Origin of the sequence: Afipia massiliensis, from assembly GCF_014203115.1 — a bacterium.
Classification (GTDB): Bacteria; Pseudomonadota; Alphaproteobacteria; order Rhizobiales; family Xanthobacteraceae; genus Afipia; species Afipia massiliensis.
The window spans coordinates 394,751-507,787 of sequence record NZ_JACHIJ010000004.1 but is presented as its reverse complement, the minus strand read 5'-3'; the positions used below and the strand labels follow the sequence as shown (position 1 = coordinate 507,787).

106 protein-coding genes and 1 pseudogene (2 of these 107 only partly in view) are annotated in these 113,037 nt (G+C 61.0%); 58 read left to right on the top strand and 49 right to left on the bottom strand.

The window, feature by feature from the left end:
* Together HNQ36_RS16215 and HNQ36_RS16210 are read right to left on the bottom strand one after the other, a co-directional pair.
* Positions 1-223: the 5' portion of a hypothetical protein gene (locus tag HNQ36_RS16215; RefSeq protein ID WP_210312052.1), read on the bottom strand. Its footprint begins 116 nt before the window's first position; only the first 223 of its 339 coding nucleotides appear in the window; its start codon is at positions 221-223; its stop codon lies off the left edge, out of view.
* The gene (locus tag HNQ36_RS16210; protein WP_184086831.1) at positions 220-405 is read right to left on the bottom strand and encodes a hypothetical protein; all 186 of its coding nucleotides are present in this window, start codon (positions 403-405) and stop codon (positions 220-222) included. The genes HNQ36_RS16215 and HNQ36_RS16210 overlap by 4 nt, the downstream gene beginning before the upstream one ends.
* A 378-nt stretch (positions 406-783) precedes the next feature.
* On the opposite strand from HNQ36_RS16210, the gene HNQ36_RS16205 reads away from it, so the two are divergent.
* Both HNQ36_RS16205 and HNQ36_RS16200 read left to right on the top strand, forming a co-directional pair.
* Positions 784-1,317, top strand: a complete 534-nt coding sequence (locus tag HNQ36_RS16205; RefSeq protein ID WP_184086829.1) for a hypothetical protein — start codon at positions 784-786, stop codon at positions 1,315-1,317.
* Between the two features lie 16 nt (positions 1,318-1,333).
* A complete protein-coding gene (locus HNQ36_RS16200) occupies positions 1,334-1,756 on the top strand; it encodes a hypothetical protein (RefSeq protein WP_184086827.1) in 423 nt (140 codons plus the stop codon).
* A gap of 54 nt (positions 1,757-1,810) precedes the next feature.
* On the opposite strand, the gene HNQ36_RS16195 is transcribed toward HNQ36_RS16200, so the two are convergent.
* From HNQ36_RS16195 to HNQ36_RS16170, 6 genes are all read right to left on the bottom strand, one after another.
* On the bottom strand, positions 1,811-3,199 hold the full coding sequence (locus tag HNQ36_RS16195; RefSeq protein WP_184086825.1) for a hypothetical protein: 1,389 nt from the start codon (positions 3,197-3,199) through the stop codon (positions 1,811-1,813).
* A 58-nt stretch (positions 3,200-3,257) separates the two neighbouring features.
* Positions 3,258-4,082, bottom strand: coding sequence for a hypothetical protein (locus HNQ36_RS16190; protein WP_184086823.1), 825 nt, complete (start codon positions 4,080-4,082; stop codon positions 3,258-3,260).
* A complete protein-coding gene (locus HNQ36_RS16185; RefSeq protein ID WP_184086821.1) occupies positions 4,079-4,435 on the bottom strand; it encodes a hypothetical protein in 357 nt (118 codons plus the stop codon). Before HNQ36_RS16185 ends, HNQ36_RS16190 begins: the two co-directional genes overlap by 4 nt.
* Before the next feature lies 1 nt (position 4,436).
* Complete coding sequence (locus HNQ36_RS16180; RefSeq protein ID WP_283814038.1) at positions 4,437-4,736, bottom strand: AlpA family phage regulatory protein; 300 nt, start codon at positions 4,734-4,736, stop codon at positions 4,437-4,439.
* A 92-nt stretch (positions 4,737-4,828) separates the two neighbouring features.
* The gene (locus HNQ36_RS16175; RefSeq protein WP_184086817.1) at positions 4,829-5,386 is read right to left on the bottom strand and encodes a hypothetical protein; all 558 of its coding nucleotides are present in this window, start codon (positions 5,384-5,386) and stop codon (positions 4,829-4,831) included.
* Positions 5,386-6,606, bottom strand: a complete 1,221-nt coding sequence (locus HNQ36_RS16170) for a phage integrase central domain-containing protein (RefSeq protein ID WP_184086815.1) — start codon at positions 6,604-6,606, stop codon at positions 5,386-5,388. Before HNQ36_RS16170 ends, HNQ36_RS16175 begins: the two co-directional genes overlap by 1 nt.
* Before the next feature lie 841 nt (positions 6,607-7,447).
* On the opposite strand from HNQ36_RS16170, the gene HNQ36_RS16165 reads away from it, so the two are divergent.
* The 14 genes and pseudogenes from HNQ36_RS16165 (at position 7,448) to HNQ36_RS16100 (ending at position 19,682) form a co-directional block, all read left to right on the top strand.
* A complete protein-coding gene (locus HNQ36_RS16165) occupies positions 7,448-10,297 on the top strand; it encodes an ATP-binding protein (protein WP_184086813.1) in 2,850 nt (949 codons plus the stop codon).
* A gap of 190 nt (positions 10,298-10,487) precedes the next feature.
* The gene (locus HNQ36_RS16160) at positions 10,488-11,801 is read left to right on the top strand and encodes an epoxide hydrolase family protein (RefSeq protein ID WP_184086811.1); all 1,314 of its coding nucleotides are present in this window, start codon (positions 10,488-10,490) and stop codon (positions 11,799-11,801) included.
* 37 nt (positions 11,802-11,838) lie between these two features.
* Positions 11,839-12,252, top strand: a complete 414-nt coding sequence (locus tag HNQ36_RS16155; RefSeq protein ID WP_184086809.1) for a cupin domain-containing protein — start codon at positions 11,839-11,841, stop codon at positions 12,250-12,252.
* A 62-nt stretch (positions 12,253-12,314) separates the two neighbouring features.
* Positions 12,315-12,971 (top strand): annotated as a pseudogene (locus HNQ36_RS16150) (VOC family protein).
* A gap of 33 nt (positions 12,972-13,004) precedes the next feature.
* Entirely contained in the window at positions 13,005-13,595 is a 591-nt protein-coding gene (locus tag HNQ36_RS16145; RefSeq protein WP_184086807.1) for an NADPH-dependent FMN reductase, read from the top strand.
* Between the two features lie 72 nt (positions 13,596-13,667).
* Entirely contained in the window at positions 13,668-13,889 is a 222-nt protein-coding gene (locus tag HNQ36_RS16140) for a DUF2798 domain-containing protein (protein WP_184086805.1), read from the top strand.
* A gap of 27 nt (positions 13,890-13,916) precedes the next feature.
* Entirely contained in the window at positions 13,917-14,873 is a 957-nt protein-coding gene (locus tag HNQ36_RS16135) for an alpha/beta fold hydrolase (protein WP_184086803.1), read from the top strand.
* 113 nt (positions 14,874-14,986) lie between these two features.
* On the top strand, positions 14,987-16,102 hold the full coding sequence (locus HNQ36_RS16130) for a redoxin domain-containing protein (protein WP_184086801.1): 1,116 nt from the start codon (positions 14,987-14,989) through the stop codon (positions 16,100-16,102).
* Between the two features lie 144 nt (positions 16,103-16,246).
* On the top strand, positions 16,247-17,053 hold the full coding sequence (locus HNQ36_RS16125; protein ID WP_184086799.1) for an SDR family NAD(P)-dependent oxidoreductase: 807 nt from the start codon (positions 16,247-16,249) through the stop codon (positions 17,051-17,053).
* Positions 17,054-17,088: 35 nt separating this feature from the next.
* Positions 17,089-17,523 carry an Ohr family peroxiredoxin gene (locus HNQ36_RS16120; protein ID WP_184086797.1) on the top strand — a complete coding sequence of 145 codons (435 nt, stop codon included), beginning with the start codon at positions 17,089-17,091 and terminating at the stop codon, positions 17,521-17,523.
* 155 nt (positions 17,524-17,678) lie between these two features.
* Entirely contained in the window at positions 17,679-18,230 is a 552-nt protein-coding gene (locus HNQ36_RS16115; protein WP_246395399.1) for a YkgB family protein, read from the top strand.
* A 61-nt stretch (positions 18,231-18,291) separates the two neighbouring features.
* The gene (locus HNQ36_RS16110; protein WP_184086793.1) at positions 18,292-18,735 is read left to right on the top strand and encodes a cupin domain-containing protein; all 444 of its coding nucleotides are present in this window, start codon (positions 18,292-18,294) and stop codon (positions 18,733-18,735) included.
* Entirely contained in the window at positions 18,732-19,196 is a 465-nt protein-coding gene (locus HNQ36_RS16105) for a carboxymuconolactone decarboxylase family protein (protein WP_184086791.1), read from the top strand. The genes HNQ36_RS16110 and HNQ36_RS16105 overlap by 4 nt, the downstream gene beginning before the upstream one ends.
* 33 nt (positions 19,197-19,229) lie before the next feature.
* Positions 19,230-19,682: a MaoC family dehydratase gene (locus HNQ36_RS16100; RefSeq protein WP_184086789.1), complete on the top strand. Its 453-nt coding sequence runs from the start codon at positions 19,230-19,232 to the stop codon at positions 19,680-19,682.
* Between the two features lie 405 nt (positions 19,683-20,087).
* On the opposite strand, the gene HNQ36_RS16095 is transcribed toward HNQ36_RS16100, so the two are convergent.
* The gene (locus HNQ36_RS16095; RefSeq protein WP_184086787.1) at positions 20,088-21,914 is read right to left on the bottom strand and encodes a methyltransferase domain-containing protein; all 1,827 of its coding nucleotides are present in this window, start codon (positions 21,912-21,914) and stop codon (positions 20,088-20,090) included.
* 36 nt (positions 21,915-21,950) lie between these two features.
* Entirely contained in the window at positions 21,951-24,485 is a 2,535-nt protein-coding gene (locus HNQ36_RS16090; protein ID WP_184086785.1) for a glycosyltransferase, read from the bottom strand.
* A gap of 720 nt (positions 24,486-25,205) precedes the next feature.
* Between HNQ36_RS16090 and HNQ36_RS16085 the strand changes: the two genes are divergently transcribed.
* A complete protein-coding gene (locus HNQ36_RS16085) occupies positions 25,206-25,940 on the top strand; it encodes an outer membrane protein (protein WP_184086783.1) in 735 nt (244 codons plus the stop codon).
* 110 nt (positions 25,941-26,050) lie between these two features.
* On the opposite strand, the gene HNQ36_RS16080 is transcribed toward HNQ36_RS16085, so the two are convergent.
* The gene (locus tag HNQ36_RS16080; protein WP_184086780.1) at positions 26,051-27,181 is read right to left on the bottom strand and encodes a zinc-binding dehydrogenase; all 1,131 of its coding nucleotides are present in this window, start codon (positions 27,179-27,181) and stop codon (positions 26,051-26,053) included.
* 168 nt (positions 27,182-27,349) lie between these two features.
* Entirely contained in the window at positions 27,350-28,249 is a 900-nt protein-coding gene (locus tag HNQ36_RS16075) for a LysR family transcriptional regulator (protein ID WP_184086778.1), read from the bottom strand.
* 96 nt (positions 28,250-28,345) lie between these two features.
* On the opposite strand from HNQ36_RS16075, the gene HNQ36_RS16070 reads away from it, so the two are divergent.
* The 4 genes from HNQ36_RS16070 (at position 28,346) to HNQ36_RS16055 (ending at position 33,105) form a co-directional block, all read left to right on the top strand.
* The gene (locus HNQ36_RS16070; protein WP_046827987.1) at positions 28,346-29,320 is read left to right on the top strand and encodes an NAD(P)H-dependent flavin oxidoreductase; all 975 of its coding nucleotides are present in this window, start codon (positions 28,346-28,348) and stop codon (positions 29,318-29,320) included.
* Between the two features lie 61 nt (positions 29,321-29,381).
* Positions 29,382-30,572, top strand: coding sequence for an ABC transporter substrate-binding protein (locus tag HNQ36_RS16065; protein ID WP_184086776.1), 1,191 nt, complete (start codon positions 29,382-29,384; stop codon positions 30,570-30,572).
* Between the two features lie 66 nt (positions 30,573-30,638).
* On the top strand, positions 30,639-32,159 hold the full coding sequence (locus tag HNQ36_RS16060; RefSeq protein ID WP_184086774.1) for an acyl-CoA synthetase: 1,521 nt from the start codon (positions 30,639-30,641) through the stop codon (positions 32,157-32,159).
* A 172-nt stretch (positions 32,160-32,331) separates the two neighbouring features.
* Positions 32,332-33,105 (top strand): sulfite exporter TauE/SafE family protein, encoded by a 774-nt coding sequence (locus HNQ36_RS16055; RefSeq protein WP_184087095.1) that lies wholly within the window; start codon positions 32,332-32,334, stop codon positions 33,103-33,105.
* A gap of 17 nt (positions 33,106-33,122) precedes the next feature.
* Here HNQ36_RS16055 and HNQ36_RS16050 read toward each other — a convergent pair whose 3' ends face one another.
* Positions 33,123-35,228 carry a molybdopterin-containing oxidoreductase family protein gene (locus tag HNQ36_RS16050; protein WP_184086772.1) on the bottom strand — a complete coding sequence of 702 codons (2,106 nt, stop codon included), beginning with the start codon at positions 35,226-35,228 and terminating at the stop codon, positions 33,123-33,125.
* Positions 35,229-35,432: 204 nt separating this feature from the next.
* Here HNQ36_RS16050 and HNQ36_RS16045 point away from each other — a divergent pair, with 204 nt between their 5' ends.
* On the top strand, positions 35,433-37,763 hold the full coding sequence (locus tag HNQ36_RS16045) for a xanthine dehydrogenase family protein molybdopterin-binding subunit (RefSeq protein ID WP_184086770.1): 2,331 nt from the start codon (positions 35,433-35,435) through the stop codon (positions 37,761-37,763).
* Between the two features lie 5 nt (positions 37,764-37,768).
* Here the strand turns inward: HNQ36_RS16045 and HNQ36_RS16040 are convergent, their stop codons facing one another.
* A complete protein-coding gene (locus tag HNQ36_RS16040) occupies positions 37,769-38,644 on the bottom strand; it encodes an NAD-dependent epimerase/dehydratase family protein (RefSeq protein ID WP_184086768.1) in 876 nt (291 codons plus the stop codon).
* A gap of 78 nt (positions 38,645-38,722) precedes the next feature.
* Between HNQ36_RS16040 and HNQ36_RS16035 the strand changes: the two genes are divergently transcribed.
* The 3 genes from HNQ36_RS16035 (at position 38,723) to HNQ36_RS16025 (ending at position 40,918) form a co-directional block, all read left to right on the top strand.
* A complete protein-coding gene (locus HNQ36_RS16035) occupies positions 38,723-38,992 on the top strand; it encodes a DUF7662 domain-containing protein (protein WP_184086766.1) in 270 nt (89 codons plus the stop codon).
* 161 nt (positions 38,993-39,153) lie between these two features.
* Positions 39,154-40,353, top strand: a complete 1,200-nt coding sequence (locus HNQ36_RS16030; RefSeq protein WP_184086764.1) for an ABC transporter substrate-binding protein — start codon at positions 39,154-39,156, stop codon at positions 40,351-40,353.
* 145 nt (positions 40,354-40,498) lie between these two features.
* Complete coding sequence (locus HNQ36_RS16025) at positions 40,499-40,918, top strand: DUF1496 domain-containing protein (RefSeq protein ID WP_184086762.1); 420 nt, start codon at positions 40,499-40,501, stop codon at positions 40,916-40,918.
* A 59-nt stretch (positions 40,919-40,977) separates the two neighbouring features.
* Here the strand turns inward: HNQ36_RS16025 and HNQ36_RS16020 are convergent, their stop codons facing one another.
* On the bottom strand, positions 40,978-42,414 hold the full coding sequence (locus tag HNQ36_RS16020) for a caspase family protein (protein WP_347339979.1): 1,437 nt from the start codon (positions 42,412-42,414) through the stop codon (positions 40,978-40,980).
* A 178-nt stretch (positions 42,415-42,592) separates the two neighbouring features.
* Between HNQ36_RS16020 and HNQ36_RS16015 the strand changes: the two genes are divergently transcribed.
* Positions 42,593-43,762: a mandelate racemase/muconate lactonizing enzyme family protein gene (locus tag HNQ36_RS16015; protein ID WP_184086758.1), complete on the top strand. Its 1,170-nt coding sequence runs from the start codon at positions 42,593-42,595 to the stop codon at positions 43,760-43,762.
* A gap of 221 nt (positions 43,763-43,983) precedes the next feature.
* Here HNQ36_RS16015 and HNQ36_RS16010 read toward each other — a convergent pair whose 3' ends face one another.
* Positions 43,984-45,207, bottom strand: coding sequence for a polyhydroxyalkanoate depolymerase (locus HNQ36_RS16010; RefSeq protein WP_184086756.1), 1,224 nt, complete (start codon positions 45,205-45,207; stop codon positions 43,984-43,986).
* Between the two features lie 184 nt (positions 45,208-45,391).
* Between HNQ36_RS16010 and HNQ36_RS16005 the strand changes: the two genes are divergently transcribed.
* The 4 genes from HNQ36_RS16005 to HNQ36_RS15990 all read left to right on the top strand — a co-directional run bounded on the left by HNQ36_RS16005 (position 45,392) and on the right by HNQ36_RS15990 (position 48,751).
* The gene (locus HNQ36_RS16005; RefSeq protein WP_184086754.1) at positions 45,392-46,045 is read left to right on the top strand and encodes a glutathione S-transferase family protein; all 654 of its coding nucleotides are present in this window, start codon (positions 45,392-45,394) and stop codon (positions 46,043-46,045) included.
* Between the two features lie 327 nt (positions 46,046-46,372).
* Positions 46,373-46,801 carry a cupin domain-containing protein gene (locus tag HNQ36_RS16000; protein ID WP_184086752.1) on the top strand — a complete coding sequence of 143 codons (429 nt, stop codon included), beginning with the start codon at positions 46,373-46,375 and terminating at the stop codon, positions 46,799-46,801.
* Between the two features lie 183 nt (positions 46,802-46,984).
* Positions 46,985-47,341, top strand: coding sequence for a nuclear transport factor 2 family protein (locus tag HNQ36_RS15995; protein WP_184086750.1), 357 nt, complete (start codon positions 46,985-46,987; stop codon positions 47,339-47,341).
* Positions 47,342-47,488: 147 nt separating this feature from the next.
* Complete coding sequence (locus tag HNQ36_RS15990; protein WP_184086748.1) at positions 47,489-48,751, top strand: MFS transporter; 1,263 nt, start codon at positions 47,489-47,491, stop codon at positions 48,749-48,751.
* Here HNQ36_RS15990 and HNQ36_RS15985 read toward each other — a convergent pair whose 3' ends face one another.
* Entirely contained in the window at positions 48,752-49,273 is a 522-nt protein-coding gene (locus tag HNQ36_RS15985) for a VOC family protein (protein WP_184086746.1), read from the bottom strand.
* Between the two features lie 56 nt (positions 49,274-49,329).
* A complete protein-coding gene (locus HNQ36_RS15980) occupies positions 49,330-49,878 on the bottom strand; it encodes a carboxymuconolactone decarboxylase family protein (protein WP_184086744.1) in 549 nt (182 codons plus the stop codon).
* A gap of 198 nt (positions 49,879-50,076) precedes the next feature.
* Here HNQ36_RS15980 and HNQ36_RS15975 point away from each other — a divergent pair, with 198 nt between their 5' ends.
* The gene (locus tag HNQ36_RS15975; RefSeq protein WP_184086742.1) at positions 50,077-51,261 is read left to right on the top strand and encodes an acyl-CoA dehydrogenase family protein; all 1,185 of its coding nucleotides are present in this window, start codon (positions 50,077-50,079) and stop codon (positions 51,259-51,261) included.
* A 52-nt stretch (positions 51,262-51,313) separates the two neighbouring features.
* Positions 51,314-52,453, top strand: coding sequence for an acyl-CoA dehydrogenase family protein (locus HNQ36_RS15970; RefSeq protein WP_184086741.1), 1,140 nt, complete (start codon positions 51,314-51,316; stop codon positions 52,451-52,453).
* A gap of 67 nt (positions 52,454-52,520) precedes the next feature.
* Here HNQ36_RS15970 and HNQ36_RS15965 read toward each other — a convergent pair whose 3' ends face one another.
* The 6 genes from HNQ36_RS15965 to HNQ36_RS15940 form a co-directional block, all read right to left on the bottom strand.
* A complete protein-coding gene (locus HNQ36_RS15965) occupies positions 52,521-53,570 on the bottom strand; it encodes an amino acid ABC transporter substrate-binding protein (protein ID WP_184086739.1) in 1,050 nt (349 codons plus the stop codon).
* Positions 53,571-53,628: 58 nt separating this feature from the next.
* Positions 53,629-54,222, bottom strand: coding sequence for a L,D-transpeptidase (locus HNQ36_RS15960; protein WP_046827967.1), 594 nt, complete (start codon positions 54,220-54,222; stop codon positions 53,629-53,631).
* A gap of 140 nt (positions 54,223-54,362) precedes the next feature.
* Positions 54,363-54,494, bottom strand: coding sequence for a DUF2474 domain-containing protein (locus HNQ36_RS15955; protein ID WP_184086737.1), 132 nt, complete (start codon positions 54,492-54,494; stop codon positions 54,363-54,365).
* Between the two features lie 7 nt (positions 54,495-54,501).
* Entirely contained in the window at positions 54,502-55,515 is a 1,014-nt protein-coding gene (gene cydB / locus HNQ36_RS15950) for a cytochrome d ubiquinol oxidase subunit II (protein WP_184086735.1), read from the bottom strand.
* Between the two features lie 5 nt (positions 55,516-55,520).
* Positions 55,521-56,927 carry a cytochrome ubiquinol oxidase subunit I gene (locus HNQ36_RS15945; RefSeq protein ID WP_184086733.1) on the bottom strand — a complete coding sequence of 469 codons (1,407 nt, stop codon included), beginning with the start codon at positions 56,925-56,927 and terminating at the stop codon, positions 55,521-55,523.
* A 162-nt stretch (positions 56,928-57,089) separates the two neighbouring features.
* Positions 57,090-59,873, bottom strand: a complete 2,784-nt coding sequence (locus tag HNQ36_RS15940) for a [protein-PII] uridylyltransferase (protein ID WP_184086730.1) — start codon at positions 59,871-59,873, stop codon at positions 57,090-57,092.
* 266 nt (positions 59,874-60,139) lie between these two features.
* Here HNQ36_RS15940 and HNQ36_RS15930 point away from each other — a divergent pair, with 266 nt between their 5' ends.
* From HNQ36_RS15930 to HNQ36_RS15915, 4 genes are all read left to right on the top strand, one after another.
* Positions 60,140-61,114: an aliphatic sulfonate ABC transporter substrate-binding protein gene (locus HNQ36_RS15930; RefSeq protein ID WP_184086726.1), complete on the top strand. Its 975-nt coding sequence runs from the start codon at positions 60,140-60,142 to the stop codon at positions 61,112-61,114.
* 175 nt (positions 61,115-61,289) lie between these two features.
* Entirely contained in the window at positions 61,290-62,138 is an 849-nt protein-coding gene (locus HNQ36_RS15925; RefSeq protein WP_184086724.1) for an ABC transporter permease, read from the top strand.
* The gene (locus tag HNQ36_RS15920) at positions 62,138-62,917 is read left to right on the top strand and encodes an ABC transporter ATP-binding protein (RefSeq protein ID WP_184086722.1); all 780 of its coding nucleotides are present in this window, start codon (positions 62,138-62,140) and stop codon (positions 62,915-62,917) included. Before HNQ36_RS15925 ends, HNQ36_RS15920 begins: the two co-directional genes overlap by 1 nt.
* 56 nt (positions 62,918-62,973) lie before the next feature.
* Positions 62,974-63,486, top strand: coding sequence for an OsmC family protein (locus HNQ36_RS15915; protein ID WP_184086720.1), 513 nt, complete (start codon positions 62,974-62,976; stop codon positions 63,484-63,486).
* 5 nt (positions 63,487-63,491) lie between these two features.
* Here the strand turns inward: HNQ36_RS15915 and mutS are convergent, their stop codons facing one another.
* Positions 63,492-66,224, bottom strand: coding sequence for a DNA mismatch repair protein MutS (mutS, locus tag HNQ36_RS15910; RefSeq protein WP_184086718.1), 2,733 nt, complete (start codon positions 66,222-66,224; stop codon positions 63,492-63,494).
* A 206-nt stretch (positions 66,225-66,430) separates the two neighbouring features.
* Between mutS and pcaF the strand changes: the two genes are divergently transcribed.
* Positions 66,431-67,639, top strand: a complete 1,209-nt coding sequence (gene pcaF / locus HNQ36_RS15905) for a 3-oxoadipyl-CoA thiolase (protein WP_184086716.1) — start codon at positions 66,431-66,433, stop codon at positions 67,637-67,639.
* A 178-nt stretch (positions 67,640-67,817) separates the two neighbouring features.
* Here pcaF and HNQ36_RS15900 read toward each other — a convergent pair whose 3' ends face one another.
* Complete coding sequence (locus HNQ36_RS15900) at positions 67,818-68,924, bottom strand: patatin-like phospholipase family protein (RefSeq protein WP_184086715.1); 1,107 nt, start codon at positions 68,922-68,924, stop codon at positions 67,818-67,820.
* 188 nt (positions 68,925-69,112) lie between these two features.
* Here HNQ36_RS15900 and HNQ36_RS15895 point away from each other — a divergent pair, with 188 nt between their 5' ends.
* The 3 genes from HNQ36_RS15895 to ispG are packed head-to-tail and all read left to right on the top strand — an operon-like array spanning position 69,113 to position 71,907.
* Positions 69,113-69,604 (top strand): Fur family transcriptional regulator, encoded by a 492-nt coding sequence (locus tag HNQ36_RS15895; protein ID WP_184086712.1) that lies wholly within the window; start codon positions 69,113-69,115, stop codon positions 69,602-69,604.
* 40 nt (positions 69,605-69,644) lie between these two features.
* On the top strand, positions 69,645-70,598 hold the full coding sequence (locus HNQ36_RS15890; RefSeq protein WP_184086710.1) for a DMT family transporter: 954 nt from the start codon (positions 69,645-69,647) through the stop codon (positions 70,596-70,598).
* A gap of 19 nt (positions 70,599-70,617) precedes the next feature.
* Positions 70,618-71,907: a flavodoxin-dependent (E)-4-hydroxy-3-methylbut-2-enyl-diphosphate synthase gene (gene ispG, locus HNQ36_RS15885; RefSeq protein ID WP_184086708.1), complete on the top strand. Its 1,290-nt coding sequence runs from the start codon at positions 70,618-70,620 to the stop codon at positions 71,905-71,907.
* Positions 71,908-71,945: 38 nt separating this feature from the next.
* Here the strand turns inward: ispG and HNQ36_RS15880 are convergent, their stop codons facing one another.
* Genes HNQ36_RS15880 through HNQ36_RS15870 form a run of 3 tightly spaced genes read right to left on the bottom strand, consistent with a single transcriptional unit; the run spans position 71,946 to position 75,182 of the window.
* Complete coding sequence (locus HNQ36_RS15880) at positions 71,946-73,553, bottom strand: Na+/H+ antiporter (RefSeq protein WP_184086706.1); 1,608 nt, start codon at positions 73,551-73,553, stop codon at positions 71,946-71,948.
* A 7-nt stretch (positions 73,554-73,560) separates the two neighbouring features.
* On the bottom strand, positions 73,561-74,247 hold the full coding sequence (locus HNQ36_RS15875) for a DUF1345 domain-containing protein (RefSeq protein ID WP_184086704.1): 687 nt from the start codon (positions 74,245-74,247) through the stop codon (positions 73,561-73,563).
* 8 nt (positions 74,248-74,255) lie between these two features.
* Complete coding sequence (locus HNQ36_RS15870; RefSeq protein WP_184086702.1) at positions 74,256-75,182, bottom strand: polyprenyl synthetase family protein; 927 nt, start codon at positions 75,180-75,182, stop codon at positions 74,256-74,258.
* A gap of 166 nt (positions 75,183-75,348) precedes the next feature.
* Here HNQ36_RS15870 and HNQ36_RS15865 point away from each other — a divergent pair, with 166 nt between their 5' ends.
* From HNQ36_RS15865 to HNQ36_RS15850, 4 genes are all read left to right on the top strand, one after another.
* Positions 75,349-75,636, top strand: coding sequence for a DUF1330 domain-containing protein (locus tag HNQ36_RS15865; RefSeq protein ID WP_184086700.1), 288 nt, complete (start codon positions 75,349-75,351; stop codon positions 75,634-75,636).
* A gap of 5 nt (positions 75,637-75,641) precedes the next feature.
* Positions 75,642-76,316 carry a monofunctional biosynthetic peptidoglycan transglycosylase gene (mtgA, locus tag HNQ36_RS15860; protein ID WP_184086698.1) on the top strand — a complete coding sequence of 225 codons (675 nt, stop codon included), beginning with the start codon at positions 75,642-75,644 and terminating at the stop codon, positions 76,314-76,316.
* 140 nt (positions 76,317-76,456) lie between these two features.
* Entirely contained in the window at positions 76,457-76,639 is a 183-nt protein-coding gene (rpmF, locus tag HNQ36_RS15855) for a 50S ribosomal protein L32 (protein ID WP_002713690.1), read from the top strand.
* Between the two features lie 143 nt (positions 76,640-76,782).
* Positions 76,783-77,484, top strand: coding sequence for a hypothetical protein (locus HNQ36_RS15850; RefSeq protein ID WP_184086696.1), 702 nt, complete (start codon positions 76,783-76,785; stop codon positions 77,482-77,484).
* Between the two features lie 4 nt (positions 77,485-77,488).
* Here the strand turns inward: HNQ36_RS15850 and HNQ36_RS26230 are convergent, their stop codons facing one another.
* Positions 77,489-77,659 carry a hypothetical protein gene (locus HNQ36_RS26230; RefSeq protein ID WP_246395398.1) on the bottom strand — a complete coding sequence of 57 codons (171 nt, stop codon included), beginning with the start codon at positions 77,657-77,659 and terminating at the stop codon, positions 77,489-77,491.
* Positions 77,660-78,088: 429 nt separating this feature from the next.
* Between HNQ36_RS26230 and HNQ36_RS15840 the strand changes: the two genes are divergently transcribed.
* On the top strand, positions 78,089-79,810 hold the full coding sequence (locus tag HNQ36_RS15840; protein WP_184086692.1) for a bifunctional diguanylate cyclase/phosphodiesterase: 1,722 nt from the start codon (positions 78,089-78,091) through the stop codon (positions 79,808-79,810).
* A 68-nt stretch (positions 79,811-79,878) separates the two neighbouring features.
* On the opposite strand, the gene phaR is transcribed toward HNQ36_RS15840, so the two are convergent.
* Complete coding sequence (gene phaR / locus HNQ36_RS15835; RefSeq protein ID WP_184086690.1) at positions 79,879-80,478, bottom strand: polyhydroxyalkanoate synthesis repressor PhaR; 600 nt, start codon at positions 80,476-80,478, stop codon at positions 79,879-79,881.
* A 278-nt stretch (positions 80,479-80,756) separates the two neighbouring features.
* Between phaR and HNQ36_RS15830 the strand changes: the two genes are divergently transcribed.
* The 3 genes from HNQ36_RS15830 to yddG all read left to right on the top strand — a co-directional run bounded on the left by HNQ36_RS15830 (position 80,757) and on the right by yddG (position 83,737).
* Positions 80,757-81,932: an acetyl-CoA C-acetyltransferase gene (locus HNQ36_RS15830; RefSeq protein WP_184086688.1), complete on the top strand. Its 1,176-nt coding sequence runs from the start codon at positions 80,757-80,759 to the stop codon at positions 81,930-81,932.
* Between the two features lie 138 nt (positions 81,933-82,070).
* The gene (gene phbB / locus HNQ36_RS15825) at positions 82,071-82,796 is read left to right on the top strand and encodes an acetoacetyl-CoA reductase (RefSeq protein ID WP_184086686.1); all 726 of its coding nucleotides are present in this window, start codon (positions 82,071-82,073) and stop codon (positions 82,794-82,796) included.
* A gap of 65 nt (positions 82,797-82,861) precedes the next feature.
* Complete coding sequence (gene yddG / locus HNQ36_RS15820; protein WP_184086684.1) at positions 82,862-83,737, top strand: aromatic amino acid exporter YddG; 876 nt, start codon at positions 82,862-82,864, stop codon at positions 83,735-83,737.
* Here yddG and HNQ36_RS15815 read toward each other — a convergent pair whose 3' ends face one another.
* Positions 83,738-84,184 carry a cupin domain-containing protein gene (locus HNQ36_RS15815; protein ID WP_184086682.1) on the bottom strand — a complete coding sequence of 149 codons (447 nt, stop codon included), beginning with the start codon at positions 84,182-84,184 and terminating at the stop codon, positions 83,738-83,740.
* A complete protein-coding gene (gene gloB / locus HNQ36_RS15810; RefSeq protein ID WP_184086680.1) occupies positions 84,181-84,948 on the bottom strand; it encodes a hydroxyacylglutathione hydrolase in 768 nt (255 codons plus the stop codon). The genes HNQ36_RS15815 and gloB overlap by 4 nt, the downstream gene beginning before the upstream one ends.
* Before the next feature lie 126 nt (positions 84,949-85,074).
* On the opposite strand from gloB, the gene HNQ36_RS15805 reads away from it, so the two are divergent.
* Entirely contained in the window at positions 85,075-85,830 is a 756-nt protein-coding gene (locus tag HNQ36_RS15805) for a methyltransferase domain-containing protein (RefSeq protein WP_184086678.1), read from the top strand.
* 104 nt (positions 85,831-85,934) lie between these two features.
* Here the strand turns inward: HNQ36_RS15805 and HNQ36_RS15800 are convergent, their stop codons facing one another.
* From HNQ36_RS15800 to HNQ36_RS15780, 5 genes are all read right to left on the bottom strand, one after another.
* The gene (locus tag HNQ36_RS15800; RefSeq protein WP_184086676.1) at positions 85,935-86,666 is read right to left on the bottom strand and encodes a DUF4167 domain-containing protein; all 732 of its coding nucleotides are present in this window, start codon (positions 86,664-86,666) and stop codon (positions 85,935-85,937) included.
* 448 nt (positions 86,667-87,114) lie between these two features.
* Positions 87,115-88,005 (bottom strand): peptide chain release factor N(5)-glutamine methyltransferase, encoded by an 891-nt coding sequence (gene prmC, locus HNQ36_RS15795; protein WP_184086674.1) that lies wholly within the window; start codon positions 88,003-88,005, stop codon positions 87,115-87,117.
* Positions 88,002-89,087 carry a peptide chain release factor 1 gene (prfA, locus tag HNQ36_RS15790; protein WP_046827940.1) on the bottom strand — a complete coding sequence of 362 codons (1,086 nt, stop codon included), beginning with the start codon at positions 89,085-89,087 and terminating at the stop codon, positions 88,002-88,004. Before prfA ends, prmC begins: the two co-directional genes overlap by 4 nt.
* Before the next feature lie 60 nt (positions 89,088-89,147).
* Positions 89,148-91,415: a phosphoenolpyruvate--protein phosphotransferase gene (ptsP, locus tag HNQ36_RS15785; protein WP_046827939.1), complete on the bottom strand. Its 2,268-nt coding sequence runs from the start codon at positions 91,413-91,415 to the stop codon at positions 89,148-89,150.
* Between the two features lie 282 nt (positions 91,416-91,697).
* Positions 91,698-92,951 carry an aspartate kinase gene (locus HNQ36_RS15780; RefSeq protein ID WP_184086672.1) on the bottom strand — a complete coding sequence of 418 codons (1,254 nt, stop codon included), beginning with the start codon at positions 92,949-92,951 and terminating at the stop codon, positions 91,698-91,700.
* A 128-nt stretch (positions 92,952-93,079) separates the two neighbouring features.
* Here HNQ36_RS15780 and HNQ36_RS15775 point away from each other — a divergent pair, with 128 nt between their 5' ends.
* The 3 genes from HNQ36_RS15775 (at position 93,080) to HNQ36_RS15765 (ending at position 95,337) form a co-directional block, all read left to right on the top strand.
* Positions 93,080-93,535, top strand: coding sequence for a PH domain-containing protein (locus tag HNQ36_RS15775; RefSeq protein WP_184086670.1), 456 nt, complete (start codon positions 93,080-93,082; stop codon positions 93,533-93,535).
* Positions 93,536-93,585: 50 nt separating this feature from the next.
* On the top strand, positions 93,586-94,335 hold the full coding sequence (ubiG, locus tag HNQ36_RS15770) for a bifunctional 2-polyprenyl-6-hydroxyphenol methylase/3-demethylubiquinol 3-O-methyltransferase UbiG (protein WP_184086668.1): 750 nt from the start codon (positions 93,586-93,588) through the stop codon (positions 94,333-94,335).
* A gap of 102 nt (positions 94,336-94,437) precedes the next feature.
* Positions 94,438-95,337, top strand: coding sequence for a DMT family transporter (locus HNQ36_RS15765; protein WP_184086667.1), 900 nt, complete (start codon positions 94,438-94,440; stop codon positions 95,335-95,337).
* Here the strand turns inward: HNQ36_RS15765 and HNQ36_RS15760 are convergent.
* Genes HNQ36_RS15760 through HNQ36_RS15745 form a run of 4 tightly spaced genes read right to left on the bottom strand, consistent with a single transcriptional unit; the run spans position 95,334 to position 97,834 of the window.
* Positions 95,334-95,801, bottom strand: a complete 468-nt coding sequence (locus HNQ36_RS15760) for a DUF1178 family protein (protein WP_184086665.1) — start codon at positions 95,799-95,801, stop codon at positions 95,334-95,336. The two genes, HNQ36_RS15765 and HNQ36_RS15760, sit on opposite strands and share 4 nt — an antisense overlap.
* Positions 95,798-96,688 carry a carbon-nitrogen hydrolase family protein gene (locus HNQ36_RS15755; protein ID WP_184086663.1) on the bottom strand — a complete coding sequence of 297 codons (891 nt, stop codon included), beginning with the start codon at positions 96,686-96,688 and terminating at the stop codon, positions 95,798-95,800. The genes HNQ36_RS15760 and HNQ36_RS15755 overlap by 4 nt, the downstream gene beginning before the upstream one ends.
* Before the next feature lie 11 nt (positions 96,689-96,699).
* Positions 96,700-96,960 (bottom strand): glutaredoxin 3, encoded by a 261-nt coding sequence (gene grxC / locus HNQ36_RS15750; RefSeq protein WP_184086661.1) that lies wholly within the window; start codon positions 96,958-96,960, stop codon positions 96,700-96,702.
* A gap of 52 nt (positions 96,961-97,012) precedes the next feature.
* Positions 97,013-97,834, bottom strand: a complete 822-nt coding sequence (locus HNQ36_RS15745) for a ComF family protein (RefSeq protein WP_184086659.1) — start codon at positions 97,832-97,834, stop codon at positions 97,013-97,015.
* Between the two features lie 306 nt (positions 97,835-98,140).
* Here HNQ36_RS15745 and HNQ36_RS15740 point away from each other — a divergent pair, with 306 nt between their 5' ends.
* Positions 98,141-99,001, top strand: a complete 861-nt coding sequence (locus HNQ36_RS15740; RefSeq protein WP_184086657.1) for a methyltransferase domain-containing protein — start codon at positions 98,141-98,143, stop codon at positions 98,999-99,001.
* Positions 99,002-99,361: 360 nt separating this feature from the next.
* Here the strand turns inward: HNQ36_RS15740 and HNQ36_RS15735 are convergent, their stop codons facing one another.
* Both HNQ36_RS15735 and argJ read right to left on the bottom strand, forming a co-directional pair.
* Positions 99,362-99,763, bottom strand: coding sequence for an NUDIX domain-containing protein (locus tag HNQ36_RS15735; RefSeq protein ID WP_184086655.1), 402 nt, complete (start codon positions 99,761-99,763; stop codon positions 99,362-99,364).
* Between the two features lie 195 nt (positions 99,764-99,958).
* On the bottom strand, positions 99,959-101,200 hold the full coding sequence (argJ, locus tag HNQ36_RS15730) for a bifunctional glutamate N-acetyltransferase/amino-acid acetyltransferase ArgJ (RefSeq protein WP_184086653.1): 1,242 nt from the start codon (positions 101,198-101,200) through the stop codon (positions 99,959-99,961).
* On the opposite strand from argJ, the gene HNQ36_RS15725 reads away from it, so the two are divergent.
* Positions 101,200-101,340 (top strand): hypothetical protein, encoded by a 141-nt coding sequence (locus HNQ36_RS15725; protein WP_184086650.1) that lies wholly within the window; start codon positions 101,200-101,202, stop codon positions 101,338-101,340. The two genes, argJ and HNQ36_RS15725, sit on opposite strands and share 1 nt — an antisense overlap.
* A gap of 3 nt (positions 101,341-101,343) precedes the next feature.
* Here the strand turns inward: HNQ36_RS15725 and HNQ36_RS15720 are convergent, their stop codons facing one another.
* The gene (locus HNQ36_RS15720; RefSeq protein ID WP_184086648.1) at positions 101,344-102,303 is read right to left on the bottom strand and encodes a peptidylprolyl isomerase; all 960 of its coding nucleotides are present in this window, start codon (positions 102,301-102,303) and stop codon (positions 101,344-101,346) included.
* A 389-nt stretch (positions 102,304-102,692) separates the two neighbouring features.
* On the opposite strand from HNQ36_RS15720, the gene secA reads away from it, so the two are divergent.
* The gene (gene secA / locus HNQ36_RS15715) at positions 102,693-105,527 is read left to right on the top strand and encodes a preprotein translocase subunit SecA (RefSeq protein WP_184086646.1); all 2,835 of its coding nucleotides are present in this window, start codon (positions 102,693-102,695) and stop codon (positions 105,525-105,527) included.
* A 278-nt stretch (positions 105,528-105,805) separates the two neighbouring features.
* Here the strand turns inward: secA and HNQ36_RS15710 are convergent, their stop codons facing one another.
* From HNQ36_RS15710 to HNQ36_RS15695, 4 genes are all read right to left on the bottom strand, one after another.
* Complete coding sequence (locus HNQ36_RS15710) at positions 105,806-107,281, bottom strand: L,D-transpeptidase family protein (RefSeq protein WP_184086639.1); 1,476 nt, start codon at positions 107,279-107,281, stop codon at positions 105,806-105,808.
* Positions 107,282-107,706: 425 nt separating this feature from the next.
* A complete protein-coding gene (locus tag HNQ36_RS15705; RefSeq protein WP_184086636.1) occupies positions 107,707-108,669 on the bottom strand; it encodes an acetyl-CoA carboxylase carboxyltransferase subunit alpha in 963 nt (320 codons plus the stop codon).
* A gap of 165 nt (positions 108,670-108,834) precedes the next feature.
* Entirely contained in the window at positions 108,835-109,794 is a 960-nt protein-coding gene (gene xerD, locus HNQ36_RS15700; RefSeq protein ID WP_184086634.1) for a site-specific tyrosine recombinase XerD, read from the bottom strand.
* 14 nt (positions 109,795-109,808) lie between these two features.
* On the bottom strand, positions 109,809-109,955 hold the full coding sequence (locus tag HNQ36_RS15695) for a histidine kinase (protein ID WP_184086632.1): 147 nt from the start codon (positions 109,953-109,955) through the stop codon (positions 109,809-109,811).
* 187 nt (positions 109,956-110,142) lie between these two features.
* On the opposite strand from HNQ36_RS15695, the gene HNQ36_RS15690 reads away from it, so the two are divergent.
* The 3 genes in view from HNQ36_RS15690 to HNQ36_RS15680 are tightly spaced (at most 46 nt apart) and all read left to right on the top strand, a layout consistent with a single transcriptional unit that may run on beyond the window.
* Positions 110,143-110,766: a shikimate kinase gene (locus HNQ36_RS15690; protein ID WP_184086630.1), complete on the top strand. Its 624-nt coding sequence runs from the start codon at positions 110,143-110,145 to the stop codon at positions 110,764-110,766.
* Positions 110,763-111,905 (top strand): 3-dehydroquinate synthase, encoded by a 1,143-nt coding sequence (aroB, locus tag HNQ36_RS15685; protein ID WP_184086627.1) that lies wholly within the window; start codon positions 110,763-110,765, stop codon positions 111,903-111,905. The genes HNQ36_RS15690 and aroB overlap by 4 nt, the downstream gene beginning before the upstream one ends.
* Before the next feature lie 46 nt (positions 111,906-111,951).
* Positions 111,952-113,037: the 5' portion of an HlyC/CorC family transporter gene (locus HNQ36_RS15680; RefSeq protein WP_184086626.1), read on the top strand. Its footprint extends 264 nt past the window's final position; the window shows 1,086 of its 1,350 coding nt (coding positions 1-1,086); the start codon lies at positions 111,952-111,954; the stop codon falls past the right edge of the window.

Genomic DNA, 113,037 nt, shown 5'->3' with positions numbered 1-113,037 from the left:
ATTTCGCTTCGACGGCGGTCTGCATTTCCGACAACACCCTCACAACCGCTGGCGGGTGCCCGTCCGTCTCATAGTGATGGGCGATGCCCATGACGAGACTGTCGGCGGCTTCCTTCATACCAATTAGGCGCGCTGTTTGAGCAGCATTCGCCATCGCCGACCGCAACCACCAAAGGCCTCCGGCACCGACCAATAGAATGAGAATGATAGTTGTACCGCTCATGCTGCTGAACGGGACGAACGCCAGCCGCCCGGAAGAAGGTCACGACTTCCGTAGCCAAGAAAGCCTGCGAGGGAAAAGCCGCGCTTCAGGATTTCCTTGCGGGTGCCTGTACCGACCCATTCGTTCTGGCCGGTGGTGAAGTTGAACGCTTCCGCTTCGTAGTAACCTACCGAGTCTGACATGCTGCAATCCTTCAAATATTAAATGACTAAAGTGGCCTGATTGCACAGATAGTTTGCGGCCGTTCGAGGGCAATCAGCGAAACCAGCTAAGCAGTCGCGATAGGAAGCTGGGATTGTACTTCTCTAGAATGAGACGATTGTATTCGTCCATAACGGCCTTATCGGAAACGTGGCCCATGCGCTCTCGGGCTTTTTGTAGAAGGCCATGGTCGGTCGGCGCTGTGGCCAGAATAGAGCTTTCGCGAAACCTCTTTTGCAAATCTCCGACTGGGTCGCTCATTGTTCATCACTCCCGATGATTAAAAAATACAGCGTACCTAATAGCTGAGATTATAGCATGCCTTCACAGGTGCGTCAGAAATTCGGTAGACTCGCATCATGGCATCGAGGCTCACTTTGCGCATTGAGCCTGTCCCTGAACCGCTTTGGGGGCATAATCTTCGCTCGAACGAGGTCGGTCTCGGTCCTTACCGTTGGCTGAAGCTCAGCCGGGCGGTGCGGGCTGAACTCGGGCGCTGTTCTATTTGCGGAAGCCGCAAGCGGCTGCACGGTCACGAAGTCTGGAAGTTCACTGAAAAAGCCCGCAGCGGCATAGCGACTTTGGTGAAGGTCAATGCCATCTGCACCATCTGCCATTCCATTCAGCATTGGGGTCGAACGCAAATCCTCATAATGCAAGGTCTGATGACTGTTGCAGACGGCCGACGGCTTATTCGACATTTTGCTAAGGTGAACCGCTGCAAAGTTGAGGCTTTTGACGGGCACTCGAAACGAGCGTTCGCGCAGTGGCGCATCAGGAATAAGAAAAAATGGAAGGTTGATTGGGGTATATTCGGATCTGCCGTTGAGGAAGCCGCGATCTCGCGCCAACGTTGGCACCAGTCGAGGGCCACCGCGCTAATTAAAACTTAAACTTGAGGATTACTCGATGCGAACCGCTATTGCGACGTTGTTTACAGTTATTGCGCTTACGACCTCCGGGGTAGCTCTGGAAGTCAATCTTGGCACTGAGGCTGAGGGTACATCCTACGTCATCGACACAACCACCATCGGCGTGCGTTCGTATCGAACTGGCGCTGTTGTCGGAGCGATTGCGCCAAGGGATAAGGACTATCGAGAAGTCTGGGCCACGAGGAAGAACAAAAAAGGTGAAATCGAGTCCCAACTTCTGTGGGTGTTTGATTGCCAAAGCCGTGCGGCTGAACTTGCTGAAGCAAATACTTTGGACTCGTCAAAAAATCGGGATGTGACTGCTCGTGCGCAGGCAGGAGGAATAGAAAGATACATGGTCCGCATTCCCCCCAAATCTTACTTCGACCATGCAGAGAGGGTTGTTTGTAAGAAGCGCTAAATTCTGGTCTCGTCAGAAAACAACTTTGTTTCTCAGACCGTAGATACAGGCGACTCAGGAAACCAGAGCATTTTCACCACTAGACGGCAGAAAATGAGCAATGGGGATGTTCTTGAGAAACGGCCCTGAGCCGTAGTTCTGGATCAGCGCCTGAACGCACAAGCTGCCGGATTTATCGTATGCATACGCGCGCCAGAGAACTTGCCCGGTACGGCGGTCGTCGGGTCCCGGTTCTTGCCGCCGCTTCCCGAAACGCTTGTTCAGGCTATGGCGACCTAGCCGGGCGATATCGACATCGCGTAACACGAGGTGCTTCTGCCAGAAGGCGCGGAAATCGAATGCGAGCAAATCCGCGATGCTGGCAATGCCAACGGCGCGCACGGCGCGGGCCGAGCAAATCCGGTACTCGATATGCAGACAGTCGACCTCGCCGGTGACCGGGCTGGGTTTCGAGATGTATGCGCTGAGATATTTGCCGTTCCAGCGGCGGCCGGTCGACATGCCGCCGTTGTCAAACTCAATGGACTCGTTCTTGCCATTCCAAAGCTGGACGAAGCATCGCTTGAACGCAGCGAACGCCTCGCGCAGGATCTGTTCGTTCGCCAGAATGATGTCGAGCGCGATTTCGAGATAGATGATGAGCGGCGGTTGACGGTCACGCTTCGGCAACGCGCCGTTGCCTCTCGGAATGCGGTCATCACGTGAGGCCAGGTATGCGAGCGCCACGCGGTTTGCGCCGACAAGCTGAACCTGTTCTCGAAAGGGAAAGATGTTCAACTGCCGGAATGCGCCGCTCGCATCTTTTATCCATTGCCCATGCCGATGCACGTCGAGACTCTGACAGTTATCAGCGAGATGTTGGCGCTCTTCGGTTGTCAGCGGCCGCTTGAACAGAATGCGGCCCGAATGCGCGTAGAGGTAAACGTCGAGCGGCGCGAGCGCAGCTAGGAAGGCGGCGGCGTCAGGGCGAGTCGAACGGCGAACCGGACGCGGGAGCCTTGGTGAACTAACTGGGGTGACCGCCGCGCGCATGACTTCGAAGGCCCTTCTGAGGCGGTTGTATTCCGGCCGAAGCCGGGTCGGTGGCGGGTGCCCGGCTTTCGAGGCCGGTCGGGAACCCGGTTTCGTGGCCCACACAGCGCCGACGGTGAGCTTTTCGGGTTCAGGGGCGGTCAGTGCCCGCCCTCTTGCCAGAAAACGGCTGTCGCGGCTGTGTCTCGGAATGCAACCTCCGCCGAAAGCCTCAACTGTTGGGTGCACGCTGGGGGCGGCACCCAACAGCCGCGCCGCCGTGCCGGAGAACAGCACGGCAAAGCCGAGCGCGAGAAAGGAAACCAAACCGCGCTCGCTGCCTGCCGCGCCCCGAAAGGTAGGCCGCAGGCGCAGGGTGTTGTTTCTATGAACGAGGACACCGCCCTGTGGTCCTCGCCAGCGGCAGCGCATCGAACTGCGGCTGGGACTATCCGCCGGGAACAGCGTGACTGAACCCCGGCGAATTTCTTTAGGCCGCCGTCGCCTGCTTCGACCTCAGCGTGCATGACAGAACGGCGAGCGGATTGGCGAAAGGCCGCCGCGTGATCTGAATTTGCTCATAGGCCGCGAATTCGATAGCGGCTTCTTCGAGCACTTCTAGCTTCAGCATCTCGGACCTGATTGCAGCCACGCGCGCTGCCTTGTCCGTAGCCGTGAGGGCCAGTTCAGGTTCAGGCGCGTCATCAATCAGAGCATAGAGTCTCTTGAGAAACTTTTCTGGTTCGAGAAAAGCAAGAGCCGCTGCAACGTTCGCCTTGACGGTGAAGCTTCCTGCGTCGGTGAAGTCGACCGAGAACTTCCCATACTTGCTGGATGCAACCTTCGGCGGTGAACGCAAAACAAGATCATCCACGTATCGCTTTGCGGCCTCGCGGCGGCAGGCGCGGGTCGGGACTGCGCGATTAGCTCGACGCAGTTCGTCATCTAACGAAGCAATTTCATTTCGGAGGCGAAGTATGGCGGCGGCCACCGGTTCGTCTTTGCGCGGAACGAATTCGGCGGGCTGCTCGATGTCAACCAGAACCGAGTCGGGCTTCAAGGTCGGTAACCAGCCAGTGGTGATTTGGGTGAGAAGCTGAACCATAGCGTTATGCTTAGTTTGATGGTCGGCCGCATTGCCCTGCAGCCGTGCAAGCTCATGCTCAAGGTCAGCGAGGTCAGGCGGATTGCTAGATATCGCTCGCTTCACGCTGGAGATGCGCTGCATCGTCGAGTTGACCAAAGCACCGGCATCCTCGGTTTCTATGCGGAGCAACGTCAGCTTCTTGGCTGCTTTCCGTGGAAGAGTGATCATACCGCACCTGCCTTCTGCCACGCATTCTCAAGCGCAACGCTGCGGCGGTCGTATGCATCGGCTGCAGCATCACTTGTGTTGCGCGGTTCGGATACGGCGGGCGCGGTTGGCGGGGTATGCTGCCAAGCTGAACTCAAGCGAGCCTTCTGGTCCATGTACATCTGAGCGCGGCGGTCACGCTCAGCATCGGTGAGGCTCACCGCGCCGGGCCGGTGACCTGCGCTATCGAAGATCGGCATTGCGTCCATGAACTGCATACTGAAGCGGATGCTTTCGCGATCCTTGACGGTATAAGACTCGTCGGCATCGAGATCGCGAACGTACTTACCGTCGCGGAAAAGTTGCTTTGTCATTTTAGGTCCTCGCTGAGCGCCGACCATCGGCGCGGGTTGACTTGATATGGCGCGGAACGCGTGCCGGGCGCGCGCCGTCGGCCGCAGCCTTCGGTCGGCGGCAACCGCGCGGATTTGAAGTTTCAGATTTCTTGCTGGCTTCGATGCGCGGGTGCAGCCATGCTTGCACCTCGGCTTCTACCCAAGCGACGCGGTTCGCGCTCAACGCGACGTTCGAAGGAAAAGCGCCGCGAGCCATCTCAGAATAGATGCTAGCAGGCGGGAGGCCGGTCATCTCAACGACCTGCTTCAGCCGAAGCATCTTATAAATGGGCTTGGGTTCTGAACTCATCTAACTAGCTCCCTTACGTGCTCAGGGAAGCTAGGTAGAACTAAACCGGCAACCTAGAGGGTCTATTTGCTAGGCTTCGCTTTGAGCCTCATCCGCACTTCCGGGCGGACATAAAAGTTGAAACCAAAGCCGGTTAAGCGGTCGATGGACTTAAAGTGCGCTAGCAACTTCGTGTTGCGTAGTTCGACGCGCGCAACATCGTCACCCTTACGTTTCACGCTCTTTCTCGTAGGGGCGTCGATTAACTTCAGTACGTCTTTGGCCTTTAACTTTGAGGACTGAGTAGGATACGCCATCGCAGCGAGCCTGATCGACTCCGTCGCCGCAAGCTCGCGTAGCTCCGGGCCTAAACGTTCCCTGCCATGCGTAGCGGCATATCGCTTCAGTTTCCGCCAATAGAATGCCGCGAAATGAGCGGCTTGGTTTTTGGATATACGGACGCGACGTTCGTTCTCACCGCGCAACATGCGCGCAGCGGCAAGTCTATCTTCGTCCGTGAGGGTCAGCGGTCTTGATAGAGATTCCAATGCATCAATGATGGCCGCGCGGGTGACTTCGTCCAGCCGCTTGATGTCTAGGTCAGCCTTCGCAACGGCTTTCTTGCTTGATTTGGTTGGCATCACGCGCCTCGCTTCGATCCGCAGTAACGATCCCAATGGGCCATCATGTTTCGTCTTCGCTCAAGCAAATCACCGCGCCGATAAGCGGCCTCGGTTTTATCCTTCACCACATGAAAGAGCGCGATCTCGGAAATCGCGTTCTCGTAAACGGGATCGGTAGACTCCGACGCCCAGTCCTTGAACGAGGATCGAAATCCGTGGACGGTGAACCCGGGCTTCATATCTCGGAGAAGCTGCAACATGGCCATGTTGCTCATTGGCATCATCGGAGTCTTGCCAGCGAAAACGAATGACCGGGCGTCGGACTCATTGCGGAACATCTTCAGGATTTCGAGTGCGCGACCGCTGAGCGGAACGACGCGCGGTCTGTTGTCGGAAATCTTCACGCCAGCGCGGTCGGGAGGAATGGTCCAGAGGCGCGCCTTGAAATCCATCTCAGCCCATGTCGCGCCTAGAACAGCGCCGGTTCGCGTAGCCGTGAGGATGGTGAACTCAAGCGCGCGCGCACTCGTGCTGTTCCGTTGGCGAAGCTTACGCATGAAGGCCGGGATTTCCTTAAACGGAATAGCCTTGTGATGCTGGACGGGGGCGACCTTCGACCGTGGGGCCAAGTCGCTGTTCTTGAGGTTGTCCTTCCAGCGCGCCGGATTTGCGCCGTTGAACGCGCCCCGGACTCGCGCGGCCTCTAAAACCCGTTCGATCCGCTGACGGACCCGGTCGGCCGTTTCTGTCTTCGTATTCCAGATCGGCCGCAATATCTTAAGAACAAGGTCGGTATCGATGGTCGAGACCGGCAGGTCACCGATGACCGGATAAGCGTAGGTCTTCAAAGTGCTGGGCCATTGCGCGCTATGCGCGGCATTTTTCCAACCCGCTGATTGTCCCTTTATGTAGTCTTCGGCGACTTCCTTGAATGTGAGGCCCTTGACCCTATCCGCCTTTGTTTGCGCCTTCGGGTCGATGCCGTCGCGTACCAGCTTCCGCTTATCGCCCGCGAGTATGCGCGCTTCAGCAAGCGTCACGTCAGGGAAAGGCCCGAGGCCATGCCAGCGAGAGCGGCCACCGAGCGTGTATTGGAACAGCCAAGAGAACGTCCCTGATTTTGAAATCTGTAACCAGAGTCCGCCGCCGTCCGAATAGCGCCGATGCGGCGTTGGTTTCTTCACCAGCGCGCGAACCCTCGCTGGCGATAATCGGTTCAACTGTCTATGAGCGGTCACTGGAAAAACCCGACGTCAATTTGTACGTTCGTTTCTCCCCGCGAGGGGGCGCGACCCCCTTAGAACCAGCTAGATAAAGAAAGTCAATAAAATCGGGGGTTAAATGAACGCTCAGGCTTCTAGCCCCTTCTAGCCCAATCTAGGCTCAGCGGACGCTCTCTCCGCCAACCATCATTTGCCAACCATTCCGAAGTCGAAATTCTCGCCCTAAAAGCCCAATGTTTGCGGGTTTCGACTCCATCTGCCAGAGCTTCGTAGTCCGGCAATTTATACGGTTATGCAAATGGGTGTGGCTCAGCCTTCTGTTTGGGCATGCAACCGGCAAAAAAGACGGTGGCGACTTGGGGCGGATCAGAAGCTGTTACATATCCAGATGGAACGGATTTGACGTACCTACGAAGCGCTCTCATGCAGCGCGGGATCCAAGTCGCAGTCCCTGACGATTTATACCCGGATGCAAACTGTCCGAATCGATTTCGCGGAAACTCGTCGAGGCTGACCTTGTCATCGGTGTTCTCACGTCGGAGCGCCGGTCCAGCGCTATCGCGATGCCAAGATCGATCACGGTTGCGACGTTGTCCGCCGCGTTGGCGTCGGCGGCAAGTTTTCCGTAGCTATTAGCTAGCTCAATTAACTGCCTTATTCACTGGGTCTGAAGCGTTCTTCAACCTATGTTGTGTTGCTTAAGTTTAAGTGCCGACACGACCAAGTAGGTCTTACGTTGACGCAAGGACAACCATTGCAATGGCGAGCGGTAGCCGCATCCCCACACTTCCGGTGGCGCGGAGATGACTCTTGAAATAAAGTGACGCCGGAAAACGCGAACCGGAAGGTCGATGCCATGGCGACAGCGGCAGATCAGGCCAGCGATAGGTTGTCGTTTGGCCCCTTCAATTTGGTAGCGAGCGAAAGGCTTCTGACCAAAGACGGCGTCCCGATCGGCTTAGGCGCGAGAGCATTCGACATTTTAATCGTGCTGAGCACTTCGCCGAATGAAATCATTAGCAAAAAAGACCTGATATCGCGGGTTTGGCCGGACGTCACCGTGGAGGAGGGCAGTCTGCGCTTTCATATGACGAGCCTCCGCAAGGCGCTCGGCGATGGAAAGGACGGCGCGCGATATATTACGACCCTCGCAGGACGGGGCTATTGCTTCGTCGCGCATGTCTCGCGTGGAAGCAGCGCACCCGAGGCGCCTGCCGCCGTCGCCAATTTTCCGTACGCCAACCTTCCCGGCCGGCTGAGCCGAATCGTCGGCCGAGATGATGATGTCCAGAAGCTGTCAGCTGACCTGACTGCTTCGCGCTTTGTTACCATCGTGGGCGCTGGCGGCGTCGGCAAGACGACTGTCGCGATCGCCGTTGCACATCATCTGATGGAAGCCTTCGCGGGTTCTGTCCTTTTCGTCGATCTCGGGATGCTCATCGATCCGAAGCTCGCATCGACGGCTGTCGCCTCCATGCTGGGGCAGTCGATTCAGTCTGACGATGCAACGCCGGGTCTCATTGCATTTCTGAAGGGCCGACGGATTCTTTTGGTTCTGGACACTTGCGAACATTTGGTGGAGACGGTTGCGCCGCTGGCGGCAGGGATTATCGAGGCTGCGTCGCAAGTACATATCCTCGCCACGAGCCGCGAGGCACTCCGGGTCGAAGGCGAACACGTTTACCGACTGGAGCCTCTTGCGTGTCCTCCGGTTGGCGTGGAACTCACTGCGGCGGCTGTCCAGCAGTTTCCGGCAACCCAGCTTTTCGTAGAGCGCGCGATCGCGAGCGGCGCTCGCCTGGACTTCAGCGATGCGGAAGCTTTTATTATCGCAGACATCTGCCGAAAGCTTGACGGTGTGACGCTTGCGATCGAGCTCGCGGCTAGGCGCATTGAATCCCACGGATTGCAACAGACCGCCTCGCTTCTCGATCAACGGCTGGCGCGGTTGTGGCACGGGTCGCGCACGGCCCCCGCGCGCCAGCAGACATTGCAGGCGACGCTTGACTGGAGCTACGGACTCCTGTCCGAGCAAGAACGGGTGGTGCTTCGCCGGCTCGCCGTTTTCGTTGGGCATTTCACGCTCGATGCGGCGCTGGACGTCGTCACAAGCGCGCCCCTCGATCGATCTATTGTGTTTGGCGCTATTGAAAGTCTCGTTGCCAAGTCGATGGTTGCCACCCGCCCGATCGGGGCGATGATGCGTTACCGGCTGCTTGACACCACGCGCGCATACGCCCTCGACATCAGCTTAGACCCGGCCGACGCCGCCGATCTGGCCATGCGCCACGTGAGTTACTACCGGCGCTGGCTGGAGCAGACCGGAAACGAATGGGAGACACTAACGACCGGCGTGGAACGAGCACCCTTCTTCGCCGGCCTCAACAATGTCCGCGCTGCTTTGGAATGGTGCTTTGGCGAAAACGGCAACGTATCGATCGGTATTGAGCTAACAGCCGCTGCTGCGCCCGTCTTTCTGGCGATGTCGTTGTTGATCGAAAGCCAGCGCTGGTCGGAGCGCGGCCTGCTCGCTCTCGATGATTCACGCCGCGGGGGCCGCGAAGAAATGCAGCTTACGGCCGGTCTTGGAGTTTCGCTGATGTTCACGCGCGGCAACAGCGATCGGGTCCACGCGGCTCTCAGCAGAAGTCTTGAGATTGCCCAAGATTGCAGCGACGCTCTCCATTCGGCGGCAATGCTGGGTATGCTGCAGTTATTCCACCTGCGCGGGGGCGACTATCGCCTCGCCTTGCGATGTGCCGAGCATAGCTCCATGATCGCCAGCAAACTTGACAACATCCGGCTAAAAACAATGGCGCATTCGCTTTTGGGGATCTCGCGCCATCTTGCGGGCGACCTTAATGGCGCGCGGGTGGAACTGGAGGCTGCCCTCGAAAGTGAATCAAGCTCAGCAGCGGGCCGCGTGGCCTATTTTGGATTTGATCATCTCAGTTTGGCCGGAGCGTCACTGGCAACAACCCTTTGGTTGCTGGGTTACTCGGAGCAGGCATCGGCAAGAGCGCTTAAAGCTGTCAATGACGCTGAGCGCATGAGCCATCCGATTTCGCTAGTCATCGCGTTGACCGCGATCACAGTACTGCTCTGGACCGACGAGCTTGACGCTGCCGAGCAGCACTTGGACTCGTTTATTTCCCGCGCGGAAACGCAATACTTCGGGCCCTATGTCGATGTGGGGCGCGGCCTCCAAGCCGAACTGGCTATCCGTCGCGGAGATGTCGCGGCCGGGGTCGAGACGTTGAAGAATTGTTTGGAGAAACTCCACGCGGCGCATTACGAGCGCTTCGCCGCGAGATTCAGCATTATGCTTGCTCGTGGATACGCCGCTACCGGTCGGTTCATGGAAGGCATCAACTTAATCGAGGAAATCATACCATTCGTTGAAGCGAAAGGTGGCATCCCTTACACCCCTGAGCTCTTGCGTCTCAAGGGAAGCATCTTACTGAAGATGCCAAAGCCTCGGATTAAAGAGGCCGAGACGTGTTTCAAGCAATCGCTTGATCTGAGCCGCAAGCACGGTTCTCGCGTCTGGGAGCTGCGAGCCGCCACTGACCTTGCAGCGCTTTGGGCCGACCAGGGGCGTGTCAAGGATGCGCGCGGGCTCCTGCTTCCGGTATTCGAGAAATTCACCGAAGGGGTGAACGCTGACCTTTGTGCCGCCCAGCATCTCTTGACGAGATTAGGCTAGCACGGCCGGCGGGTGCCTATCTCCTGGTTTTCCTGAATGAATCGGCCAGTCGTCGCTTGGCAGTGAATTCAACCTGCGCGCAAGTCGCCCTGCATCCCTGACAGCCGCTAACAACGTCTCACAACCCATAACGGGCGTTTCCTGCGTCGCGGACGTAGTTCTTGGGCAACCGAGAACCACCGTTGAACGGATGGAAAGCCCCGTGAATACCAACAAGACTATCGAAGCAATCGACCACACTCGCCGCAGGCTTTTGGGCATGGCCGCGATGGGCATTACCGTAGCGGGTGCCGCAAGCTTGCTCCCGTCACAACTTGCCGCCGCGCCTGCCGGAAACGTCATTCGCCCCTTCCGCGTCCACGTACCGGAGGAGCAACTTGCCGATCTGCGCCGGCGCATCGCCGGTACGCGCTGGCCGGATCAGGAAACCGTCAATGACGGGTCGCAGGGCCCACAGCTCGCGAAATTCCAGGAGGTGATCCGTTACTGGGGCACGCGCTACGATTGGCGGAAGGTGGAAGCACGGCTGAATGCGCTCCCCATGTTCCTGACCGAAATCGACGGCATCGACATTCATTTTGTTCATGTCCGCTCGAAGCATGAAAATGCATTGCCGTTGATCGTCACCCACGGGTGGCCGGGCTCGATCATCGAGCAGCTCAAAATCATCGATCCTCTGACCGATCCCACGGCGCGCGGCGGGAATGCATCGGACGCGTTCGATCTCGTGATCCCGTCGATGCCCGGCTACGGCTTTTCAGGCAAGCCAACGGACAAGGGCTGGAATCCGGATCGCATCGCGCGTGCTTGGGCTGAGCTGATGAAGCGGCTCGGCTACGCTGCCTACGTCGCCCAGGGTGGCGACTGGGGCTCTCCCGTTTCCAGTGCGATGGCGCGCCAGGCGCCCGTGGGACTGCGCGGCATCCACATCAACCTGCCGGCGACAGTTCCTTCCGAAGTGGCCATGGCCCTCGCTGGCGGCGGACCCGCGCCCGCAGAACTCTCCGTCAAGGAACGTGCGGCGTTCGACTCGCTCGATATGTTTTTCAGGAAGTATCGGGCTTACGGCGCCATCATGGGTACGCGGCCGCAGGCGATCGGCTACGCCTTGGCGGACTCTCCGATCGGGCTTGCGGCCTGGATCTTCGACTACAACAACGGCGAGCCCACGCGCCGACTTCAGCGGGATGACGTGCTCGACAACATTACGCTGTACTGGCTGACCAACACAGCGACATCGGCAGCGCGCATCTACTGGGAGACCGCTGGCCAGAGCGTTGTTCTCGCGACGGCGCAGAAGACCTCCGAGATCTCGCTTCCGGTCGCCATCACTGTCTTCCCGGACGAGGTCTATCGCGCCCCTGAGACATGGTCCCGTCGTGCCTACCGCAATCTCATCTACTTCAACGAGGCCGACAGGGGCGGCCACTTCGCTGCGTGGGAGCAGCCTGAGCTCTTCTCTCAGGAAATCCGCGCGGCGTTCCGGCCACTCCGACAACCGTGATCGAAACCAGCTCTCACACATCGAAAGGAGAATTCTCATGAAGAAGTATCGAATTATCACGGCAGCGGCGGCGCTGCTCGTCGCAACCAGCCTGATCCTGCCCGTGGCGCGCGCCGGCGAAGTGAGTCTGGGCGACATCAAGCGCACCAATCTTATGCGGAACGATCTCAGCGCCCCCGGACGCGAGGTCATCCAAGTGCTCGTCGAATTTGAACTGGGCGTGAAGGCCGTCAGGCATTCGCATCCGGGTGAGGAGCTCGTCTTTGTGACCGAAGGTTTGCTCGAATACCAGCTCGACGGCAGGCCGCCGGTGACGCTCAAGGCCGGGGACGTGCTGTTCATTCCGCACGGCACGCCTCATGCGGTGAAGAACGTCGGCACCGGCAAGGCTGTCGAGCTCGCCACATACATCGTCGAGAAAGGCAAACCGCTTCTCGCGCTTGGCCAGTGAACGCCAGCAACGTGAGCGCCTGTTCGTCACAGTAAAACTCACTCAACTCTAGGAGCTAGAAAATGAACATCCAGGTTCGCAGTAACTCGGCCACCGATCTCCCGCAAACGGGGAGCATCGACATGAAGTTCGAGGTTGCCGCCATTCCCGTTTCTGATGTGGATCGCGCCAAGCAGTTTTACAGCCGTCTGGGCTGAAGACTTGACGCTGACTTCGTCGTTGGTGACAACTTTCGGGGCGTGCAGTTCACGCCTCCAGGATCGCCGGCTTCGATCCACTTCGGCAAGGGCGTGACGTCGGCTACCCCAGGCTCCGCTCAAGGTCTGTTCCTTGTCGTGTCCGACATCGAAGCGGCGCGCGCCGAGCTCATCGGACGTGGTGTTGATGTGAGTGACAGCTTTCATGTCGCCGGTCCAGGACATCCCCCGATCCCAGGTCCGGACCCGGAGCGGCGTAGCTACTTCTCTTACGCAACGTTCAAGGATCCGGACGGCAACACCTGGCTGTTGCAGGAGGTCACCGCGCGGTTTCCCGGACGCGTGGATGCAAACCAAACGACGTTCTCGTCAGTGGCCGACCTGGCAAGCGCGTTCCGCCGCGCAGCAGCGGCACACGGTGAGCACGAGAAGCGGAACGGCGGGCGGCATGATGAGACCTGGCCTGACTGGTACGCCGAGTACCTGGTGGCGGAGCAGGCTGGCAAGGATCTGCCGCAATAGCGGCAGTTCCAGTTTCACCAATGGAGGTTCGCCATGAGCAATCGCATCCTCGTCTTCTACGGCTCCTATCGTTCTGATCGGATGGGTATCCGGCTTGCTCAATTTGTGATCGAGCGGCTGCGAAACCGGGGTGATGACGTCGAGTTGATCGATGCCAAGGCGATCGATCTCCCGATTCTTGACCGGATGTACAAGGAATATCCGAAGGGCCAAGCCCCCGAACGCCTTGAGCAGCTCGCCGGCAAGATCCGCGACGCCGACGGGTTCGTGTTCATCACGGGCGAGTACAATTGGGGCGTCCAGCCCGGACTGAAAAACCTGACGGATCATTTCCTGGAGGAGTGGTTCTGGCGTCCCGCCGCGATCGTCAGCTATTCCGCCGGACGTTTGTCCGGTGCGCGCGCGGCAACCGCCTGGCACGGCACGCTCTCTGAGATGGGGATGGTGGTGATCTCCAGCACGATTGGTGTTGGTCCTATCGGGCAGACCCTGTCGCCTGAAGGCGAGGCCGTTGGCGAGGCCGGCCAGGCGCTCGAGCTGACCTTCCCGCGTTTTGCCGACGATCTCGCGTGGTGGGTGGAAGCGGCCAAAGCGCAGCGACAGCGCAAGGCGCCGCCTTATTGACCGCGAGAGCGAGAGGCAAGCGCAGACATTGCGCCTGCGAATAAAATGTCATTCGCACCAAGGATACTGACCATGAACACGCAACTAAAACGGAAAATCGTCTTCTCACTGTTGATGGGCGTCGTGACGACCGGAATCATCTCCTTCGCCCTTCTCGCCCTCAATCTGGGATTCTCGAACAAATTTGCCCTCGTATGGCTCCGTTCCTGGGCCGTCGGGTACGTGATTGTTGTTCCGGCGATCTTGCTGCTCGGCCCGCGACTGCAAGCGCAAATCGATCATCTGGTTAAGTGAACCGGTCATACAGGGAAGGGAGCCGGCATGCTGAAGCTATCATTCAAGAACTTTTTCGCAGCCGCTGCAGCGCTCGGCGCCTCCGTCGCGCCGGGACACGCCCAAGCGCCCTCTGGGCAAGAACAGAAAGCCGATATCAGTTTCTTGAAAATCGACGAGGACATCACGCTCAGAAGAATGGTGGTGCACAATCCGAGATCGAAAGGGACTGTTCTCCTTCTGCATGGATTTCCGGAGACGCTGTACGCCTGGAAGGACATTTCCCTCGCGCTCGCCGATGACTACGAAGTTCATGCTTTCGACTGGCCGGGCTACGGTCTTTCGTCACGGCCGACGGTCGACAGGTTCTCCTACGCGCCCAAGGACTATGCGCGTGTCCTGAATGAATACATAGGGAAAGCAGGAATCGACACATCGAGGCTCACGATCTACGCAACGGATATCGGAGCCCTGCCAGCGCTTCTTCTGGCTCTGGAAAAACCCGACATCGCGAAGACTCTCATCGTCGGCGACTTCGCCCCGTTCAACCGCCCCCATCTCATGTACGAGAGCCTGCAAAGCCTGAAGGCGGGGCCCTCGATGGAGCAGGCGCGCGCGCAGCTGAACGCGAATCGCGAGGATATCCTCGAAAATGCCTTCAGAAGAGGTTTGCCCAAGGAAGCGCAATTCGAGGTGTCGCGGGGGTTCAAGGAAGACATGTTGCGTGGATGGCAACAGGGCGCGATGACGACGGCAGACGCATTCTCCCACTACTATTCGCACTTCACGCGGGATCAAGATCACTTCGAATCGCAACTGGCCCGGCTCAAAACCTCGGTGAAAGTGATTTGGGGTGAGAAGGATCTCTACATCAAGAAAGAAATGGGAATCGAGTTCGCCGAACGGATCCACGCCAAATTCACGCTTCTTCCCGGGATCGGGCACTACCCTCATCTCCAGAACCCGAAGCAGGCCATCGATGAGGTGCGTGCCTCATTCCGATGAGTGCGCAATGGTCCACGATACCTGGATCAAGTCTGAAACAGCAGTCTCCTATCGCCTGATCGTCCGTCGCGAGGCCACGACAGTCTCTTTCAGAAGCTCGAAGGAGTTTACCAATGAACACGACCAAGCTTCTGGTGGCAGCAATTCTCGCCGCGGCGATCGGGGCACCGATCGCTGGCTTTGTCGGCGAGATGAAAGGGGAGCCGATGTCATCCACCGGAGTGCGCGTTCCGTTCCTTCACGGATTTCCTATTGACCCGTCTGCCGGTCAAAACGCGCTGACATCGCTTGACCGCGCGAACGAATGGCTAAATTCGCCGGCTCTGACCTCCCAATCTCTGCGCGGCAAGGTCATCCTGATCAATTTTTGGACTTACACCTGCATCAACTGGCGTCGTCAGCTTCCGTATGTTCGCGCCTGGCATGAGAAGTATAAGGACCAGGGACTGGTGGTGATTGGCATTCACGCCCCGGAGTTTGACTTCGAAAAGAACACGTCAAACGTTCGCTGGGCCGCGGAAGACATGAAGGTCGACTACCCAATTGCGGTTGACAACAATCATACCATTTGGCGCGCATTCGAGAACCAGGCTTGGCCGGCGCTTTATTTTATCGATGCGCAAGGACGTGTCCGCCATCACTTCTTTGGCGAAGGCGCCTATGAGCAGTCCGAGATGGTGATCCAGGCGCTGCTGCGCGAGGCCGGCGCCACTGACGTCAGTCACGAACCGGTTGCGGTGGATGCCCGCGGTCACGCCGCCGCGCCCGATTGGACCAATCTTAAATCTCCCGAAAATTATCTCGGCTTCGCGCGCACCGAGAATTTTGCTTCGCTAGGCGGCGTATTGCGGGACAAGCCTCGCGTCTATCAGCCGCCTGCGAGACTGAACCCGAATGAGTGGGCGCTGTCAGGCGATTGGACGGTCCGGTCAGATGCCGCTGCCCTCAACAAGTCCGGTGGAAGCATCGCATACCGCTTCCATGCCCGCGATCTTCATCTTGTCATGGGTCCGGCAGAGCGTGGATCGTCCGTAAAATTTCGTGTGCTGATCGACGGACAGCCGCCGGGCTCCGCCCATGGGGTCGACGTCGACGAGCAAGGCTACGGCACGGTGACCGAACAGCGGATGTACACGCTGATCCGGCAATCGGGGCCAATCGCCGATCGCCAATTTGAAATCGAGTTCTACGGGCCCGGCGCGGAGGTCTTTGCCTTCGCGTTCGGCTGATCCGCCGGACGACGGCTAACAGCATCTCACAACGCATAACGGGCGTTTTCTGCTTTCCGGGCGTAGGTGTTGAGCAATGCAAGAGCATCAAAGACCCAGACAGTGTCCACGCGCCAGCGGCGCAACTCAAAAGGATAAAGTGCCATGTCCAACTCCCCCAAAGGCGTTGCGGTCGTAACAGGAGCCTCCGCCGGAATCGGTGCAATCTATGCGGACCGGCTGGCCCGCCGCGGCTACGACCTTATCCTCGTCGCACGCAACCAGGCCCGGCTCGACGACCTGGCGAAGCGCATCGCCGGCGCGACGGGGCGCGTGGTCGAGCCTGTCGTCGCCGATCTCAACAACAGGGCGGATCTGAAGCGGGTCGAGACGATCCTCGCCACCGATCCGCGGATTACGATGCTGGTTAACAATGCGGGTGTCGGTGCGCTCGAACCACTTCTGCAGTCCGGCATCGACGCCATGCAGGCGATGATTGACCTCAATGTCACGGCGCTGACGCGGCTCACCTATGCCGCTGCTCCGGCGCTCGTCGGCCGCGGGGGTGGTGCGATCATCAATATCGGCTCAGTGGTAGCCATCGCGCCGGAAGTCCTGAATGGCGTCTATGGCGGAACGAAAGCTTTCGTGCTCGCCTTGAGCCAGTCGCTTCATAAGGAGTTGGCTGACAAGAACGTGCGCATCCAGGTCGTCTTGCCCGGCGCGACCGCAACCAACTTCTGGAACGCGGCGGGCGGCGCACACGAAAATCTGCCGAGCAATATCGTCATGCAGTCGGACGACCTAGTCGACGCCGCGCTTGCCGGCTTCGATCTGGGCGAACTCGTCACCATCCCGTCGCTTCCGCACGCAGAGGATTGGGCGGCTTACGAAGGGGCGCGCCAAAAGCTCATGCCGAACCTTTCCCTTAATTCCGTGCCGGCGCGATACCGAACCGCCGTCCCGGCGTAGCGAATGTGGTTTCGATCGAACGATATGGATGGACTATGAACGAGACTTCAAAGGTCGTGCATTCGGCCAGAACCCGCACCACAGGCGGCCGCGAGCATGGCGTCTCGCGCAGCTCGGACGGGTACTTGGACATCAGGCTGGCGGCTCCCGACTCTGGCCGCATCGGCACCAACCCGGAGCAGCTGTTCGCAGCTGCCTGGTCGGCCTGCTTTGAGCAGGCGATCAGATTAGTTGCGCAAAGGAGAAAAATTGCTCTGCCGACCGGCATCACGATCGACGCAGAAGTAAATCTGAACCTCGCGGACAGCGGCGAGTTCCTCAGCACTGGCCTCCACGTCAGCATTCCGGGCGTCGAGCGCGACGTTGCCCAAGTTCTGCTCGACGAAGCACATGCGATTTGTCCGTACTCAAAAGCGACAAGGGGCAACATCGACGTAGCGATCAAGCTGGCAGAGCCGGTTTGGCGCTGACTTCGCTGCAAGACTTTGAGAGTTGGAGAAGCGCGATTCCATCATGTCATGCACGGAGTCGCACATGATCGGATGGAAAAACGATCGAGCTTCCCGATGCGATCGGGCAATTTTGCGACTCGTCTCGATTTACCCATGTGAACAAGGAGTGGACCATGAAAACGGAAATGACCATGTCACGTATCACCACCCAGATCCCGACGCCGGTTCTGTCAACTCGCACAACCGATGGATGGCGCCATCAAGCCGAACGCCTGATCGCCTATGCGGAGCCGATCAGCCGAGCCAGCCTCTACGTCTCGCTCGGGATCATTTACGCCTGGTTCGGCGCGATGAAGTTTACGGCCTATGAGGCGGAAGGGCTGGTACCGCTCGTGCAGAACAGCCCGCTCGTGAGCTGGTTCTACGCTCTGCTTTCGGTCCGCGGCTTCTCGAATTTTCTGGGCGTCATCGAGCTCAGTATCGGGCTGCTGATCGTTCTCAGATTGGTGAATCCGATCTTTTCCGCAGCCGGTGGTCTTCTCTCGACCGGACTGTTCGTCACGACTGTCAGCTTCATGATCTCGACGCCGGGTGTCGTGGTCCCGGAGCTCGGACCGCCGGCGATTACGGTCGCGCCCGGTCAGTTCCTTCTTAAGGATGTCGGACTGTTCGCCGCCTCCTTCTGGGTGTTCGTCGACTCCTTTAAAGCCCTTGTTCGCAGGTGAGCCGACCGGTCTTGCTGCCGTTGAGAACAAAAGCGCCCAACGCAGGGCAAAGGAGAACACCATGAAAGTACGATCCGTCTTCGGCGCGGCTTACGCTGCTATTGCCATCGCCACTGCGGTGCCTGCCGCCGCCCATGGCGTTGGAGAAACGGTCACGCCGCACTTTCAGCAGATGATACCCAACATTCCCGGCAAGTCACTGGTCGCTCTGGTTGTCGACTATTCGCCGGGTGGGGCGTCGCCTTCGCACATCCATGCCAAATCGGCTTTCATCTTCGGCTACGTCTTGTCGGGAGAGATCGAATCCCAGGTGAATGACGAACCCAGGCGGGTCTACCGCGCCGGTGAAAGCTTTTATGAGACGCCGGGCTCCCGCCATCTCGTTAGTCGCAATGCGAGCAAGACAAAGTCAGCAAAGCTGCTCGCAGTGTTCGTCGTCGACACCGGCGAAAAGGATCTGACTACGCCCGTTGAGCAAGACTCGTCATCCAGGAGAGAAAAATGAGTAAGCGACTCGACTATAATCAGATTGCTCCGGCAGGCGTGAAGGTGCTGGGCGGCGTCTACAGCTACGTCATGCAGAGCGGCCTTCCCCCTGCGCTGGTCGACCTGGTGTACCTACGAATTTCCCAAATCAATAACTGCGCCTACTGCCTCGATATGCACACGCGCGACCTGCTCAAGAAGGGAGAGAAAATCGAGAAGCTCGCGCTGGTGCGAGCGTGGAGGGAAGCCGGCGATCTCTTCGACGCGCGCGAACGCGCCGCCCTTGCATGGGCCGAAACGGTGACGCGCGTCGCAGATACCGGCGTGCCGGATAAAGAGTATCAGGTCGCCCGCGCCGTCTTCGATGAGCGAGAACTCGTGGATCTCACGATCGCGATTAGCTTGATGAACGCTTACAATCGCATGGCAATTAGTTTTCGGAATACGCCGCAGGCTGCGCTTGGGAAGACTCCGAGCTGAGTACGGCTGAAAAGGTAACGGAGGAGAGGTGTGATGACACAGGTCGAGTGGTTTGACGATCTTCAAGTTGGGATGCGGTTCAAGACCGGCGACTTGCAGATCACCGCGTCAGACATCAAGCGCTTCGCCGCGGAATTTGACCCTCAGCCGATGCATTTAGACGAAGACGCTGCAGCCAAGACGCTATTCAAAGGTCTTGCGGCATCGGGATGGCACACAGCCGCAATCGCAATGAAGCTCGCCGTTCAAAGTCGCCCGTTTGGTCCGCATCCATTGATTGGAATGGGCGTCGATGGGTTACGTTGGACGGCCCCGGTGCGCCCCGGCGATGTTCTGCATCTGGATGGAGAAATCGTGAGTCTCACTCCCTCGAGCACCAAACCGCACGGCAGCGTCGTTGTGAAGTGGACGATGTACAATCAAAATACGGAGCCAGTATATACGTTCACTCCGATTACTATAATTCCGCGGCGTCTACCGAGCTAGTTTCAGGTTCGGAACCGCGTAAACGCTACAGGTAATCGCAAGTGCATGGCGTTGATCTGACGTAATCTAAAGGTCAGTCGTCGAAACCTCCATGCTAACGGAATGATGCTCGATGTCCATGTTCAAGTGCCACAAGTCCATTTCACCCGGATTGTTGCAACGACAGAGAAGTTGCGGCCAAGCCGTCAAATGGCAACGCGCTTATGCCTACACTTGGGCAGCGTAAAGTAAGCCCCTGAATCGGCCGCGCTAGGCGATGACGCTAGGTGTCACGCTGGAGCCGTACACAAATCTCAGGTTTCCGACTTGGCGGTGCTAATGCGCAGTTGGCCGTTCGCGTAAACGGTTTTGCCTGGCGCTTCCCGCACGATTGATCAAGATCAGTCGAAGTCGCTCTTGTCTAGGCTATCGCCTCTTCGTCGCGCAAATGACATGCTGAGGGTTTCCAAAATAAAGCAGTTCTTTCGACCAGTAGGTAAGAACCTCACAATCCTCAAAGCCGACCTTCTGAAGTTCATCAAGAACCCGCCACCCGTAACGCCTGAAACTGAGTGAGCCCTTTTCCATATCCACCGGATTGCCGTGATATTCCGGCTCGCCATGGATAATCAGTTCTCCGGATGAACTCAGCTCTGCTTGTACGTGATGGTCGTTCAAGGCAGCACTGAAAGGAGCCGTAAAAAGCAATCTGCCGCCTGGCTTCAGACATCGGAAGAATTCCTCGAAGGCTTTATTATGATATGGCACGTGCTCCAGCACATCAAAACTGAGGACATGGTCAAACGAATGATCCTTAAAGGACATTGACTGAATATCCTGGTGAAGAACACCGTTTCTGATCTCGCCAGACAGTCGAGCATCCGGGAAGAATTCGCTTCCGGTCGTATTGGCAAATCTCTCCTTCACCCAGCTGTACGTCGACGTGGTTGCTTCGGTAATGTAAATCGAATCGGTTTCAGCCGGAGAAAACTCTTGGCGGAAAATCTGTAACGAGGCTCGGACGCGATTGGCCAGCCCGCACGCAAGACAATTCAAGTGCTCACGCCAATTTGGAACGACGCGTCCATCCGCCAGGGTTCTGGACGAATACATGCTACTGACCTGAAAGCTATGTGTTTTAGCGCAACAGGCGCAGTATCCTGTGAGCCTGAAGGCATCCTCACCAAACGGGATCGCTTCTTGTTCAACCTGTTCGCGGTCACGGATAACATTTTGAAGAAACGAGCGGGCAACATCATACTCTTCGAGAGAGCGTGATCTCAGAAGCGGCAGGTGCGGAATGTCTCCCTTTCGGGATTGCCGTTCTCGAGCAATGCTTTCATCCGTGTGCGCGTTGTGACCAGACGATCCGCTCCAGCTAAATCCGTAAGGAACGGTCGTGTAGTGCGAATGTCCGTTAAAGAACACTTCGTCTCTGTATCGGTCGAGCAGGAGTGACACGTCGCCCGAGTTGCCAATACTAAACTGTGAGCTGTGGCGCGATAAGATTGATGTGTCTTCAATCTTGTTGCCGCTGAAGTGGAAAAAACGAAGTGGCTCTCCGTTTACAGTCCAGACATCTTCTTCCCGGCGAACGCGTCTTTGCGACAAATTCCAGTAAGCGACGTTATAGCCTAGGTGCCGCAGAATCTTTGTATTGCTTATGAAGGCAGGCAACAGATCAGCCCACTTTTGATCGACGAAAAGCCCATTAGGCAGATCAATAACGCAATGAGTTTCTAGTCTTCGCCCCCACCAAGAAGCGACCCTTCGTACTTCATCGGTTCCTCGCAGCATGCAGAAACCAAGATTGTAGATCCCATACTGGAGAAACTTGTCATCGCTCATTTCCGCATATTCGGCGGGTTCAGATATGTGAGGAGTAAGGACGCAATCCGCGCCGGCTTCGATGAGCTGATTCAGCTCGTCCAACGGGGAGACAATGAAAATATCCGGATCCAGGTAAACGACGGGCTGGTTAGGCTGGGAATCGAACAGATACGAAAAAACGAAGGGTTTGATCGCGGTGTTCAGCTCTGTGATGTTGTAGCGACGGCGCATCTCGTCAAAATTGGGAATGCCCAATTGGTCGATGTTTAGAATTTCGAAAGGAAATTGTAGCCGATCAAAATTTGAAAGGTCGTCACAAACCGCGACGTGAAAATGCACAGATGCTTGATGAGCGACGAGTGACCTGTACAGGGCAAGCGCATAGCCCAGGAAGTTTTTCGAACAGATCGTAAAGAATATCAAGTCGCCGCTCCTTTTCGTTATAGGCATCGTAGCAAATCAGTGAATCGGAGCCGGGGCGCCTGCGGATGAAAGTAGTTTCGAGATCCGCTCTCTATTCGCATCGAGAGAAAATTCCTTTTCCATAAGCGCCAGTCCCGCCTCAGACATGGCAGCCCACCTATCTGCCTTCAGGTACATTTCAACGACGTGTGCTGCGAATGATTCGTCAGTCTCTCCGACAGCGACATTCTTTCCATTGGAAAGACCCATCCCCTCCGCAGCAATTGGAGACAGCACACAAGGCACGCCATGCGCTAGCGAGGTGGCAACCTTTCCTTTTGCGCCCGCTCCAGTACGAAGCGGTGCAACCATTACTCGAATCTTGCTCAAGGCGTCTGCCAAATCCGGGACATGTCCGAGGGCGACAAATCCCGGCTCGCGACGATTTATGATATCGGCCGGCATATCCGCGCCCATTGCATAAAATTCGACGTCAGGCAGCTGCTTGCGGACAATCGGCCAAATACTGTCCAGGAAATGGTGTACGGCATCGACATTTGGGGTGTGTGCGTATCCGCCGATAAATCCCACGCCGCGCCGCGCGGAGAACCCTACGTTGCTTCTGACCACCGCGCGTGCCAGCGGCAGGGTGTAAACGGGCGAGCCGGGAACTAGCTTCTTTAAGAGATCGTCCTCGGCCTCAGACACCACGACAGTTGTGTCGGCAAGGCGTATGAGCGCCAACTCACGTTCTTTGGTTCTGAGAGCGAGATTGAGCAATTTTCTGTCGCTCTTGAGATTCGCATCTCTCTGCTCGCGAAGAAAATGCAGATCCACCGTGTTGAAAATTACCTTCGCGTCGATGCAGTGACGCCTGACACTTTCCATGAACGCGCCACCCGCGTGGACCCGAGACAGGATGCAAACGTCGACTGAGCGCCCCAAGGATTTGATGACATCTTCTGGTGAGGCGTAATTCCGGGAGCTTGGACACGAAACGCCAATTGCCTCCAGCGCGCTTTTGTTCGGACTATCTGAGGAAAACTCGGCTGTTGGCAAGAATGAAACATCATAGCCGAGCGCTTTCAGGGACAGGACGAGATTCATCGCATCCACTGATCCTGAATCCTCATTTGGTCGCGGGTAGACGCTATCTATGATCAGGACATGCCTCTTCCCTGCTTTGTCTTTGAGTGTGTGTTCGTGCTTGATAGGAAGGCTCGATGGGGGGCTCTCGATCGCGTTCTCGCGGACAACAGCCGGGTTAGTGAGGAGCTGCTTCAGCCGCATTCTTGCTGGCCTCGTCGAGGTAGCAAGCTTTCGCTTTATTGGATCAAGCTGAAAAGTGACAAGATATTTCGCGAGTTTGAAGTAGCGACCATTGCGAGCTGAATCGGGTATTCGCCGCGCGGCAGCTCGCAGAGGTTTGGTCAGTTTCCAAGAAGTGCTTTCTTCGAAAGTCCGCCTCACGGATGTTAGACGCAGTTCTTCTCTTCGTTCCAGGCTTTTCCCGCGCTCTACCTGAAATGCCAGCTCTCGCTTTAACGCGAAGGTTTCCTCCCCGTTCGCGTGTTCTAGTTCTTTCAATCTAAGTGTTTGCTCGGACAACTCTCTCTGGAGGTCTGCTACAGTCTCTTGCGCAGCGGCAAGGCGACGATGCGTGTCCGCATAGCCAAGCCCGATATCGGTGACAGCATCTTCCTGTAGTTCGCCCTGGTGCTCGAACAGCGAGATGATTGATTCCAGCCTTGATAGTGCCTTCTCTGCTGGTGCATTTGCCAACTCGAATTTTACAACGTTAAGGAGCGCGGCGGGACGGATCGGAAAAGGCGCCTTGCTTAGCGAAGCAATCAGCGAAGGAATTCTCACAGCGGGCCGGATCGACTTCTCATAATTGGCCATGGCCTCCGGCAATGACGCTGAGAAGATAAGCGGGATACTGAGTTGCTCTGCGATCTCTTCCCATTTCAGTAGGACGTCGATTTCCCCGTTGTCCCAGAACCCGAAGGGGCGATTGTATGCAGCTGCCGTAACGGCGCCATGCATCGCTGCCGATAGGACAAACTTCGCCGACCCGACCGCATCGATGAATCGACGCAGCTCACTTGTATGGGATGAAAGATTTGGCCTCAGGACTTCATCGCATCCACTGAGCTTCCTCAGCTCTTCATCGGAACGTTGATCATGAAAGTGCGGGATGCATACAGTCTTGTTGGCAAAGTTATCGGCGGGCCTTGGCGTATACAATGCGGGAAGCAGGAATGCTGGATCGCCGAGGGGTACCGCTGCACCAAGTCGAAGGGCCGAGGCCGTAGCAGTGCCTCGCACGGCAAGGAACTGAGCTCCCTTCCGGCGATGCTCGGACGGTCCTCCCTTGGTCCGCACCCCAGATCCCCAGAAAACAATCTTGGTTTCGCGGTTGTCGTGTTGGGGTTCAGGGACGAATAGATCGTCTATGACGCTTCCCCCGATAAAGACGCAGTTCTTCGCGTTGCCGATCGGGTAAAAGAGCTCCTCCATGAAGAATTCTGCGAGATAGTCTCCGAAGTTCTGAACGCGTTCGCCCTTCTGCCAGTAGTAGATGTAGTCCATCGCTTGTATGCCCCGATCAGCATTGAGCGCGCCGCGAACGCCCTAGTCCCATGGAAGGATCTGAATGTCCTTACCCTTGCACAAATCCGTATTGGCGCAAAGATGCGCTAAACTGTTCGATCTTTCGATTGCTTGGCGGCTTGTGTGAGTGAGAAGAATTATGAATTTGGGACAATCTTGTGCCGTTCGCGCTGATGCCGAACAAGCTGTTCCTGTGTTGTCCACACTATCAGCGCAAACGGCGCCAGCAATTCAAGGCGACGTTTCAACCCGGCCTTCTGAAGGCTGACTCAGAGTTCGGATCCTCTGTCATAGATGTGTATGGGGATTGTTGGACGGCTCTGGGGTTGAGATGAGTGATCTGCTCGGTTCGAAGTTCGTGCGCGACGGCGCATCGCGGCAGGCTTTGCAGCGTCGTCTCACGAGGCGCGCAGGTCGGCGTTGAACCCCGGGATTGATGTCGCTCGTATGCTTCCGCAAGGCTTGCTCGAAGGTCCGCGGCTGCGGAAAATCCTGGCGCTGGCTATCACGGACGCGGTGCGCCCCACGTTATGCTTAACGGTTCCTTTCAGAATCAGCCGCCAGAGTCTCTTTTTTGTCACGCCGGAAGAGAATGCATCGTGTGGGGCCAATAGAAGGAACCCATACGGCCCGTCGTCCATTTCTCGTTAACTGGGGGGCCGATAGGGTCCGCCCAACTCAACATGGGGAGATATAGAGATGGGTTATCGTTCCGCACTGCTGGCTTTCTCGGCCGCCGTTCTGGCTTCCACAGCGTCGGTCGCTGCTGATCTGCCGGCCCGCACCTACACCAAGGCGCCGGTTTACGCTCCAGCGCCGATTTTCAACTGGACCGGCATCTACGTCGGTGCGCACATCGGCGCCGCGTTCGGCGGTGACAACGGGTACGCAACCACGCTCCCCGGTTTGACCGGCAGCAACCGCGAAGCAGCGTTCCTCGGCGGCGGCCAGCTCGGCGCTGATTACCAGTTCGCTCCGAACTGGCTGGTTGGTATCGAAGGCCAGATCTCCGGCCTCTCGGGCAGCGACCGCACCTTCAGCAACGGCATCGATTCGTTCCGTGATCGTTCGGATTGGCTCGCTTCGATCACCGGCCGCCTTGGCTACACCTGGGGTCCGGGCCTGATTTACGCTAAGGGCGGTGTCGCGTTCCGTGACGACAACGGCCTTGCTGCAACCGCTGGCTTCCTGCCGGCCGTCGCCAGCCGCGAATCGACCGGCTACACCGTCGGTGGCGGTCTGGAATACATGTTCGCCCCAGCTTGGTCGGCGAAGGTCGAGTACCAGTACTACAACTTCGACACCACCAACGTTGCCTTCACGACGGCCGGCCCCGTCGCGCAGGCTCTCAGCTACAAGGACGACCTCCACACTGTGAAGGTTGGCGTCAACTATCGCTTCAACTGGGGTGGCCCGGTCGTCGCGAAGTACTAATAAGTTTTCTCCAGACAAACTTAAGGCCCCGGGTTACCCGGGGCCTTTTTTGTTGAGCTGCCAAGATCGAAACGCCCATGAGGTTCGCCTTCGCGGCGTGGGCAATCCCATCAAGCCTTGTTCGGATTGATAAGAAACTTCTCGCCCGTTGCGCGCTTGCCGTAGGCGGCGATGTTCGAGAGCTGCAGCGCTTCCTGCAGCGACACGACTTGCGTGTAATGGCTGGCGAAGGTGGTCTTGAGTTCGGCGGCAACGCGTTCGCGCAACTTCTGCGCCTCCGCGGGGCCTATCTTTTGCAAAAACGGGAACAGCAGCCAGCCGCCGACGCCCCAGGCCATCCCGAAGCTTCGGTTGATTTCTGTCGGACGGGTATCGAGGCCGCCGTAAATGTAGACCTGCTTGTGAACGGTCGAGCCATATCGGCTGTAGGCCTTGGCGGTCTTGTTGGCGGCCGCCTCCATGCAAGCCAGGATCTGGCCTGCCAGCTTGCCGCCGCCGATGGCGTCGAATGCCAGCGTTGCGCCGGTCGCCACCAAAGCCTGCGTCAGGTCGTCCATGAACGTTGCACTGCTGGAGTTGCAGACGTAGGTCGCACCGATCTTGCGGAGAAGCGCTTCCTGCTCGGCATTGCGCACGATGTTGACGAGGCCGATCCCGTCCGTGAGGCAAATCTTGTTGAGCATCTGGCCGAGATTTGACGCTGCGGCAGTATGGACGAGTGCCTTGTGTCCCTCTCGCCGCATGGTCTCGGTCATGCCCAGTGATGTCAGCGGATTGACGAAGCACGAAGCGCCTTCCGCCGCTGTCGTTCCATCGGGAAGGACGAGGCAGTCGGCGGCCTTGATGCAGCGGTACTGCGCATACATGGCGCCGCCGATCATGGCGACCATCTTGCCCATCATGGACTGGGCTCTGCTGGAGCTTCCTGCTGCGACGACAACACCGGCGCCTTCATTTCCGACTGGCATCGATTCATCGAGGCGGCCCGCCATCGCTCGCATCAACGGCTCCGGGACCGCTGCGGTCACAACGATGCTATCGCCGGTGCCGGACGATTTCGCGGTCGTCATGTCGGCCGCACCCAGAAGGAGGCCGAGATCGGAGGGGTTGATCGGAGAGCCCTCGACGCGGACGATGACTTCGTCGGCAGCCGGTTCGGGAATTTTGACCTTGGCCAGCGACAGTTCGAGTTCGCCGCTCTTCTTGATCAAGGAGCGAAGCTGAAGTCCCTCGAAACCCATTGTGATCTCCCGTGACAATTTACATTCTTGCTTGTGAACGCGTGCTGTAGCCGCACGTTGGCGGCAGAGGCACACTTTGCGCTGGATTGAAGCCCGCAGGCAATGCGGCGGCTCAAATATAAGTAATTGACTTGCGGACGTTTCGTCGTCACGCGGGGGCGGCGCGCTTCACGCCTTGGTGGCGCCGCTGAGAATCTCGCGATCGGCGCGGGAGCGTTGCGTGACGAAATTGATCACGGCGCGGACCGGCGGCAGGTCAATCAGGTCTGGATGCGCCAGCAGCCAGATGTCGGAAATGCCGGCCAGCTTTTGCGGCGCGACGCGGATCAGGTCATCATGCGCATCACCGACGATGCAGGACATGGCGCAAATGCCGATTCCGGCGCGGACGGCAGCCAGCATGTCGGCCTGCGATGAGCAGCGCATCACCACGGAGGCCTGCCGCGCGACATGATCGCTCCAGCGTCCGAGTTCGGCGTTCGAGGCCCGGTCCGCGAAGCCGACGATATTGTGGTGCTTCCAGTCGTCGCGGTGCGCGGGCAGCGGACGGCGAGCGGCATAGTCGCGCGAAGCGTAGAAGCCGACGCCGAGGCGCGCGATCTTGCGGCCAACGAGATTTTCGTCGCCGCTTTGATAGATGCGCAACACGATGTCCGCCTCGCGCTTGCGCACGCTGACCGGAAACGGGTGGGTGACGAACTCGATCTGAACGTCGGGATGGGTCTCGATGAATGACGCCATATGCGGCATCAGCCAATAGGCGGCCAGCGTCGGACCGATCGAGAACTTGACCAGCCCTCGCGCTTTCGTGCCCGTGGCGGACACTGCGGCTTCGGCTCGCAACGCGGCGGCCTCCATCATATCGGCGTGTTCGCGGAAGCGGCGGCCCTGCGCCGTCAGCACCAGTCCGTCATTGGAGCGAACGAACAGTTTGGTCCCGAGTTGGGCTTCCAGCGCGGCGATTTCGCGTCCAACAGTTGGATGGCTCGAGCGTAGCCGTCGCGCGGCGCCGAGATAGCTGCCGGATTCCGCAACGGCAATGAAAGTTCTGCAAAGGTCCCAATCCATTTCTGTTCAATCCTGATACAACAAGTGTTCAATATTGGAGATAGGGGGGGCGGGTCAAGATGTTATCGTCGCTCACATTCAACGCAGGAAAATCTGATGCCGCTTCCAGCTTCTCTCACCGGTACGCTTGAACTGCCCGTTCTCGGGTCGCCGCTCTTTATCGTGTCGGGTCCCGAACTTGTCATCGCGCAATGCAAGGCCGGCATCGTCGGTTCGTTCCCGGCGTTGAACGCGCGGCCGGTCGAGAAGCTCGGTGAATGGTTGACGCAGATCGAGGACGAACTCGGCGAATACCAGGCGCTGAACCCGCACAAGAAGGTCGCGCCCTACGCGGTCAATCAGATCTGCCACGCCTCCAACGATCGCCTGATGAAAGACATGGAAACCTGCGTGAAGCACAAGGTTCCGATCATCATCACTTCGCTGCGTCCGCCGTCCGAGATTGTCGATGCAGCGCATTCCTATGGCGGCGTCGTGTTCCACGACGTGATCAATGTGAAGCATGCCCGCAAGGCGGCCGAGCAGGGTGTTGATGGCCTCATTCTGGTCTGCGCCGGCGCGGGCGGTCATGCCGGAACGCTGTCGCCCTTCGCGCTGGTGCGTGAAGTGAAGCAATGGTTCAAGGGCACCATCCTGCTGTCGGGCGCAATCTCTGACGGCTGGGGCATTGCATCCGCGCTCGCGCTCGGTGCCGACATGGCCTACATGGGCACGCGCTTTATCGCCACTGTCGAGGCCAATGCCGACGAGGCCTACAAGAAGGCGCTGACCGACTACGCGGCCCATGACACGGTCTACACCAACCTGTTCACCGGCGTTCACGGCAACTATCTCGGCCCGTCGATTGCGGCCGCGGGCCTCGATCCCGACAATTTGCCGGTTGCCGACAAGACCAAGATGAACTTCGGCTCGGGCGGCAACATGAAGGTCAAGGCCTGGCGCGACATCTGGGGCTCGGGGCAGGGCATCGGCCAGATCACCGACGTGCCGCCGGTGGCGGAACTGGTCGAGCGCCTGAAGGCGGAATTTGCTGAAGCCAGTGGCGATTTCGCAAGGCGCGCGAGCGCCTGAACGAGTGGCGGGACGCGCATAAGCGCGGTCCGATAATATCAATCAACCCAGGGAGAGAATCATGAGAGCCGGACCATTGCGCGCGATTGCGTTGATGACGCTCACCGCTTGCGGAGTGACGCAAGCGCTGGCGGATGCAAAGGGTGAAATCCGCATCGGACAGACCTTGCCTTACAGCGGGCCGCTGTCGGGCTTCGGCACTATCGGCCGTGTGCAGGAAGCGTATTTCGAGAAGGTCAATGCCGAGGGCGGCATTAACGGGCGCAAGGTGAAGTTCATCAGTATGGATGACGCCTATTCACCCCCGAAGACCGTCGAGCACACGCGCAAACTCGTCGAGCAGGACGAGGTGCAGGTGATGTTCGGCTCGCTCGGCACCGCGACCAATAACGCCGTGCATCGCTATCTCAACGGCAAGAAGATCCCTCAGCTCTTCGTCCTCAGCGGTGCGACCAAGTGGGCCGATCCGAAGGGCTTCCCGTACACGATGCCAGGCATGGCGGCCTACGAGTCCGAGGGCGTCATTTACGCCAAGTACATTCTGCAAACCAAGCCGAATGCGAAGATCGCAATCCTTGCGCAGAACGATGATTTCGGCCGCGACTACGTCAACGGCTTCAAGCGCGCGCTCGGCGCCAAGGCTGCCACGATGATCGTCTCAGAGGTCAGCTATGAAACCAGCGCGCCGACCATCAGCTCGCAGCTCGCGAGCTTGAAGGCTTCCGGGGCTGACGTGCTGTTCGGTGTGGTGCTTGGGAAATTCACGTCGCAGCTGATCAAGGGGATTGCGGAACTGGGCTGGAAGCCCGAACTGACCTTCCTGCCAACCTCGGCGGCGTCGATCTCGTTTCTGGCGCCGGCCGGTCTCGAGAATGCCGTCGGCATGATCTCGTCCAGCAACCAGAAGGACGTCCAGGACGTTCAGTGGGCGAACGATCCGGGCGTGAAGGACTACTTCGCGTTCATGAAGCAGTACATGCCGAATGCAGATCTCAACAATTCCAACTATGCCGCCGGATATAACTACGCCCAGCTGATGGTCGCGGTTCTCAAGGCGTGCAAGGACGATTTCAGTGCCGAGAATATCAAGCGTCAGGCTGCGTCGCTGAAGGACCTTCAGTTGCCGTTGCTGTTGCCTGGCATCACGATCACTACCGGTCCGGACGATTACCTGCCGTTCCAGCAGTTGCTGCTGCGTCGCTTCGACGGCAAGAGCTGGGTCGGGTTCGGCAAGGTTCTCGACGATCAGTAAAGCCATAGCGGGCGCGCCGCGGATGCGGTGCGCCCGTTCTCGTCCTTTTCCAACCGGAACGACACGATGATCATCAGCGGCGATCGCCAGATCAGCACTCCCGAGATTCAAGAGCGCATCGCGCGCGCGGCGAATGGCTTCAGGACGCTCGGCGTTCGCGATGGTGCGCCCGTGGGCTTGATGCTGCGCAACGATTTCGCTTTCTTCGAAGCCTCATCGGCAGCAGCGATGCTCGGCTCGCCAGTGGTGCCGATCAACTGGCACCTTAAGGCCGAAGAGGTTGCCTATATTCTGGCCGACAGCGGCGCCCATGCGCTGGTCTGCCACGCCGACCTGTTGCCCCAGGTCAGGGATGGCTTGCCGAAGCGGTTGCCGCTGCTGGTGGTGGCGACGCCACCGGAAATCGCGGACGTGTTCAGTGTTTCTCCTGAGTTGGCGCGTGTGCCCGATGGCTTTGTGGATTGGGATACGTGGCGCGACAGCCATGCACCATCCAAGGACGCGCCGGGCCGGGCATCGCCGATGTTCTATACCTCCGGTACTACGGGCCGGCCAAAGGGTGTCCGGCGTCTGCCGATGCAACCCGAGCAAATAGCTATCGCCGAACGGGTGAGTGCCATTACCTATGGCGTGAAGCCGAATGAGGATCAGATCATTCTGATGAACGGGCCGATGTATCATTCGGCGCCGAATTCCTATGGCATGCTGGCGTTCCGCCATGACTGCACCATCGTGCTGGAGCCGCGCTTCGATCCCGAGGATCTGTTGCAGATGATCGAGCAGCACAAGGTCACGCACATGCACATGGTGCCGACGATGTTTGTGCGCCTGTTGCGGCTGCCCGACGAGGTGAAGACGCGCTACGACCTGTCGTCGCTGCGCTTCGTGGTGCACGGCGCCGCGCCGTGTCCGGCGCCGGTGAAGCGGGCGATGATCGAATGGTGGGGGCCAGTCGTCCACGAGTATTTCGGCTCGACCGAAACCGGAATTCCAATCTGGCATTCGGCGCAGGAGGCGCTGGCGAAACCCGGCACGGTCGGGCGCGCCATCGAAGGCGGCATCGTCAAGATTTTCGGCCCGAACGGTGAGCCCTGCGGCGTGAACGAGATCGGCGAGATCTTCATGCGGCAAACCGCGATCCCGGATTTTGATTATCACCGCAAAGCGGGTGCGCGTGAAGAAGCCGGCCGGGAAGGCCTGATCAGCGTCGGCGACGTCGGTTACCTCGACGAGGACGGCTATCTGTTCCTGTGTGACCGCAAACGCGACATGGTGATTTCGGGCGGTGTCAACATCTACCCCGCGGAAATCGAAAATACCTTGATCGGCATGGACGGCGTGCGCGACTGCGCGGTGTTCGGCATCCCGGACGAGGAGTTCGGTGAACGGCTGTGCGCCTGTATCGAGCAGGAGATTGGTGTCCGTTTAACCCCGAAGGATGTGCAGGACTATCTGCGCAAGCGGCTGGCGAACTTCAAAGTGCCGAAAGAGATCAACTTCCTCGACGCGCTCCCGCGCGAGGCCAGCGGCAAGATCTTCAAGCGAAAGCTGCGCGATCCGTATTGGGAAAATCGCCCGTCCGCATAACGGGCGGTTGCTCGTCCAAGCGTTAACGCAACCTTGCAGACCTGTTGAAAGCTGCTGAATTCTGCCGTTGCCGGTGTTCCTGCGCTGAAATCGTGTCATGCTGTCCCGACTGAACGGAAACAGCACGGCGGAACGAACCGCTGGCGGGGGCGAGCAGCATGATGTTCTTTCCATGATGTCCTTGGCGCAAGGCTTGCTCGGAGCGGCATCGGGCTCGCTTGTCGGCTTTTCGCTGGGTCTCGTCGGCGGCGGCGGTTCGATTCTCGCAGTCCCCTTGATGGTCTATCTGGTCGGCGTGCCGAACGCGCATGTGGCGATCGGCACAAGCTCGCTGGCCGTTGCGGCGAGCGCAGCGTTCAACCTCATTATCCACGCGCGTTCGGGAATGGTGAAGTGGGACTGCGCGGCGGTGCTCGCGGGTGCCGGGATCATCGGAGCATTTCTGGGCTCTCTGGTCGGCAAGATGGTCGATGGGCAGCGTCTGTTGATGATGTTTGCGATTCTGATGCTGGTGGTCGCCGTCCTGATGCGACGGCGTCGCGATCACAGCGGCAACCAGTTTGTGCGGCTGAGCAAAGCCAATGCGCCGGTGCTCGCCGGTCTCGGGCTTGCGACCGGAATGCTCTCCGGCTTCTTCGGCATCGGCGGCGGCTTCCTGATTGTGCCCGCACTCGTCTTCGCGACCGACATGCCTCTGGTTTATGCGGTGAGTTCCTCACTGGTGGCCGTGCTGGCCTTCGGCCTCACCACGGCGACGAGCTATGCTTTCTCCGGTCTGGTGGATTGGCCGCTGACCGCAGTCTTTATCGCCGGGGGTCTGGTCGGCGGATTCGCGGGCGTGAAGTCCGCGCATTTGCTGGCAGACAAGCGGACGCTCCTCAACGACGCCTTTGTCGGCGTGATTTCCTGTGTCGCGATCTATATGCTGATCCGAAGCTGGATGTAACGACGAGCCGGGTTTATTTAAGCGGCAGGTTTGATCCAGACTCGGTTGTCGTGGAACGCCGCGCCGCCATAGGGCGCGATCGGATCTGCGCCCGTCAGCGTGTTGATACCGCGGCCGTCTTCATACGCGTCATTCGGCCAGATCGACTCCGCGATCAGCACACCACGCCGAACGCCTTCGAAGACCTTGGCATGAATGCGCACTTCGCCGCGCTGATTGCCGAGGACCACCTTGCTGCCGTCTGCAATCGATAGCTCCGCTGCGTCGTCAGGATGGATCATCACCATCGGCCGCTGCTCGCGGCCAAGCGAGGTGGGTGTCTCGTTGAAGGTGGTGTTGAGGAAGTTGCGCGCGGGCGATGTCGCCAGACGGAAATGATGCTGGTCGTCGGCTTCCTCGATCACGGTCCAGTGGTCGGGCAATTCCGGCAGTCCTTCGACTGGTCCGGAATGCCATGGGCAGCGAAACGGCACTGTTAGCCAATCGGGTTTGAAGCGGAATTTGCCATCCGGCCACGCGAAGCCCTTGCTGTAATGCGCGGTGTCGAAATCCGGCTGGCAGTCGATCCAGCGCTCGCGCTCAAGATTTTCCAGCGTGCCCCAGCCGGATTTTTGCAGCGTCCAGTCGATGATCTCGCGCGGCGTCATGTCGAAGCCGCGATGTTCGGCGCCGAGGCGCCTGGCGAGGCCGACAATCACGTCATGGTTGGAACGACATTCGCCCGGCGGCTCGATCAGTTTGGGGCCCGCAATGATGTATTGATGTCCGCCGCCTTGATAAACGTCGTCATGCTCCATGAACATCGTGGCCGGCAGCACGAGATCGGCCGCCTTCGCCGTCTCGGTCATGAACTGCTCATGGATGCACACGAACAGATCCTCGCGCGCGAACCCTTGCTTGACGCGGGTCTGGTCCGGGGCGACCGAAACCGGATTTGTGTTCTGGATCAGCATCGCCGTTACCGGCGGGCCACCCATCAGCGCATCGGCGTCGCCGCACAGGATCGCGCCGATGCGCGATTGATCGAGCGAGCGGACCGACGGGTCCACCGCGTCGAGCCCCTCGATAAGAGTGCGGTCCCAATGATAGATCGCGCCGTTGTTGTGGAACGCGCCGCCGCCTTCATGGCGCCATGCGCCCGTCACCGCCGCGATACAACTCGCCGCATGCATGTTCGCGGCGCCGTTGCGCGACCGCGAGAAGCCATAGCCGAGCCGGAAGTATGTGCGCGGCGTGTTGCCCACCAGGGCAGCGAACTCTTCGATGGTCTCGACCGGACAGCCTGTGATCTTCGAAGCCCATTCCGGATCTCGGCTACGCAGATGCTGCTCCAACTCGTGCGGCGCATCGGTGAACTGCGTCAGGAAATCCCGGTCCGCTTTGCCATCGCGGAACAGGCAGTGCATCACGGCGCAGGCGAGCGCGCCGTCAGTACCCGGCCGCACCAGCACGGCGAGGTCCGCCTGCTCCATGGTGCCGTTCATGTAGACGTCCACCGCGACGATTTTCGCGCCACGTTCCTTCCGCGCGCGCGTTGCGTGGGTCATGACGTTGACCTGGGTGCTGACCGCATTGGTCCCCCAGATCACCACGCAATCGGACTTCGCCATTTCGCGCGGGTCGGGGCCCGCGAGCAGGCCGGTGCCCGCGATGAAGCCGGTCCATGCCGGATTGACGCAGATGGTCGAATGGAATCCGGAATACTTCTTGGCATGGCGCAGGCGATGGATGCCATCGCGCATCACCAGACCCATGGTCCCCGCGTACTGATAGGGCCACACCGCCTCGCTACCATGGCGGGCCTCGGCCTCGCGGAATTTCTCCGCGACCAGATCAAGCGCATTATCCCACGAGATCGGCGCAAAAGTGCCGGAGCCCTTGGGGCCGGTGCGAATCAGCGGCTGGGTCAGGCGGTCGGGGTGATGGATGCGCTCGGCGTAGCGGGCGACCTTGGCGCAGATCACGCCGGCGGTATAGCCGTTGTCCCGAGCGCCGCGCACGCGGCCGATGGTGCGCTCGTCGAGCACATCGACTTCCAGGGCACAGGTCGAGGGGCAATCATGCGGGCACGCTGTTGCTGCGACCCGGAGCGGTACGGACTTGGCGCGGAGCATCTCGTTCATCGCTGCGACCTTAATCGGCGCTGCCGGACATGCAAGGTCGGGACGGGGTCGCGGGGGCTTGGAAGCCCCGATTCCAGCGCATGGCGGCAAACCAATTCGCGGACTCAACTCCGAGCGCATGATTGTGCTATGCGGAACCGGCATTTGGAAGCGATGGGGATTGCCGCCGCTCCGGTGCCAGGTCACCACTTCGAAGGAATCTTCATGAACATTCTGCCCGCCAATCTGCGCTTCGGCGCGGGACAATCCGTCAAGCGTCTTGAGGATCAGCGGCTTCTCACAGGGCAGGGACATTTCATCGACGATAAGCCGCAGGACGGCGCATTGTGGCTTTACGTGCTGCGCTCACCGCACGCCCACGCAAAAATCACGGCGGTCGACACCAGCGCCGCGCTGGCAATGGCGGGAGTCGCAGCCGTCTATACCGGAGCTGATCTGGTTGCGGACGATATCGGCACTATTCCAACCTTGCCGATCTTCAAGCGGCCGGACGGCTCGCCGATGGCCGCGCCGCCGCGCCGGTTGCTGGCGCATGATATTGTCCGCTTCGCCGGCGAGCCGGTCGCCGCCGTGCTCGCCTCTTCGCGGGCCGATGCCCAGACGGCAGCCGAGGCGATCGCTGTCGACTATGAGGTTCTGCCTGCGGCCGTCAGTCCGGCGGAGGCACTGGCGCCCGGCGCGCCGGCCGTCTGGCCCGACGCGCCGGACAATATCGCCGCGGCGATGAACTATGGCGATGCGGCGGCGACGGAGGCTGCCTTCGCCAGGGCAAAGCATGTTGTCTCACTCGATATCACCAGCCAGCGCCTGGTGCCGTCCGCAATGGAGCCGCGCAGCACCCTGGCGGAAGTCGACAGGAAAACCGGCCGCCTTACGCTGCATGTCCAGAGCCAGACCCCGACAGCGACGCGCGACATTCTTGCGGATGTTGTGCTGAAGCGTCCGAAAGACAGCGTTCACGTGCTGGTTGGCGATATCGGCGGCGGCTTCGGTCACAAGGTCAATCTCTATCCCGAAGACGGCATCGTTGCCTACGCAGCCACCAAGCTAAAGCGCGCGGTGCGCTGGCGCGGCGACCGCATCGACGATTTCATTGGCGGATCGCATGGCCGCGATCTCACATCGACCGGCGAATTCGCGCTCGATGAAAAGGGCCGCGTGCTGGCGTTCCGCGTCCGCTCGCTGGGCGGCACCGGCGCGTACCTCACCGGCGCCGGCGTGATCATTCCGCTGGTGCTGGGACCGTTCGTGGCGACCGGCGTTTACGATCTGCCGTTGATTCACTTCGACATCAAGGCGGTGTTGACCAACACCGCACCGACCGGGCCGTATCGCGGTGCCGGGCGGCCGGAAGCCGTCTTTATCGTCGAGCGGCTGATGGATGCCGCTGCACGCCAGATCGGGATGGACCCACGCCAGATTCGCAAGGTCAACTACATCAAGCCCGCGCAGATTCCCTACACCAACGCCGTCGGTCAGGTTTACGATAGCGGCGCTTTCGCACACATGCTTGAACGCGCCTCGAAACTGGCGGACTGGGATGGTTTTGCCGCCCGCAAAAAGGCCGCGAAGAAAAAGGGCCTGCTCTACGGACGCGGCCTCACCAGCTACATCGAATGGACCGGCGGCCGCGTCCATACGGAGAAGGTCACGCTGCATGCCACAGCCGAAGGCCGTGTGGTGCTGCAGTCAGGCACGCAGGCGATGGGGCAAGGACTTCAGACCAGCTACTCGCAGATGGTCGCTGCCGCGCTCGGCATCCCGGTCGACCGTATCGACGTGATTCAAGGCGACACGGATTTGGCGACAGGTGGCGGCAGCGTCGGTTCGCGGTCGCTGTTCGTGGGCGGCACGGCGGCGGTGGTGTCGGCAGGCGATCTGATTCAGAAGGCGCGCGAAAAGGCCTCGCACGCGCTCGAAGCCTCGGTCGGCGACATCGAGTATGGCGATGGCGTCCTGACGGTGGTTGGTACAGATCGGCGCGTCAGCCTGTTCGATCTGGCGAAGGGCGAGAAGGATGCGCGTCTCACCGTCGACAGTCAGGGTGATGTGGACGGCCCAACCTGGCCGAACGGCACGCATATCTGCGAAGTCGAGATCGATCCGGACACCGGCGTGACCCGCGTGGTTCGCTACACCACGGTGGACGATGTTGGTGTTGCCATCAATCCGATGCTCGTGACCGGTCAGGTGCACGGCGGCGTGGCGCAGGGAATCGGGCAGGCGCTTTATGAAGGCGTGGTTTACGATTCCTCTGGGCAGTTGCTCACCGCGAGTTATCAGGACTACTGCATTCCACGCGCCAGCGACATGCCGCATATGGAAGTCACTCTCGACGATTCGGCGCCGTGCGTGACCAATCCGCTGGGTGCAAAGGGTTGCGGCGAATCCGGCGCGATCGGCGGTCCGCCTTGCGTGGTCAACGGCGTGATGGATGCGTTGAGCGAGCTTGGAATCAAGTCCCTGCAGACGCCGCTGACGCCGGTGAAAATCTGGGATGCGATCCGTGCCGCCAAGGTCGATACCGCGGCGTAAGGGCGTTAGCGCGGCCCTTCACCAGCATCGCGCAGGGCCTTGAGGCCCTCGCGGTAGGTGGGATAGGCCAGCATGACGCCAAGTTCGTTGCGCAGCAGGTCATTCCGTACGCGTTTGCTCTCGGCGTAAAACGAACGGCCCATCTCGGTAAGGCCAGCGTCTTCAAGACTGATCTCAGGCGGCGCTGCGACACCGCAGAGCGACGCGGCGAAAGTCACCACGTCCTGCGGCGGTGCGGGCTCGTTGTCGGTGACGTTATAGATCGCGCCTGCGCGCGGCCGTTCGAGCGAAGCGTCCACCACGCGTGCGATGTCCTCGACATGGATGCGGTTGAACACCTGACCCGGCTTGATGATGCGCCGCGCTGTTCCGCGCGCCAGTTGCGCGAGCTGGCTCTGACCCGGACCATAGATTCCGGCGAGCCGGAAAACATGAACGGCAATGTTGTTCGCGGCGCCGAAGGCAAGCCACGCCTGTTCGGCATCGGCGCGTTCGTGTGAGCGAATATTGGTCGGAGTGGCCGAGGTTTGCTCATCGACCCACGCACCTTGATGATCGCCGTAAACACCGATGGTCGAGAGATAGCCGATCCAGCTCAGATTGGGCGCGGCAGCGATCTGCCTGGCGTAAGTAGCAAGCACTGGATCCCCGCCGAGGCCAGGCGGCACCGAGATCAGCAACGCATCGCTGTTCGTGAGGTCGGCGTCGATGGCGCTGTCGCGCCCGTCCGGGCCGAACACGCGTGCTGACAGGCCTGCAGCCGCCAAAGCCTGTGCTTTGTCCCGTGTGCGCACGGTTCCGTTGACGCGGTCGCCACGGGTCGTGCGGCGATCGGCAATGGTTTTGCCGCTAAACCCGAGGCCGAAGATAAACAGATTCACGGAAAACTCTGTTCAAGAGAGACGATGCGACGTACCTATCGGCTCGCACGCAGGTTGACAACACAATGGAGCGCCGGATTGAGCGATTACGATCCGCTTCGTGAGCATCTCTCACATCAGACCAAGGTTGAATTTATCCTGAGCCTTGAGGAGATCGAAGACATTCTTGGCTTTGCGCTGCCGCGTGCGTCACAACGAGCGTCGTGGTGGGAGAAGGAGCGCAACCCCGAGAACGCACGGCCGCAGCGCGACGCCATCCGCGATGGTGGTTACGAGGCCACGCGCCTCGCCGACGGAAAGGGTGTGCGGTTCCGAAGGCTTTCTGCGGGACGATACCGGCCGCGCTAGTATTGTGATTGCTCGGAGACGCCGCGGCAGCGCCGAGGATTCTTGTGCGCCGCAATATTAACTTGCAATAACTGCGCCGCTTCAATGCGAAAGTTCAATGCCCCGCCCAAGCGCGATCCCGCTATAAAGGCGTCTCAAACAAGAATAACTGGGAGCGCAATATGACATCGAAGTTTCTGGCCGCAGCGGTCGCGGCGTTCAGCCTGACGACGGCACTGCCGGTCTCCGCGCAGCAGGGCGTCAAGATTGGCATTCTCAACGATCAGTCAGGCGTCTATGCCGACTACGGCGGCAAGTGGTCCTTTGAAGCAGCCAAGATGGCTGTCGAAGATTTCGGCGGCACCGTTCTCGGTCAGAAGATCGAGGTGATCTCCGCCGATCACCAGAACAAGCCGGACCTCGGCGTCAGCATCGCGCGCCGCTGGTATGAAGTCGAAAACGTCGACATGATCACCGAGCTGACCACGTCGTCGGTCGCGCTCGCGGTCCATGATCTCTCAAAGCAGATGAAGAAGATCGACATTGTGGTCGGCGCTGCGACGTCGCGCCTGAGCGGCGATGCGTGTCAGCCTTATGGTTTCCACTGGGCCTACGACACTCGTGCGCTTGCTTTCGGCACTGGTGGCGCACTGGTGAAAGCCGGCGGCGATTCCTGGTTCTTCATGACGGCAGATTACGCGTTCGGCCATGCGCTCGAAAAGGACACCGGCGATTTCGTCACGCAACAGGGCGGCAAGGTGCTGGGCGCGGTTCGCATTCCGCTGAACACCGCGGACTTCTCCTCGTTCCTGCTGCAGGCGCAAAGCTCGAAAGCGAAGATCATCGGTCTTGCCAACGCCGGGCTCGATACCACGAACTCGATCAAGCAGGCGGCGGAATTCGGCATCGTCAAGGGCGGCCAGAAACTTGCCGGCCTTCTTCTGACGGCGGCTGAGGTTCATGGGCTCGGTCTCGAAGCCGCGCAGGGCCTCGTTCTGACTGAAGGCTATTACTGGGATGTCAATGACCGGTCGCGCAATCTCGGCGAACGCTTCTTCAAGCGCACCGGCCGCATGCCGAACATGATCCAGGCCGGAACGTACTCGGCGACCTTGCAGTACCTGAAGGCCGTCAAGGCCGCAGGGACCAAGGACACCGAGGCGGTGGCCAAGAAGCTGAAGGAACTGCCGGTCGACGACGACTTCGCGCAGGGCGGCAAGGTTCTCGAAAACGGCCGCATGGTTCACGACCTTTATCTGTTCGAGGTCAAGAAGCCGTCCGAGTCGAAGAAGCCATGGGACTATTACAAGCAGCTTGCGGTGGTGCCCGGCGACAAGGCGTTCCCGACCGCCAAGGAAAGCGGCTGCCCGCTGACCAAGTAATACTGAACCTCGGCATTCGGTCCGGCATTTTGCCGGGCCGGATATCGCGGCAACCTCTCAACTGATAGAATTTGAGGCCGGTTTTTCTTAAGCATTTTTGCGCCGCCGCCTTCTTGAAGGTCTCGGCCCGCGCTAAAGATAGACAATGATCCGCATCCTCGCACCATGTCTGCTTCTGCTGCTTGGTCTGCCCGCGGCCGCACAAACTCCGCCGGAGCAGAAGCCTCCGGCTGAGCAAAAAACTCCAGCCGCACAAAACGTCACGGTCGAGTCAAAGCCGGCTCCGGTTCTGTGTGTTTACAACAGCGAGAATTACAGCGAAGGCGCAACCGTCTGCGTGCAGAAGGCCATGATGCAGACCTGCACGCTGGATGGTACCAAAGCCATCTGGGTCGCGGTCACGGACGAAAAACTCAGCAGCCGCTGTACGGCGCCTGCTCCGCGCCTCTCCAAATATCAGCGGGCGGCGATCTGGAATCGGAAGAACATCGCTAAGGAAATCACGCCCGCCACGGACAGCTCGCCATTTTGTTTTTACACCAACGGCAAACGGTTCTGCGAATAGCGCCGTCGGTTGTTCACGGCAGCGGCGACCAGCAAGGGTGTCGGCGTTAGTTCAACCCCTCAGTTGGTTTTGTAAATCGCATTGGCCCAGGTGCCGCCGCATGTCTCGTCGCGGTTGCCGGTGCACTTGGCGTTGCAGTTGTCAGCTGGACCGAACTTGCCGAATTTGTTGCCGCAGAAACAATGCCCGCCATACTGCGTGCCGGCATGACTGAAGCCCTTGTCGCGGCATGTGCTGACACACAGTTGCGTGGTCATTTTTCCGTCGTAGAAGGTGTGGCCGTCGAGGTCGCGCTTGCTCTCGTCCTTGAAGCATCCGAGATAACCGTTCGCTGCCGAGGTCGTCGCGGCGCTGGTCACTGGGGGCGCCGCAGCGGTGGCGGTGGAAGATGCAGGCGCCATCGCTTTCTGTGCGGGATGCAACGAGCGCTCGTCAGGCTTCGCGGCGGCGACTTTCGTGTCCTGCGCTTTCATATCCTGCAGACGTGCGCGGGCGAGATCGCCATAGATGCTGTCGCCGAAGCGGCGCACAAAAGCGTCGAGTACTGTGGGGCTTGTTGTTGTGGAAACCGCGCGCCATGCCTCCGCGATCTCGTTGGATGATGGCGACGGTGCAGGCGAGGCCGCCGGAGCCCGTGCCGCCACGGATGCGCCCAGATCGGTCGATGCGACCTGTGCTGCGGCCGGCTTGGCCTCGGTCTTTGTATCGGCCTTGGCCACTGCCGGCGTATCGACGATTGCAACGGTATTGCCGCCGAGCGAGCCATAGACATAGGGCTCCTGCTTGCGGGCGGTGGTGGACAGCACCGAGTCACGGACGCGCCCGAACGCGATGCGAAGATCGACACCTGGTGTTGCGATGTGCTCAAGCAATGCGGTGGTGAAGGGGCTGTTGCTGGTGTCGCCATCGAGCGCCACAGAGCCGGCCTTCGCGGCGAACGCGATCAGCGTGTCCGATACCATAGGCTCGATCTTGGCAAGGCCGCGTCCGACCGAACGCGAGGCTACCGTGCGCTTCATGGTCTTGGCGAAGGGATTGTCGCGGCAGGCATCCAGCATGATCAGGCGCAAGCGCTTGGCGGGTTCGATCGCCTTCAGCAGCCGGTCGAGTGACAGTGCTTCATCCTCGATATCGAAATCGCGCGCCAGTTTCGCATCCGCCGGCACGAGATAGTTGGTGCCGTCGACCTCGATGCCGTGACCGGCGAAAAACACCACGGCGACATCGGCGTCCTGCGCCTTGTCCGAGAAATCGCCGACCGCGCGGCGCAGATCGGCGATGCCGACGTCGCGCTTGGTTTCAACCACATCGAAGCCGGATTTCCGGAACAGCGCGGCCATTGCGTCCGCGTCGTTCGATGGGTTCGGCAGCTTGGCGACATGTTGATAGGCGGAAATGCCGAGCACCAGAGCGACGCGCTTGTCGGCCTGCGCAGCAGTCACGGCGAATTGCGTTGCGGTCAGCAGCGCAGACAAGATCAGCAGGGAACGCAGCACGGCGCGCAAGGCGGTGTCTCCACGGTCTGGTTTCGGGTGCTCTTTACCATGCGCGATGAGGGGCGGAAAAGCCCGGAAGGTTGCAAAAACAGCCCTGATTTGCTTGAACCTTTTGGCCCCGCACAACACATCGTGCCACAGGTCGCCCCCTAACCACAGCAGCAAGGAGACCGGCGTCATGTCCGTTCGCATCGTCGATGTTCGTGAAATCACCAAGCCGATCTCATCTCCGATCCGCAACGCCTATATCGATTTCACCAAGATGACCACGAGCCTCGTCGCGGTGGTGACCGATGCTGTGCGCGACGGCAAACGCGTGGTCGGCTACGGCTTCAATTCCAACGGCCGTTACGGACAGGGCGGGCTGATCCGCGAGCGCTTTGCGCCGCGGTTGCTGGAAGCCGATCCGAAGACGCTGCTGGATTCATCTGGCACAAACATCGATCCGGACAAGGCGTGGGCGACGCTCATGTCCAATGAAAAGCCCGGCGGCCACGGCGAGCGCTCGGTTGCCGTTGGCACTATCGATATGGCGATCTGGGACGCGGTGGCGAAGATTGCGGGCAAGCCGCTGTTCCGTTTGCTGGCCGAGCGCCACAAGCGCGAAGCCAATCCGCGCGTGTTCGTCTATGCGGCGGGCGGTTACTACTATCCCGGCAAGGATCTATCGGCACTGCGCGGCGAGATGCGTGGCTATCTCGACCGCGGCTACAATGTGGTGAAGATGAAGATCGGTGGCGCGTCGATTGCGGAAGACCAGGAGCGCATCGAGGCGGTGCTGAAGGAGATCGGCAGCCAGGCGCAGCTTGCGGTCGATGCCAACGGACGGTTCGATCTGGAAACCGGAATCGCCTATGCAAAGATGCTGCGCGAGTATCCGTTGTTCTGGTACGAGGAAGTCGGCGACCCGCTCGACTTCCAATTTCAGGCGGCGCTCGCGGAATTCTATCCCGGCCCGATGGCCACTGGCGAAAACCTGTTCAGCCATCAGGATGCGCGCAATCTGATCCGCTACGGAGGCATGAGGCCCGACCGTGACTGGCTGCAGTTCGATTGCGCACTGTCGTACGGGCTTTGCGAATACCTGCGCACCCTCGACGTTTTGAAGACGCACGGCTGGTCGCCGTCACGCTGCATCCCGCACGGCGGGCACCAGATGTCACTGAACATCGCTGCGGGACTCGGTCTTGGCGGCAATGAAAGCTATCCGGATCTGTTCCAGCCCTATGGCGGTTTCCCGGACGGCGTGCGCGTCGAGAACGGTCACATCACCATGCCGGACCTGCCGGGCATCGGCTTCGAGGGCAAATCCGATCTCTACAAGGAGATGAAGGCGCTGGCGGACTGATGCCCAGCGGTCATATCGATAAACTCGATTTCAACATCGAAAACTACTCGTTTGCCAAAGTCCTCGTTCGGCTTAGATTCAGGCTGATCGAAAGTTATTCGATTGTTGCGGAACTGAGTCGTCTGAGAATGGTCCGCCCGCAATTCCGCGGCCGACCATCTTCCTCAAACTGGCCGCCTGCTTGCAGACGGCCTTTTTTCGAGCGTCTGCCCGCGGTGCCGTCATGAATTGACGTGGATGAAATCCCGCAGCAGCGGATAGATTTCGTTGTTCCATTTCCGACCGCTGAAGACTCCATAGTGACCGACGCCTGCTTGCATGTGATGCACCTTGCGGTAGGCGCGCACACCGGTGCAGAGATCCTGCGCCGCCAGCGTCTGCCCGATCGAGCAGATGTCGTCTTTCTCGCCTTCGACCGTCATCAGGCCCATCTTCTTGATGGAGGCCGGGTTCACCGCTCGCCCCTTGTAGGTCAGCTTGCCCTGCGGCAGCAGGTGCTCCTGAAACACGTCGCGAATGGTGTCGATGTAGAAATCCGCCGGCAGATCCATCACCGCGAAATACTCGTCGTAAAAGGTCTTGATGGTGTCGGCCTTCTCCACCTCGCCTTTCGCCAGATGCTCAAGCAGATCCTTGTGCGACTTGACGTGCCGTTCGAGATTCATCGACACGAATGCGGTGACCTGAATGAATCCCGGATAGACTTTGCGGAACGCGCCTTTGCATTGCATCGGCACATAGTTGATCAGATTGTCCTCGAACCACTTCAACGGCTTCGAAGTCGCGAATTCGTTGACTTTGGTCGGCGCAATCCGGGTGTCGATCGGTCCTGCCATCAAGGTGAGGCTCGCCGGACGGGCGCGATGATTGTCTTCCGACATGATGGTGCAAGCTGCCAGCGCCGACACCGATGGCTGGCACACGGCGATCATGTGAGACTTCGGGCCAAGCTGATCCATGAACGTGATCAGGTGCTCGGTATATTCGTCGAGACCGAATTTGCCCTGGCTAAGTGGAATGTCGCGCGGGTTGTGCCAGTCGGTGATGTAGACGTCGTGATCCTGTAACAACGTTTGTACTGTGCCGCGCAACAGCGTCGCGAAATGACCTGACATCGGCGCAACCAGCAGAACCTTCGGCTGCTCCGGCGCGCCGTCCTTCTTGAAATGCAGCAACGAGCCGAACGGCGTCGCGAACGGCACTTCCTCGGTGACCGGCCATTCGCGATTGCCGACGGCGACCGGCTTGATGTCATATTCCGGCCGTTTGTAAGTCAGCGAACTGCGCGACATCAGCTCGAGCGTGGCCGCAACACGGCCGAACACCTTGTCTGAAAAGCCCTCGGGGAGCATTTTTAGATAGGACAGCGCCGTTGAGGCCCCGCTACGCCACGGGGCCGTCATGTCCATGGTGTTTTGATAGGTCTGGTACATCATTGGCGACATCCGGCACATTCCCTTGCTTTGTGCCATGCAAACTTGACGCCAAAGCTGGGTCAATCGGCCATTCGGACTGGCATGTCGTTTGCTGTGTGTAAAAGGAGCAAGCGCTTCAACAGGCAGGCGCGGGCGTGACCGGGCGGGAAAGTCGTTCCGCCTCTTTGATGTGCAGGCGTTTAGGAGAGCGACCATGGCCAAGGCCACTTTGACCATCAGCAGCAAGAACTACTCGTCATGGTCGTTGCGCGGCTGGCTGCTGACTAAGTTTTCAGGGCTCGAATTCGACGAGATTGTCACTGCGGCCGACGACGCCTCGGCGCGGGCGGAGATCCTGCTGTTGTCATCGTCGATCCTGGTGCCGTGCCTGCGCCATGAGGGCGCAGTCGTGTGGGACACGCTGGCGATCGGCGAATATCTCAACGATCTCATACCTGACGCGGGGTTATTGCCGTCCGAGCGCATTCCGCGGGCGCATTGCCGCTCGATCTGCGGCGAGATTCACTCAGGCTTCACGACGCTGCGCTCGTCGCTACCGGTCAATATCAAGGGACACCTTCCCGGCTTTAAGATCTGGTCCCGTGCACAGGCTGATATCGACCGGGTCTGCGCGATCTGGAGCGATTGCTTGGAGAAATCCGGCGGTCCTTTCCTGTTCGGACACCGGTCGATGGCGGACGCGATGTATGCACCGGTGGTGACGCGATTCCTGACCTACGACGTCCAGATCGGCCCAGCGCTCGCAAGCTATGCAAAACGGATGATGAGCCTTCCGGAAATGCAGGAGTGGGTCGAGGCCGCACGGCTCGAGCCGGCGGAAATTGAAGAGCTTGAGGTGGAATATTAGGCAACGTCCGCGCACAACTGCCTGATCGCTGGGCCGGTCGTTGGCGAGCGTGCGTGCCTGAAGCGACGCTGCATCGGGAGTAGCAGATCTCGCGCTCCCTGCACGAGATGCATGGCGAGCCCGCCCATTCCCATCGTTTCGAATCCCCCGCAAAAACAGCCACATCCTTCGCTGCGTAAAACTTCGCCAGCGGCTGTCCGCTTGCGATGCGTTCGCTGGCGCGAAATTCGCATGACCTGCGGCAGATGCAAACGAGCTGACAGCGCGGTCGCTCATCGCGGCCACGCTGAACTCCCGGTTTGCCGAACGGATAGTGTGGAGGCTGCAATGAACAAGCACGACCCGGTGATGAGATTCTCCCATGTGAAGCCTGAAGACACCCAGTTCGTGGGCGGCGGCCTGCGCGACTTTTTTCTCTATCGCGATCTCGGCATTGCGGATGCGACCGGCGGTCAGGTCATCTGCCATCTGGTGAAGGCCAACATGCCGCCGTCGGAAGGCACAGGCTGGCATCGGCACGATTGCGATTTTCAGATCGTCATCATGACCAAGGGCTGGGCGAAATTCATGTACGAAGACAAGCCGACGCTGGTGAAGGCCGGCGATGTGGTGCATCAGCGTCCCGGCATCGTGCACTACCTGTTTGATTACTCGCCGGACATGGAATATCTGGAAATCGTCAGTCCGGCGGATTTCAAGACGGTGGACATGCCTGCGCCGACCGATAGGGTGCCGCCGGTGACGCCCTGGACGTGATGGCTCCAACGAAGCGGCACGCACTGCCGGTAAGGCAGTCATTACGAGGGGTATAGCGACGAAGCAATCCAGTTCGTCGCTCGTTGCTCTGGATTGCTTCGCTTCGCTCGCAGTGACGAGCAGCCGCTTTGCTATGCCACGTTTTTGTGTTTTCCTTCCGGCCAAATCTAAGGGGAAACACAGATGCCGACACGCGCGCGCGTTGACGAGTTCATTGCGGTGGTTGAAAGCGGCGACCACGCCGGCGCCATCGAGCGCTATTACACTGAAGATGCCAGCATGCAGGAGAACACTTCACCCCCGCGAGTTGGCCGCGACGGGCTGGTGGCGTTCGAGCGTGGCATTCTCGCGCAGATGAAAGAGGTTCGCTCCAAGGCGCTGGTCTCGGTGGTGGAGGGCGATCACGTCATGATTCACTGGAACTTCGATCTTGTGGGCCTCGACGGCAAGACCCGCCATGTCGATGAAATCGCCATGCAGGAATGGCGCGGCGACAAGATCTTCCGAGAGCGGTTCTTCTACAACGCGGCGAAAGCGTAAGCGCCCTCTCCTGACATGACTGGTCGTCATGCGGGCGATGACGATGTCTCGCTTGACGCCGCGATCGGCATCCTGACAGATGGCGAAACTGCCGCCGGAATCGGCAGAGAAGAAGAGCACTAAGCTCCCTCAGGGAAACGCCGGAATATGAACGCACCTCACGCGGGCCCGACTGCGGATGAGAAAATCATCGATGAGACATCGATCCGATATGAGGGCTGGCCGATCGTCGGGGTCTGCTTTCTGGTGGCGACGTTCGCCTGGGCAGCCGGCTTCTATGGGCAAGGTGTTTATCTCGCCGAGTTGCAACGAGTTCATGGCTGGCCGGCGTCGCTGATTTCGACGGCGACCACCTGCTACTATCTGTTCAGCGCGGTTCTGGTCGTGTTCGTAAGTGAAGCGATCCGCACGCTGGGGCCGCGTCGTCTTCTGATCATGGGGATCATCGCTATCGCCGCTGGCACCGCGCTGGTCGGGCAGGTGACGTCGCCGTGGCAACTATTCGTCGCCTATGCGCTGATAGCGTTCGGCTGGGCTGGCACCAGCCTCGCCGCGATCAACAACACGCTTGGGCTGTGGTTCGACAAGAAGCGCGGCATGGCCATCAGCCTCGCGCTGAACGGCGCGAGTTGCGGCGGCATACTCGGTGTGCCGCTGCTGGTCGGCGCCATCGGCAAGTTCGGCTTTCCCGCGACCTCGATCGGCGCGGCGCTGGTCATCGTTATCATGGCAATACCGGCCATTTTGATTTGGGTCGGTCGGCCGCCCAAGCGCACATTGCCGCCGGTCGATGCGTTCGCCACGACGCCCGCGCCCGCCGTGCAGTCGATCGCGCAGATGCGTCGCGCGGCGTTCGGCAGTCTCTCGTTCTGGACCATCGCCGTGCCGTTCGCGATGCTTCTGATCGCGCAGGTCGGCTTCATCGTGCACCAGATTTCATTTCTCGATCCGATCATCGGCCGCGAGCGCGCCAGCATTGCGGTGGCGTTGATGACGGCAATGGCGGTCGTCGGGCGTGTGCTGTTCGGCTTCGTTGTCGACCGGATGGATCAGCGCAAGGCGGCGGCGGTGTCGGCGATCAGCCAGGCGCTCGCGCTGATCGTTATGATCAACACCCGGAACGAAGCCGCGCTGTTCGCCGCCAGCGCGGTGTTCGGTTTCTCGGTCGGCAACATGATCACGCTGCCGTCAATGATCGTGCAGCGGGAGTTCAGCGCAGCCGCCTTCGGCGTAGTGGTCAGCCTGGTAACGGCGATCTGCCAGTTCACCTATGCGTTCGGTCCAGGGATCGTGGGGCTGCTGCGCGATGCGTTCGGCAGTTACGCCGTGGCTTTCTATGCCTGCGTGGCGCTCCAGATAATTGCCGCGGTCATCGTGCTGGTGCGGGGAAAAGCACCGCTGGCCGCCTGATCAGGGCTCGCGGTCTCTCAGCAGCGCCTCGACATCGAGCCGACGGTTGAACATTGCCAGTGTTCCATCGGGATCTCGCGGCCACTCGGATTCGGGGCGGTCGCGATAGAGCTCGACGCCGTTTTCGTCGGGATCCCTTAGGTAAAGTGCTTCGCTGACGCCGTGGTCGGCAGCGCCGTCGAGCGCGATGCCGGCGGACAGCACCCGGTGCAGCGCATCTGCGAGCGCCGCACGTGTCGGATACAGGATCGCAGTATGATACAGTCCGGTGGTGCCGTCTGGCGGCGGCTTGCCGCCTTTGCTGTGCCAGGTATTCAGACCAATGTGATGATGATAGCCGCCTGCTGAAATAAAGGCAGCCTGATCGCCATAGCGCTGCATCAATTCGAATCCGAGCACGCCCTGATAAAAGCCAAGCGCGCGGTCGAGATCCGCCACCTTGAGGTGGACGTGACCGATGCGTGTTCCGGCGGTCACGGGCTTGAATGATGCGGTGGCTGCCATGCTGGTTTCTCCGGACATGCGAGGTCTTCGGATGCCGACGATGCATCGCTCTCACGGATGTATGGGTGGGTTCGTCATGGCACAAGGTCGGAGGTTTCGCCCTCCGGCAATTCAACTTCGAAGGTATTGAGTGTCATCGACACCAATGCGTAATAGCCAAGCAGCCCGACCAGTTCGACCACTCCCGTTTCCCCGAGCATCTCAATGGCTTTGTCGTACAGCAGCTTCGGAACTTTGCAGTTTTCGTGCAGCGACTCGCTGAACTCATAAATCAGCTGCGCTTTTGGATCGTCGAAATCCGGAACATGCCGATGGTTGATGGCGTCGATGATTCCAGAATCGAGCCCTGCCGCCAGCGCCAGCTTCTTGTGCGCATACCATTCGAACTGCGCACTCCAGTGCCGTGCGGTCACCAGAATTGCGAGTTCTGACAGAAGCGGCCCGAGGGTGGTGTCGTAACGGAGGAACGCGCCGAGCCGGCCGGCGTGTCGCGCCACCTCCGGCGCATGAATCCAGGCGCGCAGCGGCGGCGTCACCGTGCCGCGCTTGCTGGAAACGGACTCCTCGTAAATGCTCTTCTGATCGGCAGTCATTTCGCTAGGCGAAAGGGTTCTCAGGCGCATGGCGGTTCCTTTGTTTTAAACGCAGTGGCTGCGCCGGGATGCGGCCGGAATGTCTTGCATGGCTACCATATTGCACCCGGCCAGACTTTCGCGTTAGCGAGATATTGAAATCCCCCTAGCGGACAGTACAGTCCGGCCCAGAAAATCAACAATGGCCGCGCCTCTCGTGCCGCGGCTTGTGAGCCGAGGGAATGTCGAATGGCCGATATGGAAAAATTCCGCAGTGAGACGCGCGCCTGGCTGGCGGCCAACTGCCCGCCCGAAATGCGCAAGCCGGTGGCGAATGAGAACGATGTGTTCTGGGGCGGCCGCAACACGACATTCGCGTCCGAACCGCAGCGGCTCTGGTTTGAGCGCATGCGCGACAAGGGCTGGACCGTTCCCGAGTGGCCGAAGGAATACGGCGGCGGCGGCCTCGATGCCGAGGAAACAAAAATCCTGCGTCAGGAGATGGCGGCGATTTCGGCGCGGCTTCCGCTGTCGAGTTTCGGCATCTGGATGTTAGGGCCGGCGCTGCTGAAATATGGCACCGAGGCGCAGAAGCGCGAGCATCTGCCGAAGATCGCTGCCGGATTGATCCGCTGGTGTCAGGGATATTCGGAGCCGAACGCAGGTTCGGATCTGGCTTCGCTGCAAACGCGCGCGGATATCGACGGCGACGACTACATTATCAACGGTCAGAAGATCTGGACATCGATGGCGAATTTCGCCGACTGGATTTTCTGTCTGGTGCGGACCGACTTCAGTGCGAAGAAGCATGATGGCATCAGCTTCATTCTGTTCGACATGGCCTCGAAGGGCGTTTCGACCAAGCCGATCCTGCTGATTTCCGGCAAGTCGCCGTTTTGCGAAACCTTCTTCGACAACGTGCGCGTGCCGCGGTCCCATGTGGTCGGTACCGTCAACCGCGGCTGGGACGTCGCGAAATACTTGCTCCAGCACGAGCGCTCGATGATCAGCGGTCTGGGAGATCGCAGTGGCAGCCGGCCGCTTGGCCAGGTGGCGGCGAACTCCGTCGGCGTCGATGAGCACGGGCTACTGGACGATCCGATGCTGCGCGGACAGATCGCAGCCTTCGATGTCGATGAGGCTGCGATGGCCTGTGCATCCGAGCGCGCGGTCGATCTTGCGAAAGCAGGGCAGGGCCATCCGGCTTATTCATCGGCGCTGAAATACTACGGCACCGAACTCAACAAGCGCCGGCATGAACTCCTGATGTCGGCCGGCGGCGTCGATGCGCTGGAATGGGAAAGCGAGCGCTCCCGCGAGGGACTGGCGGCGCGGTCGTGGCTGCGCACCAAGGCGAACTCGATCGAAGGCGGCACCAGCGAGGTGATGCTCGGTATCGTTGCCAAGCGCATTCTCGATCTGCCCGGCGCGTAAGCCGTTAAGTCGCGCCGCTTTCCTTAACCGATAACTCGTACCGGATATTCAAATGGCTCTCGTCCTCAACGAAGAACAGTCAATGCTGCGCGACAGCGCGCGCGGTCTCATCAGCGACAAGGCGCCCGTGGCGCATCTGCGCAAGCTGCGCGATGCCAAGGACGACAACGGCTTCTCGCGCGATCTCTGGAAAACCTTCGCGGAGATGGGCTTTGCTGGCTTACTGGTGCCGGAAGACTTCGGCGGCAGCGGGCTCGGCTGCGTCGAGGCTGGCGTGGTGATGGAGGAAATCGGCCGCACGCTGATGCCGTCGCCGTTCCTGTCGACTGGTGTGGTGGCGGCGACCGCGCTGACGCGCGGTGGCAACGCCGCGCAGAAATCGGAATACCTGACCAGGCTTGCCAAGGGCGATCTGATCGCGTCGCTTGCCGTGGACGAGGGTGTCAAGCATCGTCCTCTGAAGACCGCGATGCAGGCCGTGCGCGCCGGCAACGGCTTCAAGCTCAAGGGCGCGAAGGCGTTCGTCGTCGATGGTCACGCAGCTGATTTGCTGATTGTTGCGGCCCGCACCGCAGGCCAGCCGCGTGAGCGCGATGGTTTGACCCTGTTCCTGGTCGATCCCAAGGCCAAGGGCATCGAGATCGAGCGGACTGCGATGGTCGATGCGCATAACGCTGCGCGGATCGTGTTCAACGAGATGGATGTCACGGCGGACAGCGTGCTCGGTGAAGTCGATCAGGGCGCGGTCCTGCTCGAGGGCATTCTCAATGTTGGCCGCGCGGCGGTGGCGTCTGAAATGGTCGGCGTCAGCGAAGAGTCCTTCACGCGCACGGTGACCTATCTGAAAGAGCGCAAGCAGTTCGGCAAGCTGATCGGCGAATTCCAGGCGCTGCAGCATCGCGCCGCGCATCTCTACACCGAAATCGAGATCACCAAGGCCGCTGTGATGAAAGCGCTGCAGACGTTGGACTTGGATTTCGACAAGGCGGGTGCTGCGGTCGCCGTCGCCAAGGCAAAAGCCGGATCGACAGCGACGCTGGCGGTGCAGGAAGCTGTTCAGATGCATGGCGGCGTCGGCATGACCGACGCGTTCGACATCGGCTTCTTCATGAAGCGCGCGCGGGTGTGTCAGGAACTGTTCGGTGATGCCGCGTATCACGCCGAGCAGCTGGCGCGGCTGAAGGGCTACTGAGCGCTCAACGGAAATGGCCGGGACAAAGACCGGCCATCACAAATCCTCATTGGATAGATAACGCGCGTTACCGGATCGGCGGCGCGTACTGGATACCGCCGGCGCTCCAGAGCTGATTGAGGCCGCGTGGAATCGCCAGCTTGGAGCCGGTGCCGACGTTGCGCTCATAGACTTCGCCGTAATTGCCGACATGGCGGATAATGCGCGCGGCCCAGTCTTTGGTCAGATCGATTTCCTCGCCATAGGCGCCCTCGGTGCCGACCAACCGCATGACATCCGGCTTCTTCGATTTCAGCGCCTCGTCGATATTCTTCGAGGTCACGCCGAGTTCTTCCGCGTTGAGCATGGCGTAGATCGTCCATTTTACGATCAGCAGCCACTCGTCGTCGCGCTGCCGCACCACCGGCGCCAGCGGTTCCTTCGAAATCACATCCGGCAGGATGACGTGTTCGCCAGGCTTGGTCAGCCGCAACCGCAGTGCATAGAGCTGCGACACGTCGGTGGTCAGCACATCGCATTGACCTGAATCATAGGCCTTGATGACGTCGTCCAGCTTCGGGAGGTTCAATTCCTGGTACTTGATGTTGTTGGCGCGGAAATAGTCCGCAAGATTCAACTGCGTCGTGGTGCCGGCCTGAACGCAGACCTTGCTGCCGTCGAGTTCGAGGGCGGAATCGATCTTGCGCGACAGGCGCACCATGAAGCCTTCGCCATCGTAATAGGCGACGGCTGCGAAGTTCAAGCCGTACTCAGTCTCGCGCGACATGCTCCAGGTGGAGTTGCGCGACAGGATATCGACCTTGCGGTTGCGCAGTTCCTTGAAGCGCTCGCTGGCATCGAGCGGAATGAATTTTACCTTGTTCGGGTCGTTGAAGATCGCGGCGGCAACGGCGCGGCAGATATCGACGTCGAAACCAGACCAGTTACCCTTGTCGTCAGGAATCGAAAAGCCCGGCAGGCCGGTATTGACGCCGCACAGGACAGCATCGCGTTTCACAGTGCGTTTCAGGGTCCGCGTGTCGTACCGCTCGTAGGTGATTGCCGCTGCCGCAATCGCGACGGCGATAGCCGCGCCGATCAGGAGACCGGTGCCGAAGGTGCGCGAAAAAATGGCCATGAATGAATCTCGCTTCTGAAGTATGCGTGCGGAAAACGAAAGGGCGTTGCCTGGAGAACTAGATTTCGGGCCGCTGGCGGATGATGACCTTGGTGCCGACGGGGATACGATCGTAGAGATCCGTCACGTCGGCGTTGACCAGGCGGAAGCATCCCGAGGAAACGGCGCTGCCGATGGTCTGCGGCTGGTTGGTGCCGTGAATGCGATAGACTGTGGCGCCGAGATACAGCGCCCGCGCACCCATCGGATTGCCGGGGCCGCCCGCCATGAAGCGCGGCAGGTAGGGCTGGCGCGCGATCATTTCCGGCGGAGGTGTCCAGTCCGGCCATTCCTGTTTGCGGGTGATCTTCTGCAACCCCTGCCACTGGAAGCCTTCGCGCCCGACTCCGATGCCGTAGCGGATTGCGCGGCCGTTGCCCTGCACGAGATAGAGAAAACGCTCGGAGGTACTGATAACGATGGTGCCCGGCGGTTCGGAGGTCCGGAAGAAAACCGCGGTGCGCTTGAACTCCGGCGCAATTTCCTCATCCTCCGGAATGTATCCCGGCTGGTCACCGATGTTCATCTCGCGCCCCTGCGCGAACGCATGAGGTGCTGCGAACAACAGGCCGGCCGCGACTGCCGCCAAAGCGAGAGAACGGATGATATTCATGTCGAGAATCCCGCGTTTCGTCGTGCCCCGCGCGCATCAAACCTTAGCCATGCTCTGCTGGCAAGTGACACGCGCCCCAAGGCGGGTCACCATGCGTCGTAAATCCTTAAAATATATCTGAAATCGGCGATCTTTGGAGGTCAGTGCGGAGCGATCCAGAGCCGCAGGATATAGGCGAAAACGGCAACGGTGCCGGTCCCGAGCAGCCACAAAGCGACGAACCACAGCAGCTTGCGCGACAGCGGCCCGGGCTGTTCGGGAGGCGACGTCATGCTCACCCTAATGGTAGCCGCTTGAGGGATCGACCTTGCCGCGGAATACCCAATAGGCCCATGCGGTGTAGGCCAGAATGATCGGCACGAGAATCGCGACTCCGACGAGCATGAAGCTCAGGCTGTTGGCAGGGGCCGCCGCCTGCCAGATGGTGATGCTCTGCGGCACGATATAGGGAAACATGCTGACGCCGAGGCCGGCATATGTGATCGCGAACAACACCAGCGAGAGAACAAAAGGACGGTAATCCTGCTTGTTGGCGAGACTCTTCAGCAGCAGCAGCGTGATCGCAGCCACGGCAATCGGAATCGGCGCGGTGAAAAGAATGTTCGGCCACTCGAACCAGCGCCGCCAGTAATCCGCCTGAAGGAATGGGGTTGCGAGGCTGACGGTGACGATGGCGATCAGCGTGGCGACCAAGAGCCACCAGCTCAGCCGATAGGCATGCTCACGCAGTTCGCCCGTGGTCTTCATAACCAGCCAGGTCGCACCGAGCAGGCCGTATCCGGCGACGACGGCACAGCCCGTTAGAATGCTGAATGGCGTCAGCCAGTCCCACCAGCCGCCGGCATAGTGCCGCCCCTCGACATGAATGCCCTGCAAGATCGCACCGAGCGCGACGCCTTGCGCCAGCGCCGCGAGCAGTGAACCGCCGGCAAACGCGACGTCCCAGCGGTTGCGCTCGCTTTGGGTGCGCCAGCGGAATTCAAAGGCGACGCCGCGAAAGATCAGTCCGATCAGCATGGCGATGATCGGCGTGTAGATCGCCGGCATCACGACAGCAAATGCCAACGGGAAAGCGGCCATCAACCCGCCGCCGCCGAGCACCAGCCAGGTTTCGTTGCCGTCCCAGACCGGCGCGACGGAATTCATCATCACGTCGCGGTCTTCCTTTTTCGGAAACATCGGAAACAACATTCCGAGCCCGAGGTCGAAGCCGTCCATCACGATGTACATGAACACCGCAAAGGCAATGATGAAAGCCCAGAGCACCGGGAGGTCGATAGGGAGTCCGGCCATGGCGTTCACCCTTGTCCGCTGACGGGAATGGCTTGTGCAGGCGTGATGCCGGCGGCACGGTGCGGGACATCCTCGCGCGGGCCTTGTTCGCCGTGATGTGGCGGTTCGTGCATTAATCGCAGGATGTAGATCACGCCCATGCCGAACACGATGAAATAGACGATGATGAACGCGATCAGCGACGAAGCCACTGCCGGCGCCGCGAGCGGGGACACGGAGTCCGCCGTGCGCAACAATCCGTAAACTGTGAACGGCTGCCGTCCGACCTCGGTCGTGACCCACCCCGCGAGCACGGCGACGAAACCAGCAGGCCCCATGACCAGCGCATAGCGATGCAGGAATTTCCAGTCGTGAAGTTTGCCGCGCCAGCGAGCCCACAGGCTCAATAGGCCGATGCCGAGCATCAGGAATCCGATGCCAACCATAATCCGGAATGACCAGAACACGATCGGAACATTGGGCCAGTTCTCACGCGGCACGGTATCGAGGCCCTTCAGCGGTGCATCGAGTGAATGCTTCAGGATCAGCGACGACGCCTTTGGAATTTCGATCGAATATTTCACCTCGCCGGCGGCTTGATCGGGAAGGCCGAACAGAATCAGTGGCGCGCCATTTGGATGGCTTTTGTAATGGCCTTCCATCGCCATCACCTTTGCGGGCTGATGCTCCAGCGTATTGAGACCGTGCAGGTCGCCGGCGAAAATCTGGATTGGGGCAACGATGGCCGCCATCCACATCGCCATCGAGAACATCACCCGCGCGCCTTCCAGTCTGGAATCCTTGAGGAGGTGATAGGCGCCGACCGCGCCGACCACGAAGGCGGTGGTGAGATAGGCCGCCAGCACCATATGCACGAGGCGGAAGGGAAAGGATGGATTGAAGATCACTTTCCACCAATCGGCGGCGACGAACTGCCCCTGAGAGTTCATCGCGAAGCCCGCAGGCGTCTGCATCCACGAATTCGCCGAAAGAATCCAGAACGCGGATGCCAGTGTGCCGACAGCGACCATCAGCGTCGCGAAGAAATGCAGTTTGTGGCCGACACGCTTCAGCCCAAACAGCATCACGCCAAGGAATCCCGCCTCGAGGAAGAAGGCGGTCAACACTTCATAGGCCATCAGCGGACCAATAATAGGTCCGGTCTTGTCCGAGAACACCGACCAGTTGGTGCCGAACTGGTAGGACATCACGATGCCGGACACGACACCCATGCCGAAGGCAACCGCGAAAATTTTCAGCCAATAATTGAAAAGATTGATGAAGACTTCGCGGCCGGTCCATAGCCACAGTGCTTCAAGAACAGCCAGGTAGCTGGCGAGACCGATGGAGAAGGCCGGGAACACGATGTGGAAGGACACCGTGAATGCGAATTGCATGCGCGCCAGGGTGATGGCGTCAAAACCCTCGAACATCGCGGACCTCCAGTATGTCCAATCCGGCGACGTTATAGCATGCAAACCGCGACGATGATAATCGCTGCGGGGCACAATGCTGCATGGCTCGCGCGCAATCGCGCCTGCGGCAAATGGCCGTGATCCAAAGTGCAGCCGGTCTTCAGAGAGCAGAAAGATAAATCAGGCCGCAGCGTCGCCGTTGGCGAGCAGGTGGATCAGGGCCCGCTTGATGGCGGCTTGTCGGGTCGGTGCCGTGATCTGTGCGCCGAGCAGGTCGGTCACATAAAATACGTCGCGGGCGCGTTCGCCGAAGGTTGCGACATGCGCAGAAGCGATATTGAGATTGAGCTTCGAGATCGCGGTGGTGAGCTGAAACAGCAGGCCCGGACGGTCGAGGCCCGAGACCTCGATCACGGTGTAACGATCCGACCACTGGTTGTTGATGCTGACTTCCGGCTCGACGACAAACGGCTTCAGTCGCGCTTTTGAGGCGGTGCGCCGCGCCATCACATCCGGCAACCGCAGCTTGCCTTCCAGCACCTGTTCGATGGTGTCGCCGATGCGGGTGGCGCGGCGGCCTTCATCATCGTCACGGTCGTATTCGCGGGTAATCGCGATGGTGTCGAGTGCGATGCCGTCGGTGGTGGTGTAGATCTGCGCGTCGACGATATTGGCTCCGGCGGAGGCGCAGGCGCCGGCGATGATCGACAGCAGCCAGGGATGATCAGGCGCCATGATCGTCAGTTCGGTGACGCCGCGCCCTTCATCGAAGCCGACATTGACCGCGAGCTTGTGACCGCCGGCTTCACTGGCCTTGACGAAGCGCGCATGACGGATTTTGCGCGGCAGTTCGACCTTCAGCCAGTAAGCGGGATAGTGCCGCGCGATGTAGGCTTCGAGTTCGCTCGAAGGCCACTCGGTAAAGGCTGCCCGGAACTCGGCTTGCGCAACCTGAATACGCTGGGCGCGATTGACCTCGGAGAAGCCGCCGGTCAGCACAGGTTCGGTTTCGTAATAAAGCGTGCGGATCAGCTGGGCTTTCCAACCATTCCAGACACCCGGGCCGACGCCGCGAATGTCGGCCGTGGTCAGAATGGTGAGCAGCTTCATCTGCTCGACCGACTGCACGACTGCGGCGAAATTCTCGATGGTCTTGCGGTCCGACAGGTCGCGGGACTGCGCGACCGTGGACATGGTGAGGTGTTCCTCGATCAGCCATGCGATCAGTTCGGTGTCGGCGGCATTGAAGCCGAAGCGCGGACAGAGCCGCCGCGCGACCTTGGCCCCCGCGATGGAATGATCCTCGGGGCGGCCCTTTGCGATGTCGTGCAGCAGCACCGTCATGTAGATGACGGCGCGGTGCTCGGGATGAATTTTCCGCATCAGGTCGCTGGCGACCACGAACTCGTCGTTCCCGCCGCGCTCGATATCCTGCAGGATGCCGATGCATCGCAGCAGATGCTCGTCGACCGTGTAGTGATGATACATGTTGAACTGCATCATCGACACGATCCGTCCGAACGCGCGGATGAAGCGACCGAGCACACCGGCCTCGTTCATCCGCCGCAGCACGATTTCCGCGTCGTTCGAGGTCAGAATTTCCATGAACAGCTTGTTGGCTTCGGGGTTTTCACGAAGCTTCGGCGTGATCAAGCCGAGCGAGCGCGTCGCCGCGCGCATGGCGTCGGGATGGAACGCCAGATTGTTTTTCTGCGCGAGGCGGAAGATGCGGATCAGGTTGACCGGATCGGTCTTGAACACGTCGGGCGCGGCAAGGTTGATACGGTTGTTGTCGATGATGAAATCTTCGCCGCCGGGAACGCGCCCGCGTTTGCGGCCCGGGCGAAGCTTCGCCATCATCCGGCTCAGCACCGGCGCGGGCTTGGCTTCCTGATCTTCCAGCTTGGCGCACAGGATTGCTGTGAGGTCGCCGACTTCCTTTGCGATCAGGAAATAGTGCTTCATGAAGCGTTCGACATCCTGCATGCCGGGATGCGAGGTGTAGCCAAGCCGCTGCGCAATCTCGCGCTGCATTTCGAATGACAGCCGTTCTTCCGGACGGCCGGTGTAGAAGTGCATGTTGCAGCGAACGGACCACAGGAAATCTTCGCAGCGGCGGAACGTGCGATACTCCTGCGCGTCGAACACGCCGCGCTGCACGAGATCTTCGCTGTTGCTGACGCGGTAAACGTATTTGGCGATCCAGAACAGCGTATGCAGGTCGCGCAGGCCGCCCTTGCCGTCCTTTACATTGGGTTCGACCAGATAGCGGGACTGGCCTGCGCGGCGGTGCCGCTCTTCGCGCTCGGCGAGCTTCGCGGTCACGAATTCGGCGGCGGTGCCCTGCACGACCTCCTTATCGAAGCGCATGACGAGTTCATCGTAGAGCGCCTGGTCGCCGGTCAGAAATCTGGTTTCCAGCACCGATGTGCGGATGGTCATGTCGCCCCGCGCCTGGCGGATCGATTCATCGATCGAGCGCGTGGCGTGCCCGACCTTCAGTCCCATGTCCCACAGGCAATAGAGGATTGCTTCGGCGACCTGCTCGCCCCATGCGGTTTGCTTGTAGGGCAGGATGAACAGCAGATCGATGTCGGACTCTGGCGCCATCAGGCCGCGGCCGTAACCGCCGGTGGCGATGACGGCCATGCGCTCGGAGTCCGACGGTGTCGGCGAGTGATAGAGATGCTTGGTCGCGGCGTTGAACAGGATGCGGATGATCTCGTCCTGAACCAGGCAAAGCCGCTCGGCGCATCGCCGCCCGTGACGATCCTTCAGCAATTGCGCCTGCGCGGCCTCGCGCGCCAGCGCCAGTTCGCCCTTCAGCAATTGGGTGATTGCGGCCCGGAGCAGATCGTCCTTGCCGCCATGCCTTTGCGCAAGCGCGTCGATCTCGCCTGCGATACGGACGGTATCGAATTGCACTTCGGGATCGGGGAGGATCTTGGCCGTCACGCTGTCCATTTCATTCGGATAACGGACGGCAGCAGCGGTGTCATCAGCGGATTGCGGCGGAAAGAGCCGTCCTTTCTGTTTTTAGCACAAGTTTTGAAAGCCGGTTCTCTCATGGGCTGCATTCGGGTGGTTTTTTTCTCGTTGACGATACCAAATAAGTAATTGAAAAACATAGTGATTTTTAGTCATGGGGATAACGACGATCGCCGGCCTGCTCCCTCGAAATGCACCCGTCCTGACCGCGGTTCATCCCGGTCATCCAAATGGAGACGACGATGTTCAGACCATCACGACGTGCCTTGGCTGCCCTTGTCCTGGGCACGGTGTTTGCCCCCGACGCGGCGTTTGCCGCCGACGCGCCGAAGCAGATCGCCATCGACTGGGCGACCTACAATCCAGTCTCCATCATTCTGAAAGAGAAGGGCCTGCTCGAAAAGGAATTCGAGAAGGACGGAATCAAGATTGTCTGGGTGCAGTCGGCAGGTTCCAATAAGGCGCTTGAGTTTCTCAACGCCGGCTCGATCGACTTCGGGTCGACGGCAGGTTCGGCTGCCCTGGTCGCGAAGATCAACGGCAACCCGATCAAGTCGGTCTATGTCTACTCGCGTCCTGAGTGGACCGCACTGGTAACAGGCAAGGACTCCAAGATCGCGAAGGTCGGCGACCTGAAAGGCAAACGCGTTGCCGTGACACGTGGCACCGACCCGCACATCTTCCTCGTTCGTGCATTGCTTGAAGCCGGCCTGACCGACAAGGACATCACCCCGGTTCTGCTGCAGCATGCCGACGGCAAGGCCGCCCTGATCCGCGGCGACGTCGATGCCTGGGCCGGGCTCGATCCGATGATGGCGCAAGCCGAGATCGAAGACGGTGCGAAGCTGTTTTTCCGCAAACCCGAAGCCAACACCTGGGGCATTCTCAACGTGCGTGAACAGTTTTTGAAGGACAATCCGAAGATCGTTCAGCGCGTGCTCGCGGTTTACGAGGAAGCCCGCAAATATTCGCTGGCCAATTACGACGAACTCAAGCGCGGGTTCATCGCCGTGACCAAGTTGCCGGAGACCGTGGTCGACAAGCAGCTCAAGGAGCGCACCGAGCTCACGCACAACCGCATCGGCGCGCCGCAGCGCGAGTCGATTCTGGCCGCGGGTCTTGCGCTTCAGCAAGCCGGCGTGATCCAGCCCGGCGTCGACGTGAAGGCGACGGTGGATGCGCTGATCGACGATCAGGTGCCGCTGCCGACGAACTGAGATTGGGTCGAATGCTAATCTATTCGCGTCATGCCCGGCCTTGTGCCGGGCATCCACGTCTTCCTTGTCGCAACCATATTCAAGACGTGGATGGCCGGGTCAAGCCCGGCCATGACGACGGAAAACGCGACCTGATAAGCCAGCTTGCAATACGGACGAATAAGCGGTTTTTGCTATGGCCATGACACTCGACACGCCAGCACCGGCCGGGATCGCGGAGACGGCGGGGCCGCCTCCCGCTCGTCTGCGACGGTTTGTGCGTCCAGCAATCGGCCTGTTATTGCCGCTTGGGGTCGCGCTGGCGTGGGAACTCGCCGTGCGTTTCGGTTACTCCAACGGGCGGCTGGTACCTCCGCCGAGCCGCATCTGGCAGACTCTGGTCGAACTGTCCGCGAGCGGTGAATTGAGCCGGCACATCATCGCGACGCTGAGTCGCGTCGGCGCGGGCTTCGGCCTTGGGGTTCTGGCAGGAACGATCTTCGGCGCGATCTGCGGATACTGGACGCTGGCGCGGCTGCTGCTCGACCCGACCTTGCAGGCGCTGCGTGCCATCCCCTCGATTGCCTGGGTGCCGTTATTCATTCTGTGGCTGGGAATTTTCGAGACATCGAAAGTGGCGTTGATAGCGGTCGGCGTATTCTTTCCGATCTATCTCGGCGTCGCCGGTGCGATCATGAGCGTGGACCGCAAGATCGTTGAAGTCGGTCGGATCTTCCGCCTTAGCGGATTTGCGATGATCCGGCGGATTCTTCTTCCGGCGGTGCTGCCGGCCTACGTGATTTCGCTGCGCTCCGGTCTAGGTCTGGGCTGGATGTTCGTCGTCGCCGCTGAATTCATGGGCGCATCCGAAGGGCTCGGTTATCTACTGACCGACGGCCAGCAACTCGGCAAGCCCGCGCAGATCGTCGCCGCCATTATTGTGTTCGCGATTCTCGGCAAGGTCACCGACTGGCTGATCCAGTTGATCGCAGCGCCATTCCTGCGCTGGCAGGATTCCTTCAGCACGCATGCGGGGGGCGCCTGATGCTCGCCCTCGATCATGTCGGCAAGGTCTATCCGAACGGCGTCCATGCGCTGGAGAATTTCTCCGCGCGCATTCAGCCGGGTGAGATCGTCGCCATCATCGGTGGCTCGGGCTGCGGAAAATCCACGCTGCTGCGCGCGATCTCCGGGCTTGATCGCGCGACGACCGGCTCCGTCACGCTCGACACTGTCTCGATTACTGCGCCGAACGAAAAGGTCGGCATCATCTTTCAGGAACCCCGGCTGCTCCCGTGGCTCAGCGTCGCCGACAATATCGGCTTTGGTCTCGGTCATCTGCCGTCCGCGGAGCGGCAACGCCGAGTTGCGCGCGCTCTCGCGCGGGTCGGCCTTGCCGATAAGGCCGGCGCATGGCCACGCGAGTTGTCCGGCGGGCAGGCGCAACGGGTCGCGATTGCGCGCGCACTGGTACCGTCTCCGGAAGTATTGCTGCTCGATGAGCCGTTCTCCGCGCTCGATGCCTTCACGCGCGCCGATCTGCAGGATCATCTGCTTGATCTGTGGGCCGATACCAAGCCGACGCTTGTTCTCGTCACCCACGACGTCGACGAAGCGGTGGTGCTGGCGGATCGCGTTGTCGTGATGCGTCCGCGACCGGGTCGGCTGTTCGAGGAAATCAGGGTGGATCTGACGCGGCCGCGCGACAGGGCTTCGCCTGCCTTCGAGGCGGTGAAGCATCAGGTGCTGGCATCGCTGGATCGTTCGCTCAATCGTGTCATGCGCCCGGCGGATGATTTGCTGACGGTCGGCGAGGGAATATAAGACGGAATAAGCCGCACGCGGCGTTGTTGATGCCGATGGAAACGGAGAACGAGAAAATGGATTCAACCGCACTCCGCGCCATGCAGGCGCCGATCAAGGATCGCTACAAATCCGATCCCAGGGCCGCGTTCATCACTTTGAAGGCCAAGGGCTCGCTCGACAGCGAAGGCTTGTCCTGCAAGGTCGAAACCGGCAAGGCGGCTGCGGCCATTGCCGGACTTCATCCAGCGACCGGCGGTTCCGGGCTTGAACTGTGCTCGGGCGACATGCTGCTCGAAGCGCTGGTGGCCTGCGCCGGTGTCACGCTGAAATCGGTTGCGACCGCCATCGACGCGCCGCTGAAATCCGGCAACGTCACCGCCGAAGGCGATCTCGACTTTCGCGGCACGCTCGGCGTCGACAAGGAAGCGCCGGTTGGCTTTGCGGAAATCCGTCTTCGATTTGACGTCGATACCGATGCTCCACAGGAGAAGCTCGATCAACTCCTGAAACTGACAGAGCGTTATTGCGTGGTCTATCAGACCATCAAGAACGGCCCGAAGACGACGGTTTCGATCAATCGGATCTGACGTCGCTATTTCGGCAGCTTTGCTTTCAACGCATAGAGTGCTTCCAATGCTTCGCGCGGCGACATCTCGTCGGGATGCAGCGCGCTGAGCGCTTCGGCAAGCTGGTCCGCGGCGCTTGGTGGCTGCGGTTCGGCTGCCGCGCGGGACGGCACCGCGAACAGCGGCAGGTCATCCGCAAGTGCACGCGCTGTGGTGCCGCGATCCTGCGCCTCAAGCTTCGCCAGTACCGATTTTGCGCGTGCGACCACTGCTGCCGGAAGGCCCGCGAGCTTCGCCACCTGAATGCCGTAGGAGCGGTCTGCTGAACCCGGCAGCACTTCGTGGAGGAACACCACGTCGCCCTGCCATTCCTTGACGCGAACGGTGGCGTTGAACAGCCGCGGCAGATTTGCCGACAGCGCGGTCAATTCGTGATAATGCGTCGCGAACAACGCGCGGCATCGGTTGCTCTCATGCAGGTGCTCGATCGAGGCCCATGCAATCGACAATCCGTCGAACGTCGATGTGCCACGACCGATCTCGTCCAGGATCACAAGCGCCCGCTCGCCGGCCTGATTGAGGATGGCTGCGGTTTCCACCATCTCGACCATGAAGGTCGAACGCCCGCGCGCCAGATCATCCGCCGCACCGACGCGGGAGAACAGCCGGTCGACGATGCCGATATGCGCGAGCTTCGCCGGCACAAAGCTGCCGATCTGCGCCATCAGGGCGATCAGCGCGTTCTGCCGCAGGAACGTCGATTTGCCGGCCATGTTCGGGCCGGTCAGCAGCCAGATTTGCCCGGACGACTGCGTCGGTCCCGGCGACAGGTCGCAGGCATTGGCGATGAAGGGCTGGCCGTCGCGCTTCAGCGATTGCTCGACCACCGGATGGCGTCCTCCTTCGATGGAGAACTTCAGCGAGTTGTCGACCACGGGCCGTGTGTAATTCTCGTCGATCGCGAGCTTTGCCAGCGCGGCGGTCACATCAAGTAGCGCGAAGGCGTGTGCCGCGGCGCGCAGGTCGTCACCTGCCGCTACGGCCTGCGCACATAGCTTATCGAAAATTTCGAGTTCGAGGCCGAGCGCGCGGTCGCCGGCATTGGCGATCTTCGCCTCGATCTCCCCGAGTTCGGTTGTGGTGAAACGCACCTGTCCGGCGAGTGTCTGGCGATGGATAAAGGTCGCATTTAAAGGCGCAGCCATCAGCTTGTCGCCGTGTTGCGCTGTGACCTCGACAAAATAACCCAGCACGTTGTTATGGCGGATCTTGAGACCTTTGATACCGGTATCGTCGGCATAGCGCGCCTGCATCGCGGCGACCACCAGCCGCGAGGCATCGCGCAGGTTACGCGTCTCGTCCAGCGCGGCTTCATAGCTAGCGCGCACGAAACCGCCGTCGCGTTTGAACAGCGGTAATTCATCCGCGAGGCCGCGTGAAAATTCCTGCGCAAGATCGCGGGACGGGCGGCGCAACGCTTCAACCGCGAGAGCGATGTCGCGCGGAAGCTTCTCGATCTGCGACAGCCGGTCCAGGATCTTGTCGGCGGCGAGAACCCCGTCACGCAGGGCTGCGAGATCGCGCGGACCGCCACGTCCGACCGACAGTCGCGCCAGTGCGCGTGAAATATCTGGTGCCGCACGCAGGATGCCGCGCAGATCGTCCCGCGATGCGCTGTCGTTAGTGAACATCGCTGTGGCATCGAGCCGATGGGAAATGGTCGTGCTGTCGGTCAGCGGTGCGGAAAGACGTTGCGCAAGCAGCCGCGATCCGGCTGCGGTCACCGTGCAGTCGATGGCGTCGAGCAGCGATCCGCGCCGCTCGCCCGCCAGCGTGCGGGTCAGTTCGAGATTGGCGCGGGTGGCGGGATCAATCGCCATGGTGGTGCCGGCGGCCTCGCGGGCTGGCGGCGACAGCGGCAGATGTTTTCCGACCTGCGTGCGGTCCACATAAGTCACGGCGGCGGCGGCGGCGGTAGCTTCCAGCCGCGACATCGCGCCGAACCCATCCATGGTTGCTACGGCGAAATAGTCGCACAGCCGCCGCTCTGCGGTGGCGGCGTCGAAGATGTCGCGCGTCACCGGTGTCACGGCTGCGAGCGTGCGAAACAGCGACGACAGTTCCGGATCGGAATACAGCGCGTCGGTGACGATCACCTCATTCGGATTGATGCGCGCCAGCGTCGCGCCGAGTTCAGCAGCACCGCACTCGGTGACGCTGAACTCTGCTGTTGAGATATCGATCCAGGCCAGACCGATCCGGTCGCCGGCGGATGACGAGGCGCGGGCGCGTGCAATGGCGAGCAGGTAGTTGTTGGCCTTGGCGTCGAGCAGGTTGTCTTCGGTCAACGTACCGGGCGTCACCAGCCGCACCACGTCGCGCCGCACCACGCTCTTGTTGCCACGCTTGCGCGCCTCGGCGGGATTCTCGATCTGCTCGCAGACCGCGACGCGATGGCCCAGCGCGATCAACCTGTGCAGGTAGTCGTCGGAGCGTTCCACAGGCACACCGCACATCGGGATGTCTTCCCCCGCGTGCTTGCCGCGTTTGGTGAGCGTGATGCCGAGCGCGCGCGAGGCGATTTCCGCATCCTCGAAAAACAGCTCGTAGAAATCGCCCATCCGGTAGAACAGCAGCAGGCCCGGATTGGCTGCCTTGATCTCCAGGTATTGTTCCATCATTGGCGTGACGCGCCCAACGGCCTCCGGTGAGGCGGTTTCGGGATTTGGCGATGCGGGAGGCGTGGAATGGATGGTCATGGAGCGAACATTAGCAAAGTTCTTTCGCATGGTGGAATTGCGCGGTGCGTTTTCCACGCTTTGAGACGGCTGGTGCATGGCCGCTCTGCCCGCTGGCGAACCCGTTCCGGCCATCCATCATTTGACGTTCGGCACCGTGCTTCCTAAAACTCGCGGCAGCCGAGGCGGACGCCATCAAGTCCGAGCGTACTTCAGGGAGAACGACCATGCGTGATGTTTTCATTTGTGATGCGGTGCGGACGCCAATCGGCCGTTTCGGTGGATCGCTGGCCAAGGTGCGCGCGGACGATCTGGCCGCGGTGCCGATCAAGGCGTTGATGGCGCGTAACACGAAAGTCGACTGGTCTGCGCTCGAAGAAGTGTCTTACGGGTGCGCCAATCAGGCCGGGGAAGACAACCGCAACGTGGCGCGCATGGCGCTGTTGCTGGCCGGGCTGCCGGAAACAGTGCCCGGCATGACAGTCAATCGGCTCTGTGCGTCGGGGCTGGATGCGGTGGGCGGTGTCGCGCGCGCGATCCGCGCCGGCGAGATGGATTTCGCACTGGCAGGCGGCGTCGAATCCATGACGCGTGCGCCGTTCGTCACCGGCAAGGCCACGGAAGCTTATCAGCGCACGGTGGAGACTTACGACACGACGATCGGCTGGCGCTTCGTCAATCCGCTCATGAAGCAGCAATACGGCGTCGATGCGATGCCGGAGACCGGCGAGAATGTCGCCGAGGATTACCAGATCTCGCGTGCGGATCAGGACGCCTTCGCGATCCGCTCGCAGCAGCGCGCAGGCAAGGCCATCGAGGCCGGTTACTTCGCCGAGGAGATCACGCCGGTCACAGTGCCCGGCGGCAGGGCAGGTCCGACCATCGTGGACAAGGACGAGCATCCGCGCCCGGAGACCACGCTTGAAGGATTGGCTAAGCTCAAGCCTATCGTGCGCAATCCCGGCACAGTGACGGCTGGCAACGCATCCGGCGTCAACGATGGCGCTGCGGCGATGATCCTCGCATCGGAAGAGGCCGTGAAGAAGCACGGACTGACGCCGCGCGCAAAGATCCTCGGATTTGCATCCGCGGGCGTCGCGCCGCGCGTCATGGGCATCGGGCCGGTGCCGGCAGTGCGCAAGCTGCTGGAGCGTCTCGGCCTCAAGATCACCGACATCGATCTGATCGAGCTCAATGAGGCGTTCGCTTCGCAGGGTATCGCGGTGTTGCGTCAGCTCGGCGTCAAGGAGGATGCCGATTTCGTCAATCCGCACGGCGGCGCCATCGCGCTCGGTCATCCGCTCGGCATGAGCGGTGCGCGTCTTGCACTGACCGCGGTTCACGGCATGGAAAAGCGCGGCGGCAAGCTCGCCATCGCGACCATGTGTGTAGGTGTCGGGCAGGGCGCCGCGATGGTGATTGAGAAGCTGAACTGAGTTCTCGCAGTTTTGCGGTGGAGAATGGGAGGCTTCGGCCTCCCATTTTTGCGCGTCAATCCATCACCGTGGCATGATCGACGCTCCGCGACTGTTACCGCAGCGCCGCCTTGGTGGATCCGATCATCATCGGCAGCGGGATCGCGCACAGCGTCACGACCATCGGGACGTTAGATGATCACGCCCACTCGACGCCGGATTCCGCGGCGAGGTCAATCGTGCTCCGGCGGCCGATGTCATCGAAATGAGTGTCGAGGAATTTCTTGCCCGCACGCTTGCCGGCCCGGTGCAGCACTTCGAAAAACTCGTAGTCCGTCTTCATCTTGCTGGAGGCAGCGAGGCGGGTGCCAAGACCTCCGAGATCGATGCGGTGGATGTTGAGCCTGCGGTACTGATCCTTGCCGGTGCCGCGCGGCAATCGGCCATCATCGATCAGTTGATTGACGAAATCCATCGTGCGCAATTCGGAAATCAGTGCCGAGTTGAAGGTGATTTCGTTCAGCCGGTTGATGATCTCGCCGGAGGTTTTCGGCGTGGTGGTGCGCGATACAGGATTGATCTGGACAACCACGACGTCCTCCGCTTCCGTCGCCTGCAGGAACGGGAAGATTGCGGGGTTGCCCATGTAGCCGCCGTCCCAGTAGGGCACGCCATCGATTTCGACCGCGCGAAACATGAACGGCAGCGCGGCCGAGGCCATCACCGCGTCGGCGGTGATCTTTTCATTCGCGAAAATGCGCAGCCGGCCGGTGTGGACGTTGGTAGCCGAGATATAGAGCGCGAGGTCAGTGTTGGCGCGCAGCGCATCGAAATCGACGAAGCGCTCGATGAGCTGGCTCAGCGGATTGATGTTGAGAGGATTGAGTTCGTAGGGCGAAAAATAATGCGCCATCGCCTCGAACCAGTTCTGTATCGGCGTGGCTGCAAACGGCATCATCGAAAACATCCGGTCGGTCATGGCGCGCTGGACCGGCGGCAGGTCTCCGCCGGTGCTTGTCGCACGCCAGAATGCCGCCAGCCGTTTGCGCGCTTCCTCGGGTCCGCCGCGGGTCAGCCCGTCGGCGAGCATCACGGCGTTCATGGCGCCGGCGGACGCGCCGGAAATCCCGGTGATCTCCAGCCGTCCATCGGTCAGGAAATGATCAAGGACGCCCCAGGTGAATGCTCCGTGCGATCCCCCACCCTGAAGCGCCAGATTGATTTTCTTGGCCGCGCTTGGCTTGCGCGTGCCGGAGAAGTTCCATGGTGTCAGGTTGTCGAGATAGGTTTTGAGAGTGGTCGCCATGAGCTTCTTTCTCTCTGAACTGATGCGATTGTTCCGTCGCCTGGATATCGCTCAGTCCGTTGTAGACAGGTGATTTGGGGTTTTTATGATGCAATGCAATAGAAAATGGTGCGCTGCGCAATATTCTGGCAGTTTATGCCGCTGAAATTATGAGCGGAATCATGGTAACCGCACTACATATTGACCGAATGAAACAAGCGAAGCCGATTTTCCCTGCCCCAGATCATGACCACGGCCGCTGCGCCGAGGACGCTTTTTCGCATGCCGAGAAGGTCTGCAAGGGCCGGGGTCAAAAGTTCACGCCGATCCGGCGGCAGGTTTTGGGCGCGTTGCTTTCGAGCCATCGGCCGCTCGGTGCTTACGAAGTGATCGATGAACTGGCCAAGACCATGCCGCGTCCGGCGCCGATCACGGTTTATCGCGCGCTGGATTTCCTGATGGACAACGGTCTGGTCCATCGCATCGAAAGCCGCAACGCGTTTCTGGCCTGCGCGCACAATCACGACGAGACAGCTGTGGTGGCGTTTCTGATTTGCGAGACGTGTGGATCGGTGGGCGAAATTCCGGCCGCGCCGCTGGCGCAAAGTTTCAATGAAGCCGCGCGCGGAACCGGGTTCGCGCCGAAATTGTCGGTGGTGGAAATCACCGGCACCTGCGCACACTGTCAGCGAGCCGCATAGGCCAAACAACAACACGGCGGAAAGCCGGACCCGGGGAGCCATGTCGCCAAACAACTTGAAGATAGCGCCAGCGGGGCGTCCGTTAAGCGCGACGGCCATTATCCTGATGGTGATGCTGTGCCTGAGCTGGGGCTTCAATCAAATCACAGTCAAACTGGCGCTTCCCGAGATTCCGCCGCTGCTGCAGGCGACGATCCGCTCGACTGGCGGATTGCTCATCATCCTGACGGTGGCGTGGCTACGCGGCGTGCCGTTATTTCGGCGCGACGGTACGCTCGGCGCGGGCCTGCTCGCCGGATTGTTTTTCGGCGTCGAGTTTATTCTGATATATCGCGGGCTGGTCTACACCACAGCGTCGCGGGCGGTGGTGTTTCTCTACATTGCGCCGTTCGTCGTGGCGCTCGGCTCGAAGCGGTTTCTCGGCGAACAGTTGAGCCCATTGCAATGGAGCGGTCTGGCGCTGTCGTTCGCAGGCGTGGCGTTGGCCATCGGCGTGCCGCAGCCCTCCGTGGACGCCAAGGTGATCCTGGGAGACATACTGGTGATGGGGGGTGGCATTCTGTGGGCTGTCACCACGCTGGTAGTGAAGGCGACACCGCTGTTGCACGCGCCTGCCGAAAAGACGCTAGCCTATCAGGTGGCCGTCTCGATCCCGATTCTGGCGCTTGGGGCGGCGGTCTCCGGCGAGAGCATCACCCAAATGCCGGGACCGCTGGCCTGGGCGTTGATGACCTACCAGACAGTCTGGATTGTTGGGACGACATTCCTGATCTGGGTCTTTCTCATAAAGAACTATTCTGCCAGCAAACTGTCGTCATTTACCTTTATGACGCCCCTGTTTGGGGTCATTGGCGGCTATTTCGTGATGCATGACACCCTGACATTGGCCTTTGCGGGGGCTGCCCTTCTGGTCATGGCGGGCCTATATCTGGTAAACCGCCCCGGCGAGGCGGCTGGGGATCCCCTGCTTCCCGTCACCAAAACCGACACCTGAGCGCAAAAGAGATTCTGACGTGAGCGATCTGAAAGAGCGGACCAAGGAAATCCAGGCCGGCCCCAAGGGGCGCCACCGGACGGTTCAGGTAACGGTCGGCAACGTCAAGGTCGGAGGCGGCGCACCGATTGTGGTGCAGTCGATGACCAACACCGATACCGCCGACATCGAGGGCACCGTCACGCAGGTTGCAGCGCTTGCGCGCGCCGGCTCCGAAATGGTTCGCATCACGGTGGACCGCGACGAAGCGGCTGCCGCCGTTCCCCATATCCGCGAGAAGCTCGACAAGCTTGGCATCGATGTGCCGCTGATCGGCGACTTCCACTACATCGGCCACAAGCTGCTCGCCGATCATCCGGCTTGCGCTGCGGCGCTGTCGAAGTACCGCATCAACCCGGGCAATGTCGGTTTCAAGAACAAGCGCGATACGCAGTTCACCGACATCGTCGAAATGGCGCTCAAGCACGGCAAGACCATCCGCATCGGCGCCAACTGGGGTTCGCTCGATCAGGAATTGCTGACCAAGCTGATGGAAGAAAACGCAAAGTCGCCGAATCCGATCGACGCCCGCGCCGTGACGCGCGAAGCGATGGTCCAGTCGGCGTTGTTGTCGGCGGCGCGCGCCGAGGAAATCGGCCTGCCAAAGGACCGCATGATTCTGTCGGCGAAGGTGTCGAACGTGCAGGATCTGATCGCGGTCTATCGCGAACTCGCTGCCCGTTCGGATTACGCCATCCACCTTGGCCTCACTGAGGCCGGCATGGGATCCAAGGGCATCGTCGCCTCGTCGGCTGCGCTCGGCATTCTTCTACAGGACGGCATCGGCGACACCATCCGTGTCTCGCTGACGCCGGAGCCCGGCGGTGACCGCACCGTCGAGGTGAAGGTCGGTCAGGAAATTCTCCAGACCATGGGCTTCCGCACCTTCGTGCCGCTGGTGGCGGCATGCCCCGGCTGCGGCCGCACCACCTCGACCGTGTTCCAGGAACTGGCGCGCGACATCCAGAGCTTCATCCGCGATGAAATGCCGAGCTGGAAGACACGCTATCCGGGCGTCGAGCAGCTCAACGTCGCGGTGATGGGCTGTATCGTCAACGGGCCTGGCGAGTCCAAGCATGCCGACATCGGCATTTCGCTGCCGGGAACCGGTGAAACGCCTGCCGCGCCCGTATTCGTCGACGGTCAGAAGTTCCGCACGTTGCGCGGTCCGTCCATCGCGACCGACTTCAAGGCGCTGGTGATCGATTACATCGAGCAGCGTTATGGCGGTGCCGGCGCCAAAGCTCCGGCTGTGACGGCAGCGGAATAGCCTTTAGCGACCGCCATACGGAGCAAGGCAGCCCGCAATCACAGCGGGCCGTTCTTCTCCCGGTTATCGACCACAGCTTCTTCAAGATCGAAATCGCGCTCGATGCGCCGGCGTGTTTCGTCGGTGATCTTCCCGTCGCGCAACAGCTTGTGTAGACACGTCCGCTCGATCGTTATGATTTCGCGTACCAGCGAGGCGCCCTGTGTTGCGGGCGTGAACTGGCCTTCTTCCCTCGGAGGTTCGGGCAGCGCGCGCATGCGCGTTTCGTGACGCGCCTCGAGGAATCGGGCGAGCCCTTCGGGCAGGTTGCGCTCCTTGATGATCCGGTCGAGCGAACCGCGTGCCGCCTCGAGGATTTCCCGCCGCGCTGAAATCTCGGCTTCCCGTTCGCGGATCGCCTCAAGACGCCCGTGATCGGACAGGCCGAGCAGCTTGACCAGCATCGGAAGCGTCAATCCGATGCCGACCAGCGTGACGATGATCACACCGAAGGTCACCAGCAGGATGAGGTCGCGGTGAGGGAAATCCTGCCCGTTCGGCAATGTCAGCGGCAGCGCCAGCGCGACGGCGAGCGACACCACACCGCGAATTCCGGTGAAGCCGATAACGACGATGTGCCGCCATGGCGGCTTTGCGTCGCGCGCTGCGATTCTTTTGCTGATGAGGCGCGGCAGGTAAGTGCCGGGAAAAACCCACAGGAAACGCGCCACGATGACAATTGCGGAGACGATTGCGATGGCCGCGAGAATTTCAGCAACCGGAAGCGCCTTCGACTTTTCCATCAGGAGCCGCAGCTGAAATCCGATCATCAGGAACAACACGCCTTCGATGAGCCAGATCACGAAGTCCCAGAAGAAGATGCCCTGCAGCCGGGTTTTCGATGAAATCAGCAGCGGGCCGTTCCAACTCACATAGAGGCCGGTCACGACGGTGGCGATCACGCCTGATCCGTGAAAATGCTCCGGAACCCAGAACGCGAGGTAGGGCGTCAGCAGCGACAACGAAATCTCGACGCGCGGATCGTGTGCCCATTGCCGCAATCGCAGGCTGAGCCAGCCCACGACGATGCCGAAAGCAATCTCGCACACGATAATGGTGATGAAGGTTCCGGTTGCGGGAGCCAGCGAGAATGTCCCGGTCGAAACGGCAAGCACCGCAAAACGATACAGGATCAGCGCTGTCGCGTCGTTCGCCAGTCCTTCGCCTTCAAGAATAACGAGAATGCGGTGGGGCAGCTTCAATCGCTTGGCGATGGCGAGGGGGGCTACGACATCCGGCGGCGATACGATCGCGCCGAGCACGAACCCGACGCTCCAGGGTAACCCGAGTGCATAGTGCGCCGTCGCCGCGACCATGACGGTCGTGAAAATCACGCAGCCGATCGCCAGCAGACTGATAGGACGAAGATTGGCTTTGAATTCGCGCCAGCTCATCGAGACGCCGGCAGAATAGATCAGCGGCGGCAGCACCAATAGCAGAATGCCTTCCGGTTTCATCTCGATGCGCGGAAACCCCGGCAGAAACGCCAGAATGATTCCGACGATCAGGAACACGATGGCCGGTGCGACTGCGAGCCGTTTCGCGACTGTCGCGGAAGCTCCGAGTGCTGTGAGGACAAGAAGAAAGGTCAGGAACGTCGCTACCATCGTGGGATTATATCGCGCTGGCCGCGATATTGACCATCAGGGCCACCAGCGCGGTATTGAAGATGAAAGAGATCACGCCGTGAGCGGTGGCGGTCCGGCGAATGATCTTGTCGGTGATGCCTACGTCCGACACCTGCGCGGTCATACCGATCACGAACGAGAAGTAGACGAAGTCCCAATAATCCGGATCACCGGCCTCGCTTGCGCCAGGAAAGGCGAGACCGCCTGCCTTGGTGCCGCGATAGTAGTCGTGTGCGTAGTGCAGCGCGAATGTCGTATGAATTGCCGCCCATGACAGCACGATGGTCACGACAGCAAGCGCAAGCTGCGGCGCTTGCTGCGGTTTGATGCCGAGTTCCACGACAATGGCCGCGATGCTCGCAAACGCGCCGAGGCCGGTCATGACAAGAATGAAGAAGCGCCCGTCGTCCTGCCGCGCCGCCTGACGGCGAATGTCCGCTGTCCCGTATGAGAACACGGTGACGTATGCGAGCACCATGTAGAGCGCGACGAAAATATCCCACGCCACCAGAAGGCGGGTCGCGAGACGCCATGTAGGCGGCAGAAACAGCAGCGAGGCCAGCCCGATCGCGAATGCAATAAAGGTCCGCGGTCGGGCAAGCACAATGCGAAGAGGCCTCGGCATGCCTTTGAGGCGAAGAAGATACGGATCTCCGTTCTTCTTGCCCGGCATGATGACCTCTAGTTTTGCCGCTCGGCGACGAAACGCGAGGTCGCGCGCAGAACATCGCCCTTCGCACCGAATGGCGCGAGCGCGGCATCGGCCTGCTTCAGAAGATCGCGCACGCGCGCCTTGGCGCCGTCAATTCCCAGGAGCGTGACGAACGTGGTTTTGCCCGCAGCCGCATCCTGCCCGGCAGGCTTGCCGAGAGCAGCCGCATCGCCTTCGACGTCCAATAGATCGTCGGCGATCTGGAACGCTTCGCCGAGCGCGTGACCGTAGGTGTCGAGCGCGTCGTACTGATCCTTCGGCGCCTGGCCGAGCAGCGCGCCGGCGATGCAGCCGTACTTGAGCAGTGCGCCGGTTTTCATCTGCTGCAGCTTGGCGACATCCGGCGGCTCGGGATCGCCGAAACGGCCTTCGCCGGCGAGATCCATGATCTGTCCGCCCACCATGCCGCCGACGCCGGAAGCGCGGGCCAGCGCGCGGGTCAGCAGCAGGCGCACCGTCGGGTCCTTGTGAACCTCGTCGCGGGTGATGATGTCGAAGGCGATGGTGAGAAGCCCGTCGCCCGCGAGGATCGCGGTGGCGTCATCGAACTTCTTGTGGGAGGTCGGTCGTCCGCGCCGCAGGTCGCTGTTGTCCATCGACGGCAGGTCGTCGTGGATCAGCGAGTAGCAGTGAATGCATTCGAGCGCAGCGCCGGCCATCAGCGCCGCGTCGCGCGATACGCCGAACACGGCAGCGCTTTCCACCACCAGAAAAGGGCGCAGCCGCTTGCCGCCGTTGAGGCTTGAATAGCGCATCGCCTCCATCAGCCGGTGCGGGCGCTCGATCTCGCCGGCCTGCGGCTCGTCAGACAAAAGGCGCGTCAGCAGCGCCTCGGTGTCTGCCGCCGTGGCGTCGAGCCGCTTCATGAAATCCTGTGGTGAAGTGCCGGTGGTCATCAAAAACTCCAAAGGAACGCAAATTTCGGCGGACAATCGGTCATGGCATCGCCCGCGTCAATTCCGCAAAGCCTAATCCCTGCCGGGATTTGGCTAGAGCAAGGCAGCCCGGTTTCTGGTAGCTAGGCGGGTCTGAATTCCCGCTGACCTTCCGACAGGAGTGTTCATGCCAGCCTACGTCATTTTCGACGTCGAGATTCGAGACGGCGAGCGGTACCAGAGTTTCATGAGCCGGGTGAAACCGGCACTCGAGGCGGCGGGAGGGCGGTATCTGGCCCGCGGTGGGGCGCACAAGGTTCACGAAGGGGACTGGAATCCGCGCCGTATCGTTATTCTCGAATTTCCGTCCGTGGCAGCGTTCGAGAGCTTCTATGACGGTCCGGTCTATCAGGGCCTCAAGCATATTCGGGACGAATGCAGTTCAGCGCGGCTCGTCAGCGTCGAAGGGCTGTAGCCTGAATGCGGCGGTTGATCCGCATCGTTGTGCTGGTCGTGCTGGGGCTGGTGCTGCTGCCCTATGCGCTGACGCCGCTTTACAGCACCGGACACCCCATCTCGACTTTGATGATAGGGCGATATCTCACGGGCGAAACCGTCACCCGCAAATGGGTCGATCTTGACCAGATGTCCGAGGCCCTGCCGCGTTCCGTGGTTGCTGCCGAGGACGCCAGATTCTGTTTCCATCACGGCATCGACTGGAATTCGGTCCGGAACATCATTGAGGACGCGCAGGACGGTGAGGTTGCACGAGGCGGATCGACGATTACGCAGCAGGTGGCCAAGAACCTTTTCCTCTGGCCGGGCCGGAGCGTGATCCGCAAAGGGCTTGAGTTCCCGCTGGCGATGTGGATCGACCTTGTGCTGTCGAAAAAGCGCATTCTGGAGCTTTATCTGAACGTGGCGGAACTCGGCCCCAACGGTCAATTCGGCGCGGAGGCCGGTGCGAATTATGCCTTCGGCCGCCCAGCATCGGCGCTTTCGGCTCGTGAGGCGGCTCTTTTGACCTCGATTCTGCCCAACCCGGTGACCAGAAGCGCCCGGAATCCGGGGCCGGGCGTGCGCCGAATGGCGGGGACTTACGTGGTCCGGGCCCAGTCGGCGGAAATCTCCGATTGCTGGGAGCGAAATCGCTGATTTTGGGCCTTTTTGACCCATTTTCTCGGCCGCTGTGGTCTAGCTTTCGCGGCAACCTTCATCTATAAGCGCGGCCTCAATCCGAATTCTGGAGAGCCCCCGCCCGGCGGGTGAGCCTTGATTTAGAGGACGACGATCCCATGGCCGTTCCACGCAGGAAAACCTCGCCGTCACGTCGCGGCATGCGCCGCTCGGCGGACGCACTCAAGAAGCCGACTTATGTCGAGGACAAGGACTCGGGCGAACTGCGCCGTCCGCATCACCTCGACCTCAAGACCGGCATGTACAAGGGCCGTCAGGTCCTGAAGGTCAAGAAGGACTAAGGTCCGGATCGCGTCGCGCTGCTGAGCAGCGCGACCGCCGCGATGTTGGCGGAAGCGCGCGAACGCGCCTTCACAAGAACGCCACAGACGCATGTGATGACGAGCGCATCACACGATACATTTTCAGAGAGAGCCCGCCGACGATGATCGGTTTTCCGCTGCTTCTGATTCCGTTCGCGATCTACAACATCTTCGTGTTCCTGATGCCGGGCGTGGTGTTCACCGCGCCGATCGCGAGCGTGACTCTGATGTCGGGCGTGCAGTGGGCGCCGACCTTCGGCGATGCGCTGCTGGCGCTTGGCATTGTTCTGCTGCTGTTCGAGGTCGTGAAAGCCGCGCGCCCCGGTGCGCGCTACCTGACCGACCATTTGCTGTCGCTGGTTGTATCGGGCGCTGCGGTTGCGGAATTTCTGCTGCTCGTGCCGTTCGGCACCTCGACATTTTTCCTGCTGACAGTGCTGATGATCGTGGAGTTTCTTGCGGGCGTCTCCATCGGCTTCCGCAACCGGCATCGCCATGTGCCGGCGGCTGTGCCTGCCAGCGTTCCGCGCGAACCTGCGCCGGCACCAGTGCCCGTTCCAGCCAATCCCGCGCCGGCCGAGCCGTCATTCGACCGGCCGCATCAGGATGTGAAGCCGGTTGAGCCGGTGCCTCCGCAGCCTGAGTCTGAAACTGCGGCTAAGCCTGAGCCTGAAACCGCACCGAAGCCGGTGCCGACGCTTGCCGTGATCCGCAATGCCGAAGGCACGGTTGCCGCGGAGCGGAAGATCTCCGACTGGAGTGTCAGCGATCTGGTGTCGGATCATGCGCCGGAGAGTCCGGCCAAAACGCCACCGAAGCCCTGAACCCTCACGCTGTCCGCGACAACACCTTGCCGAAGCCATTCGCGCCACGCACCGTCGCGCGACCGTAAGCCCCGTGCGCAACGGCAGGCGCCTCACGGCGCAAGGTGCGCGTCTGAGGAGCCTGCTCAGCCATCGCGATCAGGTGCGCCACAAACGATGCATCCGGGCGAGCCATCCGTATCGCTGAAGCCCGGAGAGGGCGTTCGACGGGCACCAGGGCGCGGCTCGCGACCGGCTCTGTCTGCGAGCCAGTGCGCGCTGCGGATGGCCCCGTAAGCAGTCGAGGTCCGGTCTTCGATGTGATGCCTGAAATGATCATCGCGGGCAGCCTGTCTCATTTTGGGACGCAATGCGCCTTCTCCATGTGACATCGCAAGGGTCGTGCCGGATCTCGTCGGCAACCGGTTACCGGCTTCCGGACATTGATAACAAAGCGGTTTGTCGGATTGTTCAGGAAGTTGGCCTAGGCTGACGGGCGTTCGACGATTTACTCTTGGGTATCGAATCACTCAAGCTGTCCCGGAACGAGGCATCTTTGACAATCAAACCGGTTCAAGCCTCGCTTACTTCCGGGTCTGCCACTGCGCCCGGAGGCGCTTCGCTCATGCGCCGCGCCGGATCGGCCGCTGGAATTGATCTTCTCGCAGCCCTCGGACAGGCGAGTTTTTCGTGGGACATCGCCAGCGATACCCTGCACTGGAGCGACAATGCCGCAGCCGTGCTTCGCGACATTCCGCAACCGGCCTTGTCGAAGGCGGGCGAATTCTCGAAGCTGATCGAACCGGCGCGCAACATCCGCACGGACGCGGTGCTGAATTCGACGGCGAGCGACAATGGCGAGGGCGTGCCTTACCAGATCGAATACGGGCTGCGTGCCGGCACGTCGTCGCCGATGCTCTGGATCGATGAGTACGGCAGATGGTTCGCCGGTGCGGACGGTAAGCCGTCGCGCGCGCATGGCATCGTTCGTGTCAACAACGAACGCCACGCCCGCGACGAGCAACTGCTGAAGCTGTCGCAGGACGATCCACTCACCGGCGAGTTCAACCGCACGCGTCTGACGGCCGCGCTGGCCGAGGCGATCGAGGAGGCAGGCCGCTTTCGGTCGTCCTTTGCCTTCATGCTGGTCGGCATCGATCATCTTGCACAGATCAACGACGCTTTCGGCTACGAGATCGCCGATCAGGTCATTCTCGAAGTTGCCAAGCGCATTCGTGCGCGGCTGCGCGGCGGCGACGTGCTCGGGCGGTTTTCGGGCAATAAATTCGGACTGATCCTGAAGAACTGTTCGGTCGACGATATGCACGTTGCCGCCGAGCGCTTTCTTGCGGGCATCCGCGATGACATCGTGCCGACGCAATCCGGCCCGGTGGCGGTGACTGCCTCGATCGGTGCGATTAATGCGCTGCGCCACGCCAGCACGGTCGAGGAGGCGATGAGCCGGACCCAGGAAGCGCTGGATCTTGCCAAGGTACGGCGTCGCGGCTCGCTGATGGTCTGGCGTCCGAATGTCGAGCGCGAGGCGCAACGCCGGGTCAACATCCGCGTCACCGACGAAATCGTCACGGCATTGAATGAGCGCCGCATCGTGATGGCCTACGAGCCGGTTGTGGCGACCATCTCGCGGCAGCCCGCGTTCCACGAATGTCTGGTGCGGATGCGTCAGGAGGACGGTGCGTATTCGCTGTCGCCGGACATCGTTCCGGTCGCCGAGAAACTCGGTCTGATCCGGCTTGTCGATCACCGGGTGCTCGAACTCGTTGTCGCCGAACTGGCGGACGCGCCGCATGCGCAACTCAGCCTGAATATCTCACCCGATACGACGATGGATCCCGACTGGTGGGCCAGTATTGAATCGCTGATGCGGGCCTATCCCGGCGTCGCTGAGCGGTTGATCGTTGAGATCACCGAGACCGTCGCCATTCAGGACCTGGATGACGTTCGCGGGTTTGTCACGCGGCTGAAGAATTTCGGCAGCCGCATCGCCATCGACGATTTCGGCGCCGGCTATACCTCATTCCGCAATCTGCGGAAGCTCGGCGTGGATATCGTGAAGATCGACGGCGCGTTCGTGCAGAATATCGCGCGCTCGTCGGACGATCGGGCGTTCGTGCAGACGCTGATCGATCTTGCGCACCGGCTCGGGATCAAGACGGTTGCCGAGTGGGTGCAGGACGAGGAATCGGCGGTGCTGCTGCAGGGCTGGGGCTGCGATTACATTCAGGGACGGCTGACCGGGCTGGCTTCTCTGACCAAGCCGTGGGCGGCTGCTGCAAAAACGCCGCTGCAAGGCACGAAGCCCGCGGCGGCGATAGCGGCAAACTGACGTCGCAAATCAAAGTCAGCTGCGGCGGCAGACCTGCCGCCACAACACGCGGACAGGTCAGGGTTCGCTCAGCTCTTGCTTTCCGTTTCCCTGGACATCCGCTCAAGACGATCCTGCATCTCTTTCATCTGACGCTTGAGATCGTCGATGTCCGCCTCGGCCGGCTCGTTCGCGGTCGGCGGTGATTCGGCGGACGGAGTTTCCTTCCGCAGCGGTGCGCCGAACGGCTTGAACATCGCGAACGTGCGCTCGAACATTTCCATGTTGCGGCGAACATGTTCTTCCAGCGGCGCGAACGGCGTCATGCTGAAGGTGTTGGTCATCTGCTTGCGGAACTTTTCCTGTTCGCGCGTCAGCGTGTCGATGGATTGTTCGAGATACTTCGGAACAATCATCTGCATGCTGTCGCCGTAGAAGCGGATCAGCTGGCGCAGGAAGGTCGTCGGCAGCAGGTTCTGGCCGGCCTTGTTCTCCTGCTCGAAGATGATCTGGGCCAGGACCGAGCGCGTAATGTCGTCACCGGTCTTCGCGTCATAAACGAGGAAGTCTTCGCCTTCCTTCACCATGGCGGCGAGATCCTCGAGCGTCACATACGTGCTGGTGCCGGTGTTGTAGAGGCGCCGATTGGCGTACTTCTTGATCGTAATGGGCTGGTCGGATTTTGCCATGGACTACACTTACCTAGCGAAAAGAGGAACCGGAGGACGTTGTCGAGGGCAGTGCAAACAATGCATCGCAATAAACTAAGCACTTTCAGAAAGGTACGGCTACCGTTTTGTGCAGGACGGTTAATGTCCGGGCAGGCCGGATCGGGGGAACCGCCTCGAAAACCGCCAGAATGCCTTTGGCCGATTGACACCAGAAGGCTAGGTTAAGAGGATAGTACGAGAGCCCAGCCCGCCAGTCCGGCGGCTTCCCCTCGCGACCTCAAGCCCAGGAGATACCCATGACCGACGATGTCGTCATCGTCAGCGCCGCCCGCACTGCCGTCGGCAGTTTCAATGGTGCGTTCGCTAACACCCCCGCTCACGATCTCGGCGCCGTTGCCATCAAGGCCGCCCTGCAACGTGCGGGCATCGAGCCGGGCCGTGTGTCCGAAACCATCATGGGGCAGATTTTGACCGCTGCGCAGGGCCAGAATCCCGCGCGGCAGGCATCGATCGGAGCAGGCATCCCGGCGGCGAGCCCGGCCTGGGGCGTCAACATGCTGTGCGGATCGGGCCTGCGTTCGGTAGCGCTGGGCTATCAGGCCATCACCAACGGCGATTCCGAGATCGTTGTCGCCGGCGGTCAGGAATCCATGAGCATGGCTCCCCACGCGCAGTACCTGCGGGGCGGCGTGAAAATGGGGTCGCTCGAATTCGTCGACACTATGATCAAGGATGGTCTGTGGGATGCTTTCAATGGCTACCACATGGGCAACACTGCGGAGAACGTGGCGAAGCAGTACCAGATCACCCGCCAGCAGCAGGACGAGTTCGCCGTCGCGTCGCAGAACAAGGCCGAGGCCGCGCAGAAGGCGGGCAAGTTCAAGGATGAAATCGTTCCCTTCACGATCAAGACCCGCAAGGGCGACGTTGTTGTCGAGGCCGATGAATATCCGCGCCACGGCGCGTCGATGGATGCGATGGGCAAATTGAAGCCGGCCTTCGAGAAGGACGGCTCGGTCACCGCGGGCAACGCATCCGGCATCAACGACGGCGCTGCCGCTCTCGTGCTGATGAGCGCCAAGCAGGCCGCCAAGGAAGGCCGAACGCCGATCGCCCGCATCGTGTCGTGGGGGCAGGCAGGCGTCGATCCCGCGATCATGGGAACGGGCCCCATCCCGGCGTCGCGTGCGGCGCTGAGGAAGGCCGGCTGGAAGGCTGACGATCTGGATCTGATCGAGGCGAACGAGGCGTTTGCTGCACAGGCCTGCGCGGTCAACAAGGACCTCGGCTGGGATCCCGCGAAGGTCAACGTCAACGGCGGCGCGATCGCTATCGGTCATCCGATCGGTGCGTCGGGTGCGCGCGTGCTGGTCACGCTGCTGCATGAAATGCAGAAGCGCGATGCCAAGAAAGGCCTCGCCACGCTCTGCATCGGCGGTGGAATGGGAATCGCGTTGTGCGTTGAACGATAAAATTCTCCGAACGCACTGCACAATACAAAATCAAAATGCCCGGCGGTTTGCCGGGCATTTTTTCTTGCTGTTATCGCAATTGACCTGAATACTTGTTTTCCAAAAACGCTTCAGTGAACTGCGGAGGGGACACCTGATATGGCACGCGTGGCATTGGTAACTGGCGGAACGCGCGGCATCGGAGCTGCGATCAGCAAGGCTTTGAAGGCTGCGGGCTACAAGGTTGCGGCAAGTTATGCCGGCAACGATGAGGCCGCGGCGAAATTCAAGGCCGAGACGGGAATCCCCGTTTACAAGTGGGATGTCGGTGCGTTCGATGCGTGCGAAGACGGTGTGAAGAAAGTCGAGGCCGATATCGGGCCAATCGACGTACTGGTCAACAATGCCGGCATCACCCGCGATGTGCCGTTTCACAAGATGTCGCTCGACCAGTGGAACGCGGTTATGAACACCAATCTCGGTTCGCTGTTCAACATGACGCGGCAGGTGATCGAAGGTATGCGCGGCCGCAAGTTCGGGCGCATCATCAACATTTCATCGATCAACGGGCAGAAGGGCCAGTTCGGGCAGGTCAATTATTCGGCGGCGAAGGCCGGGGACATCGGATTTACCAAGGCGCTGGCGCTTGAGAATGCGCGCGGCGGCATCACGGTGAACGCGATCTGTCCCGGCTATATCAACACCGAGATGGTGCAGGCGGTGCCGAAGGACGTCCTCGAGAAGAACGTGATCCCGCAGATTCCGGTCAACCGCCTCGGCGAGCCGGAAGAAATCGCGCGCGCAGTAGTGTTTCTCGCCGCCGACGAGTCCGGATTTGTCACCGGCTCGACGATGACCATCAATGGTGGACAATACCTGCAGTAATTTCGAATACCGGGTTTGGGGTAAAGGATATGGCGTTGTCGCGGATTGAATGTCATTGATCCGCGATGACGTCTTCGACCGCCACACTTGTCGGCCTCACCGCCATCATCATGTGGTCGCTGCTCGCCGCGCTCACCGTCGCGACGGGCCGCGTACCGCCGTTTCAACTGCTGGCGATGACGTTCGCCATAGGCGCCTGCGTCGGTCCCCTGACCTGGCTGTGGCGGCCGTCGGCGATTCGCGCCTTGCGGCAACCGCTCGCAGTCTGGCTGATCGGGATCGGCGGACTGTTTGGCTATCACGCGCTGTATTTTCTGGCCCTGCGTCTCGCGCCGCCGGCCGAAGCCGGGCTGCTGAACTATCTCTGGCCGCTGCTGATCGTGCTGCTCTCGTCGCTGCTGCCGGGCGAGCGGCTGGCGCCGCATCATATTGTCGGCGCGGTTTTGGGCTTTTCCGGGACGATCCTGCTGTTCGCCGGCAATAGTGGATCGTCACCAGATCCAGCGCATATTCCCGGCTTCGTCGCTGCTTTTGTCGCGGCGTTCGTCTGGGCGGGCTATTCCGTGATGTCGCGCAAACTCGCGGCGGTGCCGACCGACGCGGTTGCCGGATTCTGTCTTGCGACCGCACTGCTGGCTGCAATCTGCCATCTTTTTCTTGAGGTGACCGTTTGGCCGGAGACGCCGGTGCAATGGCTTGCCATCGTGGCGCTCGGAATCGGACCGGTGGGAATCGCATTTTTTGTGTGGGATATCGGCATGAAGCGCGGCGACATCCGCGTGCTGGGCGCTGCGTCCTATGCCACGCCGCTGCTGTCGACCGCGTTTCTGATTATTGCTGGTTTTGCGAAGCCCACCGCGACGCTGGCCATTGCGGCTGCGTTGATCGCGGGTGGCGGGCTGATCGCGGCCAAGGACATGGTGCTCGGCAAGTTCAAATAGTTAAACTGAAGCAGGCGACCAGCCCGGCGGCGCAAGCTCGAATTTTGCAAAGTCGAATCCCGGCGCGACCGTGCAGCCGACCAAAGTCCAGTCGCCGGTGCATTCCGCGGCCTGCCAGGCATGGGCCGGGACGACGGCCTGCGGCTGTTCTCCCGCCGTGAAATCGGGACCGAGTTGGATCGCCCGCTCGCCGTTGCTATCTGCGATCCGCAGCGTCAATGCACTGCCCGCGTAGTAATGCCAGATCTCCGCCGCATCGACGCGATGCCAGTGCGATCGCTCGCCGCGCGCGAGCAGGAAGTAGATCGCGGTGGATGCCGCGCGGCTGCCATCGACAGTCTGGGGATCGCGAAAGGTTTCGCGATAGTGCCCGCCTTCGGGATGCGGCTTCAGGCCGAGTCGCGCGATGACGTCGCGCGCGCTCAACCCGGCTTTGATATCCGTCATGCCTTGTTCTTGCGCTCGCGCAGTTCGCCGAACACCTCCGCCGGGCTTTTCCCCGCGAGGCCGATGGCCGACGCGACGGCTGGAACATCCGCGCGCAGAAACGTATTGGCTTCCTTCTCGTCACGGATCAGCGTCGGAATCGTCGGCTGATTCGCTGCGCGCAGTTTTGTCACTTCCTCGGCGCGGGCCTTCAGCGCCGGATTGTTCGGCTCGATGCCGAGCGCGAACTTGACGTTGGACGCCGTGTACTCGTGGCCGCAATAAACCCGCATGTCGTTCGGCAGCGCGCGCAGCTTCAGCAGTGAGTCCCACATCATCGGATAGGTGCCCTCGAACACGCGGCCGCAGCCGATCGAGAACAGCGTATCGGCGCAGAACAGCGCGCGGTCCTCGTCGAACACGTAACTGATGTGATCCAAAGTGTGGCCTGGGGTTTCCAGCACGCGTGCGCTCAGGTTGCCGACCTTTACCGTGGCACCTTCCTTGACGCGCTCATCGACAAGCGGAATCGCAGCGGCCTTGTCGTGCGGCGCGACCACCCGGCAATCGTACTTTGTCTTGAGTTCGGCGATCCCCCCGACATGATCCATGTGGTGGTGGGTGACGAGAATGTCGGTCAGCGTCCAGCCTTCGCGCTGCAGCGCCTTGATGATGGGGCCTGCCTCCGGCGCATCAATCGAGGCGGTGGCCTTGGTGACCGGATCGTGAATGAGATAGCCGAAATTGTCGGACAGGCAGGGGAACAGGCGAATCTCGGCAGCCATAACGTCTCCATTCATCGAGGATGCTGCAGGTTAACACGCCCTCGTTCACGAGTGAATGCGTTAACGCCATTCCGGGATCGCTCCGCGGCCGCTGCGCGACGCTGTTCCTCGTGATAGGCTGGCGCCATGACCATCGACGTGATCGATCTTCGCAATTTCTATTCGCAGCGCCTCGGTGCCGTGGCGCGGCGGCTGATCAGTCGCGGCATTCAGCGGCACTGGCCGGATGCGGATGGCTTGCGCGTCGCAGGACTCGGTTATCCGACGCCTTATCTCGGCCTGTTTCGCGAGGATGCCGAACGCTGCATCGCGCTAATGCCGGCAGCCCAAGGCGTTTTGAAATGGCCGACGGCGCGTCCGACCCTGTCGACGCTGGTCGATGAATTTTCATTGCCGTTGGCGGATGCTGCGGTCGATCGCATCCTGCTGGTTCACGCGCTGGAAATATCGGACGATCCGGAAGGGCTTCTGCGTGAGGTGTGGCGTGTCCTCGCGCCGTCCGGGCGAATGATGGCGATCATTCCCAATCGGCGCGGCGTATGGACTCGGACCGACAATACGCCGTTCGGGCACGGCCGGCCTTACTCCAGGTCGCAGATTACCCAATTGTTGCGGCAGACATGGTTCACGCCGACGGCATGGGGTGAGGCGTTGTTCGTGCCGCCATTCCAGAGTGTATGGGTGCTGCGTTCAGCAGTGGCCTGGGAACGGATGAGCGCTGCGGTATCGTCACCGTTCGCCGGCGTTCATATCGTGGAGGCGTCGAAGCAGGTCTATCGCGCGATCCCGGCGCATCGCGAGCGCACACGCCTCATTCCGTCGATGCCGCCTGTTCTCCTGCCAACGCCGACGCGGCGCGACGATCGGCCCGCAACCCACTAAATCACCGGTTGAATCAAAATGGCCCGCCTGAGGTTCACTCAGGCGGGCCATCGTGTTGTTTGTCACGGACATGCCATCATGGGCATGACATCAGGTTGCGTGGCTTACTCGCTGGCCGATTCCACCGGAGGCTGAGCGGCCCCTTCAGGACGCGGGCCGGGCGGACGACGCCGGCGGCGATGACCGAAGCGTTCGCCGTTGCCCGGATTGACGTTGCCCTCAGTGCTGGGTCCGTTTGGCTGCGGCTGTGCGCCACCGGTAATGAAGGACGGAAGGCGGTCAACCTGATCGCCTTCGGCCGGCTGTACCGACGGCTGCGGCTGCGAACGATTGTCGCGATCGCGGAAATTCTGCTCACGCGGCTGATGCTGTTCACGCGGAAAGGGCTGCTGTTCGCGGGGTTGAAACTGCGGCTGCGGTTGTGGCTGATGCCCTGGCGCAAAGCCGGGTTCAGCGCCGAAGTTAGAATAGCTGTCGCTGTCGTCGCCACCGTCGTCGTGTGCATCGCCATCGGCGCGCGGCATCGGCGGCTGCTGTTGCGGCTGGTTCTGGCGGAACTGCTCCTGCGCCGCGGCGATCAGCCGGAAATAGTGTTCGGCGTGCTGGTAGTAATTCTCGGCGGCAACCGGATCGCCCGACGAGCGTGCATCGCGCGCGAGCTGGACATATTTCTCTGCAACATGAGAAGCGGTGCCGCGAATCTTGATGTCCGGTCCGTTGGACTCGAACACCCGGGTCATCGGGTTCTGACCGCGCCGGTTGTTGTTATTGTTATTATTGTTGTTGTTATTATTCCGGCTGCGCATGCGCTTGTTGTTATTCGGGCCGTTTCTCATGTGGTGCCTTTTACCGATTCTGGATCGTGGTGATTGATGTGCGGACACGGCGCAGTGCATTCGCGCAGGCGGCGATACCGTAAATATTCAGACCGTGGTTGTCGTACTTCGCGTTCAACAAGGACGCGTTCTCCAAATGCCCGAAGGCAATGAGCCATCTGGGCCGGATCAGCCTGAGCCAACAGGCGCGATGTTTTGCAGTTGAGTGTACAAGCGCAATATCAGGCTTTCGTTCGCTTCGCGGTCTCAAGCAGCGCAGCTCTTTCAGCCTTCGCGCTCGTCATGACCTGCCTTTTTGGAACCTTTCACTCGGCGGGCATCTCTTGCGAGACTTCTGGCTCGACCCGTCATTTCTGAGCGGGGGCCGCGACCCTGAACCGATGTTGTGGCCGGAACGTAGTCGCTCCGGGGCAATATTCCAAGAGGTTTTTTCTGGTCCGAACCCCCTTTAAATCGCCGTTTTTCGCCCCATGACAGCACGAAAAGTACCGCCCAGATCGGCTCTGGGCGAGGACCACAGGGTTAATCCTGCCGCGCGCATCAACGCGCCCACCTGCGTGCTTTGGTCGTATCCGACCTCGAAGATCAGAACCCCGCCGGGAGCGAGCAGAGCCGCTGCCTGAGGCGTAATTACGCGATAGGCATCGAGGCCGTCTGCGCCGCCGTCGAGCGCCAGATGCGGGTCGTGATCGCGGACATCGCTGTCGAGGGAGGCAATCTCCGCGGAGCGGATGTAGGGCGGATTCGACACGATCAGATCGAATGGGCCGGACAGCGCCGTTGCGTAGTCGCATTGCACGAACGACGACCGGCCGGCGAGGCCGAGCCGGAGCGCATTCAATTCGGCGGTCGTCAGCGCGGCCATGCTGATGTCGGTACCAATGCCCGTGGCGTTTGGAAGCTCCGACAGCAGCGCCAGCAGGATTGCACCGGAGCCGGTACCGATATCGACGATACGCAGTGCCCTGGTCGCGCGAGACTCATCCTGGAGAATTTCAAGCGCTGCGGCGACGACGGTTTCGGTGTCGGGACGCGGGACCAGTGTGGCGTCCGACAGGCGAAGATCGAGTCCCCAGAACTCCTTGTGGCCGAGAATGCGTGCAACCGGTTCGTGCGTCATCCGGCGCTGCGAGAAAGAGATGATAGTTGTTTCCTCAACGCCGGTGATCAGGCGCGAAGCCTGCGTCGCGAGGCCGGTGTGATCGAGACCCAGCGCCGCGCCGATCAGCAGCCGCGCGTCGAGGTCTGGCGATTCTATGCCGTTTGCTCTGAGCTGTGATGCCAATGCGCGCCGCGCCGCCTCGATGGTCAATCCGGCGAACGGGCCGCCGGCGCTCACGACACGTTGCCTTGTTCCGCCATTTGCGCCGCCTGATGCTCGGTCGTCAGAGCGTCGACCAGTTCGCCCAAGGCGTCGCCTGCGATGACCTGCGGCAATTTGTAAAGCGTGAGATTGATACGGTGGTCGGTGACGCGGCCCTGCGGGAAATTGTAGGTCCGGATGCGTTCAGAGCGGTCGCCGGAGCCGACCTGGCCCTTGCGCTCTGCGGAGCGCTCGGAATCGAGGCGCTGTCTTTCGGCATCATAAATACGCGAGCGCAGGATGTTCATCGCGCTGGCGCGGTTCTTATGCTGCGAGCGGCTGTCCTGCATCATGACGACGATGCCGGTGGGGATGTGCGTAATGCGGATCGCGGACTCGGTCTTGTTGACGTGCTGGCCGCCGGCACCCTGCGCGCGCATGGTCTCGATCCGCAGGTCGTCGTTCTTGATGGCGACATCGACATCTTCGGCCTCGGGAAGCACTGCCACCGTCGCCGCCGAGGTGTGGATGCGGCCCTGCGTCTCGGTGTCGGGCACGCGCTGCACGCGATGCACGCCGGACTCAAACTTCAGCTTGGCGTATGCGCCGCGGCCCTGCACCTCGGCGACAATTTCCTTGTAGCCGCCCATGGTGCCCTCGGAGGCGGAAATCAGGTCGACCTTCCAGCCCTGCAACGACGCGAAGCGCTCGTACATCCGGAACAGGTCGCCGGCGAACAGCGAGGCCTCGTCGCCGCCGGTACCGGCGCGGATTTCGAGCACCACGTTGCGCTCGTCCATCGCATCCTTGGGCAACAGGGCGATACGAATATCCTGCGCGAGTTCGTCGCGTCGCTCCTCAAGTTGCGGCCGTTCGCTCTCCGCCATCGCCCGCATGTCGGGTTCGATGGCCGGGTCGGCGATCAGCGCATCGATGCCGGCGATTTCATCGGCGGCCGCGCGGTACGCCTTCACGGCGTCGACCACTGGCGTCAGTTCGCTCAACTCGCGGGTGATGCGGACATAGGTCTCCGAATTCACCTGGCCGAGCAATTCGGCCTCGAGCGAAGCGTGACGCGCCAGCAATGTATCGAGTTTGGCTTCGGGCAGCGTGGTCATGGGTCTCGATCAATCAAGGGTGAATTCAGCGGCGGCTTCGGAAAGGTCCGGAAAGCGTCGCTACAACGAAAGCCCTTCGGCTTCGGCGAATTCCATCAGCTTGCTGCGGATCGAGACGCTTCCGGCCGGCGCATCCAGCAGCGGAGTGATCATCGCTTCGGCCTTCTTGGCATCGAGATCGAGAATCAGCGCCTTCACCGGACCGTGCGCGGTCGCCGACAGCGACAGCGAGCGATAGCCGAGCGCGATCAGCGCCAGTGCGCCGAGTGGCTGCGATGCCATTTCACCGCAGAGCGAGACGGATTTGCCGGCGGCATTCGCTTTCCTTGCGATGTCGCGAAGGGCGCGCAGGATCGGAGCCGACAGCGTATCGAAGCGATCGGTGACTCGCGAGTTGCCGCGATCGACCGCGAACAGAAACTGGAACAGGTCGTTCGAGCCGACGGAGACGAAGTCGACCCGCTTGAGCAACTCATCCATCTGATAGAGCAGCGCCGGAACTTCGACCATGGTGCCGACATCGACGCGCTCGGGCAGCGTATGTCCGTGCTGGCGCAGATAGGTCAGTTCGCGCTCAATCACGAGCTTGGCCTGATCGAATTCATCGACCTGCGAGATCATCGGAAACATCACGCGCAGATATCGCCCGGAAGCGGCGCGCAGCAGTGCGCGGATTTGTCCGCGCAACAGGCCCGGCCGGTCCAGCCCCAGGCGGATCGCGCGCCAGCCCAGCGCCGGATTTTCCTCGACGATCGTGTCCATATACGGCAGCGCCTTGTCGCCGCCGATGTCCAGCGTGCGGAAGGTGACCGGCTTGTCGCCGGCCGCGTCGAGTACTGTGCGATAGAGCGAGAGCTGTTCGCTGGTGCGCGGCAGGCTTTGCCCGACCATGAACTGCAATTCGGTCCGGAACAGTCCGATACCGGACGAGCCCGTGTCATCGATGTGGGGCAGATCGATCACGAGACCGGCGTTGATCATCAGGTCGATAGGCTGGCCGTCCCTGGTGACGCAGGGCTTGTCCCGCAGTTCGCGATACTGCTCCTGGCGTCGCGCGCGGAAGCGGACGCGTTCGGCATAGGCCGACTGGATTTCGTTCGACGGGCGGATGTAGATCGAGCCCGAGGTGCCATCGACGATGATCGCGTCGCCGGGATCGGCGATACCTGCGGCGTTCGGTACTTCGCCGACCGCCGGAATGCCGAGCGCCCGCGCCACGATCGACACGTGTGAGTTCGCTGTGCCTTCTTCCAGCACCAGTCCGCGCAGCCGCTTGCGGTCATAGTCGAGCAGTGCCGCCGGACCCATCGAGCGCGCGATCAGGATGGCGTTGTCGGGCAACTGCTCGCGCGACGGCGCGTGATCCTGTCCGACGAGCTGGCGCATCAGGCGGTGGCCGAGATCTTCCAGATCGTGCAGGCGGTCGCGCAGATAGGGATCGGTCGAGCGCAGCATGCGGGCGCGGGTGTCTGACTGCACGCGCTCAACGGCGGCTTCGGCGGTGAGGCCTGTCGCGACCGCTTCGTGCAGTTTGTGCTGCCAGCCCTGGTCGTTGGCGAACATGCGATAGGCCTCGAGCACGTCGCGGTGTTCGCCGCCCTCGGCGACATCGCCGCGCTCCAGCATCCGGTCGAGATCGGCGCGCAGCTTCAGGATCGCGGTATCGAGCCGCTTGAGTTCTTTCGGCAGATCTTCGGCAATGTAGTTGGTGATCACGACGCGCGGCTCGTGCAGCACCACATGACCGAGCGCGATGCCGTCCGACAGGATCGCGCCGGTCTTGTGCAGCGAATGGCGTGCGGCGGGCTCGGCGCCGGGCTTGGCGATGGCCGACAGTTCGCCCGAGGCGATCATTTCCGCGACCACCATGGCGGTGGTCTGCAGAGCCTCGACTTCCTCTTCGACGTAAGTGCGGTGAGCGCGGTTCTGCACCACCAGCACGCCAAGCGTATTGCCGGATCGCAGGATCGGCACGCCGAGGAACGAATGGTAGATTTCTTCGCCGGTTTCCGGGCGATACGAGAACGCCGGATGCGACTGCGCGTTCGACAGGTTGAGCGGCGTCGCCTCGGAGGCAACGAGGCCGACAAGGCCCTCATGGGCGTTCAGTACGGTCTGGTGGACCGCGTCCCGGTTCAAACCTTCGGTGGCATAAAGCTCAAGGGTGTTGTCGACGCGCAGCACGTAGGTCGAACAGACCTCCGCCACCATATTGGCGGCGATCAGCACCACGATCTTGTCGAGCCGCTCCTGAGCGCTGACCTGTTCGGCCATCACTTCGCGGAGCCGTCTCAACAAGACGCGGGGGCCTCCCAGCGCGCTCCGCATCCGTTGACATCCTTACCCGCAATTCCAGCGCGGCCCGCGACCGGCTGCGATAGCGTTAACTAGCAGTAAAATAACGACTTTTCAGGTCTCGCGTAGACCGCTTGGCCGGCTTCCGGACGTGTCTGACGGTCCAGAACCAGAGGCGCGGGCGCGGGTGCCTTGTCCTGAGGCTATATCGAATTGAGGCGCGTTTTGCCAAGCAAAACACCTGCCAAAGATGAGAGGCAGTCCAGCAAAATGGCCTCGGCATAAAGCCACGGCGACGGACCGCGTAGAAAGAATTTAGGCCTGATCCAGCCCGTAAAGCGTATGCAGCGTTCTGACAGCCAGTTCGGTATAGGCCGCATCAATCAGCAGCGAGAACTTGATCTCGGATGTGGTGATGGCGCGGATATTGATGTTGCGCTCGGACAGCGCCTTGAAGGCCTGCGCGGCGACGCCGGCATGGCTTCGCATGCCGATGCCGATCACCGAGACCTTGGCGACGTCTGTGGCGGAATCCATCGCCTTGTAGCCGATCTTGTCCTTGGCCTTGGCGATGGTGTCCTTGGCGCGGGTGTATTCAGAGGCTGGAACGGTGAAGGTGAGGTCGGTGGTCTTGCCGTCCTCCGACACGTTCTGCACGATCATGTCGACATTGATGCTCGCGTCGGCCAGCGGGCCGAAGATGGCCGCAGCCACGCCGGGCTTGTCGTCGATCTGGCGCACGGAGATCTGGGCTTCGTCCTTCGAAAAGGCGATACCGGTGACGACTTGGCTCTCCATGATTTCCTCCTCGCTGCAAATCAGCGTTCCCGGCGGCGTGCCGTGGGGGTCGATGTCTTCCGGCTTGTCGAAGCTTGAGCGCACGAACACCGGCACGTTGTGAACCATGCCCAGTTCCACAGAGCGGACCTGAAGCACCTTGGCGCCTTGCGACGCCATTTCCAGCATTTCCTCGAACGCGACCTTCTCGAGTCGCCGCGCTTTCGGCACCACGCGCGGGTCGGTCGTATAGACGCCATCGACGTCGGTGTAGATGTCGCAGCGGTCAGCCCGGATCGCGGCCGCGATCGCAACGGCTGACGTGTCGGAGCCGCCGCGCCCGAGCGTGGTCACGCGACCCGTCGGCTCGTGGATGCCCTGGAAGCCGGCGACGACGGCAACTTCCTTGCGTTCCTTGAATCGCTTGATCAGTTCGCTGCCGTCGATCCCGGTGATGCGCGCGGACGCATGCGCGTCGCTGGTCAGGATCGGAATCTGCCAGCCCTGCCAGGAGCGGGCCTGGATGCCGAGCGACTGCAGCACGATGGCGAGCAGTCCCGCAGTGATCAACTCACCCGAGGCGACGATGGCATCATATTCGCGCGCATCGTGCAGTGGCGAGGCTTCGCTCGCCCAGGCCACCAGTTCATTGGTTTTGCCGGACATGGCCGACACCACCACGGCGACGTCATGACCGGCATCGACCTCGCGCTTCACATGCTGCGCGACGTTGCGAATGCGGTCGATATTGGCGACGGACGTGCCGCCGAATTTCATTACAAGGCGACCCATGGCTAATGGCGCGGTCCCGATTACGCTGGTTGTCAGTAAGGAGCCAGTTCCGTGCAAAACGGCAGCACGGCCCCGAAAAGGCGGCTATACATACCCATCGGGTCGCGAGCAAGCAACACAGGACGAGAATGGGCCGCTATGTCGACGATATCCTGCAGCCGGGCGAGAAGGTCCTGTATTCCACCACGATACACGGGATCATCTATGTCTCGGGTCTGGTTTGCCTGGCGGTCGCCGGGGCCTGTCTGGTCGGCTCGGGCGGCGGGGTGATCTTGCCGCTGCTGGCGGTGAGCGCTCTTCTAGCGCTTCTGGGCGGCGCTCTGCTGCTCCGGGCCTGGTTCCAGCGCTGGACGACGGAAACGGACGTGACCTCGCTGCGGCTGGTTCACAAGGAAGGCTTTATCAAGCGCCAGACCTTTGAGATGAGTTTGGATAAAGTCGAAAGTGTCGATGTTAACCAGAGTATTGCGGGCCGGCTTTTTGGGTGGGGAGATGTCACCGTTAATGGTGTCGGGGAGGGCACCAAGACGATAAAGATGATCGGCGCGCCGGTCGAATTCCGCAACCACATCACGGCTCGCTAGCGCGCAAATTCTTTCGGCCCGACAGGCGCCAACCGGACAAGACCATCGGTATGACTACAAATTCTCCATCTGCGTCCACGGTCGATCCCGGCGAAGTCGCGCGGTTCTCGCAACTGTCCGAACAGTGGTGGGACCCGAAGGGCAAGATGGCGCCGCTGCACAAGATCAACCCGCTGCGGCTGGCCTATATCCGCGACGCGGCGTGCCGCAAGTTCGACCGCAACCCGAAGAGCCTGAACTGCCTGTCGGGATTGCGCATCCTCGATATCGGCTGCGGCGCAGGACTGCTGTGCGAGCCGCTGACGCGTCTCGGCGCGCAGGTGATCGGCGTCGATCCGTCGGACACCAACATCGCGGTCGCCAAACTTCATGCGGAGCGGGGTCACCTCAGCATCGACTATCGCTGCACCACCATCGAGGAGATGGACCCGCGCGAGCGCTTCGACATCGTGCTGGCGATGGAAGTGGTCGAACACGTCGCCAACGTCGGGATGTTCCTCGACCGCTGCGCCGCGCTGCTCAAGCCGACCAGCATGATGGTCGCATCGACCATCAACAGGACATGGAAGAGCTTCGCGCTGGCGATCGTGGGAGCCGAGTACGTGTTGCGCTGGCTGCCGCGCGGCACCCATCAGTGGGACAAGTTCGTCACGCCGGTGGAACTGACGCATCATCTGGAGCGCAACAAGCTTGCCATCAGCGATCAGGCAGGCGTGGTCTACAATCCGCTCGCGGACCGCTGGAGCCTCTCCTCCGATATGGATGTGAACTACATGCTGGTCGCCGAAGCGGCGAGCTAGGACACACGCAACGCCGGCATGATATCATGCCGGTTGACCGCAGGCTGGTGACAGGGCCTGTGGAATAGCGGCGCTCCCGCTGCTCTGGTCCCGTCTTTCATCATGTCCCAGCTGATTTGGCTCTGGATTCCCTTCACGCTGCTGGCGGCGGCAGGCCAGGTCGTGCGCAACGCCATGCAGCGCGGGTTGACGGCCCAACTCGGCACGCTTGGGGCGACCCATATCCGCTTTCTGTTCGGGTTTCCGTTTTCACTGGTTTTTCTCGGACTGATTCTTGCCGCCACCGGCGATCGGCTGCTGTGGCCCGAGACCGGGTTCTGGGCTTGGCTGGTTGTCGGCGGCATGGCGCAGATTCTCGCCACCGCCCTGATGCTGATGGCCATGAACGAGCGGTCGTTCGTGGTGACGACGGCTTACCTCAAGACCGAGGCGATCCAGGCGGCGATCTTTGGCTTTGTATTTCTCGCGGACCATCTCACGACGCTGAAGGTCGCAGCCATTCTGATTGCCACCGTCGGCGTGGTGATCACGGCATTGCGGCCCGGCGGCATGAAGGGGTTCGGCAATCTGAAGCCCACGGTGCTCGGACTTGTGGCGGCCTCGTTCTTTGCATTGTCGGCGGTCGGCTATCGCGGCGCCATCCTCAATGTCACCGGGGTGAGTTTCGTCACCGCGGCGAGCCTGACACTGGTGGCGACGCTGCTGATGCAGACCGTCGTGCTGTCGGGCTGGCTGATCGTGCGTGCGCCCGGAACGATGACCGCGATCTTCCGCGTGTGGAAGCCGTCGATGTTCGCGGGCTTCACCGGATCGTTCGCGTCATTGTTCTGGTTTCTCGCTTTCGCGCTGACCGCCGCGGCGAATGTGCGGACGCTGGCGCTGATCGAGGTGCTGTTCGCGCAGGGCGTAGCTTATTATTCGATGAAGCAGGCAATATCGCTGCGGGAAATCTCCGGCATCGTGCTGATTCTGATCGGCGTTGCGATGCTGGTGGCGGGCTAGTTCCTGTCGCCCGGCAGAATCGGCAGCGGGGCCACCTCAACGCCTTCGTCGATCAACGCGCGGGCCTCTTCGGTGGTTGCCTCGCCGTAGATTGCGCGGTGCTCGATGTCGCCGTAGTGCATCTTGCGGGCTTCATCCGGAAATTTGTTGCCGACATTGTCCGCGTTCTTGAGCACGTGGTCGCGCAGTTCCTTCAGCTTTGAAAGGAGCTCGCGCTCCTGCGGCGCCATCACCAGCGATGTCGATGCCGTGTCCTCGGCGGGGGCCGCCACGGGCTCCGGTGCCGATTTGGATTTGCCCTTGCGCGCGATGCGCGGCGCCATGATCGCTTTTTCGACCTTGGTGGAGTCGCAGGCCGGACAGGCAACGAGCCCGCGCTTGTGCTGGCTGTCGTAAGCCGCAGAACTCTGGAACCAGCTCTCGAACGCGTGGCCGTGGTCGCAACGCAGCGCATAGCGGATCATACCGATCCCCGCACGAGATGCAGATGCTCCGGTCCGGCCTTCGGGTCGGAGAGGCCGAAGCGGCGGCCATGCTGCAGGGAGGGAATACTTTTGCGGACCGCCAGGGCTTTCGCCGGATCAATCTTCGCCAGCACCACGCCGGGCTCGACGCCGCCTTCGGCGAGGATTTCGCCCCATGGATCGACGATCAGCGAATGACCGTAGGTCTCGCGGCCGCTTTCGTGCTTGCCGGCCTGCGCCGCCGCAAAGATGAAGCAGCCGTTCTCGATGGCGCGGGCCCGCAGCAGGGTGCTCCAGTGGGCCTCGCCGGTCCTGACCGTGAAGGCGGACGGCACCGTGATGAAGGAGGCGCCGGCTTCGGCGAGCGCACGGTAAAGCGCGGGAAAGCGCACGTCGTAGCAGATCGTCAGGCCGATACGGCCCCACGGCAGGTCGGAGATGACCGCGGTTTCGCCCGGCTGATAGTTGGCGGACTCGCGGTAGCTTTCGCCGCCGTCGAGTTCGATATCGAACATGTGGATCTTGTCGTAGCTGGCAAGGATGTTGCCATCAGGCGCGATCAGGAACGAACGATTGGCCGCGCGCTCGGGATTGGCGCGCACCGCGAGCGAACCGATGTGCAGGTAGATTTTCAGTTCGCGCGCCAGTTCGCGATAGGCCTTGAGCGATCGATCGTCTTCCTCGCTGGCGAGCAACTCAAACAGCGCCTTGCGGTTTTGCTGAATGATGTTGGAGACCTCGGGCGTCTGGACGTAGTCCGCGCCCTTGTCCTTGGCTTCGCGGATCAGAGCGATGCCCTGGGCGAGGCTCGTCTCCGGCAGCATGGCGGTGCGCATTTGCACCATCGCTGCGGTGAAGGGAGCGCCGGTTTCAATGCTGGCTGTCATGACGAGACCTTCTAACTGGTGAGCAGGCCATCGAGCCTGCCTTCGCGGTCGAGCGCGTAGAGATCGTCGCAGCCACCGACATGCACCTTGTCGATGAAGATTTGCGGAAATGTCGCGCCGCCCTTCGCGCGCTGGACCATCTCCGCGCGCCAGTTCGGATCGACCGCGACATCGAATTCGGTAAAGGCGGCGCTCTTGCGCGTCAGCAGCGATTTGGCAGCGCTGCAGTAGCCGCATCCGGGGCGCGTGTAGATCTCGATCAGTGCAGCCATGACTTGCCTTTACGAATGGGAAGAACCCAAAACGAACGGGGAAGAACCTAAATTATATGGGGGCCTGAAGTGTGTCCACAACCCGCGAGAACACCAGCACATCCACCGATGCAGCCCTAGCCCGCAACAATGCGCGTGCGCAGGCGTCAACTGTCGCGCCGGAGGTCAAAACGTCGTCAATCAGCACGATCCGGCGGCCTTGCACGGTGGATTTGTTCTCCGGCGGGACCTTGAACGCGCCCTGCACATTGAGCGCCCGATCCGATCGCGACAAGCCGACCTGCTGCAGCGTCGGCCGCACGCGATGAAGGGCGTTGCCGATCACCGGCAGATTCGCGGATTTGCCGATCACTCCCGCCAGCGCGCCGGACTGGTTGTAGCGGCGGCTCCAGCCGCGCCGCCAGTGCAGCGGTACCGGTATCAGCGCATCGGCATCGCCGAGAAGTTCCTGACCGGCGCGCGCCATCCAGCGGCCCATGGTCGGCGCTAAATCAGTACGGTCCTGATACTTCAGCGCATGGACCATGGTTCGCGCCACCTCGTCGTAACGAACCGCGGCGCGGGCGCGCTGATAGGCCGGCGGATCGGCGATGGCCTGCATCGACAGGAGACCCGGTCCCGGATCGTAGACGAACGGAATGCCGAGCCGCGCGCAGAACGGCGGCGCGATGAACGACAGTTTCGCCCAGCATGTCGCACAGACGCCTTCGCCTGAGACCGGCTCGCGGCAGGATACGCAGAGCGTCGGCAGGGCGATGTCGAGGGCAAGGCGCGGCAGCGAGGCGAGGGCAGAGCCGCAGGCCCGGAGCGCGCCAAAAAACGGTTTACGCAACCGGCCTGAAGGATGTGACGATGCCTGATCGAGCCCCGACATATTTTTCCTTGTCCCGGAAGACTAGAGTCAAATTCACGAATATTGAAGCGGGGAGCGGTGAGTTTTTGTTGACCTCTCCCGTGGGGAGAGGTCGGATCGCTCTTGCGATCCGGGTGAGGGGGTACGCTCTCACGATAGATTCTACGCCCTCACCTCAGCCCTCTCCCCACGGGAGAGGGAGTTCAATCGGACGTGCGGCGAAGCAAGCGGTTCAATTGAAGGGGATCACTCTCTAGGCATCCGCCGGACTCAAGCGGGTGTGCTTAAGGAATTGCCAGAATAGTCTTTGAGGGCGTACCTACGGCCATGACCTCGTCTCCGACCGATACGCCGCCCCGCCTGTTCGATCGCGCAATATTGCGCGGCCGGCAGAGCCGCGCGTTGCGGCAGGGGGCAGCGTCCTTTCTGCTCGATCGCGTGGCCGAGGACATGGCCGAGCGCCAGCAGGCGGTGCTTCGCGAATTTTCCGCAGGCATCGATCTCGGCACGCCCGGGGATCAGGTGCGCGCAGCGCTCGCCGGAAGCGTCAGGCAGTTGCGTGAAGTGGTGCTGCCGCCTTCCGATACCGAACCGCTTGCGCTTGCGCCTGCGTCCGTCGATCTTGCGGTCTCCGCGCTGGCGCTGCAATTCGTCAATGATCTGCCGGGCGTGCTGGCGCAAATCCGCCGCGCGTTGAAGCCGGACGGGTTGTTTCTCGCGGCGATGATCGGCGGTGAAACGTTGACCGAGTTGCGGCAGTCGTTCGCTGCGGCGGAGTCTGAGGTGGAAGGCGGTGTGTCGCCGCGCGTGGCGCCGTTCGCTGATTTGCGTGACCTCGGCGCGCTGTTGCAGCGCGCTGGCTTCGCATTGCCGGTGACCGATGTGGATCGCATCGTCGTGCGTTACGACAACGCGTTCGCGCTGATGCAGGATTTGCGGCGCATGGGTGCGACCAACATCCTCAACGAACGCCGCCGCACGCCGTCGCGCCGCGCCACGTTTCTCAAGATGGCGCAGATCTATGCCGAACGCTTTTCCGATCCGGACGGGCGCATCCGTGCCACGTTCGACATTGTGTGGCTGTCAGGATGGGCGCCGCACGAAAGCCAGCAGAAGCCGCTGAAGCCCGGTTCGGCGAAAATGTTGCTGGCGGACGCGGTGAACAAGGCGCGGGAGCCGAAAACCTAGCGCGTACCTATCGGGTCGTCCTCGCGAAAGCGGGGACCCATACTCCCTGAGTCATCGATTGAGAGAGATACCGGAGCAATCTTCTGACGGTCATCACCACGTTCAGTGGTTATGGCTCCCCGCTTTCGCGGGGACGACATTGAGTGTGTGTCGAGCGCCTCGCTTCATCTCGTCATGGCCGGGCTTGACCCGGCCATCCACGACTCGCTTTGAGATCAATGAAATGAAGACGTGGATCACCGGGTCAAGCCCGGTGATGACGACTGTGGGTGCTGAGACGTTGCAAAGCGATCTCACCACTTCGCCGGGACGACGACTGAATACGCGGCGACAATCGCGTCTCGCAAGCAGCTTCGTGACTTACAGCAGCAAATCCGTCAGATGCGCGATCAGCGGAATGTCCGCGGGCGGCATCGGATAGTCGCGCAATTTATTCGCGCGCACCCATGCGAGTTGCTGGCCCTCACGCGGCGTGACGGTTCCCTGCCACTTCCTGCAAATGTAGAGCGGCATCAGCAGATGAAAGCTGTCATAGCCGTGGCTCGCGAAGGTCAGCGGCGCCAAACATGGCTCCTCCACCGTGATGCCAAGCTCTTCATGCAGTTCACGGATCAGCGCCGGTTCGGGCCGCTCGCCGGGCTCCAGCTTGCCGCCGGGAAATTCCCACAGCCCCGCGAGCGTCTTGCCTTCGGGTCGCTGCGCGATCAGGACGCGGTTGTCCGCATCGATCAGCGCGCAGGCGACGACGAGGGTGAGCTTCACTTTACCCTCCCCTTGAGGGGGAGGGTCGACCGCGTAGCGGGCGGGGTGGGGTGAGTATCAATCGTCATAGGGTGAGATGCGATCATCAGACTTGATGCATCCATATGGCATGGAGCGAAGCTTCGAACAAATGGCCACCCCACCCCGGACGGCTTTGCCGTCCGACCCTCCCCCTCAAGGGGAGGGTGATTTCGTTTACGAGCGATAGTCGCCGTTGATCGCGACATATTCCTTGGTGAGGTCGCAGGTCAGCACGCGGTCGCGGCCTTTGCCGAGACCAAGCCCGACCTTGATCTGGATTTTGGGCTGCTTCATCAGCGCGGAGACTTCCTTCTCGTCATAGGACGGATCGCGCGCGCCCTTGCTGGCGACGCGGATGCCGTTGAACGAGATCGAGAGCTTGTCGCGGTTGGCGGGCTCGCCCGCCTTGCCGACGGCCATGACGACGCGGCCCCAGTTGGCGTCCTCGCCTGCGATTGCGGTTTTCACCAGCGGCGAGTTGGCAATCGACATCGCGATTTTCCGCGCGGATGTCTTCGAGGTCGCGCCTTCGACCACGACTTCGACCAGCTTGCGTGCGCCTTCGCCGTCGCGGGCGACCTGTTCGGCGAGATCGGCCAGCACGGCGTGAAACGCCTTGGTGAAGGCTTTCAACTGCGGGTCGCTGGCGCGTTTGATCGTCGGTGCGCCGCGTGCGGCGGCAGCGCCGGTCGCGAAAGCCAGCAGCGTGTCCGAGGTCGAGGTGTCGCCGTCGATGGTGACCGCGTTGAACGTGTCCTCGACGCCGGTCTTGAGCAGCGATTGCAATACGGTTGCCGACAGCGGCGCGTCGGTGAACACGAACGCCAGCATCGTCGCCATGTCCGGCGCGATCATGCCCGCGCCCTTGGCCATGCCGTTGATGGTGACCTTGGCCTTGCCGAGCTTGACGGTCGCGGTCGCGACCTTCGGAAACGTGTCGGTGGTCATGATCGCGCGCGCGGCGTTGTCCCATCCCTCGGGCACCGCAACTTTTGCGAGATCGTCGAGCACGCCGTTGAACTTGGTCGCGTCGAGCGGCTCGCCGATCACGCCGGTGGAAGCCAGAAAGATTTTGGCTGCGGTGGTGTCGGCGGCCTTGGCGGCGATCGAGGCGGTCAGTGTGGTTGACTGCTTGCCGGTCTTGCCGGTGAAGGCGTTGGCGTTGCCGGAATTGACCACGAGGGCGCGCGCCTCGCCGCCCTTCAGTTTGGCGCGGCACCAGTCCACCGCGGCACTCGGGCATTTCGATTTGGTGAAGACGCCGGCCACGGTGGTGCCCTTGTCGAACAGCGCCAGCAGCACATCGGTGCGGTTCTTGTAGCGGATGCCGGCTGCCGCCGTCGCAAGGCGCACGCCGTCGATGTTCGGCATGTCGGGGACGTTGGTGGGGGCGAGCGGTGAGACAGCGGTGGACATTGATTTTCAATCCGGTGTTTGAGCAGCGGCGCATCAAACGCAACGCGCCGGTGAATCGCAAGGAGAAATCAAAAGGCGGAAATGAAAATGCCCGGCGCGAGGCCGGGCATTCCATGTCGCGTCAGATGACGAAACCGTGACGCTTACTTCTTCGCAGGTGGCGTCTTGGCTGCCGGGGCGGCCTTTGCGTCCGGCGTTGCTGCCGGAGCAGCCGGGTCTGCCGGCTTGTCGAGGCGCTCGACCTTGGCTTCGGTCCGCAGCTTGGTGACGTAATCGGCCTGCGCCTTGCGCACCACGAAGGTCGAGATCTGGCCCTTCACCTGCTCGAAATCCGGCGGCTTGCGGTCGCGCTTTTCCTCGACCTTGATGACGTGCCAGCCGAACTGCGACTTCACAGGGTCCGAGAGTTTTCCGGGTTCGAGCGCGAAGGCTACGGCGGAGAATTCCGGCACCATCTGCTCCTTGGTGAAGAAGCCGAGATCGCCGCCATCGGCCGCGCCGGGATCCTTCGATTTTTCCTTTGCGACCTTGGCGAAGTCCGCGCCCTTTTCGAGCTCGGCCTTGATCGCCTTTGCCTCTTCCTCGGTGGGAACGAGGATGTGCCGGGCGCGAACTTCCTTTTCGCCCGAAACCTGCTTGGTCGCGTCCTCATAGACCTTCTTCATGGCGTCGTCGGTGATCGCGGCCTTGCCCTCGGTGGCGAGCAGGCTGTCCATCAGGAGGCGGTCGCGGGCGAAGCTCATCTTCTGCTTGAAGTCCGGCGTGTCGCCGACCTTCTTGGCTTCGGCGGCCTTGGCGACGATCTTCATATCGATCAGGAACGCGATCAGATTCTCGCGGCGGGTCGATGGATCCATCTGCTGGAGGCTGGGTCCCAGCTCTTCTTCGGCCACGGTCAGGTCACTCTGGCGGATTTCGGCGCCGTTAACCTTTGCGATCACCGGATTCGCATCCTGCGCGTGCAGCGGCTGGCCGATCGCCATCACGACCGTGAGACAAGCTGCCGCGGCGGTCGTCATAAGTCCAAATCTCAGTCCGAGTCCCAGTCCAGGTCGCACGCCCAGTCCGCTGAGAGGGGCCGTGCGGTTTGGAGAAACGGTCATGGAAAATCCTTTTAAGGTCAAAGTCTGGTGTCCCGTATCCGGCGGATATCGGATCACTGAGCGGTTCGGGAGGCGGGACACTCGCCCAACCTCCGCCCGGAAGCAACGCGAAAAAGCCGTCAAAATCATGAAATCCTTGAGAGGTTCGCGCGTTGACAAGGCTTTGGACGGCCCATATCTCTGCCCGCAGGCGCGCCTGGCTGCCGCGGGGCTTTGCCGCGGCCCAGCGGGTGAACCTCGGAATTCGCTTCCCGCACTCACTCCCAAGGACTGGCGCAAGGGTTTGTCCCCGCACGCAATTCCGGAGATACGCCTGATACGGGTCTCATAAGGTTCTTGGGCTGCGGTGATCGCGGCCGCAATGCCAAACTGCAAGACAGGAATTTTTCATGCTCGGCGCGCTCGCCCGCAAGTTTTTCGGCTCCGCAAACGACCGGCGGATCAAGGGATACCAAGCCCGCGTCGACGCGATTAACGCGCTGGAACCCGAGATCGCCGCCCTGTCCGACGAGGCGCTGAAGGCGCGCACCGCCGAGTTCCGCAAGCAGCTCTCCGAAGGCAAGACCCTCGACGACATTCTGGTGCCCGCCTTCGCGACGGTTCGCGAGGCTGCCAAGCGCACCCTCGGCCAGCGCCATTTCGATGTGCAGCTGGTCGGCGGCATGGTGCTGCACGAAGGCGACATCGCCGAAATGAAAACCGGCGAAGGCAAGACGCTGGTTGCCACCCTTCCGGTCTATCTCAACGCGCTGGCCGGCAACGGCGTCCACGTCGTGACCGTCAACGACTACCTCGCCAAGCGCGACTCCAGCTGGATGGGACAGATCTATTCGTTCCTCGGCATGACCACGGGCGTGATCGTTCACGGCCTGGATGATGTCGAGCGTCAGGCGGCCTATGCCTGCGACATCACCTACGGCACCAACAACGAATACGGCTTCGACTATCTGCGCGACAACATGAAATACCGGCTCGAGGACATGGTCCAGCGCGGGCACTTCTTCGCCATCGTCGACGAAGTCGATTCGATTTTGATCGACGAAGCGCGCACGCCGCTGATCATTTCCGGCCCGCTCGACGACCGCTCGGAATTCTACAACACCATCGACACCTATATTCCGAAACTCGAGAAGACGACCGACTTCGAGATCGACGAGAAGCAGCGCACGGTGACGCTGACCGAAGCCGGCATGGAGAAGATCGAAAACCTGCTGCAGGAAGCCGGTCAGCTCAAGGGCGACTCGCTCTACGACGTCGAGAACGTTTCCGTCGTCCATCACATCAATCAGGCGCTGCGCGCCCATTCGCTGTTCCAGCGCGACAAGGACTACATCGTCCGCGACGGCGAGGTGATCATCATCGACGAATTCACCGGCCGCATGATGCCGGGCCGCCGCTATTCGGAAGGCCTGCATCAGGCGCTGGAAGCCAAGGAGCATCAGCCGGTTCAGCCGGAAAACCAGACGCTGGCTTCGATCACGTTCCAGAATTATTTCCGCATGTACGACAAGCTCGCCGGCATGACCGGTACGGCGGCGACCGAAGCGGACGAACTGTTCGACATCTACAAGCTCGAGGTCATCGAAGTTCCGACCAACGTGCCGATCGCGCGTCTCGACGAGGACGACGAGGTCTATCGCACGGCCGAGGAAAAGCATCGCGCCATTCTGGCCGAGATCGAACTGGCCAATAAGCGCATGCAGCCGGTGCTGGTCGGCACCGCCTCGATCGAGAAATCGGAAGTGCTGGGCGAGTATCTCGCCAAGAACGGCTACAAGCAGATCGACTTCGGCAATCCGAAGGCGCTGGAGAAGCTCTACGCGGCCGCGCGCGCGGGCAAGCCCGCCAAGCTGTTCGCGGTGCTGAACGCGCGTTTCCACGAACAGGAAGCCTACATCGTCGCTGAAGCCGGCGTGCCGGGCGCGATCACCATCGCCACCAACATGGCCGGCCGCGGCACCGACATCAAACTCGGCGGCTCGCTGGAAATGCGCAGCCAGATTGAGACCGCCGACATCACCGATGAAGCCGAGAAGAAGGCGAAGATCGAGCAGATCAAGGCCGACATCGAGCGCTTCCGCGAGATGGTGCTGAAGTCCGAAGAAGTGATCGAGATCGAACCCGCCAAGGGCTCAAAGCCGGCCAAGACCATCACCAAGCCCGGCGGTCTCTACATCATCGGCTCAGAACGCCACGAATCCCGGCGCATCGACAACCAGCTCCGCGGCCGCGCCGGCCGTCAGGGCGATCCCGGACGCACCAAGTTCTATCTATCGCTCGAAGACGATCTGATGCGCATCTTCGGATCGGATCGGCTCGACACCATGCTGACCCGTCTCGGCCTCAAGGAAGGCGAGGCGATCATCCATCCGTGGATCAACAAGGCGCTCGAGAAGGCGCAGCAGAAGGTCGAGGCGCGCAACTTCGATATCCGCAAGAACCTGCTCAAGTTCGATGACGTGCAGAACGATCAGCGCAAGGCGATCTTCGACCAGCGCATCGACCTGATGCGCGACCAGAACGTCGCCGAGACCGTCTCCGACATGCGCCACGCGCTGGTCGATGATCTCGTCGCCAAGCATGTGCCCGAGCACGCCTATGCCGAGCAGTGGGATGTTGCCGGTCTCAAGGACGAGCTGAAGCGCGTGCTCGATCTCGATCTTCCGGTCGATGAATGGGCCAAGGAAGAAGGCATCGCCGACGAGGAGATGCTGGCGCGCATCGAGAAGCGCGTCGATGAGCTGATGGCGGCGAAGACAGCCCAGTTCGGGCCGGACGTGATGCGCTATGTCGAAAAGTCGGTGCTGCTGCAGACGCTGGACCATCTGTGGCGCGAACATCTGGTGATGCTGGATCACCTGCGTCAGGTGATCGGCCTGCGCGGCTACGGCCAGCGCGATCCGCTGCAGGAGTACAAGTCCGAGGCGTTCAATCTGTTCGAGAGCCTGATCGCGCACCTGCGCGAGGCGGTGACGGCTCAACTGGTGCGCGTTGAAATCGTGCCGCCGGACGAGCAGCCCGAATTGCCGCAGATGGAAGTGCACAAGCTCAATCCGAACACCGGCGAGGACGATATGGCGTTCGCGCAGGCCGCGCTTGCGCCGATCCCCGCTGCCCAGCGCGATCCGCAAAATCCCGCGACCTGGGGCAAGATCGGCCGCAACGAGGATTGCCCGTGCGGTTCCGGCAAGAAGTTCAAGCACTGCCACGGCAAGTACGCCTGACGGGTGCGCCTGAACGGACGCTGCTCACTCAAACAAAAACGCCGGTCGAAAGACCGGCGTTTTTTTTATGCCGGGCCCGACGCAAGCTCCCCTTTACCTCTCCCGTGGGGAGAGGTCGCGAGCGAAGCAAGCGGGTGAGGGCGTACGCGCTCACGATGGATTCTACGCCCTCACCCCAACCCTCTCCCCACGGGAGAGCGGGCGCATCAGCCTCGGCGCAGCGTCAGCGCAAATATGTCAATGCAGATGAGTCGGGTCGAGCGCGGTCGATGCGGATCTTAGCGAACCGTCGACCAGCGACTGTCGAAGGAGTTGGCCTGCACCGCCGGCTGGGCGCCTGCAAGCGACGATTGCGCTGCCGGAGCGGCTGCCGCGGTCGTGGCTGCGGGGGCCGGAGCGGCAGGCTTGGCTTGCGGCTGGGTCTGCGCCTGCTGCGAACGCTCAAGCGGGATGACGCGCGGTGGCGCGCTTTTGGCTGTCTTCGTCGGCTCGGGTGATTTCGCCTTTGACTTGGCAGGGGCGGCAGCGGGCTTTGCCGCGGCGGGCTCGGGGTCCGATCCGCGCAAGCCGACGCTGCGCGACAGCTTGCTGAAGAAGCCTTCGGACGAACCTGCGCTGGCATTGGTGGAGGCAGTGCTCGGCGTCGTGCTGGTCACGGCCACCATCGGCTCGCTGTTGGACGAGGTGAAGCTGAACGACGGCGCGGTTTCCGGCGCCTTTGGAATGGTCGCATGCGAGGGCACGGTGCCAGGTGCGGGCTGATTGGACGCAACGGCGTAGTCGGTCACGTCCTTGTCGATCGCGGATTCGCCTTCCGGCAGCTTGGATGCGAACACCGGATGCATGCCGCCGTCGATGCCGGCGCGCGAACGCGCGGTCGGCGTGCCGCGCGAGACCAGCTGCGCGGTCTTCAGTTCGTCCTGACGCTGCTTGTCCTGAACGGCATCGGCGATCTCGGGGGCGACCTGATAGGCCGGGCACTGCGCGGAGGCGTTGAACGCCAGCGGACGGGTCGCACCGGCCGGCTTTTCCGCGTCGAAGACATACTTCTTCTCGCAGAAATCGACCTTCGGCTCCTGCTTGGTGACCTCGAAGTGATCGTTGCCTTCCTTGATCATCTTCCAGAACGCCATGTGCGGACTGTTGCGATGACGCGCCATGTTCTGCGCCGTCATGCGGAACGGATAGGCCTGGACCTGAAATGCGTTCTGGCCGCCGAAGAAGGATTCGCGGCCGAGCGCGTAAATCTCGGTGATCTGCTCGTCGGTCATCGCGTAACAGCCGCGCGACGAGCAATCGCCGTGCACCATCAGCTGCGAGCCGGTGCGGCCCCATGCCTTGTCGTATGCGTTCGGGTAGCCCATGTTGAACGACAGGAAATAGGACGATGTCGGATTCATCTGTGCCGGCGTGATCGAGTAGAAGCCTTCGGGGGCCTGCCGGTCGCCTTCCTTGATCTTCGGTCCGAGGTCTCCCGACCAGCGGCAGATCGGATAGGTCTTGAGCAACGCGAACTTGCCGTCGCGATTCTGCTTCCAGACCTCAAGTTCGGCTTCCTGCTTGAACAGACGGACCAGCAGCGGCGACGCCTTGTCCATGTTCTTGGATTCGATGTCCGCGAGCAACTTGTCGGGGATCGGACGATTGGCTTTTGAGCTTGGCGAGAGCTGCTCGCCATTGCACCCCGACAGCAACACGCCAGCCGCGAGCGCAGCCGCAGTGACAAGCGCGCGTACATGCGTACGGTCGATCAATGCAAGGCTCCCAATGCCAAGGCTCCGCGGCAGATCGGCAATCCCCATACTCCGGCTAGACCCAAGACTAGATCCTAAGAAGACTAGACCCCAAGACCGGTGGCAGATCGTCTCCCGACAAAGTGGCGCGCAATAGGCGGCCGGAAAACGCTGCCAGTCTAAACAGGCCGCACGTGTTTTCGTCGTAAAAGCGGCGTTCGCTTTTTGGCTAAAAACGTGCGTGAGCAATTGATCGATTATTATCCTTAAGGCCCCCCGGTCGCAAGCCGAAGCGACCGCAACCGGACGGCATTGACCGCTTTATGGTCAACGCTAAGTAAATCAAAACACTGGTGAAAAACGGCCGTGGCCGAAAGGGCGCTGTCCCAAAAAAGCCACGATGTGGCGGCGCGGCGCGTTGCGCGCCGATATGGCCACGAAATTCGCTACCCGAGCTTGCGGCCGATATCGAGGAACTTCTGCCGGCGCTGGTTGCGCACCGCCTTGGAATCGAGGCTGCGCATGTCGTTGAAAGCCTGTGCGACGGCATCGCCGGTCCGGGCAATCATCGCCGCTGGATCGCGGTGCGCGCCACCCGGCGGCTCCTTCAAAATGGTGTCGATCACGCCGAAGCGGGCGAGATCCTGAGCTGTGATCTTGAGATTGGTCGCGGCTTCCTGCGCCTTTGCTGAATCGCGCCACAGGATCGACGCCGCACCTTCCGGAGAGATCACGCTGTACACGGCGTGTTCGAGCATCAGCACGCGGTTGGCGGTGGCGATGGCGATGGCGCCGCCCGAGCCGCCTTCACCGATGATGACCGCGACATTGGGCACACCGAGGTTGAGGCAGGCGTCGGTGGAGCGCGCGATCGCTTCCGCCTGTCCACGCTCCTCGGCGCCGATGCCGGGATAGGCGCCCGCCGTGTCCACCAGCGAGAGAACGGGGATGCCGAAGCGATCCGCCATTTCCATCAGCCGCACGGCCTTGCGATAGCCTTCGGGCTTGGCCATGCCGAAATTGTGCTTGAGCCGGGTTTCCGTGGTTGAGCCCTTCTCCTGGCCGATCACGCAGATGCTCTCGCCTCTGAAACGGCCGAAGCCGCCGATCAGCGCTTCGTCGTCGCCGAACTTGCGGTCGCCTGCAAGCGGCGTGAACTCGGTGATGAGTTCCTTGACGTAGTCCACGCAATGGGGCCGCAGCGGATGGCGCGCGACCTGGGTTTTCTGCCAGGGCGTCAGCTCGGCATAAAGATCGGTGAGCGCCTGTGCCGCCTTCTCTTCGATGCGCGACACTTCTTCGCTGATGTCGCTGCCGCTGGCGGCAAGCGCGCGCAACTCGTCCACCTTGGAATCGAGTTCGGCGACAGGCTTTTCAAAATCCAGATAACTGCGCATCGGGTCCGGCATGTGACAAATATGGGGCGGGTGTACTTGGGCGAAGGGCGCACGAATTGATCGTTCGGTCGGTCTCGATCGCGTATTGAAGTCTTCCGTGGGGCCTTTCAAGTCAAGAAGCGGTCCCAAGTCAAGCGTTGCGATGGAAAGTGCCGTTATTGCTGGACTTTTAACGGGTCATTTGTCGGCCAGCGGATGCAGATCGCGCACCAGGCTCTTCAATCGCTCCTCGACAATATGGGTGTAGATCTGTGTCGTGGAGATGTCGGTGTGGCCGAGCAGCGTCTGGACGATTCGCAGATCCGCCCCGTTATGCAGCAGATGACTCGCAAAGGCGTGGCGCAGCACATGCGGACTGACGAGGCGCGGCGCGATGCCGGCGGCCGCCGCAAGCTCCTTGAGGTCGCGCGCGAAATGCTGCCGCGTCAGATGGCCGCTCTCGCCCGATGACGGAAACAGCCACTTCGAGGCCGCGGACGATTTCTTTGGTTCGCGGTGCGTCGCTTCCAGCGCGGCGAGATAGTCCGCCATCGCCTGCTTCGATGTTTCGTTGAGCGGGACGAGGCGTTCCTTGTTGCCCTTGCCGCGCACCACGATCATGCGGGCGTCGCGCCGTGCGGCGGACAGCGGCAGCGCAACCAGTTCCGAAACGCGCAGTCCCGTCGCGTAGAGAATTTCAAGCAGACACGAGAGCCGGATCGCGCGCAGCTTTTGCAGCGGCGACTGCTCGGCGATCTCCGCCGATGTCTTCGCCTGCGTTAACAGGCGGTCGACGTCGGCGATGGACAGGACTTTCGGCAGCGCGCGTCCGCGTTTCGGGCCGGAGAGGATCGCGGCCGGATCGTCCGCGCGCACGCGTTCGCTCAGCAGGAAACGAAACAGATGGCGCGTCGATGACAGTTTGCGCGCAACGCTCGACGACTTGAAGCCGCGGTCGTCGAGATCGCCGAGGTAATCGCGCAGCATCTGGGTGTCGGCGGTCTGGAAGGTCGATTTGTGCCGGGCGAGGAAGCCGGACAGGTCCTCAAGATCGCCGCGATAGGCATCGAGCGTGTTGACGCCTGCGCCCTGTTCGGCCGCGAGCATGTCGAGGAACAGGGCGGTCAGCCGGATGTCGGAGGATTTGTCGGACGCCATGATCCGCAAGCCGCCTATCGCTTGAGGAATTTGTCGGGCGGAACGCTGATCGTCATTTCGCGCGGCTTCGGATTGACGAAATTGGCGAGTGCGAAGATGCCGCCATAGATCAATCCGCCGATCACGGCGACGACCGTCAGGAAGCGAAACAGGCTGGGCATCGAATTGGCCTCGGAATTACCTTCGGATTGCCGGCCCGGGCGGCACGTTAACCGGCGGAACGCGGCAGTTCAGCCGCTCCAAAGTACCAACATGTTCGCGCTGTTTCGGCAAGAGTCTCTGGCAACAGGATCGGCAGGAGTAGTATAGGTGGCTTCTCCGCCGCATTCGCGGCCTACCGAGCCAGAGATGACCGAGACTGCGGCCAGACAACAGGACGGCACGACCCACGAGGGCGACATTGTCGCGGCCCTCAAAGGCCGTCCGATCGTGCTCGTCGGCATGATGGGATCGGGCAAATCGACCATCGGGCGTCGTCTTGGCGTGCGGCTTCACATGCCGTTTCTCGATGCCGATCATGAAATCGAGATCGCGCATGCGGGCATGACCGTCAGCGAAATCTTTGCGCAGCACGGCGAACCGTACTTTCGCGACGGCGAGGCGCGGGTGATCGCCCGCCTGCTGGAGAGCGGTCCTTGTGTGGTCGCGACCGGCGGCGGCGCGTTCATGCGCGAGGAAACGCGCAACCGGATTCGCGACAAGGCGGTCTCGCTCTGGCTTCAGGCGGACGGCGACGTGATCCTGAAGCGGGTCAAGCGCCGCGCCGACCGGCCTTTGCTGCAAACCGCCGATCCGGCCGCGACCATCGAGCGCCTGATCGGCGAACGCAGCCCGTTCTATCAACTCGCCGATCTGGCGATTGCGTCACGCGACGTGCCGCACGAGAAGATCGTCGATGAATGTATCGACGCGCTTTACGCACACCTGGTGTCCGGCAGCGCAACGTCCTCTTCCTCAAGCGAAACACAATGACCGCCCCCATCAAGACCACAAATCCGGTGACCGTCGGCGTTGCCCTCGGCGATCGCGCCTATGACATCATCATCGGCCGCGACGTGTTGCCGTCGCTCGGCCACCGCATCGCCAGGCTGCGGCCCGGCGCGCGCGTGGCCATCGTCACCGACCACACCGTTGCGAAAAACTGGCTGGCCAAAACCGAAGCCGCGCTGGCGGATGCCGGTATTGCGTCCTCGCGCATCGTGGTCGGCGAGGGCGAGGCGTCCAAGAGCTACGCCGTGTTGCAGGATGTGTCCGAGGCGCTGATCGCTGCGAAGATCGAGCGCAACGATCTGGTGGTTGCACTCGGCGGCGGCGTGATCGGCGATCTTGCAGGGTTCGCGGCGTCGATTGTCCGGCGCGGCGTCGACTTTGTGCAGGTGCCAACCTCGTTGCTCGCGCAGGTCGACTCGTCGGTGGGCGGCAAGACCGGAATCAACTCACCGCACGGCAAGAATCTGGTCGGCGCGTTTCACCAGCCGGTGCTGGTGGTCGCGGATACGGCAGTGCTCGATACGCTGTCGCCGCGCCAGTTCCGCGCCGGCTATGCGGAAGTCGCCAAATACGGTGTGCTGGGCGATCTGGAATTCTTCGACTGGCTCGATGCCAATCATGCGGAGATTTTCGCAGGCGGCGCTGCACGCGAGCGAGCCATAGCGGCCAGTTGCCGCGCCAAGGCGGCGATCGTGGCGCGCGACGAACGCGAAACCGGCGACCGCGCGTTGCTCAATCTCGGGCATACCTTCGGCCATGCGCTTGAGGCTGTGACCGGTTTTTCCGACCGGCTGTTCCACGGCGAAGGCGTCGCAGTCGGCATGGTGCTGGCCGCGGAGTTCTCGGCGCATCTCAACATGATCCCGGCGGCGGACGCGGCGCGCGTGCAGCGTCACCTTGCATCGGTCGGCCTGCCGACACGGTTGCAGGACATCGCGGGCTTTCAGCAGGAGGGTCTTGCGGATGCCGACACGCTGCTGACGCTGATGGGACAAGACAAGAAGGTGAAGCGCGGGCGGCTGACCTTCATTCTGCTGGAGCAGATCGGCAAGGCCGTGATCGTCAACGATGTCGACCCGTCCACGGTCCGCGATTTCCTTCAGGAAAAATTATCAGGGTGAGGGCGATGCTGGCGTCGCGTAAAGACGAGACCGTCGCGGGACAAGCATGACTTCAGCCGCTGTCAATCTGCTCATCGCCTTCCTGCTGCTCGCGGCCAACGCATTCTACGTGGCGGCTGAATTCGCGCTGGTGAAAAGCCGCGGGTTTCGCGTCAAGGTCATGGCCGAGCAGAACCGCTTCGGCGCGCGCCTGCTGATGAAGATGATGGGCAATATCGAAGCCTATCTCGCGTGCTGCCAGCTCGGCATTACCATGGCCTCACTCGGTCTCGGCTGGGTTGGCGAGCCGACTGTTGCGGCATTGCTCAAGCCTGTTCTTGAGCCGCTCGGATTGCCGGAATCCGCGCTGCATTTTACGTCATTTCTGACCGGCTTTCTGGTGTTCTCCTCGCTGCATATCGTGATCGGTGAGCAGGTGCCGAAAACGCTTGCGATCCGGGAGCCCGTGCCGGTCTCGCAATGGATCGCATATCCGCTCTATATATCCTATCTCGTGTTCTATCCGCTGAACTGGCTGCTCAATACCGCATCGCGTGCGATCTTGCGGATGCTCGGAGTGAAGGAATCCTCGCAGCACGAAATTCTCACCGATTCCGAAATCGAAGGTCTGGTGGGCGAATCGGCCGAGCATGGCAAAATGGAAAGCGGCGAGGCCGAATACATCCAGAATGTGTTCCGGTTTGGCGATCTCGCAGTGTCCGACGTCATGGTCCATCGCACCAAAATGGTCAGCGTCAACGCCGACGGGCCGCCCGACGCGGTCATCCGTGGAATTCTCGAATCGGAATACACCCGCATTCCGCTGTGGCGCGAGAAGCCCGAGAACATCATCGGTGTTCTGCATGCAAAGGATTTGCTGCGCGCCATCCGCGCGACAGACGGCGACCTCTCCAAGGTTGATGTCGGCGCGATCGCCCTGCCGCCGTGGTTTGTGCCCGAGATGCGGCCTTTGTCAGAACAGCTCAAGGCGTTCCGCCGCCGCAAGACCCATTTCGCGTTGGTGGTCGACGAGTATGGCGAAGTCGAAGGCCTCGTGACGCTGGAAGATATTCTGGAAGAAATCGTCGGCGATATTTCGGATGAGCATGACGTGGCTGTTGCGGGTGTCCGCGCGCAGCCGGACGGCTCGGTT

Excerpts from the sequence above, each read along its gene's own strand:
- HNQ36_RS16055 (WP_184087095.1), top strand. The coding sequence starts at position 32,332 with ATGATGTCCTTGGCGCAAGGCTTGCTCGGAGCGGCATCGGGCTCGCTT.
- HNQ36_RS15775 (WP_184086670.1), top strand. The coding sequence starts at position 93,080 with ATGGGCCGCTATGTCGACGATATCCTGCAGCCGGGCGAGAAGGTCCTG.
- HNQ36_RS15780 (WP_184086672.1), bottom strand. The coding sequence starts at position 92,951 with ATGGGTCGCCTTGTAATGAAATTCGGCGGCACGTCCGTCGCCAATATC.
- HNQ36_RS15975 (WP_184086742.1), top strand. The coding sequence starts at position 50,077 with ATGGCCGATATGGAAAAATTCCGCAGTGAGACGCGCGCCTGGCTGGCG.
- HNQ36_RS16060 (WP_184086774.1), top strand. The coding sequence starts at position 30,639 with ATGATCATCAGCGGCGATCGCCAGATCAGCACTCCCGAGATTCAAGAG.
- HNQ36_RS15990 (WP_184086748.1), top strand. The coding sequence starts at position 47,489 with ATGAACGCACCTCACGCGGGCCCGACTGCGGATGAGAAAATCATCGAT.
- HNQ36_RS15895 (WP_184086712.1), top strand. The coding sequence starts at position 69,113 with ATGAAACAAGCGAAGCCGATTTTCCCTGCCCCAGATCATGACCACGGC.
- HNQ36_RS16165 (WP_184086813.1), top strand. The coding sequence starts at position 7,448 with ATGGCGACAGCGGCAGATCAGGCCAGCGATAGGTTGTCGTTTGGCCCC.
- mutS (WP_184086718.1), bottom strand. The coding sequence starts at position 66,224 with ATGACCATCCATTCCACGCCTCCCGCATCGCCAAATCCCGAAACCGCC.
- HNQ36_RS15930 (WP_184086726.1), top strand. The coding sequence starts at position 60,140 with ATGTTCAGACCATCACGACGTGCCTTGGCTGCCCTTGTCCTGGGCACG.
- HNQ36_RS16195 (WP_184086825.1), bottom strand. The coding sequence starts at position 3,199 with ATGCGCTGCCGCTGGCGAGGACCACAGGGCGGTGTCCTCGTTCATAGA.
- HNQ36_RS16190 (WP_184086823.1), bottom strand. The coding sequence starts at position 4,082 with ATGATCACTCTTCCACGGAAAGCAGCCAAGAAGCTGACGTTGCTCCGC.
- HNQ36_RS16200 (WP_184086827.1), top strand. The coding sequence starts at position 1,334 with ATGCGAACCGCTATTGCGACGTTGTTTACAGTTATTGCGCTTACGACC.
- HNQ36_RS16140 (WP_184086805.1), top strand. The coding sequence starts at position 13,668 with ATGAACACGCAACTAAAACGGAAAATCGTCTTCTCACTGTTGATGGGC.
- HNQ36_RS16155 (WP_184086809.1), top strand. The coding sequence starts at position 11,839 with ATGAAGAAGTATCGAATTATCACGGCAGCGGCGGCGCTGCTCGTCGCA.
- cydB (WP_184086735.1), bottom strand. The coding sequence starts at position 55,515 with ATGGCCGGACTCCCTATCGACCTCCCGGTGCTCTGGGCTTTCATCATT.
- HNQ36_RS16210 (WP_184086831.1), bottom strand. The coding sequence starts at position 405 with ATGTCAGACTCGGTAGGTTACTACGAAGCGGAAGCGTTCAACTTCACC.
- HNQ36_RS16005 (WP_184086754.1), top strand. The coding sequence starts at position 45,392 with ATGGCCAAGGCCACTTTGACCATCAGCAGCAAGAACTACTCGTCATGG.
- grxC (WP_184086661.1), bottom strand. The coding sequence starts at position 96,960 with ATGGCTGCACTGATCGAGATCTACACGCGCCCCGGATGCGGCTACTGC.
- HNQ36_RS15840 (WP_184086692.1), top strand. The coding sequence starts at position 78,089 with ATGCGCCGCGCCGGATCGGCCGCTGGAATTGATCTTCTCGCAGCCCTC.
- HNQ36_RS15800 (WP_184086676.1), bottom strand. The coding sequence starts at position 86,666 with ATGAGAAACGGCCCGAATAACAACAAGCGCATGCGCAGCCGGAATAAT.
- HNQ36_RS16110 (WP_184086793.1), top strand. The coding sequence starts at position 18,292 with ATGAAAGTACGATCCGTCTTCGGCGCGGCTTACGCTGCTATTGCCATC.
- HNQ36_RS15815 (WP_184086682.1), bottom strand. The coding sequence starts at position 84,184 with ATGACGGATATCAAAGCCGGGTTGAGCGCGCGCGACGTCATCGCGCGA.
- HNQ36_RS15915 (WP_184086720.1), top strand. The coding sequence starts at position 62,974 with ATGGATTCAACCGCACTCCGCGCCATGCAGGCGCCGATCAAGGATCGC.
- HNQ36_RS15920 (WP_184086722.1), top strand. The coding sequence starts at position 62,138 with ATGCTCGCCCTCGATCATGTCGGCAAGGTCTATCCGAACGGCGTCCAT.
- HNQ36_RS16135 (WP_184086803.1), top strand. The coding sequence starts at position 13,917 with ATGCTGAAGCTATCATTCAAGAACTTTTTCGCAGCCGCTGCAGCGCTC.
- HNQ36_RS15890 (WP_184086710.1), top strand. The coding sequence starts at position 69,645 with ATGTCGCCAAACAACTTGAAGATAGCGCCAGCGGGGCGTCCGTTAAGC.
- HNQ36_RS15980 (WP_184086744.1), bottom strand. The coding sequence starts at position 49,878 with ATGCGCCTGAGAACCCTTTCGCCTAGCGAAATGACTGCCGATCAGAAG.
- HNQ36_RS16015 (WP_184086758.1), top strand. The coding sequence starts at position 42,593 with ATGTCCGTTCGCATCGTCGATGTTCGTGAAATCACCAAGCCGATCTCA.
- HNQ36_RS16050 (WP_184086772.1), bottom strand. The coding sequence starts at position 35,228 with ATGAACGAGATGCTCCGCGCCAAGTCCGTACCGCTCCGGGTCGCAGCA.
- HNQ36_RS16160 (WP_184086811.1), top strand. The coding sequence starts at position 10,488 with ATGGAAAGCCCCGTGAATACCAACAAGACTATCGAAGCAATCGACCAC.
- HNQ36_RS15955 (WP_184086737.1), bottom strand. The coding sequence starts at position 54,494 with ATGACGTCGCCTCCCGAACAGCCCGGGCCGCTGTCGCGCAAGCTGCTG.
- HNQ36_RS15925 (WP_184086724.1), top strand. The coding sequence starts at position 61,290 with ATGGCCATGACACTCGACACGCCAGCACCGGCCGGGATCGCGGAGACG.
- HNQ36_RS16180 (WP_283814038.1), bottom strand. The coding sequence starts at position 4,736 with ATGCTTCGGCTGAAGCAGGTCGTTGAGATGACCGGCCTCCCGCCTGCT.
- HNQ36_RS16070 (WP_046827987.1), top strand. The coding sequence starts at position 28,346 with ATGCCGCTTCCAGCTTCTCTCACCGGTACGCTTGAACTGCCCGTTCTC.
- HNQ36_RS26230 (WP_246395398.1), bottom strand. The coding sequence starts at position 77,659 with ATGGCTCGCCCGGATGCATCGTTTGTGGCGCACCTGATCGCGATGGCT.
- HNQ36_RS15705 (WP_184086636.1), bottom strand. The coding sequence starts at position 108,669 with ATGCCGGACCCGATGCGCAGTTATCTGGATTTTGAAAAGCCTGTCGCC.
- yddG (WP_184086684.1), top strand. The coding sequence starts at position 82,862 with ATGACGTCTTCGACCGCCACACTTGTCGGCCTCACCGCCATCATCATG.
- HNQ36_RS15745 (WP_184086659.1), bottom strand. The coding sequence starts at position 97,834 with ATGTCGGGGCTCGATCAGGCATCGTCACATCCTTCAGGCCGGTTGCGT.
- HNQ36_RS15870 (WP_184086702.1), bottom strand. The coding sequence starts at position 75,182 with ATGACCACCGGCACTTCACCACAGGATTTCATGAAGCGGCTCGACGCC.
- HNQ36_RS16205 (WP_184086829.1), top strand. The coding sequence starts at position 784 with ATGGCATCGAGGCTCACTTTGCGCATTGAGCCTGTCCCTGAACCGCTT.
- HNQ36_RS15875 (WP_184086704.1), bottom strand. The coding sequence starts at position 74,247 with ATGCCGGGCAAGAAGAACGGAGATCCGTATCTTCTTCGCCTCAAAGGC.
- pcaF (WP_184086716.1), top strand. The coding sequence starts at position 66,431 with ATGCGTGATGTTTTCATTTGTGATGCGGTGCGGACGCCAATCGGCCGT.
- prfA (WP_046827940.1), bottom strand. The coding sequence starts at position 89,087 with ATGACCACGCTGCCCGAAGCCAAACTCGATACATTGCTGGCGCGTCAC.
- gloB (WP_184086680.1), bottom strand. The coding sequence starts at position 84,948 with ATGGCTGCCGAGATTCGCCTGTTCCCCTGCCTGTCCGACAATTTCGGC.
- HNQ36_RS15760 (WP_184086665.1), bottom strand. The coding sequence starts at position 95,801 with ATGATCCGCTATGCGCTGCGTTGCGACCACGGCCACGCGTTCGAGAGC.
- HNQ36_RS16130 (WP_184086801.1), top strand. The coding sequence starts at position 14,987 with ATGAACACGACCAAGCTTCTGGTGGCAGCAATTCTCGCCGCGGCGATC.
- HNQ36_RS15880 (WP_184086706.1), bottom strand. The coding sequence starts at position 73,553 with ATGGTAGCGACGTTCCTGACCTTTCTTCTTGTCCTCACAGCACTCGGA.
- HNQ36_RS15960 (WP_046827967.1), bottom strand. The coding sequence starts at position 54,222 with ATGAATATCATCCGTTCTCTCGCTTTGGCGGCAGTCGCGGCCGGCCTG.
- HNQ36_RS16010 (WP_184086756.1), bottom strand. The coding sequence starts at position 45,207 with ATGTCGCCAATGATGTACCAGACCTATCAAAACACCATGGACATGACG.
- HNQ36_RS15830 (WP_184086688.1), top strand. The coding sequence starts at position 80,757 with ATGACCGACGATGTCGTCATCGTCAGCGCCGCCCGCACTGCCGTCGGC.
- xerD (WP_184086634.1), bottom strand. The coding sequence starts at position 109,794 with ATGGCGTCCGACAAATCCTCCGACATCCGGCTGACCGCCCTGTTCCTC.
- aroB (WP_184086627.1), top strand. The coding sequence starts at position 110,763 with ATGACCGCCCCCATCAAGACCACAAATCCGGTGACCGTCGGCGTTGCC.
- HNQ36_RS16090 (WP_184086785.1), bottom strand. The coding sequence starts at position 24,485 with ATGGACTACATCTACTACTGGCAGAAGGGCGAACGCGTTCAGAACTTC.
- phaR (WP_184086690.1), bottom strand. The coding sequence starts at position 80,478 with ATGGCAAAATCCGACCAGCCCATTACGATCAAGAAGTACGCCAATCGG.
- HNQ36_RS15865 (WP_184086700.1), top strand. The coding sequence starts at position 75,349 with ATGCCAGCCTACGTCATTTTCGACGTCGAGATTCGAGACGGCGAGCGG.
- HNQ36_RS15690 (WP_184086630.1), top strand. The coding sequence starts at position 110,143 with ATGACCGAGACTGCGGCCAGACAACAGGACGGCACGACCCACGAGGGC.
- HNQ36_RS15965 (WP_184086739.1), bottom strand. The coding sequence starts at position 53,570 with ATGGCCATTTTTTCGCGCACCTTCGGCACCGGTCTCCTGATCGGCGCG.
- HNQ36_RS15720 (WP_184086648.1), bottom strand. The coding sequence starts at position 102,303 with ATGACCGTTTCTCCAAACCGCACGGCCCCTCTCAGCGGACTGGGCGTG.
- HNQ36_RS16145 (WP_184086807.1), top strand. The coding sequence starts at position 13,005 with ATGAGCAATCGCATCCTCGTCTTCTACGGCTCCTATCGTTCTGATCGG.
- phbB (WP_184086686.1), top strand. The coding sequence starts at position 82,071 with ATGGCACGCGTGGCATTGGTAACTGGCGGAACGCGCGGCATCGGAGCT.
- HNQ36_RS16175 (WP_184086817.1), bottom strand. The coding sequence starts at position 5,386 with ATGCCAACCAAATCAAGCAAGAAAGCCGTTGCGAAGGCTGACCTAGAC.
- HNQ36_RS16120 (WP_184086797.1), top strand. The coding sequence starts at position 17,089 with ATGAACGAGACTTCAAAGGTCGTGCATTCGGCCAGAACCCGCACCACA.
- HNQ36_RS16065 (WP_184086776.1), top strand. The coding sequence starts at position 29,382 with ATGAGAGCCGGACCATTGCGCGCGATTGCGTTGATGACGCTCACCGCT.
- rpmF (WP_002713690.1), top strand. The coding sequence starts at position 76,457 with ATGGCCGTTCCACGCAGGAAAACCTCGCCGTCACGTCGCGGCATGCGC.
- HNQ36_RS15765 (WP_184086667.1), top strand. The coding sequence starts at position 94,438 with ATGTCCCAGCTGATTTGGCTCTGGATTCCCTTCACGCTGCTGGCGGCG.
- HNQ36_RS16125 (WP_184086799.1), top strand. The coding sequence starts at position 16,247 with ATGTCCAACTCCCCCAAAGGCGTTGCGGTCGTAACAGGAGCCTCCGCC.
- mtgA (WP_184086698.1), top strand. The coding sequence starts at position 75,642 with ATGCGGCGGTTGATCCGCATCGTTGTGCTGGTCGTGCTGGGGCTGGTG.
- HNQ36_RS16115 (WP_246395399.1), top strand. The coding sequence starts at position 17,679 with ATGAAAACGGAAATGACCATGTCACGTATCACCACCCAGATCCCGACG.
- HNQ36_RS15945 (WP_184086733.1), bottom strand. The coding sequence starts at position 56,927 with ATGTTCGAGGGTTTTGACGCCATCACCCTGGCGCGCATGCAATTCGCA.
- HNQ36_RS16100 (WP_184086789.1), top strand. The coding sequence starts at position 19,230 with ATGACACAGGTCGAGTGGTTTGACGATCTTCAAGTTGGGATGCGGTTC.
- HNQ36_RS16085 (WP_184086783.1), top strand. The coding sequence starts at position 25,206 with ATGGGTTATCGTTCCGCACTGCTGGCTTTCTCGGCCGCCGTTCTGGCT.
- HNQ36_RS15900 (WP_184086715.1), bottom strand. The coding sequence starts at position 68,924 with ATGGCGACCACTCTCAAAACCTATCTCGACAACCTGACACCATGGAAC.
- HNQ36_RS16075 (WP_184086778.1), bottom strand. The coding sequence starts at position 28,249 with ATGGATTGGGACCTTTGCAGAACTTTCATTGCCGTTGCGGAATCCGGC.
- HNQ36_RS16080 (WP_184086780.1), bottom strand. The coding sequence starts at position 27,181 with ATGGGTTTCGAGGGACTTCAGCTTCGCTCCTTGATCAAGAAGAGCGGC.
- HNQ36_RS15985 (WP_184086746.1), bottom strand. The coding sequence starts at position 49,273 with ATGTCCGGAGAAACCAGCATGGCAGCCACCGCATCATTCAAGCCCGTG.
- HNQ36_RS16030 (WP_184086764.1), top strand. The coding sequence starts at position 39,154 with ATGACATCGAAGTTTCTGGCCGCAGCGGTCGCGGCGTTCAGCCTGACG.
- HNQ36_RS16000 (WP_184086752.1), top strand. The coding sequence starts at position 46,373 with ATGAACAAGCACGACCCGGTGATGAGATTCTCCCATGTGAAGCCTGAA.
- argJ (WP_184086653.1), bottom strand. The coding sequence starts at position 101,200 with ATGTCCACCGCTGTCTCACCGCTCGCCCCCACCAACGTCCCCGACATG.
- HNQ36_RS15940 (WP_184086730.1), bottom strand. The coding sequence starts at position 59,873 with ATGGACAGCGTGACGGCCAAGATCCTCCCCGATCCCGAAGTGCAATTC.
- HNQ36_RS15695 (WP_184086632.1), bottom strand. The coding sequence starts at position 109,955 with ATGCCCAGCCTGTTTCGCTTCCTGACGGTCGTCGCCGTGATCGGCGGA.
- HNQ36_RS16105 (WP_184086791.1), top strand. The coding sequence starts at position 18,732 with ATGAGTAAGCGACTCGACTATAATCAGATTGCTCCGGCAGGCGTGAAG.
- HNQ36_RS15740 (WP_184086657.1), top strand. The coding sequence starts at position 98,141 with ATGACCTCGTCTCCGACCGATACGCCGCCCCGCCTGTTCGATCGCGCA.
- HNQ36_RS15970 (WP_184086741.1), top strand. The coding sequence starts at position 51,314 with ATGGCTCTCGTCCTCAACGAAGAACAGTCAATGCTGCGCGACAGCGCG.
- ptsP (WP_046827939.1), bottom strand. The coding sequence starts at position 91,415 with ATGCGGAGCGCGCTGGGAGGCCCCCGCGTCTTGTTGAGACGGCTCCGC.
- HNQ36_RS16045 (WP_184086770.1), top strand. The coding sequence starts at position 35,433 with ATGAACATTCTGCCCGCCAATCTGCGCTTCGGCGCGGGACAATCCGTC.
- secA (WP_184086646.1), top strand. The coding sequence starts at position 102,693 with ATGCTCGGCGCGCTCGCCCGCAAGTTTTTCGGCTCCGCAAACGACCGG.
- ubiG (WP_184086668.1), top strand. The coding sequence starts at position 93,586 with ATGACTACAAATTCTCCATCTGCGTCCACGGTCGATCCCGGCGAAGTC.
- HNQ36_RS15995 (WP_184086750.1), top strand. The coding sequence starts at position 46,985 with ATGCCGACACGCGCGCGCGTTGACGAGTTCATTGCGGTGGTTGAAAGC.
- HNQ36_RS15850 (WP_184086696.1), top strand. The coding sequence starts at position 76,783 with ATGATCGGTTTTCCGCTGCTTCTGATTCCGTTCGCGATCTACAACATC.
- HNQ36_RS16025 (WP_184086762.1), top strand. The coding sequence starts at position 40,499 with ATGATCCGCATCCTCGCACCATGTCTGCTTCTGCTGCTTGGTCTGCCC.
- HNQ36_RS15805 (WP_184086678.1), top strand. The coding sequence starts at position 85,075 with ATGACCATCGACGTGATCGATCTTCGCAATTTCTATTCGCAGCGCCTC.
- HNQ36_RS15755 (WP_184086663.1), bottom strand. The coding sequence starts at position 96,688 with ATGACAGCCAGCATTGAAACCGGCGCTCCCTTCACCGCAGCGATGGTG.
- HNQ36_RS16185 (WP_184086821.1), bottom strand. The coding sequence starts at position 4,435 with ATGACAAAGCAACTTTTCCGCGACGGTAAGTACGTTCGCGATCTCGAT.